The following is a 112,081-nucleotide window of genomic DNA, read 5'->3' on the forward strand; positions in this document are numbered from 1 at the left end:
TGCCGACCGGCTCTGTCAGGTGTTCATCAACATCATCGCCAACGCCATCGCCCACAACCGCGCGTTCCAGCCGGAGGTGCTGATCCGCTCGCGGCTCGAAGGCGGCCGCTGCATCGTCGAGATCGCCGACAATGGCGAAGGCATCCCGGAGGAGCATCGGACCGGCATCTTCGACAAGTTCGTGCGCGTGGGCGGGGATTCCGGCGGCAAGGGCGCCTCCGGCCTCGGGCTCGGCCTCAGCATCAGCCATACCATCGTGACCAAGATGGGGGGCCGGATCGATCTGGTCGACGGCCCGCTGCCCGGCGCCTGCTTCCGGGTCGATCTTCCCGCCTGCACGCCCCAGGATGCCGCACTGCTTCAGATCGGCGAGGCGGCTTCCTGACGGTGGCCACACTCAGCCCGGCTGCAGAGCCTGCAGGACGGCCCGACGGGCACATCATTGCCGGCGTCGCGCAGGTCGAGGCCCGCCGCATACACGGTCCGCGCGGCATGGTGGACGCTGCAGATCAGCATGACCGAGAAGCGCAGCGGCTGATCCTCCCAGGTCGAGACCCGTTTCGGGACCGACTTGGCCAGCATCAGGAATCGCGCACCGTTGGGGAAGGCGACCGTGCGGCGGATGACCCGCTCGGACAGGGGCGAGGCGTAGATCGGCCAAAGAAGGCAGCCATGCCCCCCTCCGGGCAGCGCGAGGCCCGGCAGCGGGAAGCGCTTGGTCAGCCGCCCGGAGGCATCGGCGCGAAGGAACCCGAACGGCACCCCCTCGGCGCCTTTCCGGCGAAGCGTGACCAACCGGTGCGCCGCCTGCTCGAAGCTTGCGCCGAAGCGGTGGCTGAGCAGGTCGATGTCGTAGCGGTGGGCCTCGGCGTCGCGGAGGTAAGCCTCGTAGGGCATGAGCATCGCGCCGGCGACATAGGAGGCGAGCGCGCCGAAGGCGATCTGCGCACCCGCGCGGGTTTCGGTCCCGAGCAGCGCCAGTTCCGCCTCGATCTCCCCGGCGGCGTTCAGTTCGGCGATCAGCCGGCACAGGCGGAACCGGCGCGTCGCCGCGGGCAGTGACGCCTTGAGCCAGAAGATGCCCTCGGCGCGTTCGAGGCGCGCATCCTCGCCCGCACCAGGCGCGGGACCGTGGCCCGACCGGCTCGAACGGCGGCAGGTGATCCCGTGGCGGGCCAGAAGCCAGGCCTCGAGATCGGGCTTGGCGAGCCGGTCGTCGAGTTCCGCGCGCAGGCGGTCCGCGACGGCCTCCAGTTCCGGGAAATGGTTGCTGGCGGCGATGAAGGCGTCCTCGACCTCGCGCAGCGGCGAGATCGCGCGGCGCCGGACGAGGGCGCGATCGAAGTAATCCACCAGATTCCGCATGGTCACCGACATCGCCTGCGCCTGATCGTTGATGGCCGCGACGAAGCGCTGGCGGTCCGGCTCCTTCAGGGTGGCCACCCGCGCGACGATCTCGGCGCTCGACCGCATTCCGGTCAGGCGGTTGAGCACTTCGTGCAGCATGCCGCCGAGGACGGGATCGGTGTTGAAACGGTCGGCATAGGCCTCGATCTCGGCCGCCAGCTGCTGGGCGGTGCGGTAGAGGCGGACCAGGGCCTGCGCGATCTCGGGGAACCGGACCACCAGCTCGCGCAGGTCGGACTGCCCGAAGTCGAGGCCCTCCAGCACCGGATCGGCGACGAGCTCCTGCAGGAGCTTCAGCTGCTTTTGCTCGCGCTCGCCCGAGAGCTCGTCGATCCCGATCTGCAGATGCTCGGCGATCCGCAGCAGGACCGCGCCGCCGACCTCGCGCCGGGAGCTCTCGATCAGATTCATGTAGCTGGCCGAGATGCCGACGGCGCGCGCCAACGCCGCCTGCGAGAGACCCCTCCCGGCCCGCTCCTGGCGTATCCTCGATCCGATCGGTGCGCGCACGCCATTCCCTCCCGGCCGCAGCCTCCTTGCGCCGTTTACAACGTTTACAAGGCGCGCGGGAAAAACTTCAACAGTTCACAGGAAGCCCGTTGGATTTCAGATGCTTGTTGATTCAACGGCCGTCGAGCCGCTTTCTTGGGCAAGGAAGGTCGAACAAACAGGGAGGGGTATGATGTCGAAACTCGTGATGAACCGGCGCAAGCTGATCCGCACCTTGGGGATCGGCGGGGCGACCGCGCTGGCGGCACCGTCGTTCTTCACCCGCGGGGCCTGGGCGCAGCAGTTCTGCAACAGCCCCGAGGTCAGCGGCAAGATCATCTTCGGCTTCAACGTGCCGCAGACCGGCAGCTATGCCGAAGAGGGCATGGAGCAGCTCAATGGCTACATGCTGGCGGTCAAGCACATCAACGGCGAGGGCGACGGCGGGCTGCTGAACACGCTGAAGCCGGTCGCGCTGAAGGGCAACGGAGTCCTGGGCCGCAAGGTCGAGTTCGTCACCGGCGACACCCAGACCAATACCGACGCTGCCCGCGACGGCGCGCGCCGCATGATCGAGCGTGACGGCGCGGTGATGGTCACCGGCTCGGTCACCTCGGGCGAGGCGATCGCGCAGCAGTCGCTGGCGCAGGAAATGGGCGTGATCTACATGTCCGGCCTGACCCATTCCAACGACACCACCGGCAAGGACAAGCGCCGCTACGGCTTCCGCCATTTCTTCATGGCGCATCAGTCCGGCATCGCCATCGCGCCGTTCCTGGCGCAGGAATACGGCACCGACCGGCGCGCCTATCACCTGACCGCGGACTACACCTGGGGCTGGACGCAGGAGGAATCGATCAAGGCCGCGACCGAGGCGCTCGGCTGGGAGACGGTCGCCACGATCCGCACGCCCTTGGGCCTTGGCGACTACTCGCAGTATCTGACGCCGGTGCTGAACTCCGGCGCGGACGTGCTGATCCTCAACCACTACGGCCATGACATGGTGAACTCGCTGCCGCAGGCGGTTCAGTTCGGGCTGCGCGACCGTCAGGCCAATGGCAAGAACTTCGAGATCGTCGTGCCGATGTTCTCGGAGCTGATGGCCGTCGGCGCGGGCGATGCGGTCCGGGGCATCATCGGCACCTCGAACTGGCAGTGGTCGCTGGAGGACGAGGGCACCAAGGCCTTCACCAAGTCCTATGGCGAGGCCTATGGCGCGCCGCCCTCGCAGTCGGCCCATACCGGCTATGTGCAGGCGATCCTCTACGCCGATGCGGTGGAGCGCGCGGGCACCTTCTATCCGCCCGAGGTCATCAAGGCGCTGGAAGGGTTCGAGTTCGACGGCATGGGCAACGGCCCGACCCTCTACCGGGCCGAGGATCACCAGTGCATGAAAGAGGTGCTGGTCGTGCGCGGGAATGAAAACCCCGCCAGTCGGTTCGAGGTTCTGGACGTGATCGGCAAGACGCCGCGCGAAGAGGTCACCTATGACCCGGCGATCTTCGGCGGCGAACTGGGGCCCTACGAGCCCAACCAGTGCGCCTGACCTGACGGGGTCCGGCCCGGTTTCGCCGCAAGGCGGGAGACCGGGCCGGGCGTCCCATCACGCCCGCATCAACCCGGCTGGGAGAGGCCGATGACTGCATTATTCGCCCAATTGCTGAACGGTCTCGACAAGGGGGCAGCCTATGCGCTGATCGCCCTTGGCCTGACACTGGTCTTCGGAACCCTGGGCGTCGTCAATTTCGCGCATGGCGCGCTGTTCATGCTCGGCGCCTTCTGCGCTGTGACGTTCCGCTATCTTCTGACGATCGAGGTCGTCACGACCGATCCGACGCAACTGTCGCCCTGGGGCCAGCCGCTCCAGGTGCGCACGCCGATCATCCAGGACTGGCTGGGCGACTGGGGCGCCGTCATCGTCGATTACTCGGTCCCCCTCTCGGTCCTTCTCGCCATTCCGGTGATGGCGGCCATCGGCATCGCGATGGAGCGCGGGCTGATCCGGCATTTCTACAAGCGCACCCATGCCGAGCAGATCCTCGTGACCTTCGGGCTGGCGATCGTCATCGGCGAAGTGGTGAAGACCTTCTATGGCCCGAACCCCTATCCGCAGCCGATCCCCTCGGACCTGCGCGGCACCGCCGATATCGGCGCCTGGTTCGGCCTGGCGCCCCACATCCTGACCTATCCGATCTGGCGGCTGGTCTATCTGCTCTTCTCGCTCGGGGTGATCGGCGGCGTCTTCGCCTTCCTGCGCTTCACCACCTTCGGCATGGTCGTCCGCGCGGGCATGGCCGACCGCGAGGCCGTGGGCTTCCTCGGCATCGACATCGACCGCCGCTTCACCATCGTCTTCGGCCTCGCCGCGGCCGTCGCCGGGGTCGCGGGCGCGATGTACACCCCGCTTCTGCCGCCGAACTACAACATGGGGATGGATTTCCTCGTCATCAGCTTCGTGGTGGTGGTGGTCGGCGGCATGGGCTCGCTGCCCGGCGCGGTGCTGGCCGGGTTCCTGCTGGGCATCCTGCAGTCCTTCGCCTCCATGACCGAGGTGAAGACCCTCATCCCCGGCATCGACCAGGTCATCATCTATCTGGCGGCGGTCGCCGTCCTGCTGCTGCGTCCCCGCGGCCTGCTGGGCCGGCGCGGCGTCATGGAGAGCTGAGCGATGAACACGCTGATCCGCCAATCCGGGCTTTCGCGGCTGTTCGACCTCTCGCGCCGCGACGTCATCACGCTGCTGATCTTCGCGGCGGTGGTCCTGACCATGCCGATCTGGCTGGCGCCCCTCGGCGCCGCCTATCCGGGGCTGATGCAGAAATTCGCGATCTATGCGATCTTCGCCATTGGCTTCAACATCCTCTTCGGCCTGACCGGCTATCTCTCCTTCGGTCACGCCGCCTTCCTGGGCGTCGGCTCCTACACCGCGGTCTGGTCCTTCAAGCTGCTGACCATGGACATCCTGCCGGCGATCCTGTTCGCCATCGTCGTGTCCGGGGTCTTCGCCCTCGTGATCGGCTATTTCAGCCTGCGCCGCTCGGGCATCTACTTCTCGATCCTGACGTTGGCCTTCGCGCAGATGTGCTACAGCCTCGCCTATTCGGTGCTGACACCGATCACCCAGGGGGAGACCGGCCTGCTGGTCGCGCGCGGCGATCCGCGCGTCCTCGACACGATGCTGGGCGTGCAGGCGCAAACGGGGGGGGTGCCGCAGCCCTCGATGCTCGGCACCACGATCACCGGCTATACCGGCTTCTACGTCTGTGCCGTGGTGCTGATCCTGGCTTTCTACGTCTCGCAGAAGATCTTCGCCTCGCCCTTCGGCATGGCGCTGCGCGGCATCAAGTCGAACCAGACGCGCATGGTCTATACCGGCTTCAACACCAAGCCCTACATGCTGGCGGCCTTCGTGATCTCGGGCATGTTCGCGGGGCTGGCGGGCGGGCTTCTGGCGGCCACCGACCCGATCGCCGGGGCCGAGCGGATGCGGTGGACGGAATCGGGCAACGTGGTGCTGATGACGATCCTCGGCGGCGTGGGCACCGTCATCGGCCCGGTCATCGGCGCCTGGGTGATCAAGTATTTCGAAAACATCTTCTCGGCCATCAACACGGGCACGCTGAATGAATGGTTCGCTTTCCTGCCCGACGGCCTGCAAGGCGTGTTCGTGACGGTCCTGTCGAAATTCGTCGGCGAGGGCTGGCATCTGACGCTGGGCCTGCTCTTCGTGCTGATCGTCGTCTTCCTGCCCGGCGGGCTGCTCGAAGGCAGCCAGCGGCTCGCAGCCCGGTTCAGGCGGAAGAAGCAGCCGCAGCGGCGCGAACTGCGCCAGATGGAGGCGGGCGAATGAACGCGCAGACCCCCAACATCATCCTGCATGCCACGGATGTGACCAAGAACTTCGGCGGGCTGAAGGCGCTCTCGGATATCGACCTGCAGATCGAGGAGGGCAAGACCCACGCGATCATCGGTCCGAACGGCGCCGGCAAGTCCACCCTGCTCAACGTGATCATCGGACGAATCCCGCCGAGCTCAGGGGCGGTCGTCTTCGACGGCACGATCCTCACCGGCAAAGCCCCGCACGAGATCAACCAGATGGGCATCTCGCGCGTGTTCCAGACGCCGGAGATCTTCGCCGACCTCACGGTGCTGCAGAACGTCATGGCGCCCGCCTTCGCGCGGCGGGACGGCCCGTTCAAGGTGAACATGTTCACCTCGGTCGCGCGCGAGACCGAAATCCGCGAGGCCGCCGAGGGGCTGCTGAACGACTTCGGCATGTGGGAGCGGCGCGAGGATACCGCGGGCACCCTCTCGCGCGGGGACAAGCGGCGGCTGGAACTCTGCATGTGCCTGATCCAGCGGCCGCGCCTGCTGCTTCTGGACGAGCCGACGGCCGGCATGTCGCGCCACGACACCAACACCACGATCGAACTGCTCAAGCGCATCAAGCTGAGCGGCATGACCAAGGTCATCATCGAGCATGACATGCATGTGGTGTTCTCGCTGGCCGACAAGATCTCGGTGCTGGCGCAGGGCCGGATCATCGCCGCCGGCCTTCCGCAGGAGATCAAGGAAAACCCCCGCGTGCGGGAAGCCTATCTGGGGGAGACGGTCCAATGAACGTCGTCACAGCGCCCGGCGCCGCGGCCGCGGTCGGTACCGCGCCCGACGCCTTCTTCGCCCTGCGGGACGTGCACGCCTATTACGGCGAGAGCTACATCGTCCAGGGCGTCTCGCTGGAGGTCCGCAAGGGCGAGGTGCTGGCCCTTCTCGGCCGCAACGGCGCGGGTAAGACCTCGACGCTGCGCACCATCGCGCGGGCCGACGAGCCGCTGCTGACGCAGGGCGAAATCTGGCTCGAGGGCCAGGCCGTGCACGAGATGAAGTCCTGGCAGGCGTCGCAGGCCGGGATCCAGCTGGTCCCCGAGGACCGGCGCATCATCCAGGGCATGACCGTCGAGGAGAACCTGATCCTGGCGCAGATCGCCCCCGGCAAGGGCTGGCCGCTCGAGCAGATCTACGAGCATTTCCCGCGCCTCGCCGAGCGCCGCAAGCAGGAGGGTGTCACCCTCTCGGGCGGCGAGCAGCAGATGCTGGCCGTGGCGCGCGCGCTCGCCCGCGACATCCGGCTGCTGCTGCTGGACGAGCCGTACGAAGGCCTCGCCCCGGTGATCGTGCAGGAGATCGAGCACATCGTGCAGGGCATCAAGACGCGCGGCATCACCACGATCATCGTCGAGCAGAACGCGGTCGCCGCGCTGAGGCTCGCGGATCGCGCGGTGATCCTCGACTCGGGCGAGCTGGTCTTCACCGGCTCGGCCAAGGAGCTGCTGGAGAACGCGGATCTGCGCAACAGCTATCTGGCGATCTAGGCGGGGAGAGGCGCCGTCCGACCGGGGGCTGCAGCGCATCCTTGGCGCCTGCGGCGCATCCGACAAGCGCCATGCCGGGCATCGCCGCTCCCGTCACCCCCCGGCGCGAGACGACGGCGCAGCCGCACCGGGATGCAGCGTCTCATGGGAGGTTCCGCCGGATTATCCGCCGGAAATGTCCGGCCCGGCGGTCCCACGCGCCCGCTCGAACACCTCCAGCCGCCGGACCTCCTCGGCCACTGCCTCGATCCGTTCGAGCAGCGCCATGATCTGTTCGTTGCGCAGCTGGTCGAGCTTGTCGTGCAGCGCCATGATCTCGATCTCGGCCTTCAGGTTCACCTCGTAGTCATGGGCCGCGTCGATCCGGTCATGCTCGGTCTGGCGGTTCTGCGACATCAGGATGACGGGCGCCTGGATCGCGGCCAGCGTCGAGAGCACCAGATTGAGGAAGATGAACGGGTAGGGATCGAAGGCCCGGCCTGCGAGCCAGAGGTTGCCGAGCGTCCAGAGGACGAGGAACAGCAGGAAGCCTCCGATGAAGCCCCAGGAGCCGCCGGTGCGCGCCATCGCGTCGGCCAGCCGGTCCCCATATGAGAGCCGGTTCTGGTACGCTGCGCTGATGTCGCGCGCGACCGGCTGGCGCTCGGCCATGCGCTCCAGCACGTTGCGCTGCGCCCGGGTCAGCGCGTCCGGATGGAGCTTGAGCCAGCGCGAGGCGAGTTCGGGAACCGTCTTCATTGCACCATCCCCCTGACCGGCCGCGCGGCTGCGGCCGTGCGGTCCTATTATCATAGCGGAAATGGGGAGCGGCCGGGCGGGTCGAGAGAAGGGCGTCATGATCCTGCCGGACAGCCGCGGATCGCCTCGTCGCCGCGGGGCACCTTGTCTCGATCGCCGAAGGCATGCGGCGTCCGGCAACCGGACGCCGCCGCGAGCGTCAGGCCGCCGGGCCGCCGATCGTCACGCGGAGCGGCTGCACGCCCTCCATTGCGACTTCCAGCACATCGCCCGAGGTCACGGCACCCACACCTGCGGGCGTGCCGGTCATGATGATGTCGCCCGGCATCAGGCGGTGCTGCTCGGAGATCTTGGCGATGATCTCGGCCACCTTCCAGATCATCAGCGAGATGTCGGCGTCCTGCTTCACCTCGCCATTGACCTTCAGCGTGAGCCGGCCGCCCTCCAGCACGCCGGATGTCTCGACCGGCGTCACCGGGCCGATGGGCGCGGACTGGTCGAAGGCCTTCGTCACCTCCCACGGCATCCCCTTGGCCATCGCCGCGGCCTGATGGTCGCGCCGCGTCATGTCGAGGCCGACCGCGTAGCCGTAGATATGCGAGGCGGCGTCCTCGACGGCGATGTTGTAGCCGCCGGACTTCAGCGCCACGACCAGCTCGCCCTCGTAGTGGTAGTTCTTCGTGAAGATCGGATAGGCGATCTCGCCGCCGTTCGGGACCACGGCGTCGGCGGGCTTCTGGAAGATCACCGGCGGGTCGCGCTCGTCCGAGCCCATCTCGTGGATATGGGCGAGGTAGTTCTTGCCGATGCAGTAGACGCGGCGGACGGGGAACTTGTCCTGCGATCCGGTGACATCCAGCTGCGCCTGCGGGGCTGGGGTGAAGACGTATGACATGCCGGTATGATCCTCCCTGATGGCGCGATCACGATACAGACTGCGACCGGACGGACAATCATACATTTTCCTCGACTCGCATCCTCGAACGTGTAGCCTCGCTGCAGGGCCGGAGCCGGCCTCACGACAAGGTCGCATCTCGGGGAGGGGATCAATGACCGACAGGATGAAGCTTACACGGCGCAGCTTCGGCGCGCTCGCCGCGGCAACCGCCGCCGCCACGGCGTTCCGCCCGGGCATTCTGCGGGCGCAGACTGCCGTCACCCTCGCGGTGCCGAACCCGTCCGCGCTGACCTGGATGCCCTACTGGGTCGCGGTCGGCGAAGGCTACTTCGAGGAGGAGGGGCTTTCGCTCACGCTGGAAGCCGTGGACGGCTCGTCCTCGGTGCTGCAGGCGATGTCGGCGGGACAGGCGCAGATCGGCGCGCCCGGTCCCGGCCCGGTGCTGGGCGCACGCGCCCGCGAGCTCGACGTGAAGTTCATCTACAACCTCTATCCGAAGTCGGTCTTCGGCCTGCTGGTCAAGGAGGAGAGCCCCTACCAGACCCCGCAGGACCTGAAGGGCACCATCGTCGGCGTCGGCACCGCGGACGGGGCCGAGGTGGCCTTCATCCGCGCGATCATGACCGATGCGGGCATGGCCGAGGGCGCCGACTATACCTTCCTGCCGGTCGGCGACGGCGGCACGGCGGCGGTGGCCTTCCTGCGCGACGAGGTCAACTCCTACGCCGGGGCCGTCTCGGATGCGGCGATCCTGCGCGCCCGCGGCCTCAACCTGCGCGAGATCACGCCTGAGGGCTATCTCGGCTTCTTCGGCAACGGCTTTGCGATGCTCGAGAGCCAGATGGCCGCGACCCCGGAGCTGGCGCCCGCCTTCGGCCGCGCCATCGTGCGTGGCACCCGCTTCGGCATCGACCCGGCGAATCTGGACGCGACGCTGTTCCATTGCGCGGCAGGCAACCCGCAGGAGGGCGAGGACAAGGAGTTCGCCGCCTCGCTGCTGGCTGGCGTCATCGACCGCATCACGCCGACCGCGGCCTTCATGCCGCAGGGCTGGGGCTACCAGCCGCCCGAGCACTGGCAGATGATCCACGACTCGGCCGTCGAGGCGGGCGCGCTCGAGCAGCCGCTCGACCCGCTCACGCAGGTCTACACCAACGAGTTCGTGGAAGGCTGGAACGCGCCGTGACCATGGTGCAGCCCCTGCGGGATCACGGCGCCGCCCCTGCGAGGGCGGGCCGGCCGGTCTACGAGATCGCCGGGCTGTCCAAGACCTATGCCCGCAACCAGCTCGTCGCCCTCGAGGGCGTCGAGCTGACCCTGCGTCAGGGCGAGTTCGTCTCGGTGGTCGGCTCCTCGGGCTGCGGCAAGTCCACGCTGCTGAAGATCATGGCCGGTCTGATCCCGCCGACCACCGGCCGCGTGGTGCTGGAGGGGCAGCCGGTCCTGGGACCGCGCGCCGACATCGGCATGATGTTCCAGCAGGCGACGCTGCTGCCGTGGAAGACCACGCTGGAAAACGTGGTCCTGCCGATCGGCATCCGTCAGGGCCGCGCCGCCGCGGCTGCGGCGCGGGCGCGGGCCAAGGCGCTGCTCGATCTCGTGGGCCTCAAGGACTTCGCCGATGTCTATCCGGGCGAGCTGTCCGGCGGCATGGCGCAGCGCGCCTCGATCTGCCGGATGCTGGTCACGGAGCCTGCGGTGCTGCTCCTCGACGAGCCGTTCTCGGCACTGGACGAGCTGACGCGCGACTTCATGAACATGGAGCTGCAGCGCATCTGCGCCGAGACGCGGGCGACGGCTTTCCTCGTCACCCACTCGCTGGCCGAGGCGGTGATCCTCTCGGACCGCATCCTCGTGATGCGCGCGCGGCCGGGCCGGGTGATCGAGGAGGTGGTCATCGACCTGCCGCGCCCGCGGACGCTGGAGATGATCAACACCGCGGAGTTCGGCCGCTATGTCGGCCACATCCGCGACCTGCTGGGACAGGAGGCCGCGCAATGACCGACGCAGTCCAGACCACCGTCTGGGTCGAGCGCGAGGCGCTGATCGACCGCATCCCCCGCTGGGCCGCGATGCTGGGCCTGTTCCTCGCCTTCGTGCTGATCTGGGACCTCGTGACCCGCGCCGGATGGGTGTCGCCGATCATCCTGCCGACCCCGCGCGAGACGCTCGACGACCTGATCTTCGTCGGCCAGAACCTGCTCTCGGGCGACTACATGCTGGCGGCGCTGTGGACCACCACGCGCACGGCGGCCTACGCCTTCCTGATCTCGGCCGCGATCGGCTTCAGCCTCGGCGTGCTGGTGGGCGAGACCAAGTTCGGCGAGCGTGCGGTGCTGCCCTATCTGGTCGCCATCGACACCATGCCGAAGATCGCCTTCGCGCCGCTCTTCATCGCCTGGCTGGGCTTCGGGATCGAATCGAAGGTCGCCCTCGCCGCCTTCATCGCCACTTTCCCGATCGTCGTCGCCACCGCCGCGGGCCTCTCGGCCTCCAGCGAGAACGAGCGGATGCTGTTCCGCACCATGGGGGCCGGGCGGATGCAGACGCTGTTCCAGCTGAAGCTGCCGAATGGGCTGCCCTACATCTTCACGGGGCTGAAGATCGCCACCGTGGGCGTCATGGCGGGCGTCATCACCGGCGAGTTCCTCGGCGGCGGCAAGGGCATGGGCGCGCTGATCCGCCAGTCGGCGAGCCAGATGAACACGCCGCGGGTCTTCGCGCTGATCCTCTATCTCAGCCTTCTCGGCCTCGGCCTCTACTTCCTCGTGGCCTGGGCGCAGCGGCGGCTGGTGTTCTGGAACCGCTCGGGGCTGACGGGACCGGGGGCGGGTTGAGGTGAGTGCCGAGGCACAGCCCCGGAACCTGTCCGAGCAGGCCTATGACCGCATTCGCCGCGACATCATCCTGGGCGAGTGGCGGCCCGGTGAGAAGCTGCTGTTGGAGGCCGTGTCGGACCGCTACGAGATCGGCATGGTCCCGGTGCGCGAGGCGCTGAACCGGCTCTCGGCCGAGGGGCTGGTCCTGCGCGAGAGGAATCGCGGCTTCTCGGTTTCGGCCCTGTCGATGGACGACCTCGAGGAACTGGTCAGCACCCGCATCCAGCTCGAGACGCTGGCGCTGCGCACCTCGATCGAGCGCGGCGACGAGGCCTGGGAGGAGCTGCTGGTCCTGAGCTACCACCGCCTGTCGCGCACCAACCGCATGCTGCCGCACGAGGCCGGGCGCGAACGGGTGTCGGACGAATGGGAGCCGCGCCACCGCGCCTTCCACCTCGCGCTGCTCAACGCCTGCGGCTCGCGCTGGCTGCTCGGCTTTTGCGAGACGATGATGGACCACGCGGTGCGCTATCGGAACGTGTCGATGAACGCCCATGCCAGTCAACTGCGCCGCGAGGGCGCGAATGGCGAGCATGAGGCGATCCTGCAGGCCGCCCTCGAACGCGACGCCGGCCGGGCCTGCGCCCTGCTGGCCGAGCATTACAGCGCGACGCTGGACGGCGTGCGCGACGTGGTGGGGACGACGCGCGACCCGGCCTGGAGCCACGCGCCGGAGAGTGCGGCGCGGGACAGCGGCAGGATCGCCCCGACGCGGCGCTGATCGCGCCGCTGCCCGGGGTCGTGCGGTGGCGGGCTCCGGGGGTCAGCCTTGGGCATAGGCACTGACATAGGTTCCGGCGGCGATCTGCCGAAGCATCTCCGCCTCTTTCAGTTCCTGCGCGCGAACGGCCTTCAGGAGGCGCTCGGCGCCAGTGACCGGAAACGCCACGATCCCGTCCGCATCGCCCACGACGATGTCGCCCGGATTGACCACCATCCCGCCGATCGAGACCGGCTCCCCTATTGCGCCGGGGCCGTGCTTGTAGGGGCCGCGATGGATCGCCGCGCGGGCGAAGACCGGGAAATCTCCCGCGCCGATGGCGGCGCTGTCGCGGATCGCGCCGTCGATGACGAAACCGGCGGCGCCGCGGCTGCGGGCGATGGCGACCATGATCTCGCCGATCAGCGCTCGCGCGGTCTCGCCGCCGCCATCGACGACCATGACATCGCGGGGCTGCACGAGGCCGAGCGCCTTGTGGATGAACAGGTTGTCGCCCGCCGCGACCCTGACGGTGAGGGCGCGTCCGACCATCGTGCCGCCGCTGCCATGAAACGGCCGCAGCCCCACGGCGCCCGGCAAGCGCTCGAGGTTGTCGCTGATGACGGCCGTCGCCGCGCGGCGGAACCCCTCCAGCAGGCTGGCGATGTCGGCGGCGTCGGCGGCGGGTGTCATGGTCTGTCCTTTGCCATCGGGCGTGCGTCTCAGCTTGCCGCCCGCGGCGGCTCGCCCTCACGACCATGCGTCCGGCCTTCATCATGCGGCGCGCGCGGCAGGAAGCGTCCGACGAAGCGGCCGAAGCTCTGCAGATAGGTCAGCATCACCGGCACCACGACCAGCGTCAGCAGCGTGGACGAGATCAGCCCGCCGATCACCGCATGGGCCATCGGCGCGTTCTGGCTGCTGCCCTGATGCAGGTTCAGCGCCAGCGGCGTCATCCCGAGGATCATCGCCAGCGTGGTCATGATGATCGGCCGGAACCGCACCCGCCCCGCCGCCACGAGCGCGTCGTAGAGGTTCGCGCCGCGCTCGCGCACCTGCTGGTTGGCGTTGTCCACCAGCAGGATCGCGTTTTTGACCACGAGGCCCATCAGCATGATGAAGCCGATCATCGACATCATGTTCAGCGTCGAGCCGCCGACCAGCAGACCCAGCACCACCCCGATCAGCGACAGCGGCAGCGAGGCCATGATCGCCACCGGCTGCAGGAAGCTGCCGAACTGCGAGGCGAGCACGAGGTAGATGAAGATCACCGCCAGCAGCAGCGCCGAGGCGGCGGAGGCACCGGACTCGGCCAGCGCCTCGGCATCGCCGCCGAGACCGAAGCGGTAGCCGTCCGGCAGCACCATCTCCTGCGAGATCGAGGCCACCTGCGTCAGCACGTCGGGCGGCGCCCCCGGCGCGATGTTGGCGTCGATGGTGACGCGGCGGTCGAGGTCCTGGCGCAGGATCTCGGACTGGCCCACGGTCCGGGTGATCGCCGCGACCTGATCGAGCCGCGCGACTTCGCCGGTCTGCGGGTTGGTCCCGATCGGCAGGTTGCCCAGCGCGCCGATCTCGCTGCGCGCGGCCTCCTCCAGCCGCACGACGACGTCGTAGCTCTCGCCGTCGGGCGCGGTCCATTCCGCCACGCTGCTGCCGCTCATCATCGGGGTCAGCGCGCCGCTGATCTGCTGGAGCGAGATTCCGAGTTCGCTCGCCAGCAGGTTGTCGACCTGGATGCCGATCTGAGGCTGCGCGGCGTTCATGGAGGAATCGATGTCCGCCAGCCCCTCGATCTGCGCCAGCCGCGCGGCGATCTGCTCGCCGATGCGGGCGAGGGTCTCGGTGTCGTCGCCATAGACGATGATCTCGACCGGCTTGCCGCCAGGGCCGAAACTGTCCTCGGCGCTGATCACGGTCTCGAGACCGGGGAGGCGTTGCAGCAACTCGCGGGTGCGGGCCGCGAACTCCTGCGCGGTGATGCTGCGCTCGTCATGCGGGACCATCGTCACGCTGATCGTCGCGGCGTTCGCCGTCCCCGAGCCAACCACCGCCCCGGCAATCGAGGTGTAGGTCGTGGCGACCGCCGGGTCCTCGCGCAGCATGGCGCCGATCTGGACCGCCCGCGCGGCGGTGTAGTCGAGCGACGAGCCGGGCAGGGTCTCGATGTTGACCGAGACCTTGCCGTTGTCCTGCGAGGGCAGGAACTCGGTCCCGATCAGGGGGATCAGGGGGAAGCTGCCGAAAAACAGTCCGAAGGCGATCGCCAGCGTGACCAGCCGGTGCCGCAGCGCCCAGCGCAGCACGCCGACATAGCCGCGCGTCACCGCCTCGAACCAGCGGTTGAAGCGGCCGACCATGCGGCCAATCGGGCCGCGCTTCGCGCCGGGTTCGGCATCGGGGTCATACCAGACGCTCGACAGCATCGGGTCGAGCGTGAAGGCGACGAAGAGCGAGATCATCACCGCAACCGAGACCGTGACCCCGAACTGCAGGAAGAACCGGCCCATGATGCCTTCCATGAAGGCCACCGGCAGGAACACCGCGACGATGGAGAGGGTCGTCGCCATCACCGCGAGGCCGATCTCCTTGGTGCCCTCGAGCGCCGCCTGCCGGGGGCCTTTGCCCATGTTCAGGTGGCGCATGATGTTTTCGCGCACCACGATCGCATCGTCGATCAGGATGCCGACCGACAGCGACAGCCCCATCAGCGTCATGATGTTGAGCGAGAAGCCCAGCACATAGAGCGCGAACATCGTGCCGATGATCGAGATCGGCAGCGTCAGCCCGGTGATGATGGTCGAGCGCCACGAATTCAGGAACAGGAACACGACCACCACCGACAGGATCGCGCCCTCGATCAGCATGTTCTGCACCGCCTCGACCGAGGCCTCGATTGCCGTGGCGTCGCTGGCGATCACCTGGATCTCGACGTCGTCGGGCAGCACCGTCGCGGCGAGTTGTTCGGCGGCGGCGACGATGTCATGGGCGACCTGCACGGTGTTGGCGCCCTGCACCTTCATCACGTCCACCGCGAGCGCGCGCCCGCCGTTGAGGAAGGCAAGGCTCGAAGCCTCGGCCGCGCCGATGCTGATGGTGGCGACATCAGTGAGGTAGACCGCCTGCCCGCCCTGCCGGCCGACGATGATGCGGCGGAAATCCTCGACATTCTCGAGGCTGCCGCGGATCTGGATCGACTGCTGGGTGGCGCCCTCGTTGATCTCGCCCGCGGGCAGGTCGGCGGCGTTGTCGCGGATCGCGGCCATCACCTCGGTGACGGCGATGCCCTGCGCGGCCAGCCGCTCGGGGTCGAGGGTCACGTCCACCTGCGCCGGCAACCCGCCCACGACCGAGACGCTGCCGACGCCGCCCACGTTCCGCAGCGGGTTGACGATCATGTCCTCGGTCAGCGTCGTCAGCTCCGGGATCGAGCGGACCTGCGAGCTGACGGCGATCGAGATGATCGGCATGGCAGAGGGATCGAAGCGCAGGATCGTGGGCGCATCGGCGCGTTCTGGCAGCACCGCCTGGATGCTCGACAGCCGGTCGCGCACATTGTCCATCGCCTCGGCCGAACTCACGTCGAGGTCGAACTGCATCAGCACCATCGCCTGACCGGCCTGCGCGGTGGACCGGATCGTGTCGATGCCGCTGATCGTGGCCATCGAGTCCTCGATGGGCCGGACGATGTCGTTCTCAACCGCCTCGGGCGAGGCGCCGTCATAGGCGACCACCACCGCGACCACGGGGATGTCGACGTTGGGCAGCTGCTCGACCGGCAGCCGCTGCCACGAGAACAGGCCGAGGATCACGATCGCCGCCATCATCATGGTGGCGAAGACCGGATGGCCGACGCTGATGCGGGTCAGGAACATCTACATCCTGTCCGTCACGCGGACGGCCATGGCGTCGGTCAGGTCCGGCAGGCGGCCCGAGACGATCCGCTCGCCCGCCTCCAGCCCCGACTCGATGCCGATCAGCGTGTCGCCCTGCCAGAGGCTGCCGGTTTCGACCGGCTGGCGCACGAGGCTGCCGTCTTCGATCTTCAGCACGAAGCTGCCCGCATCATCCTCCCGCACGCTCGTGCGGGGGACGGCGACCGCGTCGGGCTCGGAGCGCAGCAGGATCTCGCCCGTGGCATACATGCCGCCACGCAGATCGAGGTCGGGGTTGTCCACGACGATCGAGACCGGCGCGTTGCGGCTGCCCGAGGCGGCGGTGGGGCTGACCCCCTCGATGCGGCCCCCGAAGCTGCGGCCGGGCAATCCCTCGACGGTGAAGGCGACGGCCTGCCCGCGCTCGAGCTGCACGGTCTGGGCGACCGGCACGAGCACCTCCAGCGTCATCACCGAGAGGTCGGCGAGCCGGAACAGGGTCGCGCCTGCGGCGACGGTCTGGCCCAGCTCGACGGCGCGCTCGGCGATGATGCCGTCGATGGGCGCATGGATGCTGGCGTCGTTTAGGGTGATCTCGGCCGCGGCGACGGCTGCTTGCTGCACATCCACGTTGGCGCGCTGCACGGCCAGATTGCTCTGCGCCGTCTCCGCCGCGACCGAGGCTGATACCCCACGCCGCGCGAGTTCCTCCGCCCGTGCAGCCTCGGCTTCGGCCAAGGCGTATTGCGCCCGCGACGCCTCGAGCGCGGCGGTCTGCTGGGCAAGCTGCGCCCGCAGCGCCTCGACGTCGATCTGGGCCAGCAACGCGCCCCGGGTCACGCGGTCGCCGAGGCGGGCATGGACCTCGGCGACGGTGCCCGCGAGGCGGCTGTTGATCTGCACCTGCGTGCGCGGCTGCAGGGTGCCGCTGATGCGCAGCGTGTCGCGCAGCGTGTCGCGCTCGACCTCGGTCACGTCCAGCGGATGGAGAAGGATCTCGCCGCTCGCCGCCGCCACGCCGGTCGAGGCGACGGTCTCGGGGGCGCTGCCCTGCCGGCCGTCCCAGATGAGCACCGCCGCAAGCGCCGCCGCCAGCAGCGCGACGACGACCCAGGGCCAGCGCGCCCGCCGCACGGGCTGCGCGCGCCTCCGGCGCTCGCGCTCGGACATGGCCCAGTCGGGCTTCGCCATGCTGGCGGGTGCCGGATGCGGCATGTCGTCGTTGGGCAACGGTCCGTCATCCTTCTTCTCGGGCGGCGGGCCATGATCGCGGCCGGACGTCTCTGCCTGTCGCCATCGCCTCACCCGCGCAATGGTTCCGGGACGGCGGGCGCCATGTGACCCCGCGTTGGTCCCATGGCGCATGGCCGGGGCAGGCGCAAAGCAAACCGCATCAAGCCTGCGGCACCGCGACCGCACAAGCTGCCCGAAGGACACGCGCGAGGCGGGCAGGGCGGCGACCCGCGGCCGCGCCCGCCCATCGTCGCGTTGGCCTGCGGTATCGCCTCAGCGGCGCGCGGCGCGGATCAGGTCGAGGATGTCGCGCGCGGCGGCGGGGATGTTGGTCCCAGGACCGAAGATCGCCTTCACCCCGGCGGCCTTGAGGAACTCGTAATCCTGCTGCGGGATCACGCCCCCGCAGATCACGAGGATATCCCCGGCCCCCTGCGCCTTCAGCGCCTCGATCAGCTTCGGCGCAAGCGTCTTGTGCCCCGCCGCCTGTGACGAGATGCCGACCACATGCACGTCATTGTCCACGGCGTCCTGCGCGGCTTCCTCGGGCGTCTGGAAGAGCGGCCCCACGTCCACGTCGAAGCCGATATCGGCGAAGGCGGTGGCGATGACCTTGGCGCCGCGGTCGTGGCCGTCCTGGCCCATCTTCACGACGAGGATCCGCGGCCGCCGGCCTTCTTCCTCGGCGAAATCCTCCACGTCCTGCTGGATACGGGCAAAGCCCTCGTCGCCCTCATAGGCCGCGCCGTAAACCCCGGCGAGCGTGCGGACCTCGGCCCGGTGGCGTCCGAAGGCCTTTTCCATCGCCATGCTGATCTCTCCGACGCTGGCCCGCGCCCGCGCCGCCTCGACCGCCGCTTCCAGCAGGTTGCCGCCCTCGCGCGCCGTGCGCTCGACCTCGGCCAGCGCCGCGTCGCAGGCGGACTTGTCGCGGGCGGCGCGGAGCTTCTCCAGCCGGGCGATCTGGCTCAGGCGGACCGCGACGTTGTCGATGTCGAGGATGTCGATCGGGTCTTCCTTGTCCTTGCGGTATTTGTTGACGCCGACGATGACCTCCTCGCCGCGGTCGATCATGGCCTGCCTGCGCGCCGCCGTCTCCTCGATCCTGAGCTTCGGCTGGCCGGAGGCGACAGCCTTGGTCATGCCGCCCATCGCCTCGACTTCCTCGATGATGGCCCAAGCCTTCTCGGCCAGTTCGGCGGTCAGGCTCTCGACGTAATAGGAGCCCGCGAGCGGGTCCACGACATGCGTGATGCCGGTCTCCTCCTGCAGGATCAGCTGCGTGTTCCGCGCGATCCGGGCCGCGAAGTCGGTCGGCAGCGCGATGGCTTCGTCGAGCGCGTTGGTGTGCAGCGACTGCGTTCCGCCGAGGGCGGCCGACATCGCCTCGTAGGCGGTGCGGATGACGTTGTTGTAAGGGTCCTGCTCCTGCAGGCTGACGCCCGAGGTCTGGCAATGCGTGCGCAGCATCAGGCTCGACGGCTTCTGCGCGCCGAAATCGGACATGATCCGGTGCCACAGCAGCCGCGCCGCGCGCAGCTTCGCGGCCTCCATGAAGAAGTTCATGCCGATGGCGAAGAAGAAGCTCAGCCGCCCTGCGAAAGCGTCCACGTCCATGCCCGCCGCCATCGCCGCACGGACGTATTCCCGCCCGTCGGCCAGCGTGTAGGCCAGCTCTTGCACGAGGTTCGCCCCGGCCTCCTGCATGTGGTAGCCGGAGATCGAGATCGAGTTGAACTTCGGCATCTCGGCCGAGGTGTAGGCGATGATGTCCGACACGATCCGCATCGAGGGTTCGGGCGGGTAGATGTAGGTGTTTCGGACCATGAACTCCTTGAGGATGTCGTTCTGGATGGTCCCGCTGAGCGCCGCGCGCGGCACCCCCTGCTCCTCGCCCGCGACGATGAAATTCGCCAGGATCGGGATCACCGCGCCGTTCATGGTCATCGAGACGCTGACGCGGTCGAGCGGGATGCCGTCGAAGAGGATCTTCATGTCCTCGACGGAATCGATCGCGACGCCCGCCTTGCCCACGTCGCCCTCGACGCGCGGGTGGTCGCTGTCATAGCCGCGATGGGTGGCGAGGTCGAAGGCGACCGAGACCCCCTGCTGCCCCGCGGCGAGGCCGCGGCGGTAGAAGGCGTTGCTCTCCTCGGCGGTCGAGAAGCCGGCATATTGCCGGATCGTCCAGGGGCGGCCGGCATACATCGTCGCCCGCGGGCCGCGCGTGAAGGGGGCCAGGCCGGGCAGGCTGCCCATATGCGCGAGGTCCGCGGTGTCGGCCTCGGTATAGAGGGGCTTCACCGCGATCCCCTCCAGCGTGTCCCAGGTCAGGCTCTCGGGGTCCGCGCCCTTCAGCTCCCTGGCTGCGAGCGCGCGCCACTGGGCGAGGTCGGGCTTGGCGGTCTCGGTCATGGGTCGTCCTTTCCGTTACCGCTCCGCGCCTTATATAAGGGGGCGAAGCGTGAGGTGCCGATGAGAATGAATTGGGTGCTGCTGCTGGCGGTGCCGCTGATTGCCGCGATGGGCGAGTCGGCCCCCCCGCCCGGTCCGGTGCAACTGCCACGGGTCGATACCCCGGTGGTCGAGGCGCCCGCGCCGCAGCCCGCGGCGCCGGAATTGCCGCTGAAACAGGCCGCCGATGTCGCGCCGCGCGAGTTGGTCGGCGTCTCCCGCCCGCTGGTGATCTTCGCCGATACCGAGGCCGACCCGTCCTTCGCCGGCCAGATCGCCATGCTGGAACGCAGCCCCGGCGTCCTGATCGAGCGTGACGTGGTGGTGATCGTGGACGCGGACCCCGCGGCGCGCAGCGAATGGCGCCAATGGCTGCGGCCCGAGGGCTTCTCGCTCGTCCTGATCGACAAGGACGGGCAGGTGAAGCAGCGCAAGCCCTCGATCTGGGACACGCGAGAGATCACGCGTTCGATCGACAAGTTCCCCTCGCGCCGGGTGGAAATCGGGCGCGCGCAGATTCTGCCGTGATTGCGTTTCCGCACAGGCGCGCCCATATTTGACGTGATGGAGGGTTCCGAGATGGCCGACACCCGCACGAAATCGAAACCGCGTCCGGTAGAACGCGCGACAGAAGCGTCGCGGCAGCCGACTGCCCGCCACGCGCGGCCCGACGACGAAACCATGGCGGCGCTGATCGCTGAGGCCGAGCGGATCATGGGCGTCAAGCCCATCACGGGACGGACGCGCCCGCGTCCGGGCTACTGAGCCGCCTAGGCCGCTTCGTGCCGTCCTCGTTCGTGGCGATGGCGAGCAGAGCCTGCTCGCCCCGCGCCATGGCATCGCGCTTGAAGGCGATGTAATCACGATACATCTGCGCCGCCCGTTCCGGTCTGACCTTGTCTGGATCCAGCGCCCGCAAGTCCGAGATCGCCGCGCCGATAGCGTTCAGTTGACTGTAGTAGAGCACCAGGGGGTCGATCGTGTCGCGCGGCAGGACGTGAATCTCGCCGATGATGGCCCGGAAGATCGCGTCGTTGGACTCCGTCGGGATGGTGGGGAAATAGCCTGCCTCGGTCTCGATCCGACGCGCGATCTCGGCGCCGTAGGAGCCGAGGTCCTCCCGCCGGAGCGCCGAGACATAGGCCCGTATCTCGGCAAAGAGCGCGCGCTGCACGTCCCGCACCCGTTCGGCCCGTAGCGCCGCGTCGCGGCGCCGGTTCTGCCGGTTCACGACCCACCAGCCCGCCGCGATGAACAGCCCGGCGATGATCGCCTGCTGCGCCTGCGGGGAGAGGTAGGGGTCGAGGAACGGCATGGGTCAGGCGCTCACGCGAACTCTAGGATCACGTCGTCCACCTTCAGGCTCTGTCCCGGCTCGGCCAGGATGCGGCTGACGACGCCCTTCCTCTCGGCGCGCAGCGTGTTCTCCATCTTCATCGCCTCGACGGTGGCCAGCGCCTGACCCTCCTGCACCTCGTCGCCTTCGGAGACGCTGATGCGGACCACCAGCCCCGGCATCGGGCAAAGGAGGAATTTCGAGGTGTCGGGCGCCTGCTTTTCCGGCATCAGCCGCGCCAGCTCCGCCGCGCGGGGCGAGCGGACATGGACCCGCAGGTCGGCGCCGCGGACGCGCAGGCGGAAGCCGCCACCGGCGATCTTGTCCACCTTCATCACGAGCGGCTCGCCACTGACCTCGAAGCGGCCCAGCGACTGGCCGGGCAGCCAGTCGCCCTCGACCCGGATCGCGCGCTCGCCCACGGTGACTGTGGAGCCGTGCTGGTCGGCCCGGACCCTGGCCGGGAACTCGCGCCCGTCGATCGTCACGATCCAATCGTCGCCGACCTTGCGCTCGTGGTTGCCGAGCGTGCCGGAGATGCGGGTGCGGCGGATTTCGGCGACGCGGTGCATGGCGGCGGCGGCGGCCGCGACGCGCTCCAGTTCGTCGTCGGGCAACTCCGCGCCCGCGAAGCCCTCGGGATATTCCTCGGCGATGAAGGCGGTGGTGATGTCACCCGAGACGAAGCGCGGGTGATCCATCACGGCGCTGAGGAAGGGCAGATTGTGGCCGATCCCCTCGACCTCGAAGCCGTCGAGGGCCTGCCGCATGGCCTCGATCGCCTCGCGGCGTGAGGGCGCCCAGGTGCAGAGCTTGGCGATCATCGGGTCATAGAACATGCTGATCTCGCCACCCTCCGACACGCCGGTGTCGTTGCGGACCCCGACAGGGCCGTGCGGCGGCGTATCGCCCGGATGCGCCGGTACCCAGCGGCCGGTCTCCTCCAGCGGTCCCGCCGCGACTTCCACCGGCGGGCGGTAGCGGGTCAGGCGGCCGATGGAGGGCAGGAAGTTGCGGTAGGGGTCCTCGGCATAGAGGCGGCTCTCGATCGCCCAGCCGGTGATCTTCAGGTCGTCCTGCGCGAAGAGCAGCGGCTCGCCGGCCGCCACGCGGATCATCTGCTCGACCAGGTCGATGCCGGTGATGAGCTCCGTCACCGGATGCTCCACCTGAAGGCGGGTATTCATTTCAAGGAAGTAGAAGCTCTTGTTCGCGTCGACGATGAACTCCACCGTGCCGGCCGAGGTGTAGCCCACGGCCTTGGCGAGCGCGACCGCCTGCTCGCCCATCGCCCGTCGCGTCTCGGGGTCGAGGAAGGGCGACGGGGCCTCCTCGATGACCTTCTGGTTGCGCCGCTGGATCGAGCATTCGCGCTCGTGCAGGTAAACGGCATTGCCGTGCTGGTCGGCCAGCACCTGAATCTCGATGTGGCGCGGCTGGGTGACGAACTTCTCGATGAAGATGCGGTCGTCGCCGAAGCTGGCCGCCGCCTCGTTCTTCGAGGCCTGGAAACCCTCGCGCGCCTCCTCGTCACTCCATGCGATCCGCATGCCCTTGCCGCCGCCGCCGGCACTGGCCTTGAGCATCACCGGGTAGCCGATCTCGTTGCTGATCTTCACCGCCTCGTCGGCATCGGCGATCAGGCCCATGTAGCCGGGCACCGTCGAGACGCCCGCCTCCTGCGCGATCTTCTTCGAGGTGATCTTGTCGCCCATCGCCTCGATCGCGGAGGCAGGCGGGCCGATGAAGGCCACGCCCTCCTTCTCCAGCGCCTCGGCGAACTTCCTGTTCTCGCTCAGGAATCCGTAGCCCGGATGGACCGCCTCGGCCCCGGTCTGACGGATGGCGTCCATGATCCTGTCGATCACGATGTAGCTCTGCGCCGCCGGGGGCGGGCCGATATGCACGGCCTCGTCCGCCATCCTGACATGCAGCGCGTCGCGGTCGGCGTCGGAATAGACGGCGACCGTGGCGATGCCCATCTTGCGCGCCGTCTTGATGACGCGGCAGGCGATCTCGCCGCGGTTGGCGATCAGGATCTTGCGGAACATTCTTCATCCCCGGACATGAGAAAGCCGCCCTGGCGCGAGGGCCGGGGCGGCGTGAGGCGGTGGTCAGGCGCGCCGCGCGGTGCGGCGGCCCTCAGGTCACTGGCAGAGGCCGACGTCGTCGCAGAAGACGCCGCCCGCGGCGCCGATCGCGGCGCCCTTGAGGCGGTCGCTGCCGCTCTCGCCGCGGACCTGCTGGACGACATAGCCGGTGCCGGCGCCGATGATGGCGCGGTCGACGTCGGTCGGGTTGATGCCTTGAGTGCAGCCGGCGACTGCTGCGAGCGCGAGGCCGGCAAGGCCGAGGGTGATCTTGGACATGGGTTGGTCTTTCCTGATGCGCGGCATGGGCGCCCGGATGCGCTGCCGCCCCGGACGCCGCCGCCGCTATGGGCGTTCAGTGGCTCAGTAGCGCCGCTGGCAGACGCCGAGATCGTCGCAAAGGGCGCCGCCGATGCCGCCGATGGCCGCGCCAGTGGCAACATCCTCGTCGAGAGCCTTGGCGATGACGCCTCCGGCGATCGCACCGCCGGCGGCGCGCTGCACGTCCGGCGAGAGCTGCTGGCCATACGGGCCTTGCGTACAGGCGCCGAGCACGGCGAGTGCGGCACCGGCAACGGTGAGGCGGAGAAGGGAGAGAGAGCGCATGTGATCCTGCCTGTGTGTTTGGGCCGCTCAGGGCCGAAGAACCGTGTCGGAAGCATGGCAGTTCCGGCATCCGGCCGGAATTGACAACGGTGTGAGACGGCGTGTGCGCGGCAGATCGGCATCAATCCGCCGCCTCGTCATCGAAGTAATCCGTTTCGCCGCCGCCGCTTCCGTCGAAAATCTCGGGAAACGCAGCCTCGGCCCGCGCGAGGTCCACGCGCAGCAGCTGCTCGTAGCTCTTGGGGTCCAGCGGGCCGACCGCCAGCACCTCACGCCCCAGCAGCCAACCGAGGCGGCCGGCGTCGAGGTTGCCGCGCTCGAACGGCTCGTCGCCGAAATGCTCGATCAGGGCGGCGAGGAAGGCGCGGTCGGCGGCGCGGTCGATGGCCGCACGGTCGCGGTAGCGCTCGCGCGCCACGAGGGGCGTGACGCCCTTGGGATTGGCGCGACGGATGACGAACTGGAGGTCGGAGGAGGGCAGCCGCCCCGGAAAGCCGCGATGCTTCAGCATGGGACGCGCTCCCTTGCGCTGCGTCCCGTTGTCCCGCGCGGGCAGAAGACCCGCCCGCGCGGAGGCGTCAGGACAAAATCAGTACTTGCCGCTGAAGACCGGCTCGGGCGCGACGACGACCGGCTGGGTGACAACTTCGGGCTGCTGCGGCTGGCAGGCGGCGACGAAGGCCACGGTGATGGCGGCAAGGGCGATGCGGATGGACATGGTGCGCTCCTGTAAGGCGGGGTGGTGCCCCGACTGCTCGGTTGATGGCTGCCCGCAAGCGTCGGCAGCGGCGCCACTTTAAGGGGGGCGGGGCGAAGCGGACAGGTGGGCGCCGGGCGGCGCAGGGTCGCGCGCGCAGTCTGTTGCCTTGTTGCATCAGGCACTTGGCGGGAAGGCGCCATCACCACGGCTCCCAGATGCAGTGTCTGCCGTCGTCCGAGATCGAGAAAGCCTCGAACAGCTGCACGGCCTCGATATCGACGGCGCCGAACTCGGTCGGGCGGTCGGAGACGCTGATGATGATCTGCGCGGGCCGCGGCGCCGTGTCGGCTGCGACCCGCGGCAGCACCCAGTTCTCGCAGATCCAGGCGATATCGGCATGGACCGGATCCTGCAGGAGGATGTCGGGATCGGCGGGGACCGCCAGGGGGGCGTCGAACTCGTCCTCGGCGAAGACAAAGTCCTCGGGGCGGAAATCGGGCAGATCGAGGTCCTCGGGATCGACCAGCTCGGACTCCGCCAGGGGGTCCACCTTTACCGCCGTGCCGGGACGCAGCGAGATGTCGAGCCCGAGGCTGTCGAGTTCGGCCATGTCCTCCTCGGTCAGATCGCCCGTGGCGTCGCCGGTGGTGACGGGCACGAGGGAGGCCAGATCGGGCATGATGAAGCGATAGCGCCAGGTCACGCCCGCGGGGCCGGGCACGTCGCGCACGGTGTCCACGAAGCGCAGCTCCGCCCCCGAGGGCGCCGTGATCGCCTCGCCGTCCGGCGCCGCCGGAACCGTGGCCGCCGCCCAGGGAGCCGCCGCCGAGGCCAGCAGCGCCCCCATCACAGCGGAATGTTGTCGTGCTTTTTCCACGGATTCGCGAGCTTCTTGCCGCGCAGGCTTGCAAAGGCGCGGGTGATGCGGCGGCGGGTCGAATGCGGCTGGATCACCTCGTCGATGAACCCCTTCTCGGCCGCGACCATCGGGTTGGCGAAGCGGTCCTCGTAGTCCTTCGTGCGCGCCGCGATCTTTCCGGCGTCGTCCAGCTCCGAGCGGTAGAGGATCTCGACCGCGCCCTTGGCGCCCATCACCGCGATCTCGGCCGTGGGCCAGGCGTAGTTGAAGTCGCCGCGAAGGTGTTTCGACGCCATGACGTCATAGGCGCCGCCATAGGCCTTGCGGGTGATAACCGTGACCTTCGGCACCGTCGCCTCGCCATAGGCAAAGAGCAGCTTCGCGCCGTGCTTGATGACGCCGCCATGCTCCTGCCCGGTGCCCGGCAGGAAGCCCGGCACGTCCACGAGGGTCAGGATCGGGATCTCGAAGGCGTCGCAGAAGCGCACGAAGCGCGCGGCCTTGCGGCTCGAGTCGATGTCCAGCACCCCGGCCAGCACCATCGGCTGGTTCGCCACGACGCCGACCGTCTGCCCCTCGAGCCGGATGAAGCCGGTGACGATGTTGCCCGCGAAATCCTTCTGGATCTCGTAGAAGTCGCCCTCGTCGGCGAGCTTCAGGATCAGCTCCTTCATGTCGTAGGGCTGGTTCGGGTTCGACGGGATCAGCGTGTCGAGCGAATGCTCGATCCGCGCCGGATCGTCGAAGAAGGGCCGCGTCGGCGCCTTCTCGCGGTTCGAGAGCGGCAGGAAGTCGAACAGGCGCCGGATTTCCGAGAGCGCCTCGACGTCGTTCTCGAAGGCGCCGTCGGCGACCGAGGATTTCCGCGTATGCGTGGAGGCGCCGCCCAGTTCCTCCGCCGTCACCTGCTCGTTCGTCACGGTCTTCACCACGTCGGGGCCGGTCACGAACATGTAAGAGGTGTCCTTCACCATGAAGATGAAGTCGGTCATGGCCGGCGAATAGACCGCGCCGCCGGCGCAGGGGCCCATGATGACGCTGATCTGCGGGATCACGCCCGAGGCCAGCACGTTGCGCTGGAACACGTCCGCATAACCGGCGAGCGAGGCCACCCCCTCCTGGATGCGCGCCCCGCCCGAGTCGTTGAGCCCGATCACCGGCGCGCCGTTCTGCAACGCCATGTCCATGATCTTGCAGATTTTCTGCGCGTGGGTCTCGGACAACGAGCCGCCGAACACGGTGAAATCCTGCGAAAAGACATAGACCATGCGGCCGTTGATCGTGCCCCAGCCGGTCACGACGCCGTCGCCATAGGGGCGGTCCGCCTCCATCCCGAACTCGGTCGAGCGGTGGCGGACGAACATGTCGAACTCCTCGAAGCTGCCCTCGTCGAGCAGCAGCTCCAGCCGCTCGCGCGCGGTCAGCTTGCCGCGGGCGTGCTGGGCGTCGATGCGCTTCTGCCCGCCGCCGAGGCGCGCCGCGGCGCGATTCTCTTCCAGCTGCTCGAGGATGTCCTTCATCGCGGCGTCCCTTTGTCCCTCTGGCGGCCGACGCTGCCGCCGAACCTGCCGCTGGAAACGGCATATCGCGCGGGATTGCAAGCATGGCGCGACCGGGGCGGGCCTTGACCGGGGGCAGGGCAGGGGCCAAAGCAGCCGCATGACGCTGACCATCGACCTCGAGGCCCTGACCTCCAACTGGCGCGCGCTCGCGGCGGCTTCGCCGACGGCGCGGGCGGGGGCGGTGGTCAAGGCGGATGCCTACGGGCTCGGCGCGGATCGCGTGGTGCCCGCGCTCCGCGACGCGGGGGCGCGGGAGTTCTTCACCTACACCGCCGCCGAGGGGCAGGCGCTCCGCCCCCTCCTCGGTTCCGACGCGCGCATCTTCGTCCTCGAGGGCCACGCGCCGGGGGCGGAACTCGACGGCCTCATTCCCTGCCTTGTCTCGCCGGAGCAATTCTTCCACGACCGCAGCCTGCGCCCGCGCGGCTCCTTCGCGGTGCAGCTCGACAGCGGCATGAACCGCCTCGGCTTCGCCGCGTCCGAATGGGCGGGGCTGCGGGGCGAGGTTCTGGCGGCGAGGCCGGCGCTGCTGATGTCGCATCTCTTCGCAGCCGACCAGCCGGACGCCCCGCACAGCGCCGCCCAGCTTGCCCGCTTCCGGGCGATGACCGATGGCACTGGCGTCCCGCGCTCGCTAGCCGCGACGGGGGGCATCCTGCTCGGGCCGGAGTATCACTTCGACCTGACCCGGCCGGGGGTCGGCCTCTATGGCGGGTTGCCTTACGCGGCCGCGCGCCCGGTGGTCACGCTGACCCTGCCGCTGCGCCAGCTTCGCTGGATCGAGCCGGGCGAGACGGTCGGCTACAACGGCGCCTGGACCGCCAGGCGGCGCACCCGCATCGCCACCCTCTCGGGCGGTTACGCGGACGGCCTGCCGCGCGCCCTCGCCGGGAAGGGCGTGACCCTGTTCGCGGGCGACCGCGAGGTGCCGCTGGTCGGCCGCGTCTCGATGGACGCCATCACCCTCGACGTGACCGACTTGCCCGAGATCCCCGAGGCGTTCGAGCTGATCGGCCCGCATCGCGGCATCGACGCCTATGCGGCGCTCTTCGGCTCCATCGGCTACGAGGCGCTGACCGCCCTCGGCCGCCGCTATCCGCGCCGCTATCTGTGAGGCGATTTCGGTGAAATCCCGCGCGGACGCGCCCGAGATGCTTGCGCCGCGCGCGAGCTTCCGCAACCATGAGGGACAGGTTCCCTCATCGGAGACCATGACCCTGACCTGGAGCAGCCCTTGGGCCTGATCCCCGCGAGCCCCGCCGCCAATCCCGCGCCGGCCGAGACTGTGCTGGAGTTTCCCGACAACCGGCTCCTGATCCAACTCTGCGGGCCGCATGACCGGCACTTGGCGCGAATCGAGGCCGCGACCGGGACGCATGTGCTGCGCCGCGGGAACCGCCTCTCGATCGTCGGCCCGCCCGAGGCGCAGGCGGATGCCGCGGCGCTGCTGAACGGCCTCTATACCCGCCTGGAGCAAGGGCGCTCGGTCGATATGGGCGATGTCGAGGCGGCACTCCGCATGGGCGGCGAGTCGTCGGGCGACGGCGGCAGCCCGACGCCCGCCGAGCAGTTGGAGATGTTCGGGCAGGGGCCGATCGAGCTTCGCACCCGCAAGAAGACGGTCGAGCCCCGCACCGAGGCGCAGCGCGACTATGTCCGCGCGCTTTACGGCCACGAACTCGCCTTCGGCATCGGCCCGGCGGGAACGGGCAAGACCTACCTCGCCGTTGCCGTGGGCGTCACCATGCTGATCGGCGGGCATGTGGACAAGATCATCCTCTCGCGCCCGGCCGTCGAGGCGGGCGAGCGTCTGGGCTTCCTCCCCGGCGACATGAAGGAGAAGGTCGATCCCTACATGCAGCCGCTCTACGACGCGCTGAACGATTTTCTCCCGGCCAAGCAGCTTCAGAAGCTGATGGAGGAGAAGCGGATCGAGATCGCGCCGCTCGCGTTCATGCGTGGCCGGACGCTGGCCTCCGCCTTCGTGGTGCTCGACGAGGCGCAGAACGCGACCACGATGCAGATGAAGATGTTCCTGACGCGTCTCGGCGAGGGCTCGCGCATGGTCGTGACCGGCGACCGCACACAGGTGGACCTGCCGCGCGGCAGCGTCTCGGGGCTGGTCGAGGCCGAGACGCTGCTGAAGGGCGTGCCGGGGATCAGCTTCAGCTATTTCACCGCCAGGGACGTGGTCCGACACCCGCTGGTCGCGCGGATCATCGAGGCCTGGGACGCGGACGAGGCCGGCGTCGAGGCGCGAGCCGAGGCCGCCCGCGCGGGCATGCGCCCGCGCCGATGGATCGAGCGCAATGACGGCTGAGGTCTTCAGCCCCGCCGCTCCCGGCGCCGACGTGGTGATCGAGGACGAGCGATGGGAGGCCGCGGGGTTAGATGCCCTCGCGGCGAGGGCGGTCGGCGCGGCGCTCGAATGGCTCGACCGGGGCGACTCTGCGGTGGTGGTGATGGGCTGCGACGATGCCCGGATCGCGGCGCTGAACGCCGATTTCCGCGGCAAGCCGCGGCCGACCAACGTGCTGAGCTGGCCCTCGGTCGAGCACGCGCCCCGTATCCCGGGCGCCATCCCCGTCGCGCCGGACACCGACGAACTGGGCGACATCGCCATCGCCTACGAGACCTGCGCGGCCGAAGCGGCGGCGCAAGGCAAGCCGTTCGGCGACCATGTCATGCATCTGCTGGTCCACGCGACCCTCCACCTCGCCGGTTTCGACCACGAGGACGCGCGCGATGCGGAAACCATGGAAGAGGCCGAGCGTTCCATCCTTTGGGGCCTCGGCATCGCCGACCCCTATTCTGACCGCGGAACCCCATGAACGCCCAGAGCCGAAGTCCCGACGCCGACCCGACTCCCCCGGAGCCGTCCCCGGCCGACGACCCGCCCCCAGCCGAGGCCGTCGCCGCCGACGCCCCCTCGGGACGCAGCCTGCTGGGCCGCCTCTTCGCCTCCTTCACCGCCGACCCAACCGACACGGCCCCGGAGCGCGCCGAGCCGGAGGACAACAGCCCGGCCCGAGGGGCGCCGAGCCTCGCACGGCTGCGGCAGATGAAGGTGGACGATGTCGCGCTGCCCAAGAACGAGATCGTCGCCGCGCCGGTCACCGCCTCGCTGCTGGAACTGGTGGACCTCTTCCGCGAGAACGGCGTCTCGCGCATCCCGATCTATCGCGACACGCTGGACACGCCCCTCGGCCTGATCCACCTCAAGGACCTCGCGCTGCAGCACGGTTTCGGCAAGCCCGAGGCGGCCTTCGCGCTGCGCCCGATGCTGCGGCCGCTGCTGTTCGTGCCGCCCTCAATGTCCGCCGCCACGCTGCTGCAGACGATGCAGCAGAAGCGGATCCACATGGCCCTGGTGATCGACGAATATGGCGGCGTGGACGGCCTGGTGACGATCGAGGACCTGATCGAGCAGGTCATCGGCGAGATCGAGGACGAGCATGACGACCTCGACCAGCGGCAATGGCAGGTCGAGAAGCCCGGGCAGTGGCTGATCGAGGCGCGGGCGGAACTCGACGATGTCGAGGACGCGACGGGCCTCGTGCTCGGCCATGGCGACGAGGGCGAGGAAGTGGACACGCTGGGCGGTTTGATCGTCCTGCTGGCGGGCCGGGTGCCCGCGCCCGGCGAGGTGGTGCAGCATCCGAGCGGCGCCAGTTTCGAGGTGGTCGAGGGCGATTCGCGAAAGCTGCGCGTGTTGCGGCTGCGGTTTCCGGCGGCGGCGGAGTAGCGAAGGCGTCCTCCGGGACGTCTTGCGCAACGATCCCGCTGCTTCCCGTCCGGCGGTCAAAGCGGACGGGTCAGCGCCCGGCCCCAAGGCGGGCGTTGACCCTCTGTCAGCCCAACGTAGGCTTGGTCGAGGCTCATATCGTCCACGGGCGCGCCGTCGTGGCGTTTGTGCTGCTAAACGTGGAAAAGCCGCTCCGGTGCCCCGGAGCGGCCTGTCAAGCGGCGGACGGCAGCGGTGCCGGCCTGGCCTGCTTACTTGATCTTGCCTTCCTTGAACTCGACATGCTGGCGCGCGACGGGGTCGTATTTGCGCACGGTCATCTTGTCGGTCATGGTGCGGGCGTTCTTTTTCGTGACGTAGAAATAGCCCGTGCCCGCCGTCGAGTTCAGGCGGATCTTGACGGTGGTCGGCTTCGCCATCGCATGTCGCTCCTGGTGGTCCGGGCCGGGCGCGCCCGCAAGGGCGGCGCCGGGACCGGGGAATTCGCTGAAGGCCGGTTCATAGCGGCTCGGGGCGCGCTGTCAACCCGTCCGGGTCGCAGGCCTCGCGCGCGATCACGAGGATCTTCACCAGCGTCCCGCGCGCATCCTCGACCGGTGCCACGACCATCTGCTGCCAACCGCGGTCGGAGGGGCCTGCCTCGATCGTGACCGTCTCGCCCGCCGCCGCCTCGACGAGTGCGGTCCGAAGCACTTCGCGGTCGGCCGCGGGCCACAGGTCCCACCAGAAGCGCCCCTGCACGGCCTCCGACGGCTCGAAGGATCGCAGGCCCGCGCCGTTGACGAAGGTCACGCGGCCGTCCGGGTCGAGCAGGCAGACCCGCCCCGGCATCGCCTTGAGCAGTGCAAGCGCGAGCGCGGCGTCCTGCCCGTCGTTCTGGGGAAAGCGCGCGGTGTCGGGTCGCATGAGCATGGCGGTGGTCCCCTCGGCGTCACCAGAGCGCGAGCGGCCACGCGTCGCCCGGAACGGGGCGGCAGCAGTCAGGCCGCGTGGCAGCGCGCGCCAACCTCTGCGTAGCACAATTCTGGCGCGAAATCGACCGAAGCTCCGCGCCTTTGGCGGATATCTGCGCGGATGGCCTGTAAGCCGGGTTCTGTCCGGGGGGCCGAAGCCCCCGTGGATGACCATTCCTCTGGGCGCCGCGTCGCCGCGGCGCTCGTGCTGCCAACCCGGAGCGCCCGGACCAGGCCGTCCTGCCGAGGCTTGCCCCGGCGCGCGCTCCCTATTCGGCATTGCTCCCGGTGGGGCTTGCCTTGCCGGTCCGGTTGCCCGTCCCGCGGTGGGCTCTTGCCCCACCGTTTCACCCTTGCCGCGGGCGGACCCGCGGCGGTCTTCTCTCTGTGGCGCTTTCCCTGGGGTTGCCCCCGCCGGGCGTTACCCGGCACCGTTGCCTTGTGGAGCCCGGACTTTCCTCGACCCGGCATGAAGCCGTGCCGCGGTCATCCGGCCATCCGCGCGAAGCGGATATGACGGCGGGAGCCGCCGCGGTCAAGCGCATGCGAGGGCCGCGGCGAGGCGGCGGTCGTCGGGCGATTCGGGGCCCTCCGCGCCCGGGCGGTGGCGGAGGCGGAAGGCGGCGAGGCGGGCCAGCGGCGGAGCGGGGGGGTAGCCGAGGGCGTCGAGGCTGTCGCTGAGCGGCGGCAGAAGCCGGGGGTTTTCCACCCCCGGACCCCCGGAGGATATTTGCCCAAGGCAAAGCCCCTGAAGCCCCAACCGCCGCCAGTCGAATCGCTTGCCGGGGTCGTCCTTCCGCCCCGGCGCCATGTCGCTATGCGCGATCACTGCGTCCGGCTCGAGGCCGTGGCGGGCGAGGATCGCTGCCAGCACCGTCTCGAGCGCGGCCATCTGAGGCTCGGGGAAGGGGCGGTCCATGGGGTTCGCCAGCTCGATCCCGATGGAGCGCGAGTTCACGTCATCCTCGCCCCGCCACGCGCCCGCGCCCGCGTGCCAGGCGCGGCGGCTCTCGCAGACGAGCTGCTCGGTCGTGCCGTCCTCGTGGATGAGCCAGTGGGCCGAGACTTCCGCCGCCGGGTCGCAGAGCCGCGCGCGGGCGCTCGCGGCGTCGGGCATGTTGGTGGCGTGGATCACCACGAGTTCGACCCGCCGCCCGCGGCGGTCGCCGTGATTCGGCGAGGGGAAGGCGTTCGTCAGAGGGCGCCCTGTCGGAATGGTGCCGGGTTCCAGCCGCATACGAAGCCATCGCCGTCCGGGTCCATCTGCGCCGGATCGACCTCGGGGCCGCCGCGGACGAGGAAGGCGATCTGCGCCGAATCGGCATCGGCGAAGGTCCGGCAGGTCCGCGCTGCAATCCGCGGGTCGGCGTTCGGCCGCGGCCAGACCGCGGTGCCGCGCTCATGGCCCGCGGCCTGCGCGTAGCGGATCAGCACGGGCGAGGCGCCCGGATAGGGGCCGGGGGTGATCGCCACGGGTTCAACGGCCACCGGCGCGACGGGCACCGCGACGACCGCCGCCGCGGGTGCGCTCGGCGGCGCCGGGATCACGGCCGGCGCGGCCACGACAGGTTGCGCCGGCTGGCGCCAGACCTCGGGCAGCACCGGGCCGGCCACGACCGCCACGGCCTCGCCGCGGATCGTCTGCCAGACGCTCGGCCCGCGGATATCCGCGGGGGTCGGCGCGTCGAGGGGCAGCGCCCGCGGGATCGTCTCGGGCACCTCGCGCTGGCCCAGCAGCGCCCATTCGCGTTCGTATTTGTAGGCCGCGTAGGGCGTCGTCGAATCGAGGACCGCGCCATAGGGCCGGTCGGCGATCACGTAGTTCGGGTTCCAGCCGGAGTTCTCGTTGCAGGCGGCGAGCGCCAGCAACCCGAGCCACATCGCCTGCCGCATCACCGTTCCCCCGGCTGTTTCCTGCCCGACGCTACCACCAGCGATCGGGTTTTGCCATGAATCCCGCACGATGCTCGATCGCACCGGCGACATTGAGCAGCGCTCCCTCCTCGAAGGGCCGCCCGATCAGTTGCAGGCCAAGCGGCAGTCCTTGCACGTCCAGCCCGGCGGGCACCGCGATTCCCGGCAGCCCGGCAAGATTCACCGTCACCGTGAAGACATCGTTGAGATACATCGCCACCGGGTCCGCCGCCTCGTCCACCGAGCCGAGCGGGAAGGCGGCCGAAGGCGTCGCGGGCGTCAGGATCGCGTCAATTCCCTCGGCGAACACCGCGTCGAAGTCGCTCTTGATGAGCGCGCGGACCTTGCGGGCGCGATTGTAATAGGCGTCGTAGAAGCCGGCCGACAGCACATAGGTGCCGATCATCACCCGGCGCTGCACCTCGGGGCCGAAGCCCTCGGCGCGGGTCTTCTCGTAGAGTTCGGTGATCCCGTCGCCCTGGCCCAGCTTCGCGCGGCGGCCATAGCGGACGCCGTCATAGCGGGCGAGGTTCGAGGACGCCTCGGCCGGGGCGATGACGTAATAGGCGGGGAGCGCGTATTTCGTATGCGGCAGCGAGATGTCCACGACCTCGGCGCCCGCATCGCGCAGCATCTCGGCCCCCCGTTTCCACAGTGCCTCGATCTCGCCCGGCATACCCTCCATGCGGTATTCGCGCGGCAGGCCGATGCGCTTGCCGCGGATGTCGCCGGTCAGCGCCGCCTCGAAGTCGGGCACCGGGATCTCGGCCGAGGTCGAGTCCATCGGGTCCACCGAGGCCATCGCCTGCAGCATGATCGCCGCGTCGCGGACGCTGCGCGTCATCGGTCCGGCCTGGTCGAGCGAGGAGGCGAAGGCGATCACGCCCCAGCGGCTGACCCGGCCATAGGTCGGCTTCAGCCCCACGATCCCGGTGAAGGCCGCGGGCTGGCGGATCGAGCCGCCGGTGTCGGTCCCGGTCGCCGCAAGGCACAGGCCCGCCGCCACCGCCGCGGCCGAGCCGCCGGACGAGCCGCCCGGCGTCAGCGCCGCGTCATCGCCCGTGCGCCGCCACGGGTTCACGGCATTGCCATACACCGAGGTCTCGTTCGACGAGCCCATTGCGAACTCGTCCATGTTGAGCTTGCCGAGGCAGATCGCGCCCGCGTCCCACAGGTTGCGCGTGACGGTCGATTCATAGGGCGGAAGGAAGCCCTCGAGGATGCGCGAGGCGGCCTGCGCGGGCACGCCCTCGGTGCAGAAGAGGTCCTTGATGCCGACCGGGATGCCGCACATGGCGGGCGCGTCGCCGGCCGCGAGGCGCTGATCGGCCGCCGCCGCCTGCTCGCGCGCGAGCTCCGGGGTGCCGTGGACGAAGGCGTTGAGCGCGCCCGCGCCCTCGATCGCGCCGAGGCAGGCCTCGGTCAGCTCGGCGGCGGTGAAGTCGCGCTTGCGCAGCCCGTCGCGGGCCTCGGCGATGGTCAGGGCGTTCAGCGCGCTCATTCGACCACCTTCGGGACGGCGAAGAACCCCTCGCGCGCGTCCGGCGCGTTGGCGAGGATCTTCTCGGGCATCCCCCCCGCCGTCACCTCGTCGCTGCGGCGCTTCAGCCGCATCGGCGTCACGCCGGTCATCGGCTCGACGCCCTCGATATCGACCTCGTTCAGCTGCTCCATGAAATGCAGGATGCCGTTGAGCTGTTCGGCCAGCTTCGGCAGCGCCTCGGGCGCGACCGCGATGCGCGCCAGATGGGCGACCTTGCGGGCCTCGTCGGGGGTGATGGACATGCGCTTCCTCTCGGGTTGTCGCGGGAATAGCGCCCGCGACAGGGGTCATCAAGGCGGCCCTCAAAGGCTCCGCATCCAGAACTGCAAAGGGTGGCCGCTCTCCTCCGCCGCACCGAGGTCGCGCCAGTGGAACTCGGCCACGACGCCCGGCAGGGAGGCATAGCCACGACGGGTCCAGAAGCCTTCGTTGCCCCGCGCGCCAGGCGGGCGGGCCGGGTGGTCGTCCGGGCGGATGACCGAACAAAAGGCGACATGGCAGCGGCCGAGGTCGCGGGCGCGCGCCTCACGCGCGTCGAAGAAGCGGCCGCCGATGCCGCGCCCGCGCCATTCCGGCAGCAGCAGCGATTCGCCGCCGTAGAAGATCGTCTCCAGCGGCTCGGGCCGCCCGGCGAAGGCGGCGGCGAACTCGTCCTTGTGGTCCTCCATCGGCGTCGCGGTGGACACCCCGACCAGCCGGCCACCGTCGAGCGCGCCGACCACCAGCGCCGCGTCGCTCTCGACATAGGGCCGCAGGTAGCGCCGCTCGTAGTCCGGGTCGCCGTCGTAGAGATAGGGCCATTCCCGGAACACCGCGATCCGCAGGCCCGCAATCTCGTCGAGGCGGGCCTCGATCTCGGCCGGCGGAAGGACCCGGACCTCGGTCATGCCGAGACCTGCCGGACCCAGTCGGCGAGGTTGTAGAAGGTGGTGATCCGCGCAATCTTGCCGTCGCGGATGTCGAAGAAGCCGCCGGCGGGCAGAGCGTAGGTCTGGCCATGCGCCTCGGGCAGGCCGGGATCGGTCTTGAGATAGGTGCCGTGGACCGTGAACTCGGCCGCGGCACGGGCGCCGTCCGCGGTGGCGAAGGTGACGATGTCCTCCAGCCGCTCGCGGTAGGAGACGCCCATGTGGCCGCAGAAATCGGCGAAAGCAGCACGGCCGTGGCGCGGCTCGCCCTCGTTCACGCGATGCTCCACGTCGTCGGTGACGAGGGCCAGCATGCCGTCGGCGTCACCGGCGTTGAAGGCGGCGTAGTAGCGGCGGATCAGGTCTTCGGCGTCGTGGCGGCTCATGGCGGTCTCCCGTTGTGCGGCCCCGCGTCTCACATCGCGGGGGCGGGGGAAAGGCCGCGGTCACGATCCCGTGATGAGCGCGGCGGTGGTTGCGCCGTGTTCGCTGATTGTTCTAGCGTGAGGGGATGCTCCCGCCGCAGAACCCCGACGAGATCATCAAGGCCCGTGGCACCGTCTCGCGGCCCAAGGGCCGGTTCGAGCGGTTCGAGGCCCATCGCGAGCATGACGGCTGGGACATCCCCGAGGAGGCGCGGCGGGTCGAGACCGAGGTGGCCATCGAGCGCCCGCGCAGCGTCATCACCCGCAACACCTCGCCCGACGTGCCCTTCGACCGCAGCCTCAACCCCTATCGCGGCTGCGAGCATGGCTGCATCTACTGCTTCGCCCGGCCGTTCCATTCCTATCTCGGCCTCTCGCCCGGCCTCGACTTCGAGACCAAGCTGACCGCCCGCCCCGATGCCGCCGCGCTCCTTGAGCGCGAGATCGCCCGCCCCGCCTACCGTGTCGCGCCGCTCGGCATCGGCACCGCCACCGACCCCTACCAACCGATCGAGGCGAAATACCGGATCATGCCGGGCATCCTGAAGGTGCTGTCGGACTGGAACCACCCGCTGTCGCTCGCCACCCGTGGCAGCCTCGTGCTGCGCGACCGGGACATCCTCGTGGAGATGGCGGCGCGGCGGCTGGTCACGGTCGGCATCTCGCTGACCACGCTCGACCAGGCCATGGCCCGCTCGCTCGAGCCGCGCGCCCCCTCGCCCGCGACCCGCCTCAAGATGATCGAGGGGCTGGCAACGGTCGGCATCCCGGTCCGCGTCATGGTCTCGCCCGTCATCCCGGTGCTGACCGAGCCCGAGGTCGAGGCGATCCTCAAGGCCGCGCGCGAGGCGGGGGCGCGGAACGCCTCGATGATCCCGCTGCGCCTGCCGCACGAGGTCGCGCCGCTCTTCCGCGACTGGCTCGACCGGGTGGCGCCGGGCCGGGCGGCGCATGTCATGACCCGGGTGCAGGCGATGCGCGGCGGGCGCGACAACGACCCGCGCTTCGGCAGCCGCATGAAGGGCGAGGGGGTGGAGGCCCAGCTGCTGCAGCAACGTTTCCGCCTGGCGCGCAAGCGGCTGGGCTATGACGAGAGCAGCCCGGCCCTCGACTGCTCCCGCTTCGGCCCGCCTGCAAGGACGGGGGACCAGCTGGCGCTGTTCTGAAAGCTCAGCCGCGGCGGCGGTTGTGGCGCTGACGGACCGGCCCCTCGCCGGTGCCGTCCGACTCGGACGAGAACCCGCCCAGCCGCGCCGTGATCTCCTCGAGGCTCGGCCGCGGCCCCTTCGGCACCGTCTCGAGCGCCGCGCGCATCGCCCGCAGATGCTCGGGCTGCGTCCCGCAGCAGCCGCCGATGATGCGGGCGCCCAGATCGCGCGCGAGCATCGCGTATTCGGCCATCAGTTCCGGCGTGCCGTCGTAATGGATATGCCCTTCCTGGAAGCGCGGAATCCCGGCATTGCCCTTGGCAATCAGCGGCCGCTCGGTTCCGGAGGCGGCGAAGCCCGCCACCGTCCGCAGCAGGTCCGACGCGCCGACGCCGCAGTTGGCGCCGAAGGCGAGCGGCGGGTTCGGCAGCTTTTCCACCAAAGCCGCAAGCTGCGCCGAGGTCACGCCCATCATCGTCCGGCCCGCGGTGTCGAAGCTCATCGTCCCGCACCAGGGCATCCCGGCCAGCCGCGCCGCCTCGGCCGCGGCCCTGTATTCCTCTGGCGCGCTGATCGTCTCGACCCAGAGGACGTCCACGCCGCCCTCCTTCAGCCCCTCGGCCTGCTCGTGGAACATCTCGACCGCGAGCTCATGCGTGAGGCTGCCCATCGGCGCCATGATCTCGCCGGTCGGCCCGACCGAGCCCGCAACCACGACGGGCCGCCCCGCCGCATCCGCGACCTCGCGCCCCAGTTCCGCCGCGACGCGGTTCAGTTCGCGAACCCGGTCCTGCGACTTGTGCAGTTTCAGCCGCGCGGCGTTGCCGCCGAAGGTGTTGGTCAGGAACAGGTCCGACCCGGCCTCGACCGCGCCGCGGTAGAGGCTGCGGATGTCGTCCGGACGATCGACGTTCCACAGTTCCGGCGGCTCGCCCGCGCTCAGCCCCATGTTGAAGAGCGTGGTCCCGGTGGCGCCATCGGCCATCAGCCAGTCGCGTTCGGCCAGCAGGCGGCTCAAGAGGTCGGTCACGGGCGCTCTCCGGTCTGGCAGGCTTTGCCTTGAGACAAATATCCTCGGGGGGATCGGGGGGCAGACAGCCCCCCGGCGGCGGCTCAGCTCTCGCCCGCGATCTGCTCGCGCGCGATCTGGCGCAGCTCGTCCATCTTGGCGCGGATCGTCGCCTCGTCGGCGCGGCCCTTGAGGTCGGCCACCACCTTCCGGGCCACGTCGTCCTCGCCCGGGGCCTCGAAATCCGAGGTCACGACCGTCATTGCATACTGGCGCGCGTCCTCGCCGGTCTTGCCCAGCAGCCCCGCGGCCCATTCGCCCAGCAGGCGGTTGCGCCGCGCCTCGGCCTTGAAGCGCAGGTCCGCGTCATGGACGAATTTCGCCTCGTAGGAGCGTTGGCGGTCGTCGAATGTGGTCATCGGGGTCTCCCTCCGGCCAGGTTGAAACAGTTGCCCGCGATATGCCCATGCCGCCCCTTCGCCGCAAGTGCCGGCGCTCACGCCCGTATTGCCGCCCCGCCCCAATGAGCCTACACCGGCCGCATGCAAGCAAGAGGGGGCGGCCCGATGGCGTCACGGCGCAAGAAAGTCTACGAGGGCAAGGCCAAGATCCTCTACGAAGGGACCGAGCCGGGGACCCTCATCCAGTATTTCAAGGATGACGCCACCGCCTTCAACGCCCAGAAGAAGGCCGTGGTCGATGGCAAGGGCGTGCTGAACAACCGCCTGAGCGAGTTCTTCATGGTCGGCCTCGGCCAGATCGGCGTGCCGACCCATTTCATCCGCCGCATCAACATGCGCGAGCAGCTGATCCGGCAGGTCGAGATCATCCCGCTGGAGGTGATCGTGCGCAACTTCGCCGCCGGGTCGCTGTCGAAGCGCCTCGGCATCGAGGAGGGCGAGCCGCTGCCGCGGCCGATCGTCGAATACAGCTACAAGAACGACGAGCTCGGCGACCCGATGGTCAGCGAGGAATACATCATTGCCTTCGGCTGGGCACAGCAGCAGGACCTCGACGATATCGTGAGCCTCGCGCTCAGGGTGAACGACTTCCTCTCGGGCGTGTTCTACGGGGTCGGCATCAAGCTGATCGACTTCAAGATCGAGATCGGCCGCATCTGGGACGGCGATTTCATGCGCCTCGTGGTGGCCGACGAGATCAGCCCCGACAGCTGCCGGCTGTGGGACATGAAGACCAGCCGCAAGCTCGACAAGGACGTGTTCCGCCGCGACCTCGGCAACCTGACCGACGCCTATACCGAGGTCGCGCGCCGTCTCGGGCTGATGCCGGCGCAGGCGCAGAACATGACGAAGCCCACGCTCATCAACTGATCCTCGGAAAGGGAGGCCTCCCATGGCCGACGACCGCCTGCGCGCCCGCGTCACCGTCATGCTGAAGGAGGGGGTGCTGGACCCGCAGGGCGAGGCGATCCGCCACGCGCTCGGCGTCCTCGGCTTCCGCGGCGTCGAGGCCGTGCGGCAGGGCAAGGTGATCGAGCTGGACCTCGCGCCGGGAAACGCGCGCGCGGATGCCGAGGCTGAGGTCGCGCGGATGTGCGAGGCGCTGCTGGCCAACACCGTGATCGAACGCTGGCAGGTCGAGTTCGTCTGACGCCTGCGGGACATGCGAAGGGGCCGCGCGAGTGGATCGCGCGGCCCCTTTCCTTTGCCTGCCGGTCAGTTGTTCAGCAGATCCGTGATCCGGCGCACCGCGACGCGGCGGTTCTCGCGGATGTCGCCCTCCTGCGGCACGGCGAGGAAGCGCTCGCCATAGCCCTGCACGATCAGGTTCTCGGGCGGCACGTCGAAGTATTCCGTCAGCGCGAGCGCGAGGGACTCGGCCCGCCGGTCGGACAGCGCCAGGTTCATCGCCTCGCCGCCTACGGTGTCGGTATAGCCCTCGACCAGGAACACTTCGGCCGGGTTCGCCGCGATCATCCCCGCGAGGGTGCTGCCCAAGGCCGCCAGCTGCCGCGCCTGGTCGGGCCGGATCGCGGCCGAGGCGGTGTCGAAGGTGATCGAGTCGATCGAGATCGGCGCCACCAGATTGCGGACCTGCGCGATGTTGCGGATCTGGGTCAGCGAGAAGCTGCGGTTGATCGCCGCTTCCTGCCGCAGGGCGTCGCGCAACTCCTCGGTCGTGGCCGAGGGCGAGACCACCACCGGGCGCGCCGCCGGGGGCAGGGCCGCGAGCTCGACCGGTGCGACCGGCACCGCCTCGTTGACCAGGTCCACGACGCTGCCGTTCGGCTGGATCAGCGTCCGGCGCAGCACGCGCAGCTGCGCGTCGCGGATCGTGACCACGCGGCTGCCATCCTCGCGCGAGACGATGGTGCGCGAACTCCCGTCCGAGAAGTTCTCGGTCGAGACCCGCGCGCCGGGCGTCAGCAGCAGCGCGTCGTCGTTGCGCCAGACCTGCTGGCTGCCGTCCGGGGCCACCGTGACCACCCGGTCGCCGGTGTTCAGCGCCACGCGGTTCTGGTTCTGCAGGATGGTGCCCACGGCATAGGCGCCGAGGCCCGCGATCAGCAGGTTGCGGAGCGTGTTGTCATCGTCGTCATCCTCGGCCACCGTGGTCGGCGTCTGGCCTGGCGGGGTGGCGGGCGTGACGACCACGGGGTCGTTCGCGACCGGCTCGCCCGAGGGGCCGACCGGGGTCGGCGTCGTGGAAGCCTGCCCGCCCGTCACCACCGGCGCGTTCTGCGCGGCGGCCACGGCCTGCGCGATGCTGGTGCCGAAATCTTCGGCCGAGGAGCGGGCGCTTTCCGGCGTCACGACGACCGAGGTCGCGTTGTCGGACAGTTGCGCCGGAGCGAGCAGCGCCGCGGCGACCGGGGCGAGGGCCGCGGCCGCGGCGAGGGCGGCCGCGTCGTCGCCATCGTCGGTCGGGGCTTCACTGCCGGCAGCGGCAGTGGCTTCAGCCGCGGGCGCGACCGGCTGCGGCTGCTCAGGGGACTGCGCCTGCGACTCCGGCGCGGCTTGGGGCTGCGGCTCGGCGGGCGGCGGGGCGGCGGCCGCCACGGTCGCGAGCGCATCGGCGAGTGCCGACTGCTCCTCCTTGCTCACCTCCACCGGCTGCGGCGCCTCCGGTTGCCCGGTCGAGGCGGCGAGCGCCTGCGCAGCGGCTGCCTCGGGGGCCGCGGGGGCGGAGGCTGAGGCCTGACCCGCGGCAGGCTGCTCCTCGCCCTGCGCTGCCGCGAGGGCGGCGGCGAGGTCGTCTTCGGCGGCCGCAGGGGCGGGCGCGGCCTCGGCCTGCTGCCCGGCAGGCGCCACCGGCGCCGGCTCGGCGGCGGGTGCGTCAGCTTTGGCCTCGCCCTCCGCGGCAAGCGCGGCCGCGAGATCGCCCTCGCTGGGGCCCGCGTCGGGCGCTGCCGGCTGGGCCGGGGTATCGGGACTGGCGGCGACTTCCGGCGCAGGTTCGGGTGCCGGGGCCGCGGCGGCCCGGGTCGGCGGCTCGGGCGTCTCGACCGGCGTCTCGGGCTGCGGCGCGGGCGTCGCGGCGGTCACCGGGGCCGCAGGCTCGGCAGTCGCTTCCGGCGCGGCGACCGGGGCAGGGGCCTCCGCCGCTACCTCAGGGGCGGGCTCGGGGGCAGGCTCAGCCGCAGCCTCAGGCGTGGTCTCGGGCAGGATCACCGGTGCGTCTGCCTGCGCCAGCACTTCTGCCTCCGGTGCAGGCTCGCTCGTGACCTCTGGCGCCTCGGCGGCCAGGGCCGCGGCCAGCTCGCCCTCGCCCGGTCCAACCGCCGCCACAGCGGCATCGGCTGCGCCACCGGCGTCCGGCGCGGGTGCCGCCATGGCCGCCCCGGCGATGGCGTTCGCCACCTGCTCGTCCTGCTCGTTGCGCGGCGCGAGCGCGATCTCACCCGACTCGCTGATCCGCACCGCCATTCCCGACGGCGTCTTCAGCGCCACGTCATCGGCGCAGGGGCGGGCCGAATCGTCCATGCAGGTCAGCTGGTCGGCCGTCAGCCCGTTCGCGATCTCGCGGGCCAGCGCCGCGGCGAGATGCGGCTGGCCTTGCGTGGTCTGCGCCTGCAGCTGCTCGAACTCGGCCTGCGTCAGCGCGGTCTCGGCCATTGCGAAGTTCGGTGCGACGAGGCTCAGCGAAGCGGCGAGCGCAGTGGTGGAACGGAAGATGCGGCTCATGGGACGAAGTCTCCTCGGATCGTGCCCGGACGTTTGTGCGACAGTAACCTGACGCCTCCGGACGGGTTCCCCACATGGTCGTGACGGTGATGACAAACACCTGAGGATTGCGTGATCGCGGACCGCGGCCTATGGACCTGCCGAAACGAGGAGAACCCGCCATGAACGCCCCGACCGACACCGCCGCCTTGCCGAAGCTCAAGGCCAAGGACGCCCCCGACCTCGGCCGCTTTGACTGGGAAGACCCCTTCCGCATGGAGGACCAGCTGTCCGAGGAGGAGCGGATGCTGCGCGACGGCGCCCGCGCCTATGCGCAGGAGAAGCTGCAGCCCCGCGTGATCGAGGCCTATCGCGACGAGAAGACCGACCCGGCGATCTTCCGCGAGATGGGCGAGATGGGCCTTCTGGGCGTGACCGTGCCCGAGGAATACGGCGGCCTCGGCGCCTCCTACGTGGCCTATGGCCTGATCGCCCGCGAGGTCGAGCGGATCGATTCGGGCTACCGCTCGATGATGTCGGTGCAGTCCTCGCTGGTGATGTATCCGATCTATGCCTACGGGACCGAGGCGCAGCGGCAGAAATACCTGCCGAAGCTCGCCTCGGGCGAGTGGATCGGCTGCTTCGGCCTGACCGAGCCCGACGCCGGCTCCGACCCGGCGGGCATGAAGACCGTCGCCCGCAAGACCGACAGCGGCTATGTGCTGAATGGCAGCAAGATGTGGATCTCGAACTCGCCGATCGCGGATGTGTTCGTGATCTGGGCCAAGTCCGAGGCGCATGGCGGCAAGATCAAGGGCTTCGTGCTCGACAAGGGCACGAAGGGCCTTTCCGCGCCGAAGATCGACGGCAAGCTTTCGCTGCGCGCCTCGATCACTGGAGAGGTCGTCATGCAGGATGTCGAGGTCGGCGAGGACGCGCTGCTGCCCAACGTCGAGGGGCTGAAGGGGCCGTTCGGCTGCCTCAACCGCGCCCGCTACGGCATCAGCTGGGGCGCCCTCGGCGCGGCCGAGTTCTGCCTGCACGCCGCCCGCCAGTATGGCCTCGACCGGCACCAGTTCAAGCGGCCCTTGGCGCAGACGCAGCTCTACCAGCTCAAGCTCGCCAACATGATGACCGAGATCGCGCTCGGCCTGCAGGGCAGCCTGCGGGTCGGGCGGCTGCTCGACGAGGCGCAGGCGGCGCCGGAGATGATCTCGCTCGTCAAGCGCAACAACTGCGGCAAGGCGCTCGAGATCGCCCGCTGGGCGCGCGACATGCACGGCGGCAACGGCATCTCGGAGGAGTTCCAGGTGATGCGCCACGCGCAGAACCTCGAGACGGTCAACACCTACGAGGGCACGCATGACGTCCACGCGCTAATCCTCGGCCGCGCGATCACCGGGCTGCAGGCGTTCTTCTGATCCGCAGGGGCGGCCAGCCGTCCCCGCCACGACACAGACCGAACGCGGCGCGCCAAGACGCGCCGCGTTCTTCTTTGCTTTCCGGCATCAGGCGCTTACACGAGCGCAACCGCGGCGGATGCCCCGCCCTGACCAGCCGAAGGCCCGCATGACGCCCATTACAACGACCGACGACCTCGCCGCCTTCTGCGCCGAGGCCAAGCGCCACCCCTATGTCACCGTCGATACCGAGTTCCTGCGCGAGCGGACCTATTACTCGAAGCTTTGCCTGATCCAGATGGCCCTGCCGCCCGCTTCGGCGGGCAAGCAGCCGGGCGGCCCCGCGGTGCTGGTCGATCCGCTGGCCGAGGGGCTGTCGCTGGAGCCGCTCTACGGCCTCTTCCGGCACGAGGCGACGGTGAAGGTGTTCCACGCCGCCCGACAGGACCTCGAGATCTTCTTCCACGACGCCGGGATCTTCCCGACGCCGCTCTTCGACACCCAGATCGCCGCGATGGTCGCGGGCTTCGGCGAGCAGGCGGGCTACGAGACGCTGGTCAAGCGCATCGCCAGACAGCCCCTCGACAAGTCCTCGCGCTTCACCGACTGGTCGCGCCGCCCGCTGACCCAGGCGCAGATGGAATATGCGCTCGCCGATGTGACGCATCTGCGGGCGATCTACGAATATCTCGCGGCGCAGCTGGAAAAGACCGGCCGCGGGCCATGGGTGGCCGAGGAACTCGCCGTCCTCACCGACCCCGAGACCTACATCACCCGCCCCGAGGAAGCCTGGCAGCGCATCCGCACCCGCAGCGGCTCGCCCCGCTTCCAGGTCGCGCTGCAGGAGCTCGCCGCCTTCCGCGAACGCTTCGCCCAAGGCCGCGATGTGCCGCGCTCGCGCGTTCTGAAGGACGACGCGCTGATCGAGCTGGCCTCGACCCGGCCGCTGACCGAGGAAGACCTCGGCAAGTCGCGCCTGCTGCTGCGCGACGCCCGGAAGGGCGAGATCGCGAATGGCATCCTCGAGGCGCTGAACCGCGCGGCGGCGGTGCGCGATCTGCCGAAGCCCGAGCCCTCCGAGCCCGGCGTCCCCGGCAATCCGGCGCTGTCGGACCTGCTGCGCGTGCTGCTCAAGGCCAAGTCCGACGAGGCGGGCGTCGCCCCCCGCCTGATCGCCTCGGCGGCGGAACTCGACGCCCTCGCCTCCGGCACGCGCGACCTGCCGGTGCTGAGCGGCTGGCGCGGCGAGGTTTTTGGGCGCGACGCGCTGAGACTGGCCGAGGGGCGGGTCGCGCTCTCGGCGCGCAACGGTTCGGTGCGCGTGGTCGAGATCGACTGAGGCCCGCAAGGGGGCGGCGGTAGGCCCGGCAGGATTCGAACCTGCAACCAAGGCGTTATGAGCGCCCTGCTCTGACCGTTGAGCTACAGGCCCGCCGCATCCACAGCCGTCGCAAAAGCGGGTTTGCGGGTCAAGCGAAACCGGCCTATCAGGCCGCGACGAAGCGCATCGAGGGGCGGGATCATGGCCGAAACCGGGGGCAGGGGGATCAGCTACCGCGACGCGGGGGTGGATATTGACGCGGGCAACGCGTTGGTCCGCCGTATCGCTCCTGCCGCGGCGGCGACGGCGCGGCCGGGCGTGATGTCGGGCCTCGGCGGCTTCGGCGCGCTGTTCGACCCGCGCGCCGCAGGCTTTGCCGACCCGGTGCTGGTCGCGGCGACGGACGGCGTCGGCACCAAGCTCCGCATCGCGATCGACACCGGGCATCTCGACGGCATCGGCCAGGACCTCGTGGCGATGTGCGTCAATGACCTCGTCTGCCAGGGGGCCGAGCCGCTGTTCTTCCTCGACTATTTCGCCACTGGGAAGCTGGAGGTCGAACAGGCCGCGCGCGTGGTCGAAGGGATCGCGCAGGCGTGCCGCGCCGCCGGCTGCGCGCTCATCGGCGGCGAGACGGCCGAGATGCCGGGCATGTATCACGGCGACGACTTCGACCTTGCGGGCTTCGCGGTCGGGGCGATGGAGCGCGGGACGGCGCTGCCCTCCGGCGTCGCGGCGGGTGACGTGCTGCTCGGCCTCGCCTCGGACGGGTTGCATTCCAACGGCTTCTCGCTGGTCCGCCGCGTGGCGCTCGCGGCCGACATGGGGTGGGAGGACACTGCGCCCTTCGCCGACACCACGCTCGGCGAGGCGCTGCTCACGCCGACCCGGCTCTATGTCCGCCCGGTGCTGGCGGCGCTGAAGGCGGGCGGCCTGCACGCCGCCGCCCATATCACCGGCGGCGGCATCACCGAGAACCTGCCGCGCGTCCTGCCGGCGGGGCTGGGGGCGGAGGTGGACCTCGGCGCGTGGAAGCTGCCCGGCGTGTTCGCATGGCTGCGCGAGGCGGGCGGGATTGCCGAGGCCGAGATGCTCAAGACCTTCAACGCGGGCATCGGCATGATCCTCGTTGTCGCCGAGGCACGGGCCGAGGCGCTGACTGCGCTGCTCGAGGCCGAGGGCGAGCGCGTCCAACGTCTCGGCCGCGTGGCCGAGGGCGAGGGGGTCAGCTACCGCGGCGCCCTGGGGTGAAGCGCGTCGCCATCCTGATCTCCGGCGGCGGCTCCAACATGGTGAAGCTGGTCGAGAGCATGACCGGCGACCATCCCGCCCGCCCGGTCCTGGTGCTGTCGAACGACCCCGAGGCCGCCGGGCTGTCCCGCGCCGCGGCTCTCGGCGTGCCGACCGCCGCCGTCGATCACCGCCCCTTCGGCCGCGACCGCGCCGGTTTCGAGGCGGCGCTGCTCGAACCGCTGGAGGCGGCCGCCTCGGACCTGATCTGCCTCGCCGGTTTCATGCGGATTCTCACGCCCGGCTTCGTCGCCCGCTTCCAAGGCCGGATGCTGAACATCCATCCCTCGCTGCTGCCGAACTACCCCGGCCTCGACACCCACGCCCGCGCACTGGCCGCGGGAGATGCCGCGGCGGGCTGCACGGTGCATGAGGTGACGACCGAACTCGACGGCGGCCCGATCCTCGGACAGGCGCGGGTACCCGTGCTCCCCGGCGACACGCCCGAGACGCTTGCCGCGCGCGTGCTCAAGGCCGAGCACCGCCTCTACCCAGCCGTCCTGCGCCGCGCCGCCTCCGGCGACCGCACCCGCCTCGACCTTCCCGCTTCGCCTTGATCCAAATATCCCACGGGGGTCCGGGGGTGTGAAACCTCCGGCAGCTACGGCAGCCACAAGGCGGCCAGCGCCGCCGCCGGGTCGTCTGCCCCCCAGATCTCCGGCCCGAGCGCGATGAAATCCGCCACCGGCCGCAGCGCCGCGATCAGCTCGGCGTCGATGGCGCCCTCGGCCACCACCGGCACCTCGATCATTTCCGACCACCAGGCGAAGAGGTCGAGCGGCGCCGTCTCGCCCGGACTCAGCGCCGAGGCTCCGACCGGCCCGAAGCTGACGTAATCCGCCCCCGCCTCGCCCGCCGTCATGCCCTCGTGGCGCGAGGCGCCGCAGAAGGCGCCGACGATGGCGTCCGGGCCCAGCAACTTGCGCGCCTCGCGCACGCCGCGCGCGCCGTGGGTCAGGTGGACGCCGTCGAGGCCGTGGGGCTGGACGAGGGCGATGTGGTCCTCGATCAGCACGGCGATGTCGCGGGCATGGGCGATCTCGCGCGCCATGTCGGCGAGGCGGCCGAGCTCGGCCGCATCGTCGCCGGCGCGGATGCGCAGGCAGGCGACGGGGGCGCGGTCCAGGACCTCGGCCAGCAGCGGCCCCAAGGCCGCGGCGGCGGCGCCCGAGGGCGTGACCAGATAGAGCTGCGGGCCGTCGCCGTCCTCGGCGGTGGGGGGCGTCTGGGGCATGGGGTCCTCGCGGGTTGCCGCGCCTCCTAGCGCAACGCCGCCGGGCTTGGCCAGAGCCTCAGCCCGGCCCGCCTGTGCGCACGGCCCGCTCGCAGGCCGCGGCGAGCGACTTGCGGTCATGGCCCGCGACCGGCACCGGCTCGTGCAGCGTGACCGTCACGCTGCCCTGCGGCGCCTGCGCCAGCACCGCCAGCAGGTGCGGCCGCAGCTCCATGTCCCCCCACCAGCCGTAGAAGCGCGGGTCGCGCACCGGCGGGGCCTCGTAGCGCACGCTCACCGGCTGGAGCGCGAGGCCGGCCGGCAGGGCGGGGTCGAAGAAGCCCTGAAACAGCGTCGGCTTGAAGGGCAGCACCCGCCGCCCGTCGGTGGAGGTGCCCTCGGGGAAGAACAGCAGCCGGTGCCCGGCGCGGGTGCGGGCGGCGAACTCGGCCGCCTGGGCGCGGGCGAGGCGGGGGTCGCGGACGACGAAATGCGTGTCGGTCACGCGGGTCAGCAGGTTGATGCCGGGCCAGCCGGCGACCTCGGCCTTGGAGACGAAGAAGACCGGCATGGCGGCGTTCAGCACGAAGATGTCGAGCCAGCCCGTGTGATTGGCGACCGCCGCCCCCGGCGCGTTCATCGGCTTCCCGACGCGCCGCCAGCGGAGGCCGAGGATGGCGAGGCAGAGGCGGCAGACGCCCTGAACGAGCGGTCCGCTCAGCGGGCGGCGCGGACCGGCGAAGGGCCGCTCGACCAGCCGCAGCAGCAGGAGGGCCGCGACGCCGAGGAGCAGCACGAGAAGGATCGCCACCCCCCGCAGCACCGCGCGCAGCGTTCCGGTAACACCTAGCACCGGCTGCAATGGCGGCGGCTCGCCGCCGCGCCAGGGCTGGCCGGGGCGGAGGGTCGAGGCAGAAGGCTGCGCGGGGGCGGCCTCGTTCATGGCGCTCCGCGCCGGGTGGTGTAGAAGCCGCGGTGGCGCTCGGACATGGCGGCGGTGTCGACGAGCATCAGCACGTCGGTGGTGTTGAACGCGCGGTCGATGAAGGCGCCGTCGCCCACCGCGCCGCCGAGGCGCAGATAGGCCCGGATCAGCGGCGGCATCGCGGCCATCGCATCGCGCCGGTCGAGGGCCTCGGGCGCGATCAGGTCCATCCGCTGACGCCCCTCCTCGCGCGCCACGGGGCGCAGGCCGGGGGGCGCGAGGTGGTGGTGGTGCAGCCAGGCCAGCGGCTGGGCGAGGCGCGCGGCATCGGTGCCGTGGAACGAGGCAACGCCGAACAGGATCTCGATCCCGCAGGCCAGCACATAGTCGGCAAGCGCGTTCCACATCAGGAACATCCCCGAGCCGCCTCGATACTGCGGGTCCATGCAGGACCGCCCCAGTTCCAGCAGCCGCCGCCCCGAGGCGCGCAGCGGCGCGAGGTCGTATTCGCCATCGCAGTAGAAGCGCCCGAAGGCCTCGGCCTGCGCCTCGGTCATCAGGCGGTAGACGCCCACGACATGCTCGGCCTGCGCCGGATCGCGCCTGCGGTCGATCAGCAGGAGGTGGTCGGTGGCCTCGTCGAATTCGTCGCGCTCCAACCCCTCGGCGTGGTCGACCAGCGGGCCGTCGCCGCCGAGCTCCTGCACGAAGACGCGGTAACGCAGCCGCGCCGCCGCGCGGCGGTCGGCATCGGAGGCGGCGAGCCGGACCTCGAAGGGGACGGGCGGGGCCTGGGCGGTCACTTGGGCGTCGCTCGCTCCTGTGGTCGCGCGTGGGCCCCCCTCTAGGCCAGCCGCGGCCGCCAATGCAAGCGCGCGGCGCGGGATGGACATTGCCGCGGGCCGTCCGATGCCTCACAGTCGCGCGAGGAGCAATGCAAGGCGAGGGTCATGCCTGAAATCCGCGAGCAATTCGACGGCCAGACCGTCATCTGCACCTTCGACGTCACGCCCGGCAGCGCCCAGGACGTGCTCGAGCTGCTGACCGCCGCCTATTCGGAAGTGATCTCGCGTCAGCCCGGCTATCTCGGCGGCGCGATCCATCTCAACGACGCGCAGACGCGCATCTGCACTTATTCGCAATGGCGGGCGCGGGCCGACTACCAGGCCATGCTCCGCAACCCGGAGATGCGGGTCCGCAACCGCGCCATCAACGAGCGCGCGCGCAGTTTCGAGCCGGTGATGTACGAGGTCGCCTCGGTCCACGCGGCCCAGCAGCGGGCGCACTGACCGCATGGGACGGATCGTCACGGTGGCCCAGCAGAAGGGCGGATCGGGCAAGACCACGCTGACCGCGAACCTCGCCGTGGCGGCGCGCGCGCGGGGGCTTTCGGTCGCGGTGATCGACACCGACCCGCAGGGCAGCCTCGGGCGGTGGTTCATGGAGCGGCTGGGCGCGCGGGGCGAGGACGAGGGCTTCGACTTCGCCACCGCCTCGGCCTGGGGCGCGGCCTACGAGGCCGAGAAGGTCGCCCGCCGCGCCGATCTCGTCCTGATCGACACGCCGCCGAAGATCGACGCCGACCTGCGCCCGGCGCTGCGCGCGGCCTCGCTGGTGCTGGTGCCGGTGGCGACGAGCCAGGTTGACCTCTGGGCGACGGAGGGGGTGCTTGACCTCGCCCGGCGCGAGCGGCGGCCCTGCCTGATCGTGCTGAACCGCTCGCGCCCCGGAACGCGGCTTGCGGCCGAGATCGCGGCGGCGGCCGGGAGCCTCGGCGCGCTCGTGGCCCGGACGCGGATCGGCAACCGCGTGGCCTATGCCGAGACGATGGGCCGCGGGATGGCGGTGGCCGATGGCGGCGCCGGGCCCGCCGGCGGCGAGGTGGAGGAGCTGCTGGACGAGGTGCTGGCAGCAGCCGAGGGATAGGCGCCGGGGAGGCGCCAGAGTTGACCTGAAGAGGAGGACCGACAGCGATGATCCGCGCCCTGATCTTGATGACGGCCCTTGCCGCCCTTGCCGCGCCCGTGGCGGCGCAGGACAGCCCGGCCCCGGCAACCCCGTTGAACCCCGCCTCGAACCCGGCGGCGGGCGATGCCGCCGCCGCGGCCGCCCCGCGCGTTGGCATCCGGCCGGAGATCGCCGCGGTGACCTACACCACGCCCCAGGGCGAGACGGTGACGATCTCGCGCGACCAGACCCCCGGCGCCGTGCTGGAGGGGGACTGGACGCTGATCGGCCACGACTGCCCGCCCTTCTGCATCCAGCCCATGGAGCCCGCGCCGGGCGTCGAGACGATCGGCGAGTTGGAGCTGCTGCAGATGATGGAGGCGGGGAACGCCACGCTCGTCGATGGCCGCACGCCCGACTGGTACGCGGGCGGGACCATCCCCGGGGCCATCAACATTCCCTTCACCCAGGCCATCGAGCGTCTCGCCGAGCTCGGTTGCGAGCCGGATTTCGACGGCGAGTTCGACTGCGAGGCGGCGCGGGACGTGATCCTCTTCTGCAACGGCATCTGGTGCGGCCAGTCGCCGACGGCGATCCGCGCCATGATCGACGCCGGCTTCCCGGCCGAGCGCATCCACTACTACCGCGGCGGCATGCTCGCTTGGCGGCTGCTGGGCCTGACCGTCGCGGGCGGCGGCCAGCCTGCGCCGGTCGATCCGCTCGCGGCGCAGGAGGTGACGCCCGAGGACGCGGGCGAGCTCGGCGCGGCGCAGGAGGGCGCGGCGGCGGACGACGTGCCGCAGAACGCCGGCCAGGAGGTGCCGGACGGTGTCATCACGCCCGCCGAGAACCCGGTGGTCGAGGGCACGACCGAGGAAGCGGACGAGAGCGGTGCGGCGCCCGTCGAGGGCACGGCCGGGAACTGACCGGCCCGCCCGCGGCTTCGGACCGGATGTCGGGTCCGCGCCGGACCTGCGAGCGGGGGGGTGCCATCCACCCCGCGATGGGGGAGGGAACCACCATGACGATCCGTGTCCTATCCGCTGCCGCATTTGCCGGGGCGGGGCTGCTCTCGGCCTGCGTGCCGGTCGCGGTCCCCGCGCCGCCGCCGGTGGTCGTCGTCCCGAATATCGGGACGCCGCCCGCCGACGCCTGCAACAGCGCCGCCTACCAGCAGTTCGTGGGGCAGCGCTCGCCCGGGATCACGCTTCCGCCGGGGACGGACGTTCGCCACTATCGCACCGGCGATGCGGTGACGATGGATTACAGCGCCGAGCGGATCAATTTCGAGTACGACCGCCGCGGTGTGCTGGTCCGCGTGAGCTGCGGCTGAGGGTTCGCGCTACTCGCGGGTGCAGCGCGCCGGCGGGGACGAGTGACCGCAGGCTGCCCCTTCGGTCACTCCGCGCAAAGGGCGTCAAGCAACTCGCGGGTGCCATGGATATCGTCGGCGATGGCGGCGGCGGCGCCCTCGGCGTCGCGCGCCTGCAGCTTCGCCACGATCTCGCGGTGGCCGCTGACGAACTGCTCATGCGTGGGCTGCCGCGCGGCCTTCATGTGGTCCGACAGCAGCCGCATGTAGGGACCGTATTGCAGCCAGAGCGACTCGATGATCGGCACGAGCGCGGTCGAGCCCGCGGCGCGGTAGATGGCGAAGTGGAAATCCGCGTTGGCCTGCAGCATTTCCTCGACCTGCCAATCGCCCGCCGAGCGGGCATGGCTCTCCTCCAGCCGGACGAGGGCGTCGATTGCCGCACCGTCCATCCGCGTGGCCGCGAGGCGGGCCGCATGCGTTTCGAGCAGCAGGCGCAGCCCGACGAGATCGTCCAGCCGGCTCCGCGTCGCATCGGGAACATAGCACGAGCCGTTGGCCCGCAGATCGACCGCGCCCTCGGTCGCGAGCCGCCGCAGAGCCTCGCGTACCGGCATTGGGCTGGTGGCGAAGGTCTCGGCCAGCGAGGCCACCGTCAGCAGCGAGCCGGGCTCGAACCGCCCGGTGAGGAGCGCCTGCCGCAGCAGCGCGTGGACCTGATCGCCGACCGTGTTCCGCGCCCGGACCGGGCCAAGGGCGCGCGCCCGCCCCGGTGCCTCCCACGCGTCATCGCGCATTGAAGAACCTGCCGATGCGGTCCATCGCCTCGCCCAGCCGGTCGAGCGGCTGGGCCCCGAAGCAGATGCGCAGGTGATGCTCGCCCGTGGGGCCGTAGAAGCTGCCGGCCTCGACCACGACCCCGGCCTCGTCCATCAGCGCCTCGGCCGCGGCGCGGGCGGTCATGCCGGTGCCGGTGATGTCGGCGAAGGCGTAGATGGTGCCCTCGGGAGCGGCGCAGGTGATGCCCGGCAGCTGGTTCAGGCGCGAGACGACCAGATCGCGGGCGGCGCGGTCGGCCTCCAGCATCCGCTCCATCGGCTCGCGCGGGCCGGTCACGGCGGCGAGCGCGCCGTGCTGGACGAAGGTGTTGACGTGTGTGACCTCGTTGGTGGTGATCTTCATCAGCGCCGGGATCATGGACGGATCGGCCGCGAGATAGCCGACCCGCCAGCCGTCCATCGCCCAGGCCTTGGTGAACGCGAAGCAACTGATCGTCCGCTCGGCCATGCCCGGCAGCGAGGCGATCGAGATGTGGCGATTGCCGTCAAAGACGATCTCCTCATAGACCTCGTCCGAGAGCACGATCAGGTCGTGCTCGATGGCGAGCGCCGCCAGCTCCTCCAGTTCCTCGCGCGAATAGACCCGGCCCGTGGGGTTGCAGGGGTTGATCAGCGCGATCAGCTTCGTGCGCGGCGTGATTTTCGGCGCGATGAGATCGCGGCGGATGCGGAAGCCCGCGGCGGCATCGAGCGGCGCCGACACCACGCGCCCGCCGGCGAGTTCGATCTTGCCGATGTGCTGCGGGTAGTAGGGCTCGAGCAGGATCGCCTCGTCGCCCTGGTCGATCAGCGCCATGATCGCGGCGAAGCTCGCCTGCGTCAGCCCGTTGGTGACAAGGATGCCCTCGGCTCCGACGTTGATGCCGTTGTCGCGTGCCAGCTTCGCCGCGAGGGCCTCGCGCAGTTCCGGCAGGCCCTGCAGGTCGCTGTAATGGACATGGCCGGCCTCGATCGCGGCGATGGTGGCGGCCTTGATATGGGCGGGCGTGTCGTGGACCGGGCGGCCGAGTTCGAGGTGGATCAGATCGCCCCCTCTCGCGGCTGCGCGGCCCACCATGCCGAAGTCCTTGGCGGAGGTTTCGGTGATGCGGCGGGCGAATATCGTCATGGCTGTCCCTGATCGTGTTTGCTGGTGAGATCCGCGGCAAGCCGGGAGGCCGCCGCCTCGCCGAGATCCCAGTAAAGCCCGGCCATCAGCCCCTGGGCCTCTCTGGCGAGGGCGACGGGCAGATGCTCGTCGGCGGCGTGCTGGCGGCAGCTGGGGTAGGAATGGGGAATCCAGATCGTCGGCAGGCCGAGATCGGTGGCGAAGATGTCGTTCGGAAGCGAGCCTCCGATACCGGGCAGGATCGCCGGGGCCGCGCCGGCGGTCCGCTCGATCGAGCCCGCGACGAAGCCGACCCAAGGGTGGTCCGGGTCGAGGCGCGTGGGCAGGAAGATCGCGTCATGCGGTTCGTGCACCGTGACATGGCCGAAACCGGCCTCGGTCAGCGCGCGGCGAACGGCCGGAACCACCTGCGCCACATCGACGCCGACCGGGAACCGCAGCTGCAGCCGGGCGCGGGCGCGCGGCGGGATGGCGTAGAGCGGCTGGGCGAGGTTGCCGCATTCCATTTCCATCACCTCCAGGCTGCTGAAGGCGAAGACCTTCTCCTCGGGCGTCAGCCCCGGCTCGCCCCAGTCGCGGTCGATCGGCGGATCGTCAGCCGTCGGCGTGATCGTCACGCGCGAGAGGTGGCGGCGGACATTCTCGGGGATCGCCGCGGGGACCAGCTCGCGCACCCGGATCTCGCCGTGGCGACCGATCAGCGCGGTGATGGCGTGGCAGAGCTCGACGCCGGGATTGCTCAGCAACCCGCCCCAGTTGCCGGAATGCTGGAAGCCGTCGCGGGCGACGATCTCGATGTAGAACGACACCCCGCCGCGGGCGCCGAGAAACAGCGTCGGCCGGTCGAGCGCGAGGCGCGGGCCGTCGGAGGCGATCAGCAGGTCGGCGGCGAGCAACGCGGCGTTCTCGCGGCATATCTCGCGCAGGCCGGGGGAGCCCGATTCCTCGCCCATCTCGACAAGGTATTTCACGTTGAAGCCCAACCGCCCGCGGGTGGCGATCAGCGCCTCGAGGGCCGTGAGGTTGACGCAGAGCTGGCCCTTGTTGTCGGCCGTGCCGCGACCGAACCAGAGGCCGTCGCGCTCGGTCATCTCGAAGGGGCTGAGGCCCTCGGACCAGCCGTCGAGCCCCGCGACCACGTCGCCATGGCCGTATTGCAGGAACGTCGGCAGGCCCGCGCCTTCGATCCGCTCGGCATAGAGGCAGGGGCCGGGGGCGTCGGGATGGTCGAGGAGCCGCGTCTGGAAGCCGAGCGCGTGGAAGACGGGCGCGAGATCGGATTCGGCGAAGGCGGCGAGGCCCTCGCGCGCGCCGGGCAGGCGGCTCGCGGTCGGCCGCGCGACCCAGTCCGCCAGGCGGCGGGCGAAGGCGCCGGATGCGAGCGTCTCGCGGGCGGCGGCGATGGCGGTATCGCGGCTCATTCCGGCACCGTGAGGCTCTGCGGCTCGAGGTCGAAATGGCAGCGGACCCAGCCCTCGGCCACTGGCCGCAGCTCGGGATGGTCGCGTCCGCAGATGTCCTGGACATAGGGGCAGCGGGTGCGGAACGGGCACCCGGCCGGCGGGTTCGAGGGGTCCGGCAACTCGCCCGGTATGGGATGCAGCGCGCGGTCCACCGGGTCGAGGTCGGGCGCCGCGTCGATCAGCAACCGGGTATAAGGGTGCCTCGGGTCCGCGAAGAGGGTCTCGGTCGGCGCCAGTTCGACGATCTCGCCCAGATACATCACGCCGATCCGGTCGGCCATCAGCCGCACGACCGAGAGGTTGTGGGTGATGAAGAGGCTGGTGACGCCCAGCCGCGCCTGAAGATCGCGCAGCAGGTTCAGGATCTGCGCCTGCACCGAGACATCGAGCGCGCTCGTCGGCTCGTCGAGGATGACGAAGTCCGGCTCGCCCGCAAGCGCCCGCGCGATCGAGATGCGCTGTCGCTGCCCGCCCGAGAAATCCTGCGGATAGCGCCCGCCGGCCGAGGCGGGCAGGCCGACCTGGTCGAGGAGTTCGGCGACGCGGGCGGGCACCTCGGACGGGCGGCGCAGGCCGTGGGTGCGGATCGGCTCGGCGATGATGTCGGCGACCTTCCAGCGGGCGTTGAGCGACGAGAAGGGGTCCTGGAACACCATCTGCATGCGCGGTCGCCCGGCCGCGAAGGTGATGCGCCCGTCGGTGGGCGTGATCAGCCCGGCGATCATCCGCGCCAGCGTGGACTTGCCGCAGCCGCTCTCGCCCACGAGGCCCAGGACCTCGCCGGGGCGGATCGCCAGGTCTACGCCCCGGACCGCGCGCAGGCCCGCGGGGCGGCGGCCTGCGAGCCGGTCGAGCAGGCCGGCGGTTCGGCCGAAGGTCTTGCCAACCCCATGCAGTTCGACGGCGGCGGCGGCGTTCATGCGGTCACCTCGGCCGCGCGGGCGGCGTTGAGCGGATGGTGGCACGCGGCCAGCGCGCCCTGCATCGGCGTGAGTTCCGGTCGAATCTCGCGGCAGAGGGCGTCAGCCCGCGGGCAGCGCGGATGGAAGGCGCAGCCTGTCGGCAGATCGCCCACGCCGGGCATCTGGCCGGGAATGGCCGCGACCTGCATCCGCCCCGCAGCATCCGGCGCCGGCGTCGCGGCAAGGAGGCCGCGGGTGTAGTGGTGGCGCGGGGCGTGGAACAGCCTGTCGGTCGGCGCCGTCTCGACGATGCGCCCGGCATACATCACCGCCACCCGGTCGCACATCTTCGCCACCACGCCGAGGTCGTGCGTGATCAGGATCATGGCCGAGCCGGTCTCGTGATGCAGCCGCCGCAACAGCGTCAGGATCTGCGCCTGCACCGAGACGTCGAGCGCGGTCGTCGGCTCGTCCGCGATCACCAGTTCCGGCTCGGCGCAGAGGGCGAGCGCGATCACCACGCGCTGCCGCTGGCCGCCAGACAACTCATGCGGCGCGGCGTCGAGAACCCGCGGCGGGTCGGGCAGTCCGACCCGCTCGATCCAGTCGAGCGAGCGGCGGCGAATCTCGGCCCGGCTGAGCCGCAGATGGGCGCGCATGGTGTCAGCCATCTGCCGCCCGATCGTGAGGACCGGGTTGAGCGAGGTCATCGGGTCCTGAAAGATGAACCCGACGCGCCCGCCCCGGACGCGGCGCAGCTGGCGCGGCGTCATCCGGTCGAGGCGGTCAGCGCCGAGGCTGATCTCGCCCGCCGTGCGGCGCAGCGGCGGCGAGAGCAGGTCGATCAGGGCCGCGCCGGCGACGGACTTGCCCGCGCCGCTCTCGCCCACGATGCCCAGCACCTCGCCTGCCGCCACGTCGAAGGAGACGTTAGCCACGACGGGCACCGGCTGGCTGTCGCGGATCAGCGCGACCTCGAGGCCGCGGACGCTGAGCAGCGGGGTCATGACCGCCCCCTAAGGCGCGGGTTGTAGTAATCGCGCAGGTGGTCGCCGAGCACGTTGACCGCCACGACGAGGACCATCAGCAGCAGGCAGGGCCAGATCGCGATCCACCACTCGCCCGATTGCAGGTAGTTGGCCCCGTTGCGGATCAGCGCGCCGAGCGAGGGATGCGTTAGCGGGATGCCGATGCCGAGGAAGCTCAGCGTCGCCTCGGCGATGATGGCGAGGCCGAGGCTGGTGGTGGCGATCACGAGGACCGGGGCCATGACGTTGGGCAGGATGTGGCGGCCGATGATCGCGCCCGCGCTGCGGCCGGTGATGCGCGCCGCCGAGACATAGTCCTGGTTGCGCTCGACCAGCACCGAGGAGCGGATGGTGCGCGCGAACTGCACCCAGAAGGCGACGCCGATGGCGAGGATGACGATGGTCATGGCCTGCAGGGTCGAGCGCGCCTCGCCGATGGTGGCGTTGACGATCCCGTCGATGATCATCGCCAGCAGCAGCGCCGGATAGGCCAGCTGCACATCCGCGAGACGCATGATCAGCGCGTCGGTGCGCCCGCCCGCATAGCCCGCGACCAGGCCGAGCGCGCCGCCCAGGACGAGGCCGATCAGCACCGCGAAGACCCCCACGATCAGCGAGGTCCTGAGGCCGTAGGCCATGGCCGTGACCATGTTGCGGCCCTGATCGTCGGCCCCCAGCGGCATGACGGGGTTGCCGCCCTCCGCCCAGATCGGCGGCGTGAAGCTGTCCATGATCGACAGCCCGCCGAGCGAGAACGGATCGGGGGCGACCAGCGGCACCAGCAATGCGTAGAGGACCAGCACCACCAGCAGCACCGCGGAGAGGGCGGCACCGGGCGCGCCGCGCAGGGGCGCGAGACGGGGCAGGCGCAGCCTCATGCGTGGCGCTGCCGCAGGCGCGGGTCGATCAGCGGATAAAGCAGCTCGACCAGAAGGTTGATGACCATGTAAACGATCCCGACGAAGATCAGGTAGATGGCGATGACCCGGATGTCTGCGGCCTGCACCGACTGTAGGAACAGCGTGCCGATCCCCGGCCAGGCGAAGACGCTCTCGGTCACGACCGAGAAGGCGATGATGTTGCCCAGTTGCAGCGCCAGCATGGTGATGGTCGGCAAGAGCGCGTTGCGCAGCGCATAGACGAACCACAGCCGCGCCTCGCCGAGGCCGCGGGCGCGGGCGAAGCGGATATGCTCGCTGCGGCCGATTTCCATCAGCTGGGTGCGCAGCAGGCGGATGATGAAGGTCATCTGGAAGAGCGACAGCGTCAGCGCCGGCAGGATGATCGCATGCCAGCCGCTGCGGGTCAGCAGCCCGGTCTCCCAGCCGCCGAGAACGATCGTGGCCCCGCGCCCGAAGGACGGAAACCAGCCCAGCTGGACCGAGAAGATCGCGATCAGCAGGATGCCGACCACGAAGTTCGGCAGCGTGACCCCGGCGATCGAGACGAACATGATGGCGCGGGCGAAGCGGCTGCGGGGGAACACGCCGGTGTAGATGCCCGCGGGGATCGCCACCACGAGGCTGATCAGCAGCGCCACGGCGGCCAGCTCGATCGTCGCTGGCAGCCGCGCGGCGATCATGCCGGAGACCTCCTCCTGCGTGCGGTAGGAGATGCCGAGATCGCCCCGCGGCAGTCCGGCGAGGAACTCCGCGAAGCGCGCCAGCAGCGGCCGGTCGAGGCCCAGACGCTCGGTCAGCGCCTGGCGTTCGGCAAGGCTCGCGTCGGGCGGCAGCAGCAGGCCCAGCGGGTCGCCGAGCGTGTCGATCAGCATGAAGGCGATGAAGCTGATGATCAGGATCACCAGCAACGTCTGCAGGATGCGCTCGACCGCGTGCAGGATCATGTCGCCATGGTCTCGGCAAGGCGGGTGAGGAAAGCGGTGCAGTGCTCCATCTCGCTCACGGCGATGCTCTCGTCCGGCTGATGGGCGTCGGCGAGGCGTCCGGGGCCGATCACGACGCTGGGCACGCCGGCCGCGGCGAAGATGCCCGCCTCGGTGCCGTAGGGGGCCGCGCGGGCGGTGTCGCGGCCGAGCAGGTCGAGCAGCATCCGCTCGAGCGCCGCGTCGCCCATGGGCGCGAGGGGCGGGATGCGTGCGAGTTCGTCGAAGCGGATCGAGCAGGCCGGGTCCACGGCCCTCATCCGAGCCTCGATTTCCGCCGCCTTGCCGCGGAGCTCGGCCAGCACGTCGTCGAAGGACACGCCCGGGATCAACCGCATCTCCCAGAAGAACCGGCAATGCTCGGCCAGGATGTTGCCGTGGGTGCCGCCCTCGACCTGGTTGACCTGCAGGGTGGACCAGGGCGGATTGAAGGCCTCCATCCGCGGGCCGGTGGTCCGCATTCCCTCGTAGATGCCGGCAGCATGGGCGATCAGCTCGCCCGCGGCCATGACCGCATTGGCGCCGCGCTCGGGTTGCGAGGAATGCCCCGGCTTGCCGTGGACATGCGCCCAGCCGATGCAGCCGCCCTTGTGCGCTGTCACCAGCTCCATCCCGGTCGCCTCGCCGATCACCGCGAGGCGCGCGTCGGCGTTCGCGCCGAGCCATTCGGCCATGTCGCCGACACCGGTGCAGCCCACCTCCTCGTCATAGGAGAAGGCGAGCCAGACCGGCGCCTTGAGCGGCATCCGCGCGATCGCCGGCAGCACGGCGAGCGAGCAGGCGAGAAAGCCCTTCATGTCGGTGGCGCCGCGGCCGACCAGCGTCTCGCCGGTATCGCGCAGCGTCCACGGGTCGGCCGTCCAGGCCTGCCCGGTGGTCGGCACGACATCGGTATGGCCGCTGAAGACGATTCCGCCGGGGGCGTCCGGGCCGACCGCGATCAGCAGGCTGGCCTTGTCGCCCTCCGGGTTCGGGAAGCGCCGGCAGCGCCCCCCGAAATCCCCGGCCAGCCGCTCGACATGCTCGACGAGGGCGAGGTTGCTGTCGGCGCTGACCGTCGGGAAGGCGACCAGTTCCGCCAGCCGCCGGGTGAAGTCGGGCCGGAAGCTCATTCGGGCACCGTGAACCAGGCCAGCGGATAGCTGAGATCGGCGAGCTGCACGACCTCGACGCCCTCCTTCAGCCCCCAGAGGATCTGCAGCTGGTGCAGCGGGATGAAGGCATAGTCGTCCTTCAGCAGGCCGAAGACCTCGGCCAGCAGGGCCGCCCGCGCCTCGGGGTCCGTCTCGGCGCCGATCTCGGCCGTCAGCCGGTCCACCTCGGGGTTGGAATAGCCGCCGATGTTGAACTGGCCGCCGCCGGTCTCCTCGTTGCGGGTGACGGCGATCGAGGACAGGAACTGATGGCCGTCATAGGTGTAGGGCGCATAGCTCAGCATCGCGAGCGAGGTGTCGTAGCCCGGCGGGTTGATCTGCTGCGCCCAGCGGGCGGTCGGCTGCGCCCGCGGCGTCACCCGGATGCCGATCTCGCCCAGCATCGAGCCGACCGCGAGGCAGGTGGCCTCGTCGTTCATGAAGCGGTCGTTGGTGCAGTCGAGCGCGACATCGAAACCCTCGCCGTAACCCGCCTCGGCCATCAGCGCGCGGGCGCGCTCGAGATCCTGGGGCGGAGGGGTGTTCAGCGCGTCGGTCGAGCCCTCGACCTCCTTGCCGATCGGCAGCCCGACCGGGGTGGAATAGCCGCGCATGATGCGGCTCTGGATCGCGTCGCGGTCGATGGCCAGCGTCATGGCCTCGCGGACGCGCACGTCCTTGAACGGATTGCCCTCGACCCCGCCGCCATGGATCAGCGTGTCGCGCGCCACGTCCGGCTGGATATAGACCGTCCGCACATCGGGCGTCGCCGCGATCCGCAGCCCGTCGGTGTTCTCGATCCGCTGCGTGTCCTGTGGCGGGACGCCGTCGATCATCTCGACCTCGCCCGTGATCAGCGCCGAGACGCGGGTGGCCGGGTTCGGAATGACGAAGAAGGTGGCCTTGTCCACGTTGCCGGTGATCTGGCCCCACCATTCGGGCCGGGCCGTGAACTCGGTGCTCACGCCGGGGTCACGGGCCGAGATGACATAGGCGCCGGTGCCGTTGGTGTTGCGGTTGGCGAAGCTCTCGGTGGTGTTGTCGGCCTGGCCCGGCTCGGTCGCGCCGTTCGCCTCGGCCCATTCGCGGTCCATCATGAACCAGTTGACGATCTGGTTCGGCAGGATCGGATTGGGCAGGTCCGAGAGGAAGCGGACCGTCAGGTCGTCCACCTTCTCGATGCTCGCGACCTCGGCCAGATGCGAGGCCATGCCGCCTTTCTTGGCACGCTCGAACGAGAACACCACGTCATCGGCGTTGAAGGGGTTGCCGTTCGAGTAGGTCACGCCCTCGCGCAGCTTGAACTCCCAGGTGTTGGGATCGACCTGGGTCCATTCCGTCGCCAGCACCGGCTGCAGCGACAGGTCGGGGCCGCGCTGGACCAGCGGCTCGTAGACGTTGCGCAGCACCGCGAAGACCAGCGTGTTGGAGATGGCATGCGGATCGAGCGTGTAGGCGTCGAGGGGGCCGGCGAAGCGGAACTTGGCCGCGGAGCCCGCGGCGGGCAGCATCAGCGCCAGCGAGGCGGAGGCCATCATCAGGGAAAGACGCGATCTCATCCGGGCATCCTCATGGGGGCGGTTCAGAATGATGATCATTTGATCAAATGGTGGCCCGGTCAATTGTTTTTTGACGCGGTGGGGCTGATCTGCGGAGCGTTCCAGGGCGTGATCTGGACGAGGGCTCCGTAAGGCTCGGGCCAAGTGTAGTTCACATGGGTCGTCGGGACCGGGATCACTTCCCCGTTCAGCTTGCGCCCAGCCGGCGTAGTATTTGGCTGCTCAGCCACGCGGACGGCCTGGCCGGAGCTATGCCGGCCGACGGACAGCGCCTCGAGTCCGGCGATCGCATCCGCAGAGTTGCTTCATCAACCCGGCGATGCGCGAAGCTGGCCGGGGAGATCCGGGCCGAGGACGCCTCGGACATCGCGAACGACGAGGATTTCACGAGGCTGGCGTTCTGGCGCTTGGCCACCGCACCAAGGCGGAGACGTGCTGACATGAACACGATGGTCGGGTCGGTCCCGACCTCGCCGGCAAGCTCGAACGCCATACGAACGTCCTTGGGCGCGGCAAGTTGACGCAGAGCCGGCGGTGTCGGCCGCGGAGATCAAGGGCAGGCACAGCATCGGCGCGGTCCGCCTTCGGCGGTTCTTGTCGTGCGATCCGGCAAGGCAATGCGTCGCGGCCAGTCGACAAGCCGGCGCGAACATGCAGGTTAGCGCCGGACGGCTCAGGGGCGCGCAGGATGGACAGCACCGACCTCTTCATTATCGGCGGCGGCATCAATGGCGCCGGGATCGCGCGCGACGCGGCCGGGCGTGGGCTTTCGGTGCGGCTGGCCGAGCAGGGCGATCTGGCACAGGCGACCTCCTCGGCCTCGACCAAGCTGTTCCACGGCGGCCTGCGCTATCTCGAGTTCCTCGAGTTGCGGCTGGTGCGCGAATCGCTGCGCGAGCGCGAGGTGCTGCTGCGCGCGATGCCGCATATCGCCCATCCGCTGCGCTTCGTGCTGCCGCTGGACCCGCAGATGCGCTTTGCGTCGGACACGCCGGTCTCGCGGATGCTGGGGCTGGCGATGCCCTGGGCGCGGGGGCGGCGGCCGGCGGCGCTGATCCGGGCCGGGCTGTTTCTCTACGACCATCTCGGCGCGCGCGAGATCCTCCCGGGCACGAGCCGCCTGAGCCTCAGCGGCACGCCCGAGGGGGCGCCGCTGCAGCCGCGCCTGCGGCGCGCCTACGAATATTCCGACGGCTGGGTGGACGACGCCCGGCTGGTGGTGCTGAACGCCCGCGACGCGGCGGGGCGCGGGGCCGAGATCCTGACCCGCGCCCGCGTCACCGGGGCGCGGCGCGAGGGCGAGGGCTGGACCGTGACGCTGGCCGACGGCCGGCGGTTCCGGGCGCGGACGCTGGTGAACGCCGCCGGCCCGTGGGTTCGCGAGGTGCTGGGCGAGGTCGCGCATCTGCACTCGCCCGAGCGCATCCGCCTCGTGCGCGGCAGCCACATCGTCACCCGGCGGCTCTTCGACCACGACAAGGCCTATTTCTTCCAGGGCCCGGACGGGCGCATCATCTTCGCCATCCCCTACGAGGACGACTTCACCCTGATCGGCACCACCGACGTGGATCACCGCGGCGGGCCGGGGGAGGCCGTCTGCACGCCCGAGGAGATCGCCTATCTCTGCACCTTCGCCTCGCGCTATTTCGCGCAGCCTGTGACGCCCGACGACGTGGTCTGGACCTATTCCGGCGTGCGGCCGCTCTATGACGAGGGCGCGCGCTCGGCCACGGCGGCGACGCGCGACTATGTGCTGTCGCTGGACGCGACCGGGCCGGCCTGCCTGCATGTCTTCGGCGGCAAGATCACCACCTACCGCCGCCTGGCCGAGCACGCGCTCGAGCGGCTGGCGCCGCATGTCCCGGCGATGTCGGCGCCCTGGACCGCAGGGGCGGCGCTGCCCGGCGGCGACTTCCCGGTGGACGGGCTTCCGGCGCTCACCGCCGATCTGCGCCGCCGCCACCCGTTCCTCACCGCCCGCTGGGCGGCCCGCCTCGCCCGCGCCTACGGCACCGAGGCCGCCGCGATGCTGGGCGGGGCCACCTCCGCCGCCGGTCTCGGCCGCGACTTCGGCGCCACGCTGACCGAGGCCGAGCTGCGCTGGATGATGACCCGCGAATGGGCGCGCACGGCCGAGGACGCGGTCTGGCGGCGCTCGAAGCTGGGCCTGCGGCTCGAGGCTGGACAGATCGCCGCAATCGACGCCTTCATGGCCGGGAACGCCTGAGAAGGAACCTGCCCATGCCGATCCTCGCCATCGACCAGGGAACCACCTCCTCGCGCGCCGTGGTCTTCAGCGACGCGCTCGAGCGGGTGGCCGACGCGCAGCAGGAGTTCGCGCAGCACTATCCGCGCCCGGGCTGGGTCGAGCATGACCCCGCCGACCTCTGGGCCAGCGTCGCGGCGACCGCCCGCGCGGCGGTCGAGCGGGCGGGAAACCCGACGCTCGCCGCCATCGGCATCACCAACCAGCGCGAGACGACGGTGGTCTGGGACCGCCGCACGGGCAGGACGGTCCACAACGCCATCGTCTGGCAGGACCGCCGCACCGCGGAGCTCTGCGCGCGGCTGAAGGAGGCCGGGCACGAGCCCGCGGTCGCGGCGGCGACCGGCCTGCTGCTCGATCCGTATTTCAGCGCCACCAAGATCGCGTGGATCCTCGACGAGGTCGATGGCGCGCGGGCGGCGGCCGAGGCCGGGCATCTCGCCTTCGGCACGGTGGACAGCTACCTGATCTGGCAGCTGACCGGCGGCCGCGCGCATGTCACCGACGCCACCAACGCGGCGCGCACGATGCTCTACGACATCCGCGCGGGCCGGTGGTCCGAGGATCTCTGCGCGCTCTTCCGCGTGCCGGCCGCGATGCTGCCCGAGGTGCGCGACAGCGCGGCCGAGTTCGGGCTGACCCGCGCCGACCTCTTCGGGCGCGAGATCCCGATCCTCGGCGTTGCGGGCGACCAGCAGGCGGCGACGGTGGGGCAGGCCTGTTTTGCGCCGGGCATGATCAAGGCCACCTACGGCACCGGCTGCTTCGCGCTGCTGAACACCGGCGCCGAGGCGGTGGCGTCGGGCAACCGGCTGCTCACGACCATCGCCTACCAGCTCGGCGGCCGCCCGACCTATGCGCTCGAAGGCTCGATCTTCATCGCCGGGGCGGTGGTGCAATGGCTGAGGGACGGCCTCGGGCTGATCCGCGAAGCCGGCGAGACGGCGGCGCTGTCGGCCCGCGCCGACCCGGCGCAGGAGGTCATCATGGTCCCCGCCTTCACCGGCCTCGGCGCCCCCTGGTGGGAGCCAGAGGCGCGCGGCGCGATCTTCGGCCTCACGCGCGCGACCGGCCCGGCGGAGCTGGCGCGGGCGGCGCTCGAGAGCGTGGCCTTCCAGACCCGCGACCTGACCGAGGCCATGCGCCGCGACTGGCCGGCGCTGTCCGAAAGCGTGCTGCGCGTGGACGGCGGCATGACCCGCTCGGACGCGGCGATGCAGGGGCTGGCGGATCTGCTGGGCGCGCCGGTGGACCGGCCCGCGGACCCCGAGACCACGGTGCGCGGCGCGGCCTGGCTGGCGGCGCTGACGGCGGGCCTCGCGGACGGCCCGGAGGCGGCGCAGGCCGGCTGGAAATGCCAGCGGCGCTTCGAGCCCGCGACCGACGCCGCGGCCCGCGACGCCCGCTACGCCCGCTGGACCCGCGCCGTGCAGGCCACAATCGCGATGGTGTGACAGAATCGTTGCATGGTTCTATAGACTATAGTAACCCGGCTTCCACATAGCAGCCTGGGAGGGCTCACATGAAAATCACGCTGCAGGTTTCCGGCATCGCCATCGCCGCCGTCATGGCCGGCCCGGCCGCCGTATGGGCGCAGGGGCTGGGGGCCGAGGGCAGCCCCGTCGAGATCACCATGATCGCGAACGAGGCCTTCGCGAACCAGTGGCAGGAACAGATGGTTCCCGAGTTCCAGAAGGTCTACCCGCACATCAACGTCGTCATCGACGGCGTCCCCTACACCGAGCTGCTGGCCAAGAGCATGCTCGACGCGACCGGCCCCGATCCGGTCTATGACATCATCATCGCCGACGACCCCTGGACGCCGCAGCTGGCGCAGACCGGCGTGCTGCTGGACCTCAAGGGCGAGCAGGTCGCCGGCTGGACCGCGCCCGAGTTCGAGTGGGACGACTTCTACGCCGCGCCGCTCGCCGCGTCGGAGTGGCAGGGGGTGCAGTATGGCGTGCCGCTGCGCTCGAACCTGCTGCTGATGTTCGTAAACAAGTCGCTCTACGAGAAGGCGGGTCTGCCGGCGCCGACGCCGGAGCTGACCTGGGAGCAGTTCTTCGAGCAGGCGCCGCAGCTGGTGCAGGACACCAACGGCGACGGCAAGGTCGATGCCTGGGCCGTGGACACCTACTTCCTGCGCGATCCGCTGACGCCGACGATCTGGCAGACGATCATGAACTCGAACGGCGGCGCGCTGCTGGGCGAGGACGGCAAGGCTGCGTTCAACAACGAGACCGGGGTCGCCGCGCTCGAGACGCACAAGCGGCTGCTGGAATTCGCGCCGCCCGGCGCCGTCAGCCACGGCTTCAACGAGTCGCTGCAGGCCTTCCGCCAGGGTCAGGTCGCGACGATGTTCACCTGGGGCAGCGTCTTCAAGGGCACCGCGGTCGATCCGGCGACGACGACGCTGACGCCCGAGCAGGTCGGCATCCAGGTGATGCCGGTCGGCAGCGCAAGCGCCGGCGCCCATCGCGGCATCTGGAGCGGTGTCATCAACAACAAGAGCGAGAACGCCGAGGCCGCCTGGGCGCTGCTGCAGTGGCTCAGCTCGAAGGAGGGCGAGGCCTGGCAGTCGAACACGCTCGGCGTCTTCCCGGCGCGGCGCTCGACGCTGGACAGCACCCCCGAGAGCGAGTGGATGGCGCCGGTCTTCGAGGCGCTGAAGCAGGGCTACGAGGTGGCCGAGCAGGGGCAGATGTGGCGTCCGCGCACGCCGAAGTCGGACGCCGTCCAGCAAGTGCTGGCCGACGAGGTGTCGCGCGCCCTCTCTGGGCAGATCGCGGCGCAGGAGGCGCTGGACACCGCCGCCTCGCGCATCGACCGGCTGCTGGACTGAGGGCCGGGTGATGGCCGTCACCGACCACAGCGAGGGTGCGCGTCAGGCGCGCACCCGGTCCGGCCGCGACTGGTCCGACCTCGTCTCGCGGTGGAGCTTCATGCTCCCCGCCGCGATCATCCTGGCGGCGGTGCTGGCCTATCCGATCCTCTACACCTTCCAGATCAGCTTCGCCTCGCTCGACCTCGCGACCTTCACCGCGACCGAATGGGTCGGCTTCGAGAACTACCGCGAGATCCTGGGCGACCGCGGGTTCTGGAACTCGATGAAGGTGACGGGGATCTATCTGGCCTGGGCGCTGCCGATCCAGATGATCCTCGGCTTCGGCATCGCCTATCTGATCAATGTCGAGTGGAAGGGCCGCAGCGCCGTCCGGGCGCTGTTCCTGATCCCGATGGTGGTGGCCCCGGTCGTCGCCGGCGGCATCTGGCGGATGATGCTCGACCCGCTCTGGGGCATGGTGAACTGGTTTCTCGGGCTCCTCGGCCTCGGCAATCCCGACTGGCTCGGCGACCCGAACCTGGCGATGGCGACCATCGTCATCATCGACACCTGGCGCTGGACCCCCTTCGTCATCCTGATCGCCACCGCCGCGCTGATGGCGCTGCCGAAGGACGTCTTCGAGGCCGCCGACATCGACGGCGCGAACTGGTGGACCAAGCTCTGGTCGATCACCATTCCGCTGCTGGTGCCCATCATTGCCGCCACCTTCGTCGTCCGCTGGCTGGGCGCGGTGAAGATGTTCGACATCGTGCTGGCCTCGACCAGGGGCGGGCCGGGTGACGCCACCAACGTCGTCAACCTCTACATCTACGAGCAGGCCTTCCGGTCGCTCCGCTTCGCCGAGAGCGCCGCGATGGCGGTCGTCGTCCTCGTCCTTACCATGATCCTGACGGGCCTCTTCCTGATCGGGACGCGCAGGCTGGAAAGGAGCTACTGATGGCGGTCGTCGATACCGGCTACACCTCCCGCCGCCATCTCTGGCGTCGGGTGCGGATCGTCGCGGGCGTGGTCCTCTGCGCGCTGTTCCTGTTCCCGGTGTTCTGGATGGTGCTGTCGTCCTTCAAGATGCCGAAGGACATCTTCACCACACCGCCGGTGCTGTTCTTCGAGCCGACGCTCGAGACCTACCGCAGCTACATGAGCCGCGCCGACATCACGCGGCGGATGCTCAACACGGTGATCGTGGCCTTTGGCTCGGGGGCGCTGTCGATCGTCGCCGGGACCATGGCCGGCTACGCGCTGGCGCGGGTGCGGCTGCGCGGAGCGGGGACGATCGGCGTCCTGATCCTCATGTCGCGCGGCGTGCCGCCGATCGCGCTGGCGGTGCCGATGTTCCTCGTCGCGCGCAAGCTGGGGCTGACGGACAAGCACATCACGCTGATCCTGGCCTACTGCACCTTCCTGATCCCCTATGTCATGTGGCTGATGCGCGCCTTCTTCCAGTCGCTTCCGCGCGAGCTGGAGGAGGCGGCGATGCTGGACGGCTGCGGCCGCTTCGGGGCGTTCTTCAAGATCATCGTCCCGATCTCGATCCCCGGCATCCTCTCCACGCTGATCTTCAGCGTCATCCTCGCCTGGGAGGAGCTGCTGTTCGCGCTGGTGCTGACCAACCGCAACGCCTCGACCATCCCGGTCGCCATCGCCGGCATCGCCGGGGACACGGTGAACGGCGCCAACTGGGGCGCGCTGACGGCGGTGGGCACACTGACGGTGGTGCCGGTCGTGATCTTCGCGCTGGCGGTGCAGAAGTGGCTGATCACGGGCCTCTCCGAAGGCGCGACCAAGGGGTGACCGGGCGATGAACCTGCAGCGGCAGCACCTAACCAAGTCCGAGATCGCGGCGCAGTATATCCAGGAGCAGATCCTGGCGGGCAGCGCCCCGGCCGGGTCGCCGATCACCACCACCGCCCTCTCCGAGGCGCTGGGCATGAGCGAGACCCCCGTGCGCGAGGCGATCAAGAGCCTCGCGGGCGAGGGCTGGCTCGAACACAGCGCCCATCGCGGCACGGTGGTCGCGTCCCTCAACGCGGCGCAGGTCACCGAGATCTTCGCCCTGCGAGGGCTTCTGAACGCCGAGGCGATCCGGCTCGGCCGGGTGCATTTCGACGCCGACCGGATGGCCGCGATCGACGAGAACCTCGCAGAGAGCGAGGCGGCCGTCGCGGCGAACGACTTTGACCGCTATTCGGCCCTCAACCGCGCCTTCCACGAACTCCTCTGCAACACGCCGTCGTCCGAATGGACCTTCCGGCTGTTCGGAGTCCTGCAGGGCAAGTCGGCGATGCTGCGGGCAGGCTTCCGGGCGGTGCCGGACGGGCTGCGCCGGTCGCTCGACGCGCATCTGGCGATCCGGGCGGCGCTCGCCACGGGCGATTTCGAGGCAGCGGCCGAACTGGCCCGCCAGGACGAGGTCTCGGCCGGTCGGCATCTGGTCGACTCGCTGGCCGAACAGAAACGGAAGGGAGCGGCATGAACGTATCCTTGCATCCCCGCGCGGCAGTGAAGCCGGAACGCGAGATCACCGAACCCGTGGACATGTGCCTGCCCGACGGCCGGCTGAACCCCGACGCCGTCGGCTGGTCGCGCCACGCGCTGCATCGCGACAACCTGCGCGGCTGGGGCCGCAACAAGCGCTTCGACTACTGGTGCGTGATGGCGGGCGACTTCATCGTGACCGCGAACATCTCGCATCACGACTACCGCGCCAACGTCGCCTCGACCTTCATCGACCTGCGCACCCATGAGGTCGTCCCCTACCGCGTCAACCGCTGGCTGCCGCCGCGCCAGTCCATGCCCGACCCGACCCTGCGCGAGCCGATGTTCGGGAAAGCCGAGGGCATCGAGGTCGCGATCACCCCCGAGCCCGGCGGCACGCGCCTGCAGACCCGCACCGCGCGCCTTCAGCTCGACGCCTTCGTGGAGGAGCCGGAGGGGCACGAGTCGATGGGCGTGCTGGTGCCGTGGAGCGACCGCACCTTCCAGTACACGCGCAAGGACAACTGCCTGCGGACCAGCGGCACCGTGACCGTGGACGGCCGCACCCATGTCATCGACCCGAACCGCGCGCTCGCGCTGCACGATGTCGGGCGCGGACGCTGGCCCTATTCGACCTGGTGGAACTGGGGCGCGGGCCACGGCCTCGTCGGCGGGCGGATGATCGGGGTGCAGTTCGGCGGCAAATGGACCGTGGACACCCCCTCGACGGAAAACTGCCTCAGGATCGACGGCCGCATCCACAAGATCAGCGAGGAGCTGGTCTGGACCTACGACAGCGCCGATTTCATGCGCACCTGGACGATCCGCGGCGCGCGGGTGGACCTGACCTTCACCCCCTCGACGCATCACCACCACGACTTCAACAAATGGGTGATCTCGGCCCGCGGGGACCAGTGCTTCGGCCGCTTCGACGGTCATGTCGTCGCGGATGACGGCGAGGTCGTGGCGGTCGAGAACCTGCCCGGCATGGTCGAGGAAGTTCACCGGAAATGGTAACCGTGACGCCCGAGCGGGAGATCACGGCGCCGGTGGACCTCTGCGACGCGCGGGGCCGGCTGAACCCCGCCGCGGTGGGCTGGAGCCGCACGCCGCTGATCCGCGCCAACCTTCAGGGCTGGGGCCGCAACAAGCGTTTCGAATACTGGTGCCTCAGCTCGCCCGACCTCTTCGCGGCGCTGAACGTCTCGCATAGCGACTACCGCGTGACGCTGGCGGGCTTCTTCCTCGACCTCAAGACGCTCGAGACGATCTCGATCGCTGAGATCCACTGGCTGCCCGGCAAGCGCGTGCCGCAGATGCCCGAGCTTTCGGGCGCCGGGCCGATCCACGGCGAGGGCCGCGAGATGGAGGTGCGGATGACCCCGGAGGCGGGCGGCACCCGCCTCTCGCTGCGCTCGCCGCGCCTGACCATCGACGCCTTCGCCGCCGAGCCGCCGGGCCACGAGTCGATGACTGTCGTGGTCCCCTGGGACGACAAGCGCTTCCAGCTGACGCGCAAGGACAACTGCCGCCCCGCCTCGGGCACCGTGACGGCGGACGGGCGCAGTTACACGCTGTCGGCCGACACCGCCTATGCCACGCTCGACCACGGCCGCGGCCGCTGGCCCTATTCGATCCTGTGGAACTGGGCCTCGGCCTCAGGTCGCACGGACGGGCGCGAGATCGGGCTTCAGTTCGGCGCCAAATGGACGGCGGGCACGCCCTCGACCGAGAACTGCCTCCGGATCGACGGCCGCATCCACAAGATCAGCCAGGAGATGGAGTGGCGCTACGACACCTCGGACTTCATGAAGCCGTGGACGATCCGCGGCGCCGGGGTGGACCTGACCTTCACGCCGGTCTTCAACCGCCACTCCAATTTCAACCGCGTCCTCGTCCTCAGCCGCGAGGACCAGGCGTTCGGCCATTTCGACGGCACCATCACTGCGCCGGACGGTCAGCGCCTGCGCGTCGAGCGCCTGCCCGGCTGGGCCGAGGAAGTCCACCGCCGCTGGTAGGCGGCACGTCCCATTCAGGAGGAGACCGCAGATGAGCCAGGTGGAGATCCGCAACCTGCGGAAAGCCTATGACGACCTCGAGGTGCTGCACGGCATCGACGTGGACATCCCCGACGGCGCTTTCGTGGCGCTCGTCGGCCCGTCGGGCTGCGGGAAATCGACGCTGCTGCGGATGATCGCGGGACTGGAGGAAGTGACCTCGGGCAAGATCTCGATCGGCGACCGGGTGGTGAACGACATCGCGCCCAAGGACCGCGACATCGCCATGGTGTTCCAGAACTACGCCCTCTACCCGCACATGACGGTGCGCAAGAACATGGGCTTCGCGCTGAAGCAGCGCGGCCTGCCGAAAGCCGAGATCGACCGCCGCGTCAGCGAGGCCGCGGGCATCCTCGGCCTCTCCGCGCTGCTGGAACGCAAGCCCCGCGCGCTCTCGGGCGGGCAGCGGCAGCGGGTGGCGATGGGCCGCGCCATCGTCCGCAACCCCACGGTGTTCCTCTTCGACGAGCCGCTCTCGAACCTCGACGCCAAGCTGCGGGTGCAGATGCGTTCGGAGCTGAAGGAGCTGCATCAGCGCCTCTCGACGACGACGATCTACGTCACCCACGACCAGATCGAGGCGATGACGCTGTCGGATCAGGTCGTGGTGATGAACGGCGGCCATATCGAGCAGGTCGGCGCGCCGCTGGAGCTCTACGACAACCCGCAGACGCTGTTCGTCGCGGCCTTCATCGGCTCGCCGCAGATGAACTTCTTCGAGGGCGAGGTGACGCCCGAGGGCCGGCTGAAGCTGGCCGAGGGCCTCGAACTCGACCCCGGCCGCCCGCTCGCCGGGCCCGGCCAGCAGGTGACGATGGGCGTCCGCCCCGAGCATCTGGAACTGGCCGAGAGCGGCTGGCCGGCCGAGGCCGTGGTGATCGAGCCCACCGGCTCCGAGACGCAGATCACCGCCCGCCTGGCCGGCCACACGGTCCGCATCCTGCTGCGCGGTCGCACCGACATTCAGCCGCACGACCAGATCCACCTGCGCGCCAATCCCGCGCTGATCCACGTCTTCGCGACCGAGACGGGCCGCCGCATCTGAAGGTTGCGCAGGCTGTCGCGCCGGCGGTGCGGCGCGCAGGACCTGCGATCCCTCTGATCGTCGGCGGCATGCGGCGCAAGCCGTGTCGGCTCACTCGTCGGTTTCGGCAGGCTCCACCGCGGCGTCAACTCCCGGAGCTTCCGCGTCAGCGGCGACCGGGTCGCTCGTCGCGCCCGCGTCCGCGCCGGCCTGCAACTGATCGGCGATCGTGGGGCAACCGAGAGAGACCACCGGATCGCACTGGCCCTCGATGCCGGTATCCTCGATCGAGACTGCCTGACCGTCGGGCCCAAGGCGCTCCTGCTCCACCGGCCGGACCGTCGCCGGGTTCGTGGTCGGGATCGATGTGGACGTCCCCGGCTGGGGGTTGCCGCGCTGCGACGTGGGGGATCCTTGCGGACCGCCGCTGAGTTCGGGGAGCAGCCGGTGAGGGTTGCGTAGTGCACCGGTGGCGGCTCCGGTCTCCGCTCCCGGGGCTGCGGCTTCTGGTGCCGCGATCGGCGTGCCGGGGCTCGCAGCATCGGCGTTCGCGGCCGGGCTCGCGGTCTGCGCCTGAACGGCGGTCGGAACCAGCACGGAGAAAGCTAGGACGACAGCGATTCGCCATGCTGCCGGGGCGGGTGCGGTGGACATGGTGGTTCTCCTTCGACGAGCTCGCTTCACAACGCTCCAGAAGCCGGAAATGTTCACGCCGCTCGCGACCTGTGACAAGCGGTCACGCTTGCCTCCACGCCCCTGCGGCTTCAGGATTCGGGCCGAGTCGTGCCGAAACCTTTCCGCAGGAAGGCGGTTGAGGCGGGCGAAGTGCGAACCAGGAAGGTGGCAGCCATGACCATGCATCTCTCCAGACGTCTGTTCCTGCAGGCTGGCGCGACTGCCGCCGGGGCCTTGGCCATGGGCCGGCTGATGAACAGCACGGCGATGGCGGCCATCGACCCGAACTCGCACGGTCAACGGATCTTCCACGCGACTCACTACGGACCCTTCGAGGCCGTCGTGCGCGACGGCCGCATCACCGCGATCTCGCCCGTGACCGAGCTCGACCACCAGCCCACCGACATGCTGATGCTGGGGGTCATGGACCGGACCTATGACGAGAGCCGCATCCTCTATCCGATGGTCCGCAAGTCCTACCTCGACGGCTGGCAGACCGGCGACACCAAGCCGGAGCTGCGCGGGAAGGAGGAGTTCGTGCAGGTCGACTGGGACACCGCCTTGGCGCTCGCGGCCAATGCCATCGTCCAGACCATCATGGAGCACGGCAACGAGGCGATCTTCAGCTCGTCCTATGGCGGCTGGTCGAACGCCGGCTCGTTCCGCCCGAACGTCATGCAGCAGCGGTTCTTCAACCTGATCGGCGGCTGCACCATCACCCAGGGCGACTTCTCGGCCGGCGCGGCGCAGGTCGCGCTGCCGCATATCATCGGCGACATGGAGGTCTATTCGCCGCAGACCGCCTGGGAGGTCGTCCGCGACAATACCGAAGTCTTCGTCCTCGTCGGATGCGACCCGGTCAAGAACAACCGGATCGAGTTCACCGTCGCCGACCACGCAATGTCGCGCCCCTGGGCCGAAATTCGCGACGCGGGCGTGCGCTTCATCTCGATCAACCCGCAGCGCACCGCCTCGGATTATTATCTGGACGCGGAATGGGTTCAGGTCATTCCCAATACCGACATCGCGCTGTTCCTCGGCATGGCCCATCACGTGCTGGAAAACGGGCTCGAGGATCGCGCCTACATGGAGAAATATACGGTCGGCGCCGATCGCTGGATCGCCTATGTCCGGGGCGAGGATGACGGCGCGCCGAAAACGCCAGAATGGGCGTCCGGCATCACCGGCATCCCTGCCGACAAGATCCGCGAGATGGCCGAGCTGTTTGCCTCCTCGCGCACCCAGTTCGCCGGCGCCTGGTCGCTGCAGCGGGCCCACTACGGCGAGCTGGTCCACCACGCGATCATCAACTTCGCGGCGCTCACCGGCAAGATCGGCAAGCCGGGCGAGGGCGTGGGCTTCAGCTGGCACTACGGCGGCGGCGGGATGCCGCAGTCGGGCCAGCCGACGCCCACCGGCCTGTCCTCGGGCAAGAACCTGGTGTCCACGCTCTGCCCTGCCAGCCGGATCGTCGAGATGCTGGAGAATCCGGGCAAGGAGTTCTTCTACAACGGTCAGACCCGCGCCTATCCCGACATCAAGATGATCTACAACGCGGGCAACAACTTCGTCTCGCACCAGCAGGACCTGAACCGCCTTCTCAAGGCATTCTCCAAGCTGCACACCATCGTCAGCCAGGACGTGTGGTGGACCGCGGCGGTCCGCTGGGCGGACATCGTGCTGCCCGCCTCCTCCACGCTGGAGCGCGACGACATCTCGGTCGGCGGCACCTATTCCAACGACAAGATCTACGCGATGAAAAAGGTCATCGAGCCCTTGGGCGAATCGATGAGCGACTACGAGATCTTCGAGGCGCTGGCCGACAAGATGTATCTCTGGGCCCAGTTCACCGATTCAGTGGACTACATGGACCACATCCGCGCCGCCTATGAACGTTCGGGCGCGTCCAAGACCACGCCCTTCGAGGAGTTCTGGGAAAAGGGCTACGCCCTGCAACCGGCCCCGCCCGAAGCCCGGAAATGGGTCCGGCATGGCGCTTTCTACGAGGATCCCGAAACGAACCCGCTGCACACGCTGTCCGGCAAGATCGAGATGTTCTGCACGACGATCGCCGACATGAACGTGCCCGACAACCCGGGCATGCCGATCTGGCAGGAGCCGCTGGAATATCTGGGGAACGCGCAGGAGGGGCAGCTGCACGTCGTGAGCCCGCATCCCTGGTACCGCCTGCACAGCCAGATGGACAACTCGACGCAGCTCCGCGAACTCTACAAGATCGACGGCCGCGAGCCGGTGCGGATGAACCCCCGGGACGCCGAGGCGCGAGGCATCGCCGATGGCGATCTGGTGGAGATCCGCAACGAGCGCGGCGCTATCATTGCCGGGGCCGTGCTGTCGGAGGACATCATGCCGGGCGTCATGTCGCTCTATGAGGGCGTCTGGCCGGACCTCGACAGCAAGGGCCGCTGCAACTCGGGGCAGATCAACTGGATCACGTCGGAACGCCCTGCGTCCGGCCTGACGCAGGCGACCATAGCCAACACCTGCGTCGCGTCAGCCAGCAAGTGCGAGGACGCAGAGCGCCCCAACCGGGCGTATCAGAAGCCGCCGATCCTGACGGACTACCAGTATGCCGCCATCGACGAGTCCGAGCTCGGTCTCGACCGGGTGGCGGAGCTGGTGGAATCGCTCTATGCCGACATGGAACCGGGCGAGCGCATCTTCTACCAGCGCTGCACCGTCTGCCACGGCCCGCGCGATCCGGGCGGCTTCACCCAGCTGCAGTGGCGCGGCATCACGCCATCGATGTTCCCGCGTGCGGGTCTCGACGAGGAGGAGGCAGCGCTCGTGACCGACTTCCTCATGCGCAACGCCTCCGACGCGGCGCCGGCGGTCAATTGACCCCGGCGCCAGCGGCTGGCGGAGCGGCGATGGCGTGACCGTGATGGAGCTTGCAACGCTCCTCTTTGCTCCGCCGGTCACGATCATCTCCCGTTGGTGGTCGCCTTGGAAGCGCGCCTTTCGGCTCGGCATCCAACCTGGCCCGACTGCTCCGACTGTTAACAGCGCGACGCCGAAAGCCGGCATCCGACCCTTTGCCGATTGAACCGCATCGGGTTTCCCGGAGGCTTCAACTCCTGAGTAGGATGAAGCCCATGAGCAAGACGACGAACAAGTACTGCGCCGAGATGCGTGAGCGTGCGGTGCGGATGGTGCTGACTACGAAGGCCAGCACCGCTGTCGCTGGGCGGCCATCCGGCGCGGCTGTCGGCTCGGGCGCGCCGGGACGAGGCCCTGCACCCCGAGATCCGCCGCGTGTTCGAGGAGAACTGGCGCGTCTACGGCGTTCGCAAGGTCTGGCGACAGCTCGACCGCGCCGGCCGACTTCGTTCTCGATGCCCTGGAGCAGGCGGTCCACGAGCGCCGCCCCGCCAAGGGGATGGGGCTGGTCCATCACCGTGATCGCGGTTCCCAATACCTGTCGATCCGCGACACGGAACGTCTGGCCGAGGCCGGGATCGAGCCGTCGGTCGGCAGCGTCGGCGACCGCTACGCCAACGCTTTGGCCGAGACGATCAACGGCCTGTTCAAAAGCCGAGGTGATCCACCGACGTGGACCCTGGCGCAGCCTTGAGGCCGTCGAATACGCCACCCTCGGATGGGTCGACTGGTTCAATCACCGCGTCTTCTCGAGCCGATCGGGAGCATCCCGCCCGCCCAAGCCGAAGCGAACCTCTACGCCGCCATGGAAACCCCGGCCAAGGCCGCGTAGCTAAGACAACCGGCCGCCGGGAAACCCAGTGCGGTTCATTCGGCATCGGCCTGAGTTTCCCGGGCGCAGATCGTCTTCAGCATCGCCGCCACCGCGGTGCGCTGTTTGGCCGGGGCGTGGGCCAGTGCGTTCCTCATCCAGTGAATGCAGCGCCTCTGGTGGGTCGCATCGAAGACCCGCCGCGCGGCGGCGCGGACCCCCTTGTGATCGTCGGCGATTACCAGCTTCACGCCGCGAAGGCCGCGGGCGGCGAGGCTGCGTAGGAACTCTCACCTCGATGCGGAAGGCGTTCAAGGCGCTCGCCCTGAGCGATGCCGTGCTGCGCCAAGCGAACGGCAAGCCCACGCCCCTCGGCAAGAAGGTCGAGAAGATCCCCCCATCATGGCCGAGCCCGTCAAGATGGTGAGGGACGAGGGCGGTGCGAAGGCGGAGCCTGAATGAGAGCGCTGGTAGGGGTGGTCGGACTCGAACCGACACTTCTTGCGAAAACGGATTTTGAATCCGTCGCGTCTACCATTCCGCCACACCCCCGTGGCGCTCTCTCGGGAGGCCAACTTGGCCTCGACAGGGCCTCGACCGAACAGAATCGCATGCGCCTTGGAAAGGCCATGCTGTTCTACGCAGACCCAACGACTTGAATCCGCTGCGTCTGCCATTCCGCCACTCGGGCCCGGCCCCCTCGCTAGGGCCAAAACCGCCGGCGCGCAAGCGTCGTCAGGCCCCGGCGAGTTTCGCTTCCCGCGCCGCTCGCAGGCGGGCGAAATCGTCGCCTGCGTGGTAGCTGGAGCGGGTGAGGGGCGTGGCGGAGACCATGAGGAAACCCTTGCCCGAGGCGGCGCGGGCATAGCCGTCGAACTCCTCGGGCGTCACGAAGCGGTCCACGCGGTGGTGCTTCGGCGTCGGCTGGAGGTACTGGCCGACGGTCAGGAAATCGACGTCCGCCGCGCGCATGTCGTCCATGACCTGCAGCACGCCCTGCCGGTCCTCGCCGAGGCCCACCATGATCCCGGACTTGGTGAACATCGCGGGGTCCAGCTCCTTCACCCGCTGCAGGATCCGCAGCGAGTGGAAGTAGCGAGCGCCGGGGCGCACGGTGGGGTAGAGGCCGGGCACCGTCTCGAGGTTGTGATTGAAGACGTCGGGGCGGGCCTCGACCACGGCCTCGAGGCTGCCGGGGCGGGCCTTGAGGAAGTCGGGGACCAGCACCTCGATCGTCGCCTGCGGGGCGCGGTGGCGGATGGCGCGGATGGTCTGGGCGAAATGCGCGGCGCCGCCGTCGTCGAGGTCGTCGCGGTCGACGCTGGTCACGACCACATGGGCGAGGCCGAGGGTGGCGACGGCATGCGCCACGCGGCCCGGCTCGAAAGCGTCGAGGGCGTCCGGGCGGCCCGTCGCCACGTTGCAGAAGGAACAGCCGCGGGTGCAGATCTCGCCCATGATCATCATGGTGGCGTGGCCCTGCGACCAGCATTCGCCGACGTTGGGGCAGCCCGCCTCCTCGCAGACGGTGGTGAGGCGGTTGGTCTTCAGGATCTCGCGGGTGCGGGTGTAACCGGCGCCGGAGGGGGCCCTGACCCGGATCCAGGCCGGCTTCTTCGGCTGCGACTGGTCGGGGCGGTGCGCCTTTTCGGGGTGGCGCAGGACGGGCGGGGCAGGGGGGATGGGCGCGGCCATCGGGGCCTCCGGGCTCGGGATGCCTTGGACATAGCCGCTTGCGCGGGCGCGTTCAACGCGAGGCGCGCGCGGGCCTCCGGCGGCGCGGCATCGCGCCGCGCCTCCGGGCAGGGGTCAGCCGATCAGCGGCGCGCCGGGGCCATAGGTCTCCTCATAGTGGCGCGCGAGGCGCATCAGCGCCAGGCGCAGCACGACCTTGCCCGAGCGCGCCGACCAGCCGAGGCGGCGCTCGGTCGCCTCGATGCCCTCGAGAAAGCAGCAGACCCTGAGGACGAGATCGCCCATGCCGGGGCCGAGCTCGCGCAGCGCCGCCGCGACCCGGCCGCGGGCGCTGTCCGAGCCGCCGCCGTGGCCGCCCCCGGCGCGCGAGACATCAATGCCGGCGGTCAGGAAGCGGTCCCAGTTCTGGGTCGTGCGCGGACCCATCTGCGCGACCTCGAAATCCTCGCGCAGCCGCTCGCCCGCGGAGATCATGGCCGGGCTGAGAAACGGCTTGCCGTCCGGCCCCTGCCGGCGGGCGAGAACCTGCAGCGGGCTTTCGCAGAGGTTGACGCGGATGCGGCGGCGGCGGCCGCTGTCGGGGTCCGTGACTTCGGTCTCGCCCAGGCGCGGATGGCGGGCGGCGTGGTCGAACCCCGCGGGGGCCTCGGCCATGCCCACCGGCTCGGCCGCGGCGAGATCGGCGGCGCGGGGGATCGGGGCCGGGCGGCCGCCCAGCATCGCGCGCAGCGCCTCGCGGCCCGAGGCGGTGATGGCGTAGCGGTTGATGCGCCCCGGCTGCGTCAGCATCACCCAGCCGTCGAGGGCCAGCCGCTCGGCCAGCCGATGGTCGAGGACCGCGGTGCGGATGCCGTCGCGGGTGACAATGGCCTTCTCCATTCCATCCGCGACCGCCAGCTCGGCGCCCGATTCCGCCAGCCGGCGCAGGATGCGGCGCAGCTCGTCGGCGGAGGCGCGGGCCTCGCGCGTCCTGGCGTCGCCATCGAGGGCGCGGTCGATCAGCGGATCGTCGCGCCGCGCCTCGATGCGGCGGATGCGGCGCATGATGGTCGAGGCGTGGCAGCCCGCCTCGCGGGCGAGCGCGCGGATCGTCTCGCCCCCCTGAACATGGCGCAGGTAGAGCCGCGCGTCGTCGTTCAACACCTCGCCGGTCGTGTCGGCGCGGGTGTCGCGGATGGGCGCGACCCCGTCGATTACGGGGTGCATGGCAGCGAAGTCACCCGTCAGTAACGTCATCCCTAAACCTCGTTCTCGGCCGCGGGTGCCGAGCAAAGGCAACCGCCGGTTGTGCAGCTTCCACGCTTTTCTGTGAAGCGTCTTCAGCAAGGGGCAACACTTCCTAATAAAACCTAAACAAGCGTCAGCGGGGCGCGCGCCGGGACCGGTTGTGGCGCAACACACGCATAAGTTGAGCGAGTGTCACCCGGAAACGCCTGCCACGGAGAACCCGATGACCCTCGCCACCCTTCCCCGCCCCGCCGTCGCCGCCCGCCCGATCGAAGGCGGCGCCACCGTGCTGCCGTTCCTGCCGCCCAGCGCCCCGGCGCCGGTCACCGACCGCGGCCCGCGGCGGCCGCGGTTGCTGGTCCGCGCGGCGCGGGCCGGCCTCGCTCACTGGCGGCGCGAGCTCGACCTGCCGCGGCTGCTGATGACGGGCCTGCTGCCGCCCCCCGGCGCGGCGCTCGCGCGGCTCGAGGCGGAGGAGGAGCGGCTCGACGAGGCCCGGCGCGCGCGGGCGGCCGATTACGGGCTCGAGCGGCACCTGGCGGTGCTGATCGCGCTGCTGGCCGAGCGCGCGGCGCTTGCCGCCTTCCGCGAGGGGCGGGCGGCGTCGTGACCGCTCAGCGGCCGCGGAAGAGGGTGCCGAACATGCCCCTCACGATGGCGTTGCCGGTCCTGGTTGCGACCGAGCGGACGACGGCGCGCGTGAGGGTCTTGCCGAACATCTCCTCCAGGCTGTCGCCGCGCCGCGCCGTGCCGCCCGCCGGGATCGTCAGTTTCGGATCGTAGCGGCGCGAGGCGACGGTGGTGCCTTCGGGAAAACGCAGCAGCGCGTCGGCGGCCTTGGCGCGGGCCGCCTCCTCCGCCGCGGCTGCGGCGCGCATGGCGAGCAGTTCATGCGCCGATTCGCCGTCCACCGTCCGACCGTATTTCAGCCCCATCGGCGAGGCGGCCATGATGGCCGCGCGCTCGGCCTCGGTGATCGTCCCGAGGCGGCTCAGCGGCGGGCGGACCAGCGTCCGCTGCGCCATGCCGGGGATGCCCTTGCGCTCCAGAAACGAGGTGACGGCCTCGCCGGTGCCCACCTGCGTGATCGCCTCCACGAGGTCGAAATCGGGGTTCGCGCGGTAGTTCTGCGCCGCCTCGCGCAGCGCTCGCTGGTCCTTGGCGGTGAAGGCCCGCAGCGCGTGCTGGACCCGGTTGCCGAGCTGGCCCAGCACCCGGTCGGGCAGGTCGGCCGGGTTCTGGGTGCAGAACCAGACGCTGACCCCCTTGGAACGGATCAGCCGCGCCACCTGCTCGATCTTCTCGACCAGCGCCGGCGGCGCGTCGTCGAACAGCAGATGCGCCTCGTCGAAGAAGAAGGCGGCGACCGGGCGGTCGGGATCGCCCACTTCGGGCAGTTGCTCGAACAGCTCGGACATCAGCCACAGCAGGAAGGTCGCGTAGAGGCACGGGGCGGCCATCAGCCGCTCGGCCGCGATCACGTTGACCATGCCGAGGCCCGAGGCGTCGGTGCGGATCAGGTCGGAGAGCGCGAGCGCCGGCTCGCCGAAGAGGCGGTCGCCGCCCTCTGTCTCCAGCACCAGCAGGCGGCGCTGGATCGCGCCGACGGACGCCGTCGTGACGTTGCCGTAGCGCAGGCTCAACTCGCGCGCGTTCTGGCCCACCCAGAGCAGCATGGCCTGCACATCCTTGAGGTCGAGGAGCGCGAGGCCCTCCTCGTCGGCCACGCGGAAGGCGATGTTCAGCACCCCCTCCTGCGTGTCGTTGAGGCCGAGGAGGCGCGAGAGGAGCAGCGGTCCCATCTCGGCCGGCGTGGTGCGGACCGGGTGGCCACGCTCGCCGAAGATGTCCCAGAAGGTCGTGGGAAAGGCGCGGTAGTCGAGCGGCGCGCCGATCTGGGCGGCGCGGGCCGCCAAGCCCTCATGCGTCGGCGCCGTGGCGCTGCCGGGCTGCGAGAGGCCGGCGAGGTCGCCCTTCACGTCGGCGAGGATGACCGGGACGCCCGCCAGCGAGAAGGCTTCGGCCAGCGTCTGCACGGTGACGGTCTTGCCGGTGCCGGTGGCGCCGGCGATCAGGCCGTGACGGTTGGCCTGGCGCAGCAGCAGCGTCTCCGGCGTGGCGTGGCCCTCGCCCGCACCGCCGACGAGGATGGTGCCTGCCTCGAGGTCGGTGATGGTCATGGCTTGCCCCCGTTCGCGCCAATTTTACCTATCGGGTGCCCCGGCGCGCGCGCCCGCGCAAGTCTTTGTTAATCCCCGCGTGCCAGTCTGGTGCCTGTCCGGCCGCGCCCTCCCGTGCGTCCGGACGTTCCTCCCCGCCGGACTGGCCGCATCCTCGGACGCGGCCGTTTTTTTTTAGCCGCGTCGGGTTTCGGATTATGTTGACGCAGGCACATTTCCTCCCCTAGCCTGCGCCGCAATGATGACCGGCCAGTCCGGCGGGGAGTGAAGCGGGGCCGTGCCGAAGGGCGCGGCCCTTGTCGTTCCGGCGGCAGTCCGCCCGGAACGGGAAGGTGAGCGCCGGGGCCGATGGCGCGCGCTGACAAGGCGCGGGCCGCGTGCTAACCCGCGGCGACTTCGCGCGCGAGGAAAGGACAAATGATGGCAATGAAGACCAAGCTGGCGCTGATCGCCCTTCTGGCGGGCTCGGCCGCGCCTGCGGGGATGCTCTGGGCGCAGACCACCCCGGCCACGCCCGAGGCCGCCCCGGCCGAGGATGCCGAGGCCGGGGCCGCGCCGGCGGCTGAGACGCCTGCGGCTGAGACGCCTGCGGCGGATGCGCCCGCGACGGAGGCCCCGGCGGCGAACGCTCCCGCGGCGGCTGACGCGCCCGCGGCAGATGCCGCGCCCGCGACCGGCACCCCCGCCGCCCCCGCGCAATCGGCCGATGAGGCGCAGCTCGGCGCGTTCTACGTCGAATCGACGCATGGCGATTGGACCCTGCGCTGCCAGCGGTTCGGCGGCGAGGTCGATCCCTGCGAGCTCTACCAGCTGATGCGCGACGCCCAGAACAACCCGGTGGCCGAGATGTCGATCATCCCGATCGAGGCCGGGCAGGCCGCGGCGGGCGCCACGCTGGTCGCGCCGCTCGAGACCGACCTGATCGCGGGCGTCGCGCTTCAGGTCGACAGCAGCGGGCGCGAGACCTACCCGTTCAGCTTCTGCGCCCCGGTCGGCTGCGTCAGCCGCATCGGCTTCACGCAGCCCGAACTCGACGCGCTGCGCCGCGGCAACAGCGCGACCGTCACTGTGCGGCCCTTCGGCATGGACCAGCAGGTCGACCTGAAGCTGTCGCTGTCCGGCTTCACCGCGGGCTGGAACGAGCTCGCCGCGCGACCCGCGCCGGTGCTGCCCGAAGCCGCGGCGGCCCCGGCGCAGGGCCAGGCCCCGGCCGAGGGCGAGGCCCCGGCGACGGGCGAGGCCCCGGCGACAGGCGAGGCCCCGGCAGCGAACTGAGCCGGAAGGCCGGGCTCCCCATGCCCCTCAGGACGGCCGCATCCGCGAGGATGCGGCCTTTTTCATGGCTGCAGCAACGGCCAAAGAAAAAGGCCCCGGTCACGCCGGGGCCTCCACGAGTCTGGCATGGGCCGCCGGTCAGCGGTCGCCCACCTCGACATAGTCGCGGCGGTTCGAGCCGATATAGAGTTGCCGCGGGCGGCCGATCTTGTTGTCCGGGTCGGCCAGCATCTCGGTCCACTGGCTGATCCAGCCCACGGTGCGCGACAGCGCGAAGATCGGCGTGAACATCGAGGTCGGAAAGCCCATCGCCGACAGGATGATGCCCGAGTAGAAGTCCACGTTCGGATAGAGCTTCTTGCTGACGAAATACTCGTCCTCGAGCGCGATCCGCTCCAGCTCCTTGGCGACCTGCAGCGTCGGATTGTTCTCGATCCCGAGGATGCCCAGCACCTCGTCGGCCGACTCCTTCATGATCTTCGCCCGCGGGTCGAAGTTCTTGTAGACCCGGTGGCCGAAGCCCATCAGGCGGAACGGGTCGTCCTTGTCCTTGGCGCGGGCGATGAACTCGGGGATGCGGTCGACGGTCCCGATCTGCTCCAGCATCTCGAGCGCGGCCTGGTTCGCGCCGCCATGCGCCGGTCCCCAGAGGCAGGCGATGCCCGCCGCGATGCAGGCGAAGGGGTTGGCGCCCGAGGACCCCGCGAGGCGCACGGTCGAGGTCGAGGCGTTCTGCTCGTGATCCGCATGCAGCGTGAAGATCCGGTCCATCGCGCGGGCGAGGGCCGGGTCGACGGTGTACTGCTCGGCCGGGACCGAAAAGCACATGTGCAGGAAGTTGCTCGCGTAATCGAGCTCGTTCCTCGGATACACGAAGGGCTGGCCGAGAGAATACTTGTAGGCCATCGCTGCGATCGTCGGCAGCTTGGCGATCAGCCGGATCGAGGCGACCTCGCGGTGCCAGGGGTCCGAGATGTCGAGGCTGTCGTGGTAGAAGGCCGAGAGGGCGCCGACCACACCCACCATCGTCGCCATCGGGTGGCTGTCGCGCCGGAAGCCGCGGAAGAAGTACTGCATCTGCTCATGCACCATCGTGTGGTGCGTGACGCGGTACTCGAAATCCTCCATCTGCGCCTTGCTCGGCAGCTCGCCGTAGATCAGCAGGTAGCAGACCTCGAGGTAATGCGACTTGTCGGCCAGCTGCTCGATCGGGTAGCCGCGATACCACAGCTCACCCACATCGCCGTCGATATAGGTGATCGCGCTCTTGCAGGCGGCGGTCGAGGTGAAGCCGGGATCAAAAGTGAAGACCCCGCCCTGGCCGTAGAGCTTGGTGATGTCGACCACGTCGGGACCGACCGTGGGCGACATCACCGGCAGTTCCAGGGTCTTGTCGTGGACGGTCAGCGTCGCAGGCTTGTTGTCGGCCATGAACAGGTCCTCGTCTCGTGGCCCCGCGGGGCCGGGAATGGGGCGGGCCTCAGCCCGCCTGATCGTCGATGCGGGCCAGCGATTCCTCGCGGCCGAGCGCTGTCATCATGTCGAAGACGCTGGGGCTGGATGTCCGCCCGGCCAGGGCCGCCCGGAGCGGTGCCGCGATCTTGCCCAGACCGAGGCCATGCGCCTCGGCAACCCTCATGGCCGCCGCCTCCAGGTCGTTCCGCGCCCAGTTAACATCCGGTAACGCGAGCGTCAATTCGCGCAGTATACCACGGGATACCGGATCGAGGGACTTTGCCGCCTTGTCGTCCGGCGTCACCGGCCGCCCGATCCGCGCGAAATGCGCCTGCTCGAGCAGCGCGGGCAGGGTCTTCGCCTTGGCCTTCAGCACCGGCAGCGCCGCGGCGATGCGCCCCCGCTGCACCTCGGTCAGCACCGGCTGATCCGTGGCGGCGAGGAAGCGGTCCAGCTCCGCCATCAGCGCGGCGTCGTCCATCATGGCGATGTGGTGGCCCGAGACATGCTCGAGCTTCTTGAAATCCAGCCGCGCGGCGGCCTTGCCGATCCCGTCCAGATCGAACCATTCCCGCGCCTGCGCGTCGTCGAAAAGCTCGTCGTCGCCATGGCTCCAGCCGAGCCGCGCGAGATAGTTCCGCATCGCCGCCGCCGGGTAGCCCAGCGCCGCGAACTCGTGCAGCCCGACCGCCCCGTGGCGCTTGGAGAGCTTCTTGCCGTCCTCGCCATGGATCAGCGGGATATGGGCGAAGACCGGGCGTTCCCATCCCATCGCGTCATAGACCTGGATCTGGCGCGCGGTATTCGTCAGGTGGTCGTCGCCGCGGATCACATGCGTCACGCCCATGTCGTGATCGTCCACCACCACCGCCAGCATGTAGGTGGGCGTCCCGTCCGAGCGCAGCAGCACCATGTCGTCCAGCTCGGCATTGGCGATGGTGACCTCGCCCTGAACCCGGTCGCGGATCACCGTCTCGCCCTCGCGCGGGGCGCGCAGGCGGATCGCGTAAGGGGCATCCGGTCGGGTCGCCGGATCGGCGTCGCGCCACGGGCTGAGAAAGGGCCGGCGCGGATTTTCGGCCCGCCAGGCCTCGATCTCCTCGGGCGTGCTGAAGCAGGGATAGGCGCTGCCGTTCGCCAGCATCTCGCGCGCGACCTCGGCATGGCGCGGCTGGCGGGCGAACTGGCTGATCGGCTCGCCGTCCCAGTCGAGGCCGAGCCAGGTCAGCCCCTCGAGGATCGCCGCCGTCGCCTCGGGGGTCGAGCGGGCGCGGTCGGTGTCCTCGATCCGCAGCAGGAAGGTGCCGTTGCGGCCGCGGGCATAAAGCCAGTTGAAGAGGGCCGTCCGAGCGCCGCCGATATGCAGGTAGCCGGTCGGCGAGGGGGCGAAGCGCGTGACCGGCGGACCGGGGGCCGTGGCGGCGGTGGCGTCGGTCGGCGTGTCGGGCATGGGGCTCTCGGGCGCAGGGGAGCGCGGTCCGGGATTAACCTTCCGGTAAGCTTCCCGCGCTAGGCTGGGCCACGAGATAGCGGCGGGCCGGGGGGGTGTCCAGCAGTTGAAGGGGCGGCAACCATGGCGGTGATCGAGGCTGATGGCCTGCCGCGTCCGCGCCGCCGCGCGGTTGCCGACGCCCGGCCGGCGCGCCCGGTGGCGGTCGCCCGCGCGGGCTGGTTCCCGTGGCTGCCGGTGTGGCTCGCCTGCGGGATCGGGCTGTGGTTCGCGCTGAAGGTCGAGCCGGGGGTGCCCGCCTACGGCGCCGCCGCGCTGCTGGCGCTGGCGGGCCTGGCCATCTCCCGCGCCGCGCCCCGCGGGGCCGAGCGCATGGCGATCCCCTGGGCCGCGGCCGATGCCCTGCGCCTCGCCGGCTTCGCCCTCGCGGTCGCCGCCCTCGGCTTCGGCCTCGCCGGGCTGCGCTCGCATCTCGTCGCCGCCCCGGTGCTGCAATTCCGCTACTATGGCCCCGTCGAGGGCCGTCTGGTCGAGATCGACCGCTCCGCCCGCGACCGCATGCGCCTGACGCTCGATCAGGTGACGCTCCGCAACATGGCCCCCGAGCGCACGCCCGATCAGGTCCGCCTGAGCCTGACCGAGACGCCCGCGCGCCTGCCCGAGGTCGGCGCGCGGATCATGCTCACCGGCCATCTCGGCCCGCCGCCCGGCCCCGCCGCGCCCGGCAGCTTCGACTTCCGCCGCCAGGCCTGGTTCGAGCGTCTCGGCGCGGTCGGCTACAGCCGCACCCCCGTCATGCTGGTCGCGCCCGCCGCCGAGCGCGGCCCCTTCGCCGTCGAGCGCCTCAGGAACCGCGCCTCGGCGGCCATCCAGTCGGAGATCCCCGGACAGGCGGGGGCCGTGGCCTCGGCACTGCTCACCGGCGATCGCTCGGGCATCGAGGAGCGGACCAACGCCATCATGCGCGATTCGAACCTCTACCACATCGTCTCGATCTCGGGCCTTCACATGTCCATGCTGGCGGGCTTCGTCTATGCCGCCATGCGGACCTTCCTCGCCGCCGTGGCCGCCGCGGGGATCGGCGCCGGCCGGCCCGGCCACAAGCTCGCGGCGCTGACCGCACTTGCCGCCGCGGCGGCCTATATGCGCCTCGCCGATGGCGGCCCGGCGACCGAGCGCGCCTTCGTCATGGTCGCCGTCTTCCTCGGCGCGATCCTCGCCGACCGCCGCGCGATCTCGCTGCGGACCGTTGCCCTGGCCGCGCTGATCCTCCTCGCGCTCGCCCCGGAGGCGCTGACCCAGCCGGGCTTCCAGATGAGTTTCGCCGCCACCGTCGCCCTGATCCTCAGCTACGAGCCGTGGTCGCGCCTCTCCCCCCGCGTCCCGCGCCTGCTCCGCCCGGTGGCGATGCTGGTCCTCTCCTCGGCGGTTGCGGGCTTCTCCACCGCACCCCTCGCGGCCGCGCATTTCAATCGCCTGTCGGAATACGGCCTGATCGCCAACCTGCTCGCGGTTCCGGCGATGGGGATCCTGGTGATGCCCGCCGGCGTCGTCGCGGCGCTGCTGATGCCGGTGGGCCTCGCCGGGCCGGCGCTATGGGTCATGGGCCTCGGCACCGGCTGGATGCTGGCGGTGGCCGAGCGGGTCGCGGCGCTTGGCGGCGCGGTGACGGCGGTGCCCGCGCCCCCCGGCCCAACGCTGGCGCTGATCGGCCTCGGCGCCGTGATCCTGTCGCTGCTGCGCCCCGGCGGCCGTCCGGCCCCGCGCGCGGTGCAGGCGGCGGGTCTGGCCGCGCTCATCGCCGGGTCGGCCCTCTGGGCCACCACTCCGCGGCCGCTCCTGCTGGTCGGCCGCGAGGCCGAGGCGGTCGGCCTGATGACCGGGGCCGGGCGCGCGCTCTCGAAACCCGGCGCCGCCTTCACGACCGGCAGCTGGCTCGAGGAGGACGGCGATACCGCCGCGCCCGAGACCGCCGCCGAACGCCCCGGCTGGGACGGTCCCCGCGGCGCGCGCCGCGCCGCGCTCCCCGATGGCCGCACCGTCCACCACCTCACCGGCAAGGGCACCGAAGAGGCCCTCGCCGGTGCCTGCCGGGACGGCGCCCTCGTCATCGCCGCAGCCCGGCTCGACCCGCCGGCAAAGGCCGACTGCCGCCTTCTCGACCTGCAAGCCCTCGGCCGCACCGGCGCGCTCGCCCTCTGGCCCGACGGCCGCGAGACCACCGCCGAGGCCACCGCCGGCCGCCGCCCCTGAACCGGTGCAGGCTCTTCGCCGTGACCCAAATATCCCGGGGGAGTCGCGCAGCGACGGGGGCAGCGCCCCCCCTTTTTGCCTCAGCCGACCTCGGCAAACACCCTCGTCAGCGCCCGGTCGAGCTTCTCGAACATCTCGTCCATCTGCGCGTCGGTCAGGATGAAGGGCGGGCAGAGGACGATGGATTGGCCCAGCGGGCGGCAGATCAGCCCCTCGTCGGTCGAGGCGTTGGCGATGCGCTCGCTGACCGAGAGGCTGGCCTCGAAGGGTTGCTTGGTCTCGCGGTCCCGCACCGCCTCGAGGGCCCACATGTAGCCGATCCCGCGCAGCTCGCCGATATTGGCGTGCCTTTGCATGATCGCGCGCAGTCCCGCCTCCATCCGCGGGGCGCCGTCGATCACCCGCTGCGCCAGCCCCTCGTTCATCACCACGTCGATCGCCTTCAGCGCGATGGCGCAGCCGACCGGGTGGCCGGAGGCAGTGAAGCCGTGCGGGAACTCCTCGATCGCGGCGATGGCCGCGTCCATGCGATCCGAGAGCTCCGGCCCGAGGATCACCGCGCCCATCGGGAAGAAGCCTGCGGTCAGGTTCTTCGAGCTGATGATCGCGTCGGGGGTGAAATCATAGGTCTGGCAGCCCCAGGTCGAGCCGGTGCGGCCGAAGCCGGTGATGACCTCGTCGGCGATCAGCGGGATGCCGTGCCGCTTCAGGATCGGCTGCACGGTCTGGAAATACCCCTTCGCCGGCGGGATGACGCCGCCCGCACCCATCACCGGCTCGGCGAAGAAGCCGGCGATGGTGTCGGCGCCCTCGCGGGCGATCACGTCTTCCAGTTCCCGGCCCAGGCGAGCGACGAACTCGGCCTCGGTCTCGCCCGGCTCGCCATAGCGCCAGAAATGCGGGCAGGTCAGGTGGATGAAGCCCGGCAGCGGCAGGCCGAAGACCTCGTTATAGGGCTTGCCGGTCATGGACGCGCTGACCGCGGTGACGCCGTGATAGGCGTTCCAGCGGGTGAGGATCTTGCGCCGTTCCGGCTTCCCCTCCGCCCGGTGCAGGAACCACAGCATCTTGACCATGGTGTCGTTCGCTTCGGAGCCAGAGTTGGTGTAGAACACCTTGCCGCGCGCGAAGGGCGAGACCTCGACCAGCTTCTCGGACAGCATCACGGTCTGGTCCGACATCCGCCCGAAGAAGGCGTGATAGCCCGGAAACCGCTCGTATTGCGCCTTGGCCGCGTCGATCAGCCCGCGATGATCGAAGCCGGCGACCATGTTCCAGAGGCCGGAATTGGCGTCGAGATAGCGCCGCCCGTTGGTGTCGACGATGTAGGGCCCCTCGCCATGGGTGACGACGACGGTGCCGCGCTCGGCCACGCTCGGCAGGTCGGTGAAGCCGTAGAGGGAGTAGGTCTCGGCGCGTTTCTCCCAGCTCTGCGGGGCGTCCATGGCGGTCTCCTGGAATGGCGGTCGGGGGAGCCTAGCCGTCCGAGGGGGCGGCTTCAACGCGGCCAGACAGCCTGGTTCTGTGCTGGGCGAGGGGAAACCCGCGCGTCCCGGCTGCGTTGCGCATGGGTTGCGGATGTGAGGACCCATGGCCCGGCAGGACGACAGCATCACCGCCAGCATCGCGATCGCCGCGCCGATCGAGCGGGTGTGGAACGCGCTGATCGACCACCGCCTCTTCGGCCAGTGGTTCCGCGTCGATCTCGAGGGCCCCTTCGCGGTCGGGCAGCAGACGGTCGGCGCCATCACCTATCCCGGCCACGAGGGCGCCCCCTGGCGCTCGGTGACCGAGGTGATCGACGAGCCGCGCCGCCTGGTCTTCCGCTGGCCGCATGGCGATGACGAGGACGGGCGCGAGCCGGACTGGACGGTGGTCGCGTTCGACCTCGCGCCGATCCGCGCGGGCGGCACCCGGGTCACGGTCACCGAGACCGGCTTCGCGGCGCTGCCCGAGGGCAGCCGCGAGACAACGATGCGGCGCAATGCCGAGGGCTGGGAGATCCAGACCCGCAACCTGCGCCGCCATGTCGAAGGCGGGACCGGCGGCTGAACGCGCGGCAGGGCCGGGCCTTTCCAAGCCGCGGGCCGCGCCCTAGAAGGTCGCGGTTCCCGAAGGAAGGCCGCGCCGATGTCCGCCACCGCTCCCGCCACCGCCGAAACCGTCGCTCCGCAGCCGGGCATCATGGAGATCGCGCTCTACGAGGCCGGGGCGAGCCATGTGGCCGGGCATCCCGATCCGGTGAAGCTGTCGAGCAACGAGAACCCCTGGGGCTGCTCGCCCGCCGCGCAGGCGGCGATCGAGGCGGCGGCGGCCGCGGCGCATCGCTATCCGTCGTCCGACCACGCCGGGCTACGGGCGGCCATCGGCGAGGTCCATGGGCTCGACCCGGCGCGGATCATCTGCGGGGCCGGTTCGGACGAGATCATCAGCTGGCTCGCCCATGCCTATGCCGGGCCGGGGACCGAGGTTCTGTTCACCGAGCACGGGTTCCTCATGTACCGCATCGCCGCGCAGACCGCGGGCGCGACCCCGGTCGCAGTGCGCGAGCGCGAGCGGGTGACGGACGTGGACGCGCTGATCGCGGGCGCAACGCCCGCCACGCGGCTGGTTTTTGTCGCCAACCCGAACAACCCGACCGGCACCATGATCCCGCTTGCCGAGCTGGAACGGCTGGCGCGCGCCGTGCCGCAGGCCATCGTCGCCCTCGACTCGGCCTATGCCGAGTTTGCGGAAGGCTATGACGGCGGCGCGGAGATCGCCTCGCGTCTGCCGAACGTGGTGATGCTGCGGACCTTCTCGAAGATCCACGGGCTGGGCGGGCTGCGGGTCGGCTGGGCGTATGGGCCGCGCGCGGTGATCGACGTGCTTGCCCGGATGCGCGGGCCGTTCAACGTTTCCGCCCCCGGCCTCGCCGCCGCCGAGGCCGCGATCCGCGACACCGCGTTCACCGAGCGCTGCCGGGCGGAAACCGCGCGCTTGCGCGACCGGCTGGCCGATGCGCTTGCGGCGGCGGGGGTGCCGTCCGACCCTTCCTTCGCCAACTTCATCCTCGCCCGCTTCCCCGACCGCGAGACGGCCGAGGCCTGCGACGCCGCGCTGCAGGCGGACGGCCTGATCGTCCGCCGGGTGGCGGGCTACGGGCTGCCGAACTGCCTGCGCATCACCATCGGCGACGAGGTCGCCTGCCGCCGCGTGGCCGAAAGCGTGAGGCGCTTCATGGCCGGACGGGGCGCATGAGCGGGGAGGCCGAAGCCGCCCCCTTCCGCCATGTCGCGCTGATCGGCCTCGGCCTGATCGCGTCGTCGATGGCCCATGCGATCCGCGCCACCTGGCCGGAGGTCCGCATCACCGGCTACGCCCGCTCGGCCGAAACGCGCGAGACGGCGCGCGAGGTCGGCTTCTGCAATGCCGTCACCGAAAGCGCGCCGGAGGCGGTCGCCGGCGCCGACCTCATCGTCCTCGCCGTGCCGGTCGGCGCCATGGGCGGGGTCGCGGCCGAGATCGCGCCGCATCTGGCGCCCGGCGCGGTGCTGACGGATGTCGGCTCGGTCAAGCAGGCCGTGATCGAGGCCGTCGCGCCGCATGTCCCCGAGGGCGTCGCCTTCGTCCCCGGCCACCCGCTGGCCGGGACCGAGCACAGCGGTCCGCGCTCGGGCTTCGCGACGCTCTTCCAGAACCGCTGGTGGCTCCTGACTCCGCCCGAGGGCACCGACCCGGAGGCGGTGGCGCGGCTCACGGCCCTCGTCCGCGGAATGGGCGCCAATGTCGAGACGATGGAGCCCGCGCATCACGACCTGGTCCTCGCCGTGACCAGCCACACGCCGCACCTCATCGCCTATACGATGGTGGGCGTGGCCGACCACCTGCGGCGGGTGACGGACGAGGAGGTCATCAAGTATTCCGCCGCCGGCTTCCGCGACTTCACCCGGATCGCGGCCTCCGACCCGACCATGTGGCGCGACGTGTTCCTGACCAATCGCGAGGCCACGCTCGACATCCTCGGACGCTTCACCGAGGAGCTGTTCGTCCTTCAGCGCGCCATCCGCATGGGCGACGGGCAGCAATTGCACGACTATTTCACCCGCACCCGTGCCATCCGCCGCGGCATCATCGAGGCCGGGCAGGACACCGCCGCGCCCGATTTCGGCCGCGGCGCGCCCGATCAGCGCAGGTAGAGGCGGGGCGCCGGGCCGATCGGCAGCGGGCCGAGGAAGCTCTGCCCGTCGCGGAAGGCGACCGTGATGCGCGCCGCCCCCTCATGCGGCTCGGGCCAGGCGGCGGGGCGCGGCTCTGCGGCAGGTTCCGCCGCCGCCGGCGTCTGAGCCACCGCCGTGAGGATCGTCGCGGCCAGCGGCGCGGCGCGTTCCGGGAGCAGCCCCACGGCCGCCGCGCGCTCGACGAAGCCGCGGCTGTCGGCGGTGTCGACCAGGATCTCGCCCTCGGCCCGGCCCTCGGCATCCGCGACGACGCGCCCGTAGATCCGCGCGGCGAGATCGTCGAGCGCGAGGTCCAGCCCATCGACCCGGAACCCCACGATCCGCGGCCCGACACCGTCGCCGCTTGGCGCCGCCGCCCTGACCGGCACCCGGTCGAGCCACAGTCGCCCGGTGCCCTCGGCCCCGGCGACCCCCGTCACCGCCCCGCCGCTCAGCGCGTCGAGCGACAGGTCCGCCACCGCGAGGCTCACGTCATAGGCCGCCCCCGTGGCGCGCGGCGCATCCGCGCCGTAGCCCGCAAGCTCCGCCGCGAGGTCGATCCGCCCGACCGCCGCCGCGCCGTCCAGCACCGCGTCCTCGGCCAGCACCCGCGCATGGCTGAGGGCGAGGCTGTTGGTGGGCGAGAAACTGGCCCAGGCCTCCGCCCCGTCGGGGCCGAGGACCAGCTCGCGCCCGCCGCCCGTCAGCGTCGCGCCGGGCGCCACGGTGACATGCAGCGTATCGGGACTGGAGGGCGGCAGGAAGATGTCCACCCAGTCGGCCGCGACGGTCCCCTCGGGCGCGGTGGCGGTGAAGCCGCGCACGCGGACGCCGATGCGGTCCGGCTCGCGCAGCTGGCTGACGCGCGTGGCCTGCAGCCGCGGGTCGCTGGCGATCGCCTCGCGGATGGTCCGCGCGAGCAGCGTCTCGCCCCCGATCCAGCCGCCGACGACGAGACCGGCGAGCAGCACCAGGAGCATCAGCACTGTCCGCATCGGCACCCCTTTGCCGCGGCAGCAGCGGCCCTTCCGTTCGCCGCGCATCGTGGCGTAACTTGCGCCCGAGCGGAAGGACCTCGCCCGACATGCCCGATGGCTGCTGGATATTCGCCTATGGCTCGCTGATGTGGGACCCCGGCGTGCCGGTGGCCGAGCGGTCGCCCGCGCGCCTCATGGGCTGGCAGCGCAGCTTCTGCCTGCGCTCGATCCAGCACCGCGGCACGCCCGAACTGCCGGGGCTGGTCCTCGGCCTCGATGCCGATCCGGGGGGAGAGTGCCGGGGCGTGGGCTTGCGCGTCGCCGAGGCGGACTGGCCGGAGGCACTCGCCTCGGTGCGGGCGCGGGAGCTGGTGACGCATGCCTACCGCGAGGCGGAGCTGCCGCTGCAACTGGACGACGGGCGGCGGGTGACGGCGCTCACCTATGTCATGCGCCGCGAGCATCCGCAGTATGCCGGCGACCTCGCCCCCGAGGCGCAGGCGGCGATCATCGCGGCGGCGACGGGCGGGCGCGGGCCGAATGCCGACTATCTCGAGAACTTCGTGCGGCATCTGGCCGAGCTTGGCCTCGCGGATGCGGAGGCCGAGGCGCTCGCTGCGCGGGTCCGGGCGCTCAGGGGCGCGGTAACCAAGCGGTAACCGGAATATCAGGCTTTGCTTGGCATGGGCCTGCAGCCTGCCTACACTCCTGCGCGAAGCGTCATGCGGGGACGGCCGGACTTGAACGACACCACCCAGCCGGGGCCCGGCCAGGACGATGCAGCCGTGGCACGGCGGCAGGCCGAGGCGCAGGCCGCCGCGGGCCGGCGCGCGCGCACCTTCTCGGCGGCGCGGCGGGGCGAGGCGGCGGCGACGCCGCAATTCTCGCAGCCGGTGCGCCAGATCGTGCTGATGCTGGTCGTCCTTGCGCTGGTCGTGGCCGGCGGCGTCCTCGCCTATTCGCAGATCTACAGCATCTTCCACGCTAACCTCTGGCTCAACGGCACGATCCTCGCGGTGTTCGTCCTGGGCGTGCTGGCCTGCTTCTGGCAGGCCGCGCAGCTGGTCGGCTCGGTCGCCTGGATCGAGCGTTTCGCCGCCCGGCGCGAGCAGGCGCTGAAGGCGGGGGTCGCGCCCAGGGCCGAGGGCGACACCGACGAGGCGCCGCGGCTGCTGGCGCCGCTGGCGGCGCTGCTGGGCAGCGCGGGTCCGTCAGGCGGCTTCATTTCGACCAGCTCCGGCCAGTCGATCCTCGACAGCGTCGCCACCCGCGTCGGCGAGGCCCGCGAGATCACGCGCTACCTCGCGCAACTGCTGATCTTCCTCGGCCTGCTCGGCACCTTCTACGGCCTCGCCACCACCATCCCCGGCGTGGTCGAGACGATCCGCGGCCTTGCCCCGGAGCCGGGCCAGACCGCCGCCGACATGTTCGGCCGGCTGATGGGTGGCCTCGAGGGGCAGCTTGCGGGCATGGCCACGGCCTTCTCGTCCTCGCTCCTCGGCCTCGCCGGATCGCTCGTGGTCGGGCTGCTGGAGCTGTTCGTGATCCACGGGCAGAACCGCTTCTATCGCGAGCTCGAGGAGTGGATGAGCGGCTTCACCCGCGTCGGCATCGGCGGGGCGGAGGGGGATGCGGCCGGCCTCGATCACGCGGCGCTTGCCGGCTTCCTCGACCAGATGGCGCTACATCTGCAGGCCCTGACCGAGTTCTACGCCCGCCGCGACGAGGTGCAGGAGCAGCACCAGATGGAGGCCGACGAGCGCGCCCTGGTCATGGCCCGCAGCGTCGAGCGCATGACCGAGCAGGCGCGCGCGGATGCCGGCGAGGGGGCGGAGCAGGCCGCCCGGCTGGCGGATGTGCTCGAGCGGCTGGCGGCGCAGGGCGGGCCCGACCCCGGCGCCGCTGTGCAGGGCGCGCGGCTGGCCGAGGCGGTCCAGCGGCTGGCGCAGGGGCAGGAGCGGCTGATCCAGGTCGCCGCCTCGGCCCGCGACGAGGCGGCCGACCGCGACGACGGCACCGAGGCGCGGATGCGGCTGCGCTCGATCGACCTCGCGCTCGCGCGGATGGCCGAGGAGACCAGTTCCGGCCGCGCCGACATGATGGTCGAGCTGCGCGCCGACATCGCCCAGCTGACGCGCGCGGTCCGCGCGCTCGGCGGCACGGCGGGGCACTGAGATGGCGTCGCTCGGCCGGCGCGGGCGGGGCCTGGGCGAAACCAACATCTGGCCCGGCTTCGTGGATGCGATGACCGCCCTCGTGCTGGTCATCATGTTCGTGCTGACGATCATCATGGTCGTGCAGGGCGTGATGCGCGAGCAACTCACCGTCCAGGACGAGCGGCTTGGCGTCCTCGGGCTGCAGGTCGCGGAGCTGACCGACGCGCTCGGCACGGCCGAGGGCGAGGCGCGGGGCCTCGCGGCCGAGCGCGACGCGGCTGCCGCGCGGGTGGCACAGCTGTCGGAGGATCTGGCGCTGCGCGACGCCGACCTCGCGCAGACGCGCACCCGGCTGACCGATGCCGAGGCCGAGGCGGCGGCGCTGATCGCCGCGCGCGCGGCGGCGGATGCCGCGGCCGAGGCGCGGGCGCGGGGGCTGACCGAGCAGGCCGCCGCGGCCGGTCGCCGGGCATCGGCGGCGGAGCTTGCCGTGGCCGAGGCGCGGGCCGAGATCGACCGGACCGCCGAGGAGGCGCGCCTCGCCGCCGCGCGGGCCGACGCGCTCGAGGCGCTCGCGGCCGACTTGCGCGCGCAAGGCGCGAGCGATGCAACGGCGCTGTCGGAGGCGCAGGCGCGGCTGACCGAGGCCGAGGCGACACAGGCCGTGGACGCCGCCGCGGCCGAGGCGCTGCGGCAGCGGTTGGAGACGGCGGACACCGAACTCGGCGCCATGACCCTCGCGCTCGAGGAAAGCCGCAGGCGGGCCGAGGACACGCTGACGCTGCTGGCCGCGGCCGAGGCCGCGCGCAGCGGGGCCGAGACCGAGGCCGCGGCGCAGCTGACCGAGGCCGAGCGGCAGGCGGCGCTGTTGGCCGTGGCGCAGGAGCGGTTGTCGCAGGAGGAGGCGCTGTCGGCCGAGGGGCAGCGGCGAGTGGCGCTGCTGAACGAACAGGTGGCCGATCTTCGGGCACAGCTGGGGCAGTTGCAGGCGGTGCTGGAGACCGCGGGCGAGGCGCAGACCGATGCGGAGCTGCGCGTGGCCGACCTCGGCCGGCAGCTGAACGCGGCGCTGCTGCGCGCGGCGGAGGGCGAGCGGGCGCAGGCCGCGCTCGAGGCGGAGCGGGCGGCCACGGCGGAGGCCGAGGCCGCGCTCGCGGTCGAGCAGGCGGCGTCGGCGGCGGCGCAGGCGGCGCTCGAGGCCGAGCGCGCCGAACGGGCCGAGGCCGAGGCGCGGGATCTGACCCGCTACCGCTCGGAGTTCTTCGGGCGGCTGTCGGAGATCCTCTCGGGCCGCGAGGGCGTGCAGGTCGTGGGTGACCGCTTCGTCTTTTCCTCGGACGTGGTGTTCCCGGCGGGCGAGGCGACGCTCTCGGCCGAGGGCCGGGCGCAGATCCAGCAGGTGACCGACCAGCTGCAGGAGATCGCGGCGGCGATCCCCCCCGAGGTGGACTGGGTGCTGCGGGTGGACGGCCATACGGACGACACGCCGCTCTCGGGCACCGGGCGCTACGCCGACAACTGGGAGCTGAGCCAGGCCCGCGCGCTCGCGGTGGTGCGCTTCATGGTCGATTCGCTGGGCTTCCCGCCCGAGCGGGTGCTGGCCGCGGGTTTCGGCGAGCACCGCCCGGCGGTGACGGGCGACTCGCCCGAGGCGCGGGCCGCGAACCGCCGGATCGAGCTGAAGCTGACCGAGCGGTGAGTCAGGCGGCGGGCCGGCCCAGCCGCCGCAGCAGCAGCCAAGCGAGGGTCGAGCAGATCAGCGCCGCCGTCACCACCGGCAGCGCCGTGCCGTCATAGAGCAGCCCGACCGGCGCCGCGATCGCCATAGCGAGCAGCGTCGAGATCGCCGAGACGACCGAAGAGGTGGTCCCGGCGATATGCCCCATGTTCTGCAGGGCAAGCGCGTTCAGGTTGCCGAAGGTGATCCCGGCCATCAGGAACAGGCTCAACGCCCAGGCGAAGAACAGCGGGAAGCGCAGCGCCTCGGGCACCTGCGCGGAGGCCATCAGCAGCAGCACCGCCGCGGCGATGACGATCTGCGCCGCATAGGCCGCCGAAGCCATGCGCCGCATCCCCACGCGCCGGACCATGCGCGCATTGACGATCGCGCCGCTGCCCGACAGCAGCGCCATGACCGCGAACCAGATCGGGAAGGCGGTGGGCGGGACGCCGTAGGTCTCGACGAAGAGCTGCTGGGCCGAACTCAGCAGCGCAAACATCTGCGCGAAGCCGAGCGCGACCGTCAGGGTGCAGATGATCACGACGCGGTCGCCAATCGCCTCCCGCGCGTCAGCGAGGAGCGGCCCGGCGCGCATCGGCCGGCGCGCGGCGGCGGGCAGCGTCTCGGCCTGGCGCAGCGCGACCCAGAGCAGCGCCACGAGGCCGAAGACCACGAAGGCGCCGAAAACCCCGCGCCAGCCGGTCACGGCGATGATCGCCATGCCCATCGCGGGCGCGGCGGCGGGGACAAGGATGAAGAGCATGTTCACGAAGGACAGGATCCGCGCCATCTCGCGCCCCTCGTAGAGGTCGCGCACGAGCGCCTGCGACACGATCCGCGGTGCTGCGGCGCCAAAGCCCTGGATCGCGCGGGCGAGGAGCATCGTCTCCATCGTCGGCGCGACAATCGCCAGCATGGCCCCGGCGATGTAGATCAGGAACCCGGCCGCGATCACCGCCTTGCGCCCGAAGGCGTCCGACAGCGGCCCGGCGCCGAGCGTGCCGACGCCCAGGCCGACCATGAACGAGGTCAGGACCAGCTGCGCGCGGTTCACGTCCTCGGGCACCAGCTCCGCCGCGATCTGCGGCAGCGCCGGGAGCATCGAGTCGATGGAGAAGGCGACCGTGGCGAAGACGAAGGCCAGCATCGCCACGAATTCGGGCTGCGCCAGCCGCCCGGGGGTGAGGCCCCTCACGCGGGTGGATGAATCGAACGGCATTGCGGCAATCCTCCGGTGACGCTGGCCGGGGTAGACCCGCCGTCGCCCCGCCGCAAGGTCAGGTCCGGGTCAACTCGCGGAACGCGTCCTCGAGGTTCGCCTCCTCGGTCGCCACGTCGAGGATCGGGATGTCGGCACCCCGGAGCGCGTCCAGCACCTCGTCGGCGCGGAGCCGCGAGGGCGCATAGGCCAGCGCGAGCGCCCCGTCCGGGCGGCGGGTGGCGGTGACGCCCTCGGGCAGCTGGAAGGTCGGCAGCGCGCCGGGGCCGGGGTCGATCACCAGCGTCTTGCGGTCGGTCATCGCCAGCAGCTCGCGCGTCGGCGCGCGGGTGATGAGGGCGCCGCGGTCGATGATGGCGATCTCGTCGCACATGTCCTGCGCTTCCTCGAGATAATGGGTGGTCAGGATGATCGTCATCCCCTCGCGGTTCAGCCGCCGGACGTTGGTCCAGAGCATCTCGCGCAGCCCGATGTCGACGCCCGCCGTCGGCTCGTCGAGGACCAGCACCTGCGGCCGATGGACCAGGGCCTTGGCCATCAGCAGCCGCCGCTTCATCCCGCCGGAGAGATTGCGGGCATAGGCCTCGGCCTGTTCGGTCAGGCCGACGAATTCCAGCAGCTCGTCGGTCCACCGCTCGCGCCGGGGCACGCCGTAGAGGCCGGCCTGCACCTCCAGGCTGACGCGCGGGCTGAGGAACGGGTCGATGTTCAGCTCCTGCGGCATCACGCCGATCGCCGCGCGCGACTGGCGCGGATTCACGTCCTGGTCGAAGCCCCAGATTTCCACACGGCCGGCTGTCTTGCGGACCAGCCCGGCCATGATGTTGATGAGCGTCGACTTCCCGGCTCCGTTGGGGCCGAGGAGGCCGAAGATCGAGCCCTGGGGGATGGTCAGGTCCACGCCCTTCAGCGCGACCTTTTCCGGCTCGCGCCCCGACGCGGCATAGGTCTTGCGCAGGGCCTCGATGCGGATCGCGGGGCGGATGTCCTCGGGCGGGCGGCTGCTTGCCGCGGATGCGTGATCGGCTATCATGCCGGCCATCAGACACGCGCCCGCGCGCGCACACAAGAGAGCGTCATGTCCGCATCCCCCTCCGCCGCCGCAGAGCATCCCGCCGAGCGCCTTTCGACCGAACAGCAGCCGGGCGACGAGGTCCTGCCCGCGCCGGTGGTCGAGACCGTGACGAGTTGGCGGGTAGCCTGCGACGGCGATGTGGCCGGCGACGGCGGGCATCCGCGGGTGTGGCTGGCGATCTCGCCCGAGACCGGCTTCGTCGACTGCGGCTATTGCGACAAGCGCTTCGTGATCGACCGCGCGGCGGCGGGCGACCACTGAGGGTCACGGGGCGAACAGCCCCGCGTGTTCGGCCCGGAGCGCGGCCTTCTGCACCTTGCCCATGGTGTTGCGCGGCAGCTCGTCCACGACGATCACGCGCTTGGGCTGCTTGAACTTCGCCAGCCTTTCGCCAAGCGCGGCGATGATCGCCTGCGGGTCGGGGTCGGCGCCCTTCTGGCGGGCGACGACGGCGACCACGGCCTCGCCGAAATCGGGATGCGGGACGCCGATGACGGCGCTTTCCAGCACCCCCGGCTGTTCGTCGATCAGCATCTCGACCTCTTTCGGGTAGACGTTGAAGCCGCCCGAGATGACCAGATCCTTGCCGCGCCCGACGATGGTGACGTAGCCGTCCGCGTCGCGGGTGCCGAGGTCGCCGGTGGTGAACCAGCCATCCGCCGCCAGTTCCTCGGCGGTCTTTTCCGGCATCCGCCAGTAGCCCTGGAAGACGTTCGGGCCGCGCACCTCGATCATGCCGATCTCGCCCGGCGCGACCTCGGTCGCGCCTTCGGTGATCCGCACCTCCACGCCGGGCAGGGCAGGGCCGACCGTGCCCGCGCGACGCTCGCCCTCGTAGGGGTTCGAGGTGTTCATGTTGGTCTCGGTCATGCCGTAACGCTCGAGGATGCGGTGGCCGGTGCGGGCCTCGAAGGCGCGGTGGGTCTCGGCCAGGAGCGGCGCGGAGCCGGAGACGAAGAGGCGCATCCCGGCCGCCGTGTCCCGCGTGAAGTCGGGGCGATCGAGGAGGCGCGTGTAGAAGGTCGGCACGCCCATCATCACCGTCGCCTGCGGCATCAGGGGGATCAGCTCGCCCGGATCGAGCCGCGGCAGCCAGATCATCGCCGCGCCGGCCATCATGAAGCTGTTGGACGCGACGAAGAGGCCGTGGGTGTGGAAGATCGGCAGCGCGTGGAGCAGCACGTCGTCCTTGGTGATCCGCCACGCCCCGACTAGCGTCTCGGCGTTCGAGCGCAGGTTGTCGTGGCTCAGCATCGCGCCCTTGGAGCGGCCGGTGGTGCCGGAAGTGTAGAGGATCGCGGCGAGGTCGCTGCCGTCGCGCGGCACGGTGTGGTCGTCGTCGGCCGCGCCATCCGTCAGCGGCCCGCGTCCCTCCGCGTCAAGCGTGAGGCAGTGCGCCGACCCGGCAACGGCGCGCGTGGCCTCCAGCCGCGCGGGGTCGCAGACCACCACCGCAGGCTCCGCATCGCCTACGAAATAGGCGACCTCGGCCGGCGTGTAGGCCGTGTTCAGCGGCAGGAACACCGCGCCGGCGCGGATCGTGGCGAGATAGAGCGCAAGCGCCTCGGGCGACTTCTCGACCTGCACCGCGACCCGGTCGCCGGGGCGCACGCCCGCCGCTTCCAGCCGAAGCACGATACCGGCCGAGAGGCGGGCCATCTCGCGGTAGCTGATGCGGCGGCCATCGGCGCGGATCAGCAGGGCGGCGTCGCTCTCCACATGCGGCGCCATCAGCGCGTCCCAGAGGCGGTTGGTCATGGCGTCTCCTTAGCGGCGGCCTCGGCCCGGCGGGCGAGGTCGTGCAGCTTCTTCGGCGCGGCGATGGCGCCGGTCTCGGTGAAGGCGTCGTGGCGGGCGTCGATGCGGGCGCTGTCGTAGAGGTAGTTGACCATCACGCCGCGCGCCTGCCGCAGCCCTCGGGGCGAGCGGTCGGCGCCCGCGACCACCCGATGCGCCTCGGCCCCGTTGCCGAGGTGGAACCGCGCCACCGGATCGCGCGGGCGGCCCCTCTCGTCGCGGGCGCAGAGCAAATAGCGCGTTGCCTGCGCCAGCAGGTCGGTGTCGTCGCCGCCAAGGATCGCCTGCGCGGCAGCCTCGCCGGCCGCCGCCCGCTCGTCCAGCCAGCCCGAGAATCCGGGCATCGGCGAGAGGGTCACGAAACTCCCAAGCTGCGGCAGTTCGTGACGCAGCTCGGCCACCACGTTCTTGATGAGCAGGTTGCCGAAGCTGATGCCCGCAAGCCCGGTCTGGCAGTTGGAAATGGAGTAGAACACCGCCGTGTCGGCCGTCGCCGGGTCGAGCGGGGCGCGCTTCTCGGCGGTGATCGCCTGGATGCTGTCGGGCAACCCCCGCATCAGCGCGACCTCGACGAAGATCAGCGGCTCGTCGGGCATCGCCGGATGCATGTAGGCGTAGCAGCGCCGGTCCGGCGGCAGCACCCGGCGGCGGAGGTCGTCCCAGCCATGGATCTCGTGCACCGCCTCATAGGCGATCAGCTTTTCCAGCAGCCGGGCGGAACTGTCCCAGTCGATATGCTCGAGCGTCAGGAACCCGCGGTTGAACCATGACCGCAGCAGGTGCCGCAGGTCGGCGTCCACGCGGCCGAGGTCCTCGCCCGCGCGGATCGCGTCGAGCAGATGCGCGCGCATTGTTACCAGCCGCGCGGTGCCGCCCGGAGCCATGTTGAGGCGGCGCAGCAGTTCCTGCCGCGGCGGCTCGGAGACGCGGCTCAGCGCTTCAAGGGTGGCAGGGGTCGGGTCCTCGAGCCAGGCGCGGGCGGCAGCCTCGAGCGTGGCGCGGTCGGGGTCGAAGCCGTCGCGCAGCGCGCGGAAGAAGTCGCGACGCCCGCCTGCGTCGAGGCGGCCGTAGCCTTCCAGCACCTGCGCGGCGAGGGCCAGGGCCCTGGTCTCGGAGCGGGTCCGCGGCAGCTCGGCCATGAGCGCGCTGAGATCGGCCACCGGCGCCGGGCCGGGGCGGCGCAGGAGCCAGGCGGAGCTGTCCACCAGCGAGGACAGCCGGTCATAGAGGCGCGCGGGGCGGATCTCGGGCCGGATCATGCGAGCGCCGCGGCGATATGCGTCATCCGGTCCTCCCCTTCCGGGACCGGCGCGCCCCCGCCCGGCCCGGCGCGCAAACTGGCGCAGGCCGGGGCGATGCACAAGGTCGGGGAGGCGCGGGTGTCAGCCGCCCAGCAGCCCCTCGGCCGCCACCGCCGCCGCGATGGCGTCGCTGCTGTAGGGCTTCATCAGCCGCGGCACGCCGTCGAAGGCGCGTTCGTCGCCCTCCTGCGAGTAGCCGGTGGCCAGCAGGAACGGCACCCCCGCCGCCCGCAGCGCCTCGGCCACCGGGGCGGAACTGCTGCCGCCAAGGTCGCGGTCGAGGAGCGCGATCTGGAAGCTGCGTCCGTGCAGCCGCTCGATCGCCTCGGTGACGTTCGGCGCGATCGCCACATCGGAGGCTCCCATGGCGCGCAGCGCGTCGGCGGCGTTCATGGCGATGAGCAGGTTGTCCTCGACCACGAGCGCCGCGCCGCTGAGCGTGGCCGCCGGGAGGGTCGGCGCGGGGTGGGCGGGGGCGGCGCCGCGCGCGACCGCCGCCGCCGGCAGGGTGAAGCGCGCGACCAGCCCCTCTGGGCGGTAGTCGAGGCTGGTCTCGCCGCCGAGCTCATGGGGGATCGCGCGGGCCAGCAGCGTGCTGCCGAAACCGGCGCGCTCGGGCGGGCTCACCGGGGGGCCCCCGCGCTCGGTCCATTCCAGCGTCACGCCCTCCGGCCCCTCGGCGATCTCCACCGCCACGCGCCCGCCGCCCGCGCCAAGCGCGCCGTGCTTGCCCGCATTGGTAACGAGTTCATGGACCACCAGGGCGAGCGTCGTGTGCAGGTCCTCGCGCAGGGCCGGGTCGGAGCCGCTGAAGTCGATGCGCCCGCCCGCGTCGCCATAGGCGGCGGCCTCGGTCTCGATCATGCGGCGCAGCGAGACCGGGCCGCGCTGCGGGCCGGTCAGCAGGTCGTTGGCCCGCGCGAGCGCCTCGATCCGGGCGCGCAGGTCGGTGGCGAAGGCGGCGACCTCGGGGCCCGCCCCCTCCATCCGCTGGGCGACCAGCCCGGAGACGAGGCCGAAGGCGTTGCGCAGCCGGTGGGTCAATTCGGCCAGCAGCACCTCCTGCCGCTGGCTCAGGCGGTCGGCCCGCTGGCCGCGGTCGCTGGTGTGCTTCAGCACCCGTTCGAGCAGCGTCACGCGCAGCGTCTCGGCCGCGCGGCGGTCGCCCTCGCTCCAGGGCGGGCTGCGCTCGCCCCCGGCCTCGCGGCGGCGCAGGAGCAGCACCCGCTCGTCGCCGCCGAAGCGCAGCGGAATCGCGATCAGGCCGCCGATGCCGCGGGCGGGATCGACGGCGCCGGCGCAGGTCGCGGCGAGGTGGTCGGTGGCGAAGACCCGGACCTGGCCGCGCCCGGCGATGTGGCGCAGCAGGGTCGCGTATTCGGCCTCGCTCGGGGCCAGCCCCTCGCTGTGGAAACCGGTCGCGGTCCTGAGCGCGATGCCGTCGATGGGCAGCACCGCGGCGATCTCGGCCCGGAACCGGCGCAGGTCGGCATCGAGCCGCAACCCGCCCTCGAACAGCGTCGAGAGCCGCTCGTGCAGCGACAACGCCGCGGCCTCCTGCGCGGACTGCGCGCGGGCTTCGACGAGCGCGATCTCGTAGGACAGAAGCTGCGCGAACAGTTCCACCGCGGCGCGGGTCTGGTTGCCGACGCGGTGCGGGCGCGGATGATGGCAGGCGATGACGCCCCAGAGGCGCCCGTCGCGCAGGATCGACACGCTCATCGCCGCGGCGGCGCCGGTGTCGCGCAGGTATTGCAGATGCGCCGGCGAGGGGGCGCGCGTGACCGTCCGCAACAGGTCCACCCCGTCGCCGCCCTCGGGCCGGGGCGGGAACAGCGGCGAGGCCGGGGCGTCGACGTCGGCGATGATGCGCGCGCGGCTCCGCCCGCCGAGGGACGCCGCCTCGGCCGCGAGGACCGGGGCCGGGATGCGCCCCCCGAGACGGCTCTCGCCCCCGGCGCCGACGGCCTCGGCGATCACCACCGCGTCCGAAGCGGGCTCGATGCGGAAGACCATGACGCGCTCGAAGCCGGTCATGGCCCAGATGCCGTTGGCCGCGACCTCGCACATGGCCTCGACATCCTCGGCCCGGCGCACCCGCGAGAGCAGCGGCAGAACGACCGACTGATCGTCGCGGGGGCGGGGGCCGGCGGCGGCGGCCTCCTCGAATTCGAACAGATAGGCGCCCCCGGCGCGGTGGACCATCGCGTCGAAGCGGCGGCCGTCCTCGAAGAGCTCGAGCCCCAGCACCCGCGCGCCGTCGTCCTCCGGCGCGAGCGTCTGGAGCTTGCCGCGCAGGGCGTGGAGCGCATCGGGGGCCATCACGTCGAGAAGCCGCGCGCCGACCAGATCCTCATGCGGCAGGCCGAGGATCTCGCCGCAGTTGGTCGAGGCGTTCTGGATCACCCAGTCATGCGACAGCACCAGCAGGCAGCCGAAGGCCTGCACCTCCGCCGCGCCGCGGTCGGGGGCGGCCGCCGCGCCGGTCGGGGCGGTGTCGGGCTGGGGTCGCGCGGGAACGGCGGCGGCTTCGGGCATGGACGCTCCCCCCTATGAGCGTGGACTGCAATCGCGCGGTTCGGCTGGGCCGGGGCGCGCGGATGTCGCGCAGAAGGGTCGGCCGCAGTCGATGCGCGCGTGGCGCAAGGTCGTCATGGTCGGAGCTTGGCAGCTTCTTCCCTCGGCCGCCCCACGGGGCACTGGCTGTCCGGTGATGCTGCGCCGCAAGCACTGGTTGCGCAAGAGGTTTCCCACTGACGAAGTTTAGGCACGGGCCGCCCGGCGGCGGGACGCCGATGTTCGTACGAACAATCGGGCCGGATCTCCGTGCGAAGATCGGGGAATACCGGCGCTTGCGGTGGCGCGAGGGCCGTCGCAGGCTGGCCGCGTCCATCGGCGAAGGTGAGCCATGTCCCGCGACCCGCTGCTGCAGCCTTTCCAACTCGGCCACCTGACCCTGAGGAACCGCATCATCACCACCGCGCATGAGCCCGCCTATACCGAGGACGGCCTGCCGAAGGAGCGCTACATCGCGTATCACGAGGCCCGCGCGAGGGGCGGCGTGGCGATGGTGATGACCGCGGGCTCCGCCTCGGTCAGCCGCGACAGCCCGCCCGCCTTCGGCAACGTGCTGGCCTGGCGCGACGAGGTGGTGCCGTGGGTCCGCCGCCTGACCGACGCCGTCCACGCGCATGGCGCGGCGGCGATGATCCAGATCACCCATCTGGGCCGCCGCACCCGCTGGGACCGCGGCGACTGGCTGCCGGTGGTGGCGCCCGGCTACGCCCGCGAGCCGGCGCACCGGGCCTTCCCCAAGCTGGCCGAGGACTGGGACCTCGACCGCATCGCCGAAGACTATGCCGACGCCGCCGAGCGCATGGCCGCGGCCGGCATGGACGGGATCGAACTCGAGGCCTACGGCCACCTGCTCGACGCCTTCTGGTCGCCGCGGCTGAACGACCTCGACGCGCCGTGGAACGGGGACCTCGCCGCGCGGATGGCCTTTCCCGACCGGGTGATCGCCGCCATACGCGCCCGTGTCGGCCCGGATTTCCTGATCGGCCTGCGTTTCACGGCGGACGAGCGGGTGCCGGGCGGCATCACCGAGGCGGACGGGCTGGAGATCGCCCGCCGCCTGCGCGAGAGCGGCCATGTCGATTTCATCAACGTCATCCGCGGCCATATCGACACCGACCCGGCGCTTGCCGATGTGATCCCGGTGGCCGGCATGGCCTCGGCCCCGCATCTCGACTTCGCCGGGCGGGTCCGGGCCGAGGCGGGCCTGCCGACCTTCCACGCCGCCCGCATCCCGGACGTGGCGACGGCGCGGCACGCGATCTCGGCCGGGCTGCTCGACCTCGTCGGCATGACGCGGGCGCATATCGCCGACCCCGACATCGTCGCCAAGACCGCGCGCGGCGAGGAGCACCGCATCCGCCCCTGCGTCGGGGCGACCTACTGCCTCGACCGCATCTACCAGGGCGGCGAGGCGCTCTGCATCCACAACGCCGCCACCGGGCGCGAGCTTGCGGTGCCGCACGTGCTGCCGAAGGCCGCCGAACGGCGCCTGGTGGTGGTCGTGGGTGCCGGTCCGGGTGGGCTTGAAGCGGCGCGGGCGGCAGCGGAGCGGGGGCACGCGGTCACGGTGCTCGAGGCCGCCTCGCAGCCAGGCGGCCAGCTTCGCCTCGCGGCGCTGAACCCGCGGCGGCGGGAGCTGCTGGGGATCGTGGACTGGCGGATGTCGGAATGCGAGGCGATGGGCGTGCAGTTCCGCTTCGATATCTGGGCCGAGGCCGAGGACGTGCTGGCGCTCGACCCGGAGGTGGTCGTGGTGGCGACCGGGGGCCTCGCCCATACCGCCGATCTGGAGGCGGGGGACGAGTTTACCGTCACCGCCTGGGACGTGATCGCGGGCGATGCCCGGCCGGGACGGCGGGTGCTGGTCTTTGACGACGCGGGCGATGCCGTGGGGTTGCAGGCGGCCGAGGTGCTGGCCCGCGCGGGCGCCGAGGTCGAGGTGATGACCCCCGACCGGACCTTCGCGCCCGAGGTGATGGGCCTGAACCTCTCGCCCTGGCTCGCCGCGCTGCAACCTCTGGGAGTGCGGCTCACGGTGGCCGAGCGGCTGCGGGCGGTCACGCGGAAAGGCAACCTGCTCGCGGCGCGCATCGGCACCGATTACGGCCCGCACGAGACCGCGCGCGAGGTGGACCAGGTGGTCGTGAACCACGGCACCCGCTCGCTGGACGAGCTCTATCACGCGCTGAAGCCGCTCTCGGTCAATCGCGGCGCGGTGGATTACCGCGCGCTGACGGAGGGAAGGCCGCAGCCTGAGGGCGAGGGGTTCCGGCTCTGGCGGATCGGCGATGCGGTGGCGGCGCGAAACGTCCATGCGGCGGTCTGGGACGCGCTGCGGCTGATGAAGGACGTATGAGCTACGCGGCCGGGTGCCGCGCCAGCAGCGCCGCGACGATCGCCGCTGCCTCGGCCCCCGCTGCGCCCTCGGCCCAAAGGCGCTCGACCACCCGCCGGTGGGTCTCGACCGCCTCCGGCGCGCGGCTGACGCTGCCGATGCCCAGCGCGATGTTGACCCGCTCGCCCAATGAGAAGGGGCTGGTCACGAGATGGGCCTCGCCCGCCGCGTGCTCGACAATCTCGAAGCTGGCGGTGGGGGCGGCGGTCTCGATCAGGCGGATTTCGACGCGGGGCGGGGGGGCGGTGAAGAGGCGGGCGAGGCGCTCGACCTCCGTGCGCGCGGCGCGGCGGCGGTCGGCCTGCGCCTCGGCAGCAAGGTCGCCGCGGCCGTGGACGCCGCGGGCCAGCAACCGGTCGAGGTCGGGCAGGCAGATCAGCGAGCGCAGTTCGGCCCGGCCCGCCGCAAACCCCGCCTTGCGTCGCGCAAGGGCCTCGCGGACGGCCACCCCCTTCGCCCCGGCACCCGATTCGGCGAGCGCCTCCCCCAGCAGCCGGTCGTAGTCGCCGCTGGTCACGAGGTAGGACACCGGGCCGAACACCCCGGTGATGCGCCGCGCGTGACGTTCGAGCTCGCCCATGCGCTCGAACAGGTCGGCGGCCTCGGCGTAGTATTCGACGCCGACGCCGAACAGGTCGTCGATGCTGACGCCGAGCTCGCCCGCGATCCGGCCGAGCGTCTCCACCTTCACGATCTCGCCCCGTTCGGCCCGGTAGAGCGCCGCGCGCGAGATCCCCAGCCGCGCCGCCATCTCCTCGGGCGCGAGACCGGTGGTCTGGCGATGGCCGCGCAGGCGGGCGCCGATGCTGATCGCGGCTTTGCTGTCCATCCCTGCCTTCCGTTCCAGCAGCGACTCTGCTGCCCCGCGCGACCCGAGACAAGCCGGGTTGTCTCGTTTTTGAGATTTTCGCCTTGACCTGACGGCAGGGATTGCCCCTAGCTGCGCCGAAACATAAGGGGCGCCGCCCCCAAGCCACAGCAAGGAGTCCCGCCATGCTTACCCGCCGTCACTTCGCGCTCGTCGCGGCAACCGCGCTCGGCCTTGCCGGGATGCCCGCGCTCGCCGCCGATTTCACCGCCAAGATCGGGCATCTCGAATCGACCACCCAGTCGCGCCACGTCGCGCTCGAGAAGGTCGCCGCCGCGGTGGCCGAGAAGACCGGCGGCGCGGTCGAGTTCCAGCTGTTCCCGCAGGGCCAGCTGGGCCAGCAGCGCGAAATGACCGAAGCGGTGCAGATGGGCTCGCTGGAGGCGACCGTGGCGCCCGCGGCGTTCCTCGGCGGCTTCAACCCGGTCGTGTCGGTCATGGACATTCCGTTCCTGCTGCCCGACGACCCGGCCGAGGCGCAGGCGCTGCGCGACGGGCCGTTCGGTCAGCAGCTCTGCGAGAGCTTCGCCACGCGCGGCGTGACCTGCATCGGCCTCTGGCCGAACGGCCGCAAGAGCTTCAGCTCCAACAAGCCGCTCGACGGCATCGACGCCTTCGACGGCCAGCGGTTCCGCGTGATGGACAGCCGCGTGCTGATCGAGCAGTTCCGCTCGGTCGGCGCCGCCGCCATGGCGTTGCCCTTCAGCGAGCTCTACACCGCGCTCCAGACTGGCGTGGTCGAGGGGCAGGAGAACCCGCTCGATACGATCCGGGCGATGAAATACAACGAGGTGCAGGAGAATCTTCTGGTCTCGGACCACGGCGCGATGGAGGACGTGATCCTCTTCAACACCGCTTGGTGGGAGTCGCTGCCGGAGGAATACCGCACCGCGATCCGGGAAGCCTTCGCGGAAGCCGTGCCGGAACTGACCGCGCACAAGGCGGCGGCGGTGGCGTCGGCGCAGGCTGATCTGGAAGCCGCGGGCATGAACGTCCGGGTGATGACGCCCGAGGAAAAGGCCGCGATGCGCGAGGTCATGTATCCCGCGGCGCGCGACGCCTATCTCGAACTCGCCGGCGACGAGGGCCGGGCGCTGATCGAGACCTACGAGGGCGAGACCGCCCACTGAGGCACGGTGCTCCGGGCGGCGGCCGCGCCGCCCGACCCGCCGCCCGCGGCGCCCGACGCTACCGGTATCCGTTTCCCTGCACCTGAAGGACAGTCCCGTTGCAACGCTTCCTTGACGGTCTGGCCCGCGTCGAAGCGGTCGTGCTGGCCGCGACTTTCCTCGGCATGGTCGGGCTCTACGCGCTGAACGTGGCGGTCCGCGCCTCCGGCAGCGGCTTCGCAACCGAGCTCTACTGGATCGAGGAAGCGGTGCGAACCCTCATGATCTACCTCGTCTTTCTTGGCTGCGGCCTGGCGCTGCAGCAGGGCCGCCATGTCGGCGTCTATGCCTGGCGCGACCGGATCGAGGCGCGCACAGGCCTCCCGCTGAGGCGGCTGATCGACCTCTTCGGCCTGCTGTTCTGCCTCTGGCTCGCCTGGATCGCGGTCGAGGTCTGCCAGTTCGTGCTGAACAGCCGCCAGATGATCCCGTCGCTCGGCGTCTCGGCCGTCTGGCTCTATGTCGCGCCGCTGGCCGGGTTCGTGCTGATGGCTCTGCGCTTCGGGGCCAGCCTTTTCGGCCTCATCGACCGCTACACCCCGCAGATGCACGAGGCCGGCGAATGATCCGCCTCGGTTTCATCGCCGTCCTCGGCGCGGCTCTGCTGGTCGGCGGCTTCGAGATGTTCCTGATCCTCGGCGCCCTCGCGCTGGCGACGAAGCAGCTCTTCTTCGCCTCGCTGCCGGACATGGTGCTGATCCAGAAGGCGGTCGGCTCGGTCAACCACTCGACGCTGCTGGCGATCCCGTTCTTCATCCTCGCAGCCGAGCTGATGGGCGACGGCCAGATCGCGCGGCGGCTGACCGACGCGATGCGCGCCTTCCTCGGCCACCTGCCGGGCGGCATGGGCTACACGGCAATCGGCGGGGCGATGGCCTTCGGCTCGGTCTCGGGCTCGGCGCCGGCGACGGTCGCGGCGCTCGGGCGGCTGGTCTATCCCGAGATGCGGAAGGAGGGATTCTCCGAGAAGTTCACCCTCGGCCTGATCGCGAGTTCCGCCGAGACCGCGCTGCTGATCCCGCCCTCGATCACCATGATCATCTACGCCTGGATGACCGGCACCTCGGTCGCGGAGCTGTTCATCGCGGGCCTCGCCGTGGGCGTCACGCTGGGCCTCGCCTTCGCGATCTACACCTGGTGGGTCGCGCGGCGGTCGGGCGTGCGCGGCGCGGCGGCGCTGCCCTGGGGCGAGCGCATCCGCGCCCTCGGCCGGGCGGGCTGGGCGCTCGGCATGCCGATCATCATCATGGGCGGCATCTACAGCGGCATGTTCACGCCGACCGAGGCCGCCGCCGTCAGCGTGGTCTATGCGATCCTGGTCGAGATGGTGATCTACCGCTCGATGGGCCTCGGCCGGCTCATCTCGGTGACGCAGCGCGCCGCCGTCTCGACCGCGGTCATCTTCATCCTGCTCGCCATCGGCGGGCTGGTCAGCTATTTCATCACGCTGGCGCAGGTCCCCGCGACGATCATCACCTTCCTCAACGAGGTCGGCGCCGGGCCGGTCATCTTCCTGATGACGGTCAACGTCGCCTTCTTCATCGCCGGCATGTTCATCGACCCGAACTCGGCGCTGCTGATCCTGGTGCCGCCGCTCTATCCGGTGGCGCTGGCGATGGGGATCGACCCGATCCATTTCGGCATGATCGTCACGCTGAACATCACCATCGGCATGATCACCCCGCCCTTCGGGCTGGACCTGTTCGTGGCCTCCTCGACCCTGAGAAAGCCGGTGCTGACGATCATC

105 protein-coding genes, 2 tRNA genes, 1 other RNA gene and 2 pseudogenes (2 of these 110 running past the window's edge) are annotated in these 112,081 nt (G+C 70.6%); 52 read left to right on the plus strand and 58 right to left on the minus strand.

Features of this window, described 5'->3' with window-relative positions; genetic code table 11:
- Positions 1–385, plus strand: partial view of an ATP-binding protein gene (locus GI374_RS06195; RefSeq protein ID WP_154336156.1) — the 3' end only. Its footprint begins 2,366 nt before the window's first position; 385 of the gene's 2,751 nt are visible here — the last part of the coding sequence; its start codon lies beyond the left edge, outside the window; its stop codon occupies positions 383–385.
- On the opposite strand, the gene GI374_RS06200 is transcribed toward GI374_RS06195, so the two are convergent.
- Positions 361–1,917 (minus strand): XRE family transcriptional regulator, encoded by a 1,557-nt coding sequence (locus GI374_RS06200; RefSeq protein WP_195759853.1) that lies wholly within the window; start codon positions 1,915–1,917, stop codon positions 361–363. The genes GI374_RS06195 and GI374_RS06200 overlap by 25 nt on opposite strands.
- A 172-nt stretch (positions 1,918–2,089) precedes the next feature.
- On the opposite strand from GI374_RS06200, the gene GI374_RS06205 reads away from it, so the two are divergent.
- From GI374_RS06205 to GI374_RS06225, 5 genes are all read left to right on the plus strand, one after another.
- On the plus strand, positions 2,090–3,442 hold the full coding sequence (locus tag GI374_RS06205; protein ID WP_154336158.1) for a substrate-binding protein: 1,353 nt from the start codon (positions 2,090–2,092) through the stop codon (positions 3,440–3,442).
- 90 nt (positions 3,443–3,532) lie between these two features.
- Positions 3,533–4,561, plus strand: coding sequence for a branched-chain amino acid ABC transporter permease (locus tag GI374_RS06210; protein ID WP_154336159.1), 1,029 nt, complete (start codon positions 3,533–3,535; stop codon positions 4,559–4,561).
- 39 nt (positions 4,562–4,600) lie between these two features.
- Positions 4,601–5,746, plus strand: a complete 1,146-nt coding sequence (locus GI374_RS06215) for a branched-chain amino acid ABC transporter permease (RefSeq protein WP_229582847.1) — start codon at positions 4,601–4,603, stop codon at positions 5,744–5,746.
- A complete protein-coding gene (locus GI374_RS06220; protein ID WP_154336161.1) occupies positions 5,743–6,516 on the plus strand; it encodes an ABC transporter ATP-binding protein in 774 nt (257 codons plus the stop codon). The genes GI374_RS06215 and GI374_RS06220 overlap by 4 nt, the downstream gene beginning before the upstream one ends.
- Entirely contained in the window at positions 6,513–7,268 is a 756-nt protein-coding gene (locus tag GI374_RS06225; protein WP_154336162.1) for an ABC transporter ATP-binding protein, read from the plus strand. Before GI374_RS06220 ends, GI374_RS06225 begins: the two co-directional genes overlap by 4 nt.
- Before the next feature lie 162 nt (positions 7,269–7,430).
- Here GI374_RS06225 and GI374_RS06230 read toward each other — a convergent pair whose 3' ends face one another.
- Both GI374_RS06230 and GI374_RS06235 read right to left on the minus strand, forming a co-directional pair.
- Entirely contained in the window at positions 7,431–8,006 is a 576-nt protein-coding gene (locus tag GI374_RS06230; protein WP_154336163.1) for a DUF1003 domain-containing protein, read from the minus strand.
- Positions 8,007–8,205: 199 nt separating this feature from the next.
- Positions 8,206–8,901 (minus strand): fumarylacetoacetate hydrolase family protein, encoded by a 696-nt coding sequence (locus tag GI374_RS06235; protein WP_154336164.1) that lies wholly within the window; start codon positions 8,899–8,901, stop codon positions 8,206–8,208.
- 154 nt (positions 8,902–9,055) lie between these two features.
- Between GI374_RS06235 and GI374_RS06240 the strand changes: the two genes are divergently transcribed.
- From GI374_RS06240 to GI374_RS06255, 4 genes are read left to right on the plus strand one after another with little or no spacing between them, the layout of a single operon-like run.
- Positions 9,056–10,090, plus strand: coding sequence for an ABC transporter substrate-binding protein (locus tag GI374_RS06240; RefSeq protein ID WP_154336165.1), 1,035 nt, complete (start codon positions 9,056–9,058; stop codon positions 10,088–10,090).
- 2 nt (positions 10,091–10,092) lie between these two features.
- Positions 10,093–10,905 (plus strand): ABC transporter ATP-binding protein, encoded by an 813-nt coding sequence (locus GI374_RS06245; protein WP_154336280.1) that lies wholly within the window; start codon positions 10,093–10,095, stop codon positions 10,903–10,905.
- Positions 10,902–11,741, plus strand: coding sequence for an ABC transporter permease (locus GI374_RS06250; protein WP_154336166.1), 840 nt, complete (start codon positions 10,902–10,904; stop codon positions 11,739–11,741). Before GI374_RS06245 ends, GI374_RS06250 begins: the two co-directional genes overlap by 4 nt.
- Position 11,742: 1 nt before the next feature.
- A complete protein-coding gene (locus GI374_RS06255; RefSeq protein WP_370515174.1) occupies positions 11,743–12,504 on the plus strand; it encodes a GntR family transcriptional regulator in 762 nt (253 codons plus the stop codon).
- Positions 12,505–12,546: 42 nt separating this feature from the next.
- Here the strand turns inward: GI374_RS06255 and GI374_RS06260 are convergent, their stop codons facing one another.
- The 4 genes from GI374_RS06260 to scpA form a co-directional block, all read right to left on the minus strand.
- Complete coding sequence (locus GI374_RS06260; protein WP_154336167.1) at positions 12,547–13,176, minus strand: RraA family protein; 630 nt, start codon at positions 13,174–13,176, stop codon at positions 12,547–12,549.
- A gap of 29 nt (positions 13,177–13,205) precedes the next feature.
- Positions 13,206–16,358 (minus strand): efflux RND transporter permease subunit, encoded by a 3,153-nt coding sequence (locus GI374_RS06265; RefSeq protein ID WP_154336168.1) that lies wholly within the window; start codon positions 16,356–16,358, stop codon positions 13,206–13,208.
- Positions 16,359–17,588, minus strand: coding sequence for an efflux RND transporter periplasmic adaptor subunit (locus GI374_RS06270; RefSeq protein WP_195759854.1), 1,230 nt, complete (start codon positions 17,586–17,588; stop codon positions 16,359–16,361).
- Positions 17,589–17,864: 276 nt separating this feature from the next.
- Positions 17,865–20,006: a methylmalonyl-CoA mutase gene (scpA, locus tag GI374_RS06275; RefSeq protein WP_154336170.1), complete on the minus strand. Its 2,142-nt coding sequence runs from the start codon at positions 20,004–20,006 to the stop codon at positions 17,865–17,867.
- Between the two features lie 60 nt (positions 20,007–20,066).
- On the opposite strand from scpA, the gene GI374_RS06280 reads away from it, so the two are divergent.
- Together GI374_RS06280 and GI374_RS06285 are read left to right on the plus strand one after the other, a co-directional pair.
- A complete protein-coding gene (locus GI374_RS06280) occupies positions 20,067–20,573 on the plus strand; it encodes a DUF4174 domain-containing protein (RefSeq protein ID WP_154336171.1) in 507 nt (168 codons plus the stop codon).
- Positions 20,574–20,624: 51 nt separating this feature from the next.
- Positions 20,625–20,810: a hypothetical protein gene (locus tag GI374_RS06285; RefSeq protein WP_154336172.1), complete on the plus strand. Its 186-nt coding sequence runs from the start codon at positions 20,625–20,627 to the stop codon at positions 20,808–20,810.
- Here GI374_RS06285 and GI374_RS06290 read toward each other — a convergent pair.
- From GI374_RS06290 to GI374_RS06320, 8 genes are all read right to left on the minus strand, one after another.
- The gene (locus tag GI374_RS06290; RefSeq protein ID WP_154336173.1) at positions 20,776–21,360 is read right to left on the minus strand and encodes a hypothetical protein; all 585 of its coding nucleotides are present in this window, start codon (positions 21,358–21,360) and stop codon (positions 20,776–20,778) included. The two genes, GI374_RS06285 and GI374_RS06290, sit on opposite strands and share 35 nt — an antisense overlap.
- An 11-nt stretch (positions 21,361–21,371) precedes the next feature.
- The gene (locus tag GI374_RS06295; protein WP_154336174.1) at positions 21,372–23,432 is read right to left on the minus strand and encodes an acetyl/propionyl/methylcrotonyl-CoA carboxylase subunit alpha; all 2,061 of its coding nucleotides are present in this window, start codon (positions 23,430–23,432) and stop codon (positions 21,372–21,374) included.
- A gap of 96 nt (positions 23,433–23,528) precedes the next feature.
- Positions 23,529–23,750 carry a hypothetical protein gene (locus GI374_RS06300; protein WP_154336175.1) on the minus strand — a complete coding sequence of 74 codons (222 nt, stop codon included), beginning with the start codon at positions 23,748–23,750 and terminating at the stop codon, positions 23,529–23,531.
- 84 nt (positions 23,751–23,834) lie between these two features.
- The gene (locus GI374_RS06305) at positions 23,835–24,077 is read right to left on the minus strand and encodes a hypothetical protein (RefSeq protein ID WP_154336176.1); all 243 of its coding nucleotides are present in this window, start codon (positions 24,075–24,077) and stop codon (positions 23,835–23,837) included.
- A 121-nt stretch (positions 24,078–24,198) separates the two neighbouring features.
- The gene (locus tag GI374_RS06310) at positions 24,199–24,588 is read right to left on the minus strand and encodes a hypothetical protein (protein WP_154336177.1); all 390 of its coding nucleotides are present in this window, start codon (positions 24,586–24,588) and stop codon (positions 24,199–24,201) included.
- Positions 24,589–24,666: 78 nt separating this feature from the next.
- Entirely contained in the window at positions 24,667–24,795 is a 129-nt protein-coding gene (locus tag GI374_RS19630; RefSeq protein ID WP_255453668.1) for a hypothetical protein, read from the minus strand.
- A gap of 181 nt (positions 24,796–24,976) precedes the next feature.
- Positions 24,977–25,624, minus strand: coding sequence for a DUF6497 family protein (locus tag GI374_RS06315; protein ID WP_154336178.1), 648 nt, complete (start codon positions 25,622–25,624; stop codon positions 24,977–24,979).
- Complete coding sequence (locus GI374_RS06320) at positions 25,624–27,156, minus strand: acyl-CoA carboxylase subunit beta (RefSeq protein ID WP_154336179.1); 1,533 nt, start codon at positions 27,154–27,156, stop codon at positions 25,624–25,626. The genes GI374_RS06315 and GI374_RS06320 overlap by 1 nt, the downstream gene beginning before the upstream one ends.
- 139 nt (positions 27,157–27,295) lie before the next feature.
- Here GI374_RS06320 and alr point away from each other — a divergent pair, with 139 nt between their 5' ends.
- The 4 genes from alr (at position 27,296) to GI374_RS06340 (ending at position 30,943) form a co-directional block, all read left to right on the plus strand.
- On the plus strand, positions 27,296–28,312 hold the full coding sequence (gene alr / locus GI374_RS06325; protein WP_154336180.1) for an alanine racemase: 1,017 nt from the start codon (positions 27,296–27,298) through the stop codon (positions 28,310–28,312).
- A gap of 120 nt (positions 28,313–28,432) precedes the next feature.
- Positions 28,433–29,518 (plus strand): PhoH family protein, encoded by a 1,086-nt coding sequence (locus GI374_RS06330; RefSeq protein WP_229582764.1) that lies wholly within the window; start codon positions 28,433–28,435, stop codon positions 29,516–29,518.
- Positions 29,508–30,029, plus strand: coding sequence for an rRNA maturation RNase YbeY (gene ybeY / locus GI374_RS06335; RefSeq protein ID WP_154336181.1), 522 nt, complete (start codon positions 29,508–29,510; stop codon positions 30,027–30,029). The genes GI374_RS06330 and ybeY overlap by 11 nt, the downstream gene beginning before the upstream one ends.
- The gene (locus GI374_RS06340) at positions 30,026–30,943 is read left to right on the plus strand and encodes a hemolysin family protein (RefSeq protein ID WP_154336182.1); all 918 of its coding nucleotides are present in this window, start codon (positions 30,026–30,028) and stop codon (positions 30,941–30,943) included. Before ybeY ends, GI374_RS06340 begins: the two co-directional genes overlap by 4 nt.
- Positions 30,944–31,194: 251 nt before the next feature.
- Here the strand turns inward: GI374_RS06340 and rpmG are convergent, their stop codons facing one another.
- The 9 genes from rpmG to GI374_RS06385 all read right to left on the minus strand — a co-directional run bounded on the left by rpmG (position 31,195) and on the right by GI374_RS06385 (position 36,647).
- On the minus strand, positions 31,195–31,362 hold the full coding sequence (gene rpmG / locus GI374_RS06345; RefSeq protein WP_154336183.1) for a 50S ribosomal protein L33: 168 nt from the start codon (positions 31,360–31,362) through the stop codon (positions 31,195–31,197).
- Between the two features lie 79 nt (positions 31,363–31,441).
- Positions 31,442–31,855 (minus strand): PAS domain-containing protein, encoded by a 414-nt coding sequence (locus tag GI374_RS06350; protein WP_154336184.1) that lies wholly within the window; start codon positions 31,853–31,855, stop codon positions 31,442–31,444.
- 154 nt (positions 31,856–32,009) lie between these two features.
- Positions 32,010–32,398: RNase P RNA component class A (gene rnpB, locus GI374_RS06355), an RNA gene on the minus strand.
- A gap of 33 nt (positions 32,399–32,431) precedes the next feature.
- Positions 32,432–33,133, minus strand: a complete 702-nt coding sequence (locus tag GI374_RS06360; RefSeq protein WP_154336185.1) for an N-acetylmuramoyl-L-alanine amidase — start codon at positions 33,131–33,133, stop codon at positions 32,432–32,434.
- Positions 33,091–33,789, minus strand: a complete 699-nt coding sequence (locus GI374_RS06365) for a hypothetical protein (protein ID WP_154336186.1) — start codon at positions 33,787–33,789, stop codon at positions 33,091–33,093. Before GI374_RS06365 ends, GI374_RS06360 begins: the two co-directional genes overlap by 43 nt.
- A 31-nt stretch (positions 33,790–33,820) precedes the next feature.
- Entirely contained in the window at positions 33,821–35,311 is a 1,491-nt protein-coding gene (gatA, locus tag GI374_RS06370) for an Asp-tRNA(Asn)/Glu-tRNA(Gln) amidotransferase subunit GatA (protein WP_154336187.1), read from the minus strand.
- Entirely contained in the window at positions 35,308–35,595 is a 288-nt protein-coding gene (gatC, locus tag GI374_RS06375; protein ID WP_154336188.1) for an Asp-tRNA(Asn)/Glu-tRNA(Gln) amidotransferase subunit GatC, read from the minus strand. The genes gatA and gatC overlap by 4 nt, the downstream gene beginning before the upstream one ends.
- Before the next feature lie 60 nt (positions 35,596–35,655).
- Positions 35,656–36,240, minus strand: a complete 585-nt coding sequence (locus GI374_RS06380) for a GNAT family N-acetyltransferase (protein ID WP_154336189.1) — start codon at positions 36,238–36,240, stop codon at positions 35,656–35,658.
- Positions 36,237–36,647 carry a ketosteroid isomerase-related protein gene (locus GI374_RS06385; RefSeq protein WP_154336190.1) on the minus strand — a complete coding sequence of 137 codons (411 nt, stop codon included), beginning with the start codon at positions 36,645–36,647 and terminating at the stop codon, positions 36,237–36,239. The genes GI374_RS06380 and GI374_RS06385 overlap by 4 nt, the downstream gene beginning before the upstream one ends.
- A 125-nt stretch (positions 36,648–36,772) precedes the next feature.
- On the opposite strand from GI374_RS06385, the gene GI374_RS06390 reads away from it, so the two are divergent.
- The gene (locus GI374_RS06390; RefSeq protein WP_154336191.1) at positions 36,773–37,852 is read left to right on the plus strand and encodes a PA0069 family radical SAM protein; all 1,080 of its coding nucleotides are present in this window, start codon (positions 36,773–36,775) and stop codon (positions 37,850–37,852) included.
- A 4-nt stretch (positions 37,853–37,856) separates the two neighbouring features.
- Here the strand turns inward: GI374_RS06390 and bmt are convergent, their stop codons facing one another.
- Entirely contained in the window at positions 37,857–38,864 is a 1,008-nt protein-coding gene (gene bmt / locus GI374_RS06395; protein WP_370515176.1) for a betaine--homocysteine S-methyltransferase, read from the minus strand.
- Between the two features lie 83 nt (positions 38,865–38,947).
- Positions 38,948–39,262 carry a DUF1476 domain-containing protein gene (locus GI374_RS06400; RefSeq protein WP_154336192.1) on the minus strand — a complete coding sequence of 105 codons (315 nt, stop codon included), beginning with the start codon at positions 39,260–39,262 and terminating at the stop codon, positions 38,948–38,950.
- A 147-nt stretch (positions 39,263–39,409) separates the two neighbouring features.
- On the opposite strand from GI374_RS06400, the gene purC reads away from it, so the two are divergent.
- Together purC and purS are read left to right on the plus strand one after the other, a co-directional pair.
- Positions 39,410–40,174 (plus strand): phosphoribosylaminoimidazolesuccinocarboxamide synthase, encoded by a 765-nt coding sequence (gene purC, locus GI374_RS06405; protein ID WP_154336193.1) that lies wholly within the window; start codon positions 39,410–39,412, stop codon positions 40,172–40,174.
- A 37-nt stretch (positions 40,175–40,211) separates the two neighbouring features.
- Positions 40,212–40,454 carry a phosphoribosylformylglycinamidine synthase subunit PurS gene (purS, locus tag GI374_RS06410; RefSeq protein WP_154336284.1) on the plus strand — a complete coding sequence of 81 codons (243 nt, stop codon included), beginning with the start codon at positions 40,212–40,214 and terminating at the stop codon, positions 40,452–40,454.
- A 65-nt stretch (positions 40,455–40,519) separates the two neighbouring features.
- Here the strand turns inward: purS and GI374_RS06415 are convergent, their stop codons facing one another.
- A complete protein-coding gene (locus tag GI374_RS06415; protein WP_154336194.1) occupies positions 40,520–42,988 on the minus strand; it encodes an OmpA family protein in 2,469 nt (822 codons plus the stop codon).
- A 161-nt stretch (positions 42,989–43,149) separates the two neighbouring features.
- Here GI374_RS06415 and GI374_RS06420 point away from each other — a divergent pair, with 161 nt between their 5' ends.
- Positions 43,150–44,388, plus strand: coding sequence for an acyl-CoA dehydrogenase (locus GI374_RS06420; RefSeq protein ID WP_229582767.1), 1,239 nt, complete (start codon positions 43,150–43,152; stop codon positions 44,386–44,388).
- 148 nt (positions 44,389–44,536) lie between these two features.
- The gene (gene rnd, locus GI374_RS06425; protein WP_154336195.1) at positions 44,537–45,706 is read left to right on the plus strand and encodes a ribonuclease D; all 1,170 of its coding nucleotides are present in this window, start codon (positions 44,537–44,539) and stop codon (positions 45,704–45,706) included.
- Positions 45,707–45,726: 20 nt separating this feature from the next.
- Here the strand turns inward: rnd and GI374_RS06430 are convergent.
- Positions 45,727–45,799 (minus strand) — tRNA-Ile (locus tag GI374_RS06430).
- A 90-nt stretch (positions 45,800–45,889) separates the two neighbouring features.
- On the opposite strand from GI374_RS06430, the gene purM reads away from it, so the two are divergent.
- Together purM and purN are read left to right on the plus strand one after the other, a co-directional pair.
- Positions 45,890–46,939: a phosphoribosylformylglycinamidine cyclo-ligase gene (gene purM, locus GI374_RS06435; RefSeq protein ID WP_154336196.1), complete on the plus strand. Its 1,050-nt coding sequence runs from the start codon at positions 45,890–45,892 to the stop codon at positions 46,937–46,939.
- Positions 46,936–47,535 (plus strand): phosphoribosylglycinamide formyltransferase, encoded by a 600-nt coding sequence (gene purN / locus GI374_RS06440; protein WP_370515178.1) that lies wholly within the window; start codon positions 46,936–46,938, stop codon positions 47,533–47,535. The genes purM and purN overlap by 4 nt, the downstream gene beginning before the upstream one ends.
- Positions 47,536–47,579: 44 nt before the next feature.
- Here purN and GI374_RS06445 read toward each other — a convergent pair whose 3' ends face one another.
- The 3 genes from GI374_RS06445 to GI374_RS06455 are packed head-to-tail and all read right to left on the minus strand — an operon-like array spanning position 47,580 to position 49,919.
- Positions 47,580–48,212, minus strand: coding sequence for a thiamine phosphate synthase (locus tag GI374_RS06445; protein ID WP_154336197.1), 633 nt, complete (start codon positions 48,210–48,212; stop codon positions 47,580–47,582).
- A gap of 58 nt (positions 48,213–48,270) precedes the next feature.
- Positions 48,271–49,134: a 1-acyl-sn-glycerol-3-phosphate acyltransferase gene (locus GI374_RS06450; RefSeq protein ID WP_154336198.1), complete on the minus strand. Its 864-nt coding sequence runs from the start codon at positions 49,132–49,134 to the stop codon at positions 48,271–48,273.
- Positions 49,131–49,919, minus strand: coding sequence for a GNAT family N-acetyltransferase (locus GI374_RS06455; protein WP_370515180.1), 789 nt, complete (start codon positions 49,917–49,919; stop codon positions 49,131–49,133). Before GI374_RS06455 ends, GI374_RS06450 begins: the two co-directional genes overlap by 4 nt.
- A 147-nt stretch (positions 49,920–50,066) precedes the next feature.
- On the opposite strand from GI374_RS06455, the gene GI374_RS06460 reads away from it, so the two are divergent.
- From GI374_RS06460 to GI374_RS06475, 4 genes are all read left to right on the plus strand, one after another.
- On the plus strand, positions 50,067–50,405 hold the full coding sequence (locus GI374_RS06460) for an antibiotic biosynthesis monooxygenase (RefSeq protein ID WP_154336200.1): 339 nt from the start codon (positions 50,067–50,069) through the stop codon (positions 50,403–50,405).
- Between the two features lie 4 nt (positions 50,406–50,409).
- Positions 50,410–51,042, plus strand: a complete 633-nt coding sequence (gene parA, locus GI374_RS06465) for a ParA family partition ATPase (RefSeq protein ID WP_154336201.1) — start codon at positions 50,410–50,412, stop codon at positions 51,040–51,042.
- A gap of 47 nt (positions 51,043–51,089) precedes the next feature.
- Complete coding sequence (locus GI374_RS19760; protein ID WP_370515181.1) at positions 51,090–51,989, plus strand: rhodanese-like domain-containing protein; 900 nt, start codon at positions 51,090–51,092, stop codon at positions 51,987–51,989.
- 95 nt (positions 51,990–52,084) lie between these two features.
- A complete protein-coding gene (locus GI374_RS06475; protein WP_195759855.1) occupies positions 52,085–52,396 on the plus strand; it encodes an I78 family peptidase inhibitor in 312 nt (103 codons plus the stop codon).
- A gap of 65 nt (positions 52,397–52,461) precedes the next feature.
- Here GI374_RS06475 and GI374_RS06480 read toward each other — a convergent pair whose 3' ends face one another.
- Genes GI374_RS06480 through GI374_RS19085 form a run of 11 tightly spaced genes read right to left on the minus strand, consistent with a single transcriptional unit; the run spans position 52,462 to position 62,785 of the window.
- Positions 52,462–53,172, minus strand: a complete 711-nt coding sequence (locus GI374_RS06480) for a GntR family transcriptional regulator (protein WP_154336203.1) — start codon at positions 53,170–53,172, stop codon at positions 52,462–52,464.
- Positions 53,162–54,322 carry a pyridoxal phosphate-dependent aminotransferase gene (locus GI374_RS06485; protein WP_154336204.1) on the minus strand — a complete coding sequence of 387 codons (1,161 nt, stop codon included), beginning with the start codon at positions 54,320–54,322 and terminating at the stop codon, positions 53,162–53,164. The genes GI374_RS06480 and GI374_RS06485 overlap by 11 nt, the downstream gene beginning before the upstream one ends.
- Positions 54,319–55,743, minus strand: a complete 1,425-nt coding sequence (locus tag GI374_RS06490; protein ID WP_154336205.1) for a M20/M25/M40 family metallo-hydrolase — start codon at positions 55,741–55,743, stop codon at positions 54,319–54,321. The genes GI374_RS06485 and GI374_RS06490 overlap by 4 nt, the downstream gene beginning before the upstream one ends.
- Entirely contained in the window at positions 55,740–56,705 is a 966-nt protein-coding gene (locus GI374_RS06495) for an ABC transporter ATP-binding protein (RefSeq protein ID WP_154336206.1), read from the minus strand. Before GI374_RS06495 ends, GI374_RS06490 begins: the two co-directional genes overlap by 4 nt.
- Positions 56,702–57,694 (minus strand): ABC transporter ATP-binding protein, encoded by a 993-nt coding sequence (locus GI374_RS06500; RefSeq protein WP_154336207.1) that lies wholly within the window; start codon positions 57,692–57,694, stop codon positions 56,702–56,704. Before GI374_RS06500 ends, GI374_RS06495 begins: the two co-directional genes overlap by 4 nt.
- Positions 57,691–58,593 (minus strand): ABC transporter permease, encoded by a 903-nt coding sequence (locus tag GI374_RS06505; RefSeq protein WP_154336208.1) that lies wholly within the window; start codon positions 58,591–58,593, stop codon positions 57,691–57,693. Before GI374_RS06505 ends, GI374_RS06500 begins: the two co-directional genes overlap by 4 nt.
- Complete coding sequence (locus tag GI374_RS06510; RefSeq protein ID WP_154336209.1) at positions 58,590–59,561, minus strand: ABC transporter permease; 972 nt, start codon at positions 59,559–59,561, stop codon at positions 58,590–58,592. The genes GI374_RS06505 and GI374_RS06510 overlap by 4 nt, the downstream gene beginning before the upstream one ends.
- A complete protein-coding gene (gene argE / locus GI374_RS06515; RefSeq protein WP_154336210.1) occupies positions 59,558–60,712 on the minus strand; it encodes an acetylornithine deacetylase in 1,155 nt (384 codons plus the stop codon). The genes GI374_RS06510 and argE overlap by 4 nt, the downstream gene beginning before the upstream one ends.
- Complete coding sequence (locus tag GI374_RS06520; RefSeq protein WP_195759856.1) at positions 60,709–62,292, minus strand: ABC transporter substrate-binding protein; 1,584 nt, start codon at positions 62,290–62,292, stop codon at positions 60,709–60,711. The genes argE and GI374_RS06520 overlap by 4 nt, the downstream gene beginning before the upstream one ends.
- Before the next feature lie 59 nt (positions 62,293–62,351).
- Entirely contained in the window at positions 62,352–62,579 is a 228-nt protein-coding gene (locus GI374_RS19710; protein WP_370515190.1) for an aldehyde dehydrogenase family protein, read from the minus strand.
- On the minus strand, positions 62,480–62,785 hold the full coding sequence (locus GI374_RS19085; RefSeq protein ID WP_229582876.1) for a hypothetical protein: 306 nt from the start codon (positions 62,783–62,785) through the stop codon (positions 62,480–62,482). The genes GI374_RS19710 and GI374_RS19085 overlap by 100 nt, the downstream gene beginning before the upstream one ends.
- Before the next feature lie 195 nt (positions 62,786–62,980).
- Here GI374_RS19085 and glpD point away from each other — a divergent pair, with 195 nt between their 5' ends.
- The 9 genes from glpD to GI374_RS06570 all read left to right on the plus strand — a co-directional run bounded on the left by glpD (position 62,981) and on the right by GI374_RS06570 (position 72,980).
- Positions 62,981–64,519: a glycerol-3-phosphate dehydrogenase gene (gene glpD / locus GI374_RS06530; RefSeq protein ID WP_154336212.1), complete on the plus strand. Its 1,539-nt coding sequence runs from the start codon at positions 62,981–62,983 to the stop codon at positions 64,517–64,519.
- A gap of 14 nt (positions 64,520–64,533) precedes the next feature.
- Positions 64,534–66,012, plus strand: coding sequence for a glycerol kinase GlpK (glpK, locus tag GI374_RS06535; RefSeq protein WP_154336213.1), 1,479 nt, complete (start codon positions 64,534–64,536; stop codon positions 66,010–66,012).
- 68 nt (positions 66,013–66,080) lie between these two features.
- The gene (locus GI374_RS06540) at positions 66,081–67,400 is read left to right on the plus strand and encodes an ABC transporter substrate-binding protein (protein WP_195759857.1); all 1,320 of its coding nucleotides are present in this window, start codon (positions 66,081–66,083) and stop codon (positions 67,398–67,400) included.
- A gap of 10 nt (positions 67,401–67,410) precedes the next feature.
- On the plus strand, positions 67,411–68,340 hold the full coding sequence (locus GI374_RS06545; protein ID WP_229582773.1) for a carbohydrate ABC transporter permease: 930 nt from the start codon (positions 67,411–67,413) through the stop codon (positions 68,338–68,340).
- Positions 68,340–69,194, plus strand: coding sequence for a carbohydrate ABC transporter permease (locus GI374_RS06550; protein WP_154336214.1), 855 nt, complete (start codon positions 68,340–68,342; stop codon positions 69,192–69,194). The genes GI374_RS06545 and GI374_RS06550 overlap by 1 nt, the downstream gene beginning before the upstream one ends.
- 7 nt (positions 69,195–69,201) lie before the next feature.
- Positions 69,202–69,876 carry a GntR family transcriptional regulator gene (locus GI374_RS06555; RefSeq protein ID WP_154336215.1) on the plus strand — a complete coding sequence of 225 codons (675 nt, stop codon included), beginning with the start codon at positions 69,202–69,204 and terminating at the stop codon, positions 69,874–69,876.
- Positions 69,873–70,895 (plus strand): DUF2804 domain-containing protein, encoded by a 1,023-nt coding sequence (locus GI374_RS06560; RefSeq protein WP_154336216.1) that lies wholly within the window; start codon positions 69,873–69,875, stop codon positions 70,893–70,895. The genes GI374_RS06555 and GI374_RS06560 overlap by 4 nt, the downstream gene beginning before the upstream one ends.
- Positions 70,889–71,896, plus strand: coding sequence for a DUF2804 domain-containing protein (locus tag GI374_RS06565; protein WP_154336217.1), 1,008 nt, complete (start codon positions 70,889–70,891; stop codon positions 71,894–71,896). The genes GI374_RS06560 and GI374_RS06565 overlap by 7 nt, the downstream gene beginning before the upstream one ends.
- Before the next feature lie 31 nt (positions 71,897–71,927).
- Complete coding sequence (locus GI374_RS06570; protein ID WP_154336218.1) at positions 71,928–72,980, plus strand: ABC transporter ATP-binding protein; 1,053 nt, start codon at positions 71,928–71,930, stop codon at positions 72,978–72,980.
- Positions 72,981–73,070: 90 nt separating this feature from the next.
- Here the strand turns inward: GI374_RS06570 and GI374_RS06575 are convergent, their stop codons facing one another.
- Positions 73,071–73,613 (minus strand): hypothetical protein, encoded by a 543-nt coding sequence (locus GI374_RS06575; RefSeq protein WP_154336219.1) that lies wholly within the window; start codon positions 73,611–73,613, stop codon positions 73,071–73,073.
- A 195-nt stretch (positions 73,614–73,808) separates the two neighbouring features.
- On the opposite strand from GI374_RS06575, the gene GI374_RS06580 reads away from it, so the two are divergent.
- Entirely contained in the window at positions 73,809–76,496 is a 2,688-nt protein-coding gene (locus GI374_RS06580; protein ID WP_229582777.1) for a molybdopterin-dependent oxidoreductase, read from the plus strand.
- Between the two features lie 354 nt (positions 76,497–76,850).
- A pseudogene (locus GI374_RS06585) lies at positions 76,851–77,367 on the plus strand (integrase core domain-containing protein); the annotation flags it as partial.
- 38 nt (positions 77,368–77,405) lie between these two features.
- Here GI374_RS06585 and GI374_RS06590 read toward each other — a convergent pair.
- The 4 genes and pseudogenes from GI374_RS06590 to GI374_RS06605 form a co-directional block, all read right to left on the minus strand.
- A pseudogene (locus tag GI374_RS06590) lies at positions 77,406–77,636 on the minus strand (transposase); the annotation flags it as partial.
- 178 nt (positions 77,637–77,814) lie between these two features.
- Positions 77,815–77,898, minus strand: a tRNA-Leu gene (locus GI374_RS06595).
- A 183-nt stretch (positions 77,899–78,081) separates the two neighbouring features.
- Positions 78,082–79,041: a lipoyl synthase gene (lipA, locus tag GI374_RS06600; RefSeq protein WP_154336220.1), complete on the minus strand. Its 960-nt coding sequence runs from the start codon at positions 79,039–79,041 to the stop codon at positions 78,082–78,084.
- A gap of 114 nt (positions 79,042–79,155) precedes the next feature.
- Complete coding sequence (locus GI374_RS06605) at positions 79,156–80,277, minus strand: DUF6456 domain-containing protein (protein ID WP_229582781.1); 1,122 nt, start codon at positions 80,275–80,277, stop codon at positions 79,156–79,158.
- Between the two features lie 214 nt (positions 80,278–80,491).
- On the opposite strand from GI374_RS06605, the gene GI374_RS06610 reads away from it, so the two are divergent.
- Positions 80,492–80,878: a DUF6477 family protein gene (locus GI374_RS06610; protein ID WP_229582786.1), complete on the plus strand. Its 387-nt coding sequence runs from the start codon at positions 80,492–80,494 to the stop codon at positions 80,876–80,878.
- 4 nt (positions 80,879–80,882) lie between these two features.
- On the opposite strand, the gene GI374_RS06615 is transcribed toward GI374_RS06610, so the two are convergent.
- Complete coding sequence (locus tag GI374_RS06615; RefSeq protein WP_154336221.1) at positions 80,883–82,448, minus strand: helicase HerA-like domain-containing protein; 1,566 nt, start codon at positions 82,446–82,448, stop codon at positions 80,883–80,885.
- Positions 82,449–82,868: 420 nt separating this feature from the next.
- Here GI374_RS06615 and GI374_RS06620 point away from each other — a divergent pair, with 420 nt between their 5' ends.
- Positions 82,869–83,723 carry an invasion associated locus B family protein gene (locus GI374_RS06620; protein ID WP_229582791.1) on the plus strand — a complete coding sequence of 285 codons (855 nt, stop codon included), beginning with the start codon at positions 82,869–82,871 and terminating at the stop codon, positions 83,721–83,723.
- 138 nt (positions 83,724–83,861) lie between these two features.
- On the opposite strand, the gene gltA is transcribed toward GI374_RS06620, so the two are convergent.
- Together gltA and gltX are read right to left on the minus strand one after the other, a co-directional pair.
- Positions 83,862–85,154, minus strand: a complete 1,293-nt coding sequence (gene gltA / locus GI374_RS06625) for a citrate synthase (protein ID WP_154336222.1) — start codon at positions 85,152–85,154, stop codon at positions 83,862–83,864.
- Positions 85,155–85,203: 49 nt separating this feature from the next.
- Positions 85,204–86,628 (minus strand): glutamate--tRNA ligase, encoded by a 1,425-nt coding sequence (gltX, locus tag GI374_RS06630; protein WP_154336223.1) that lies wholly within the window; start codon positions 86,626–86,628, stop codon positions 85,204–85,206.
- Between the two features lie 123 nt (positions 86,629–86,751).
- Between gltX and GI374_RS06635 the strand changes: the two genes are divergently transcribed.
- Positions 86,752–88,881, plus strand: a complete 2,130-nt coding sequence (locus GI374_RS06635; protein WP_154336224.1) for a ComEC/Rec2 family competence protein — start codon at positions 86,752–86,754, stop codon at positions 88,879–88,881.
- Positions 88,882–88,961: 80 nt separating this feature from the next.
- Here the strand turns inward: GI374_RS06635 and GI374_RS06640 are convergent, their stop codons facing one another.
- Positions 88,962–90,326 carry an aminotransferase gene (locus GI374_RS06640; RefSeq protein ID WP_154336225.1) on the minus strand — a complete coding sequence of 455 codons (1,365 nt, stop codon included), beginning with the start codon at positions 90,324–90,326 and terminating at the stop codon, positions 88,962–88,964.
- 145 nt (positions 90,327–90,471) lie between these two features.
- On the opposite strand from GI374_RS06640, the gene GI374_RS06645 reads away from it, so the two are divergent.
- The 3 genes from GI374_RS06645 (at position 90,472) to GI374_RS06655 (ending at position 93,059) form a co-directional block, all read left to right on the plus strand.
- The gene (locus GI374_RS06645) at positions 90,472–90,933 is read left to right on the plus strand and encodes an SRPBCC family protein (RefSeq protein ID WP_154336226.1); all 462 of its coding nucleotides are present in this window, start codon (positions 90,472–90,474) and stop codon (positions 90,931–90,933) included.
- Positions 90,934–91,011: 78 nt separating this feature from the next.
- On the plus strand, positions 91,012–92,121 hold the full coding sequence (hisC, locus tag GI374_RS06650) for a histidinol-phosphate transaminase (RefSeq protein ID WP_154336227.1): 1,110 nt from the start codon (positions 91,012–91,014) through the stop codon (positions 92,119–92,121).
- Positions 92,118–93,059, plus strand: coding sequence for a prephenate/arogenate dehydrogenase family protein (locus tag GI374_RS06655; RefSeq protein ID WP_154336228.1), 942 nt, complete (start codon positions 92,118–92,120; stop codon positions 93,057–93,059). The genes hisC and GI374_RS06655 overlap by 4 nt, the downstream gene beginning before the upstream one ends.
- On the opposite strand, the gene GI374_RS06660 is transcribed toward GI374_RS06655, so the two are convergent.
- Positions 93,047–94,060, minus strand: a complete 1,014-nt coding sequence (locus tag GI374_RS06660) for a DUF2125 domain-containing protein (RefSeq protein WP_195759858.1) — start codon at positions 94,058–94,060, stop codon at positions 93,047–93,049. The genes GI374_RS06655 and GI374_RS06660 overlap by 13 nt on opposite strands.
- Positions 94,061–94,164: 104 nt before the next feature.
- On the opposite strand from GI374_RS06660, the gene GI374_RS06665 reads away from it, so the two are divergent.
- From GI374_RS06665 to GI374_RS06675, 3 genes are all read left to right on the plus strand, one after another.
- Positions 94,165–94,716, plus strand: a complete 552-nt coding sequence (locus GI374_RS06665; RefSeq protein ID WP_154336230.1) for a gamma-glutamylcyclotransferase — start codon at positions 94,165–94,167, stop codon at positions 94,714–94,716.
- 81 nt (positions 94,717–94,797) lie between these two features.
- Positions 94,798–96,231, plus strand: a complete 1,434-nt coding sequence (locus GI374_RS06670; RefSeq protein WP_370515184.1) for a hypothetical protein — start codon at positions 94,798–94,800, stop codon at positions 96,229–96,231.
- Between the two features lies 1 nt (position 96,232).
- Positions 96,233–97,912, plus strand: coding sequence for a peptidoglycan -binding protein (locus GI374_RS06675; protein ID WP_154336231.1), 1,680 nt, complete (start codon positions 96,233–96,235; stop codon positions 97,910–97,912).
- Between the two features lies 1 nt (position 97,913).
- Here the strand turns inward: GI374_RS06675 and GI374_RS06680 are convergent, their stop codons facing one another.
- Together GI374_RS06680 and GI374_RS06685 are read right to left on the minus strand one after the other, a co-directional pair.
- Complete coding sequence (locus GI374_RS06680) at positions 97,914–99,128, minus strand: Bcr/CflA family efflux MFS transporter (protein WP_370515185.1); 1,215 nt, start codon at positions 99,126–99,128, stop codon at positions 97,914–97,916.
- An 82-nt stretch (positions 99,129–99,210) separates the two neighbouring features.
- On the minus strand, positions 99,211–100,185 hold the full coding sequence (locus GI374_RS06685) for an ABC transporter ATP-binding protein (protein WP_229582857.1): 975 nt from the start codon (positions 100,183–100,185) through the stop codon (positions 99,211–99,213).
- 45 nt (positions 100,186–100,230) lie between these two features.
- Between GI374_RS06685 and GI374_RS06690 the strand changes: the two genes are divergently transcribed.
- Positions 100,231–100,488 carry a zinc-finger domain-containing protein gene (locus GI374_RS06690; RefSeq protein ID WP_154336234.1) on the plus strand — a complete coding sequence of 86 codons (258 nt, stop codon included), beginning with the start codon at positions 100,231–100,233 and terminating at the stop codon, positions 100,486–100,488.
- 3 nt (positions 100,489–100,491) lie between these two features.
- Here the strand turns inward: GI374_RS06690 and GI374_RS06695 are convergent, their stop codons facing one another.
- From GI374_RS06695 to GI374_RS06705, 3 genes are all read right to left on the minus strand, one after another.
- A complete protein-coding gene (locus GI374_RS06695) occupies positions 100,492–101,985 on the minus strand; it encodes a malonyl-CoA synthase (protein ID WP_154336235.1) in 1,494 nt (497 codons plus the stop codon).
- Positions 101,982–103,283 (minus strand): malonyl-CoA decarboxylase domain-containing protein, encoded by a 1,302-nt coding sequence (locus GI374_RS06700; protein WP_154336236.1) that lies wholly within the window; start codon positions 103,281–103,283, stop codon positions 101,982–101,984. The genes GI374_RS06695 and GI374_RS06700 overlap by 4 nt, the downstream gene beginning before the upstream one ends.
- Positions 103,284–103,406: 123 nt before the next feature.
- Positions 103,407–105,863 (minus strand): GAF domain-containing protein, encoded by a 2,457-nt coding sequence (locus GI374_RS06705; RefSeq protein ID WP_154336237.1) that lies wholly within the window; start codon positions 105,861–105,863, stop codon positions 103,407–103,409.
- Positions 105,864–106,233: 370 nt separating this feature from the next.
- Between GI374_RS06705 and GI374_RS06710 the strand changes: the two genes are divergently transcribed.
- Positions 106,234–108,258, plus strand: coding sequence for an FAD-dependent oxidoreductase (locus GI374_RS06710; RefSeq protein WP_154336238.1), 2,025 nt, complete (start codon positions 106,234–106,236; stop codon positions 108,256–108,258).
- A gap of 1 nt (position 108,259) precedes the next feature.
- Here the strand turns inward: GI374_RS06710 and GI374_RS06715 are convergent, their stop codons facing one another.
- Positions 108,260–109,126, minus strand: a complete 867-nt coding sequence (locus GI374_RS06715; protein WP_154336239.1) for a helix-turn-helix domain-containing protein — start codon at positions 109,124–109,126, stop codon at positions 108,260–108,262.
- 164 nt (positions 109,127–109,290) lie between these two features.
- Between GI374_RS06715 and GI374_RS06720 the strand changes: the two genes are divergently transcribed.
- From GI374_RS06720 to GI374_RS06730, 3 genes are all read left to right on the plus strand, one after another.
- Positions 109,291–110,295 (plus strand): TRAP transporter substrate-binding protein, encoded by a 1,005-nt coding sequence (locus GI374_RS06720; protein WP_154336240.1) that lies wholly within the window; start codon positions 109,291–109,293, stop codon positions 110,293–110,295.
- A 98-nt stretch (positions 110,296–110,393) separates the two neighbouring features.
- Positions 110,394–110,900 carry a TRAP transporter small permease gene (locus GI374_RS06725; RefSeq protein WP_229582794.1) on the plus strand — a complete coding sequence of 169 codons (507 nt, stop codon included), beginning with the start codon at positions 110,394–110,396 and terminating at the stop codon, positions 110,898–110,900.
- Positions 110,897–112,081, plus strand: partial view of a TRAP transporter large permease gene (locus GI374_RS06730; RefSeq protein WP_154336241.1) — the 5' portion only. 102 nt of this gene lie beyond the right edge of the window; the window shows 1,185 of its 1,287 coding nt (coding positions 1–1,185); the start codon lies at positions 110,897–110,899; its stop codon lies beyond the right edge, outside the window. Before GI374_RS06725 ends, GI374_RS06730 begins: the two co-directional genes overlap by 4 nt.

The sequence above is a fragment of the Paracoccus sp. S-4012 genome (assembly GCF_009674885.1).
GTDB lineage: Bacteria > Pseudomonadota > Alphaproteobacteria > Rhodobacterales > Rhodobacteraceae > Paracoccus.

Coding starts and splice junctions, on each gene's coding strand:
- GI374_RS06260 (WP_154336167.1), bottom strand. CDS start 13,176: ATGACACCCGCCGCCGACGCCGCCGACATCGCCAGCCTGCTGGAGGGG.
- GI374_RS06225 (WP_154336162.1), top strand. CDS start 6,513: ATGAACGTCGTCACAGCGCCCGGCGCCGCGGCCGCGGTCGGTACCGCG.
- GI374_RS06510 (WP_154336209.1), bottom strand. CDS start 59,561: ATGATCCTGCACGCGGTCGAGCGCATCCTGCAGACGTTGCTGGTGATC.
- GI374_RS06660 (WP_195759858.1), bottom strand. CDS start 94,060: ATGCTCCTGGTGCTGCTCGCCGGTCTCGTCGTCGGCGGCTGGATCGGG.
- GI374_RS06450 (WP_154336198.1), bottom strand. CDS start 49,134: ATGAACGAGGCCGCCCCCGCGCAGCCTTCTGCCTCGACCCTCCGCCCC.
- argE (WP_154336210.1), bottom strand. CDS start 60,712: ATGAGCTTCCGGCCCGACTTCACCCGGCGGCTGGCGGAACTGGTCGCC.
- GI374_RS06700 (WP_154336236.1), bottom strand. CDS start 103,283: ATGATCCGGCCCGAGATCCGCCCCGCGCGCCTCTATGACCGGCTGTCC.
- GI374_RS06490 (WP_154336205.1), bottom strand. CDS start 55,743: ATGAGCCGCGATACCGCCATCGCCGCCGCCCGCGAGACGCTCGCATCC.
- glpD (WP_154336212.1), top strand. CDS start 62,981: ATGGACAGCACCGACCTCTTCATTATCGGCGGCGGCATCAATGGCGCC.
- gatC (WP_154336188.1), bottom strand. CDS start 35,595: ATGTCCATCACCCCCGACGAGGCCCGCAAGGTCGCCCATCTGGCGCGC.
- GI374_RS06715 (WP_154336239.1), bottom strand. CDS start 109,126: ATGGACAGCAAAGCCGCGATCAGCATCGGCGCCCGCCTGCGCGGCCAT.
- GI374_RS06210 (WP_154336159.1), top strand. CDS start 3,533: ATGACTGCATTATTCGCCCAATTGCTGAACGGTCTCGACAAGGGGGCA.
- GI374_RS19630 (WP_255453668.1), bottom strand. CDS start 24,795: ATGTCCATCCGCATCGCCCTTGCCGCCATCACCGTGGCCTTCGTCGCC.
- GI374_RS06705 (WP_154336237.1), bottom strand. CDS start 105,863: ATGCCCGAAGCCGCCGCCGTTCCCGCGCGACCCCAGCCCGACACCGCC.
- GI374_RS06310 (WP_154336177.1), bottom strand. CDS start 24,588: ATGCTGAAGCATCGCGGCTTTCCGGGGCGGCTGCCCTCCTCCGACCTC.
- GI374_RS06675 (WP_154336231.1), top strand. CDS start 96,233: ATGGCGTCGCTCGGCCGGCGCGGGCGGGGCCTGGGCGAAACCAACATC.
- GI374_RS06640 (WP_154336225.1), bottom strand. CDS start 90,326: ATGGACGCCCCGCAGAGCTGGGAGAAACGCGCCGAGACCTACTCCCTC.
- GI374_RS06505 (WP_154336208.1), bottom strand. CDS start 58,593: ATGAGGCTGCGCCTGCCCCGTCTCGCGCCCCTGCGCGGCGCGCCCGGT.
- GI374_RS06550 (WP_154336214.1), top strand. CDS start 68,340: ATGGCGGTCGTCGATACCGGCTACACCTCCCGCCGCCATCTCTGGCGT.
- GI374_RS06415 (WP_154336194.1), bottom strand. CDS start 42,988: ATGAGCCGCATCTTCCGTTCCACCACTGCGCTCGCCGCTTCGCTGAGC.
- GI374_RS06305 (WP_154336176.1), bottom strand. CDS start 24,077: ATGCGCTCTCTCTCCCTTCTCCGCCTCACCGTTGCCGGTGCCGCACTC.
- GI374_RS06235 (WP_154336164.1), bottom strand. CDS start 8,901: ATGTCATACGTCTTCACCCCAGCCCCGCAGGCGCAGCTGGATGTCACC.
- gltX (WP_154336223.1), bottom strand. CDS start 86,628: ATGCCCGACACGCCGACCGACGCCACCGCCGCCACGGCCCCCGGTCCG.
- parA (WP_154336201.1), top strand. CDS start 50,410: ATGGGACGGATCGTCACGGTGGCCCAGCAGAAGGGCGGATCGGGCAAG.
- GI374_RS06220 (WP_154336161.1), top strand. CDS start 5,743: ATGAACGCGCAGACCCCCAACATCATCCTGCATGCCACGGATGTGACC.
- GI374_RS06545 (WP_229582773.1), top strand. CDS start 67,411: ATGGCCGTCACCGACCACAGCGAGGGTGCGCGTCAGGCGCGCACCCGG.
- purM (WP_154336196.1), top strand. CDS start 45,890: ATGGCCGAAACCGGGGGCAGGGGGATCAGCTACCGCGACGCGGGGGTG.
- GI374_RS06390 (WP_154336191.1), top strand. CDS start 36,773: ATGCTCCCGCCGCAGAACCCCGACGAGATCATCAAGGCCCGTGGCACC.
- GI374_RS06610 (WP_229582786.1), top strand. CDS start 80,492: ATGACCCTCGCCACCCTTCCCCGCCCCGCCGTCGCCGCCCGCCCGATC.
- GI374_RS06360 (WP_154336185.1), bottom strand. CDS start 33,133: ATGCGGCTGGAACCCGGCACCATTCCGACAGGGCGCCCTCTGACGAAC.
- hisC (WP_154336227.1), top strand. CDS start 91,012: ATGTCCGCCACCGCTCCCGCCACCGCCGAAACCGTCGCTCCGCAGCCG.
- GI374_RS06575 (WP_154336219.1), bottom strand. CDS start 73,613: ATGTCCACCGCACCCGCCCCGGCAGCATGGCGAATCGCTGTCGTCCTA.
- GI374_RS06385 (WP_154336190.1), bottom strand. CDS start 36,647: ATGAGCCGCCACGACGCCGAAGACCTGATCCGCCGCTACTACGCCGCC.
- GI374_RS06380 (WP_154336189.1), bottom strand. CDS start 36,240: ATGACCGAGGTCCGGGTCCTTCCGCCGGCCGAGATCGAGGCCCGCCTC.
- GI374_RS06230 (WP_154336163.1), bottom strand. CDS start 8,006: ATGAAGACGGTTCCCGAACTCGCCTCGCGCTGGCTCAAGCTCCATCCG.
- GI374_RS06250 (WP_154336166.1), top strand. CDS start 10,902: ATGACCGACGCAGTCCAGACCACCGTCTGGGTCGAGCGCGAGGCGCTG.
- GI374_RS06350 (WP_154336184.1), bottom strand. CDS start 31,855: ATGCTCATGCGACCCGACACCGCGCGCTTTCCCCAGAACGACGGGCAG.
- rpmG (WP_154336183.1), bottom strand. CDS start 31,362: ATGGCGAAGCCGACCACCGTCAAGATCCGCCTGAACTCGACGGCGGGC.
- gltA (WP_154336222.1), bottom strand. CDS start 85,154: ATGGCCGACAACAAGCCTGCGACGCTGACCGTCCACGACAAGACCCTG.
- GI374_RS06285 (WP_154336172.1), top strand. CDS start 20,625: ATGGCCGACACCCGCACGAAATCGAAACCGCGTCCGGTAGAACGCGCG.
- GI374_RS06320 (WP_154336179.1), bottom strand. CDS start 27,156: ATGAAGGACATCCTCGAGCAGCTGGAAGAGAATCGCGCCGCGGCGCGC.
- GI374_RS06245 (WP_154336280.1), top strand. CDS start 10,093: ATGGTGCAGCCCCTGCGGGATCACGGCGCCGCCCCTGCGAGGGCGGGC.
- GI374_RS06500 (WP_154336207.1), bottom strand. CDS start 57,694: ATGACCCCGCTGCTCAGCGTCCGCGGCCTCGAGGTCGCGCTGATCCGC.
- GI374_RS06480 (WP_154336203.1), bottom strand. CDS start 53,172: ATGCGCGATGACGCGTGGGAGGCACCGGGGCGGGCGCGCGCCCTTGGC.
- GI374_RS06495 (WP_154336206.1), bottom strand. CDS start 56,705: ATGAACGCCGCCGCCGCCGTCGAACTGCATGGGGTTGGCAAGACCTTC.
- GI374_RS06555 (WP_154336215.1), top strand. CDS start 69,202: ATGAACCTGCAGCGGCAGCACCTAACCAAGTCCGAGATCGCGGCGCAG.
- GI374_RS06240 (WP_154336165.1), top strand. CDS start 9,056: ATGACCGACAGGATGAAGCTTACACGGCGCAGCTTCGGCGCGCTCGCC.
- GI374_RS06445 (WP_154336197.1), bottom strand. CDS start 48,212: ATGCCCCAGACGCCCCCCACCGCCGAGGACGGCGACGGCCCGCAGCTC.
- GI374_RS06570 (WP_154336218.1), top strand. CDS start 71,928: ATGAGCCAGGTGGAGATCCGCAACCTGCGGAAAGCCTATGACGACCTC.
- GI374_RS06720 (WP_154336240.1), top strand. CDS start 109,291: ATGCTTACCCGCCGTCACTTCGCGCTCGTCGCGGCAACCGCGCTCGGC.
- GI374_RS06520 (WP_195759856.1), bottom strand. CDS start 62,292: ATGAGATCGCGTCTTTCCCTGATGATGGCCTCCGCCTCGCTGGCGCTG.
- GI374_RS06300 (WP_154336175.1), bottom strand. CDS start 23,750: ATGTCCAAGATCACCCTCGGCCTTGCCGGCCTCGCGCTCGCAGCAGTC.
- GI374_RS06540 (WP_195759857.1), top strand. CDS start 66,081: ATGAAAATCACGCTGCAGGTTTCCGGCATCGCCATCGCCGCCGTCATG.
- scpA (WP_154336170.1), bottom strand. CDS start 20,006: ATGACCGAGACCGCCAAGCCCGACCTCGCCCAGTGGCGCGCGCTCGCA.
- glpK (WP_154336213.1), top strand. CDS start 64,534: ATGCCGATCCTCGCCATCGACCAGGGAACCACCTCCTCGCGCGCCGTG.
- GI374_RS06365 (WP_154336186.1), bottom strand. CDS start 33,789: ATGCGGCAGGCGATGTGGCTCGGGTTGCTGGCGCTCGCCGCCTGCAAC.
- GI374_RS06685 (WP_229582857.1), bottom strand. CDS start 100,185: ATGATAGCCGATCACGCATCCGCGGCAAGCAGCCGCCCGCCCGAGGAC.
- GI374_RS06290 (WP_154336173.1), bottom strand. CDS start 21,360: ATGCCGTTCCTCGACCCCTACCTCTCCCCGCAGGCGCAGCAGGCGATC.
- purC (WP_154336193.1), top strand. CDS start 39,410: ATGGCGTCACGGCGCAAGAAAGTCTACGAGGGCAAGGCCAAGATCCTC.
- lipA (WP_154336220.1), bottom strand. CDS start 79,041: ATGGCCGCGCCCATCCCCCCTGCCCCGCCCGTCCTGCGCCACCCCGAA.
- GI374_RS06710 (WP_154336238.1), top strand. CDS start 106,234: ATGTCCCGCGACCCGCTGCTGCAGCCTTTCCAACTCGGCCACCTGACC.
- GI374_RS06615 (WP_154336221.1), bottom strand. CDS start 82,448: ATGACCATCACCGACCTCGAGGCAGGCACCATCCTCGTCGGCGGTGCG.
- GI374_RS06400 (WP_154336192.1), bottom strand. CDS start 39,262: ATGACCACATTCGACGACCGCCAACGCTCCTACGAGGCGAAATTCGTC.
- GI374_RS19085 (WP_229582876.1), bottom strand. CDS start 62,785: ATGGCGTTCGAGCTTGCCGGCGAGGTCGGGACCGACCCGACCATCGTG.
- GI374_RS06560 (WP_154336216.1), top strand. CDS start 69,873: ATGAACGTATCCTTGCATCCCCGCGCGGCAGTGAAGCCGGAACGCGAG.
- GI374_RS06205 (WP_154336158.1), top strand. CDS start 2,090: ATGTCGAAACTCGTGATGAACCGGCGCAAGCTGATCCGCACCTTGGGG.
- GI374_RS06295 (WP_154336174.1), bottom strand. CDS start 23,432: ATGTTCCGCAAGATCCTGATCGCCAACCGCGGCGAGATCGCCTGCCGC.
- ybeY (WP_154336181.1), top strand. CDS start 29,508: ATGACGGCTGAGGTCTTCAGCCCCGCCGCTCCCGGCGCCGACGTGGTG.
- GI374_RS06665 (WP_154336230.1), top strand. CDS start 94,165: ATGCCCGATGGCTGCTGGATATTCGCCTATGGCTCGCTGATGTGGGAC.
- GI374_RS06690 (WP_154336234.1), top strand. CDS start 100,231: ATGTCCGCATCCCCCTCCGCCGCCGCAGAGCATCCCGCCGAGCGCCTT.
- GI374_RS06485 (WP_154336204.1), bottom strand. CDS start 54,322: ATGACGATATTCGCCCGCCGCATCACCGAAACCTCCGCCAAGGACTTC.
- GI374_RS06695 (WP_154336235.1), bottom strand. CDS start 101,985: ATGACCAACCGCCTCTGGGACGCGCTGATGGCGCCGCATGTGGAGAGC.
- GI374_RS06280 (WP_154336171.1), top strand. CDS start 20,067: ATGAGAATGAATTGGGTGCTGCTGCTGGCGGTGCCGCTGATTGCCGCG.
- GI374_RS06565 (WP_154336217.1), top strand. CDS start 70,889: ATGGTAACCGTGACGCCCGAGCGGGAGATCACGGCGCCGGTGGACCTC.
- GI374_RS06645 (WP_154336226.1), top strand. CDS start 90,472: ATGGCCCGGCAGGACGACAGCATCACCGCCAGCATCGCGATCGCCGCG.
- alr (WP_154336180.1), top strand. CDS start 27,296: ATGACGCTGACCATCGACCTCGAGGCCCTGACCTCCAACTGGCGCGCG.
- GI374_RS06340 (WP_154336182.1), top strand. CDS start 30,026: ATGAACGCCCAGAGCCGAAGTCCCGACGCCGACCCGACTCCCCCGGAG.
- GI374_RS06580 (WP_229582777.1), top strand. CDS start 73,809: ATGACCATGCATCTCTCCAGACGTCTGTTCCTGCAGGCTGGCGCGACT.
- gatA (WP_154336187.1), bottom strand. CDS start 35,311: ATGAGCGCGCTGAACGCCCTGACCATCGCCGAGGCCCGCGACGGGCTG.
- GI374_RS06265 (WP_154336168.1), bottom strand. CDS start 16,358: ATGTTCCTGACCCGCATCAGCGTCGGCCATCCGGTCTTCGCCACCATG.
- GI374_RS06420 (WP_229582767.1), top strand. CDS start 43,150: ATGAACGCCCCGACCGACACCGCCGCCTTGCCGAAGCTCAAGGCCAAG.
- GI374_RS06460 (WP_154336200.1), top strand. CDS start 50,067: ATGCCTGAAATCCGCGAGCAATTCGACGGCCAGACCGTCATCTGCACC.
- GI374_RS19760 (WP_370515181.1), top strand. CDS start 51,090: ATGATCCGCGCCCTGATCTTGATGACGGCCCTTGCCGCCCTTGCCGCG.
- GI374_RS06635 (WP_154336224.1), top strand. CDS start 86,752: ATGGCGGTGATCGAGGCTGATGGCCTGCCGCGTCCGCGCCGCCGCGCG.
- GI374_RS06475 (WP_195759855.1), top strand. CDS start 52,085: ATGACGATCCGTGTCCTATCCGCTGCCGCATTTGCCGGGGCGGGGCTG.
- rnd (WP_154336195.1), top strand. CDS start 44,537: ATGACGCCCATTACAACGACCGACGACCTCGCCGCCTTCTGCGCCGAG.
- GI374_RS06605 (WP_229582781.1), bottom strand. CDS start 80,277: ATGACGTTACTGACGGGTGACTTCGCTGCCATGCACCCCGTAATCGAC.
- GI374_RS06315 (WP_154336178.1), bottom strand. CDS start 25,624: ATGGGGGCGCTGCTGGCCTCGGCGGCGGCTCCCTGGGCGGCGGCCACG.
- GI374_RS06620 (WP_229582791.1), top strand. CDS start 82,869: ATGGCAATGAAGACCAAGCTGGCGCTGATCGCCCTTCTGGCGGGCTCG.
- GI374_RS06655 (WP_154336228.1), top strand. CDS start 92,118: ATGAGCGGGGAGGCCGAAGCCGCCCCCTTCCGCCATGTCGCGCTGATC.